This is a genomic window from Serratia sp. BIGb0163, assembly GCF_024809935.1.
GTDB lineage: Bacteria > Pseudomonadota > Gammaproteobacteria > Enterobacterales > Enterobacteriaceae > Serratia > Serratia quinivorans.
This window is the reverse complement of record NZ_JANUDZ010000012.1, coordinates 1-114,638: the sequence shown is the minus strand read 5'-3', so window position 1 is coordinate 114,638 and position 114,638 is coordinate 1. Positions and strand designations below refer to the sequence as shown.

Sequence of the window (114,638 nt, the reverse complement as noted above, 5' to 3'; positions counted from 1 at the left end):
GCAAGCTGTGGCCGGACGTTTCCGGCGCAGCGGTTTCAAACAGCTCACTCGGCAGATCCTGAATCAGCACTTCCTGCCCGGCGGCCATCACGGTTAACCAGCGGCAGGTGTTTTCCAACTGACGCACGTTACCTGGCCACGGCAGGCGGGTCAGGGCGGTTTCGGTTTCCGGATGCAGATTCTTCGCCTCAACGCCCAGCTCTTTTGCCGCCACTTGCAGGAAGTAGCGCGCCAGACGAGGTATGTCCTCACGACGTTCACGCAACGGTGGCAGATGTACGCGAATGACGTTCAGGCGATGGAACAGATCTTCACGGAATTTACCTTCCTGTACCCGCAGCTCCAGGTTCTGATGGGTGGCGGCGATAATGCGCACGTCCACCTTCACCGGCGCGTATCCACCGACCCGGTAGAATTGACCATCGGCCAGCACCCGCAGTAAACGGGTTTGAACATCCAGCGGCATATCGCCGATTTCATCCAGGAACAGCGTTCCGCCGTCGGCCTGCTCAAAACGGCCCTGACGGATCTGATTGGCACCGGTAAAAGCCCCTTTCTCGTGGCCGAACAGCTCGGATTCGATCAGGTCTTTAGGGATCGCCGCCATATTCAACGCGATAAACGGAGATTTGGCTCGCGGGCTGTGGCGATGCAGGGCATGGGCCACCAGCTCTTTACCGGTGCCGGATTCGCCGTTGATCAGCACGCTGATCGATGAACGCGACAGACGGCCAATGATGCGGAACACGTCCTGCATCGCCGGGGCTTCGCCGATAATGTCCGCCACCGGGTCGTTGGCCGGCTGGCTGCGTGCCGGTTGTTGCTGTTCCTGATAATGGCTGATGGCGCGCTCTACCAGCGCGACCGCTTCATCGATATCAAAGGGTTTTGGCAGGTAATCGAACGCTCCTTGCTGGTAGGCGCTGACCGCGGCGTCCAAATCCGAATGTGCCGTCATTATGATGACCGGAAGCATGGGGTGACGCTGCTTGATCTGCTTGAGCAACGCCAGACCATCCATACCCGGCATGCGGATGTCAGACAGCAACACGTCAGGAGTTTGCGTGGCCAGGGCTTCCAGTACCGCATTGCCATTTTCAAAGGTCACGCAACTCACACCCGCTCCAGTGAGCGCGCGTTCAAGCACCCAGCGGATGGAGCTATCGTCATCGACGATCCAGACTATCCCTCGTTGCATAGAAAACCTCACTGGCGAATAGGCAGGTAAACCGAGAATTCGGTATGTCCTGGCCAACTGTTAAATTCAATTTTTCCGCAATGCTGATCGATAAGATTACGGGCGATGGATAAACCCAGGCCGGTTCCGCCTTCGCGGCCGCTGACCATTGGGTAAAACAGCGTGTCCTGCAACTGCGCCGGTACGCCGGGGCCGTCATCTTCAATATCGATACGTGCCGCTAACCGGTAGCGGGTGCCGTGCAGGGTGATCTGGAATGCGGTTCGGGTGCGCAGCGTAATGGTGCCACCGGCTTCACCCAGCGCCTGCAGCGCATTGCGAGTGATGTTCAGCAACACCTGTTCGATTTGATCCGGGTCGTGCGCCAACTCCGGCAGGCTCGGGTCGTAGTCGCGTACCAGCGTTACGTTATCCGGCTTCTCCAGCGACACCAGTTGGCAGACTCGCTCCGCCACCTGATGAATACTTTGAGTAATGTGCTGGCCTGGCCGTTGCGGGCCCAGCAGGCGATCGACCAGATTGCGCAGGCGGTCGGCCTGTTCAATGATCACCTTGGTGTATTCGGTCAGCGACGGATCGGGCAGAGCCTTGGCCAGCAACTGCGCCGCACCGCGCAGCCCGCCAAGCGGATTTTTAATCTCATGCGCCAGGCCACGAACCAGATCGCGGGCGGCAACCTGCTGGGCGTGCTGCAGCTGTTCCTGGCTCAGGCGACGTTGGTTATCCATCGGCGCCAGTTCGATCAGGATATAGCCTTCAGACAGCGTCTGGGCGGTCAGGGAGAGGATATGCGCGCGCCCGTCAACCACCAGGGTCACTTCGCTATCGGTAAAGCCCTGGCCGGCGCGCAAGCTCTCACGCATCAGATCGACATTCAGCGAAAAATAGCCGAGCAGATCGGGTAACGGTGTACCGAAAAGTTTACGGGAACTTTGTGCCAGCAGTTGTTGTGCCGCTGGATTGGCGTAATGAACCGCCAGCGAGTCATCCAACAGCAGGATGCTGTTGATGAGAGAATTGAGGATCTGCCCAGCATCGGGCAGCTTGCCAGTTGCCATATAGCAGACTCCTGCACCTTTTTAGTGCATCTATCCTACTCCATCCGCCCTGCGTGCGGCACGGAATAGTTTTGCAGAAAATACGGTGGAGAAAAAAACCCATCCGAAGATGGGCAGAAAGTTTCCACGGCAACAAAAAAAGACAACTAAATCTGAGCGCCGTCCGCAGACGGCGCGGTAAAACTTAAACGCTGTAGTACAGTTCGAACTCAACCGGGTGTGGCGTCATGCGAACGCGGTCCATTTCTTCTTTACGCAGATCGATGTAAGCATCGATCGCGTCGTCGGTGAATACGCCACCGCGGGTCAGGAACTCGCGGTCTTCGCTCAGTGCAGCCAGCGCTTCATCCAGAGAGCCTGCAACTTTTGGAATTTCAGCTTCTTCTTCCGGTGGCAGGTCATACAGGTTTTTGTCCATGGCATCGCCAGGGTGGATTTTGTTAATCACACCGTCCAGGCCTGCCATCAGCAGAGCTGCGAAGCACAGGTATGGGTTGGCCGCTGGATCCGGGAAACGGGCTTCGATACGGCGCGCTTTCGGGCTGGCTACCACTGGGATACGGATGGAAGCAGAACGGTTACGGGCTGAGTAAGCCAGCATCACCGGTGCTTCGTAACCTGGGACCAGACGCTTGTAAGAGTTGGTGGTCGGGTTGGCCAGGGCGTTGATCGCTTTGGCGTGCTTGATGATGCCGCCGATGTAGAACAGGGCAGTTTCAGACAGGCCGCCGTATTTGTCGCCGGCGAACAGGTTAGTCCCGTTCTTGGACAGTGACATGTGGCAGTGCATACCGGAGCCGTTATCACCGAACATAGGTTTCGGCATGAAGGTCGCGGTTTTACCAAATGCGTGAGCCACGTTGTGAACCACGTATTTGTAGATTTGGATTTCGTCGGCTTTCTTGGTCATGGTGTTGAAGCGGGTTGCCACTTCGTTCTGACCTGCGGTTGCCACTTCGTGGTGGTGAGCTTCAACCACCAGGCCCATTTCTTCCATGGTCAAACACATGGTAGAACGGATGTCCTGTGACGAGTCGACCGGAGGAACCGGGAAGTAACCGCCTTTGACTGCCGGACGGTGACCTTTGTTGCCGCCATCGTATTTGGTGCCGGAGTTCCATGCGCCTTCGATATCGTCGATAGCTACGTGGGAACCACGGATGCTGCTGCCGAAACGAATATCATCGAACAGGAAGAATTCTGGCTCAGGCCCGAACAGCACGGTGTCCGCGATGCCGGAAGAACGCAGGAAGTCTTCTGCACGCTTGGAGATTGAACGCGGGTCACGGTCGTAGCCCTGCATGGTGCCTGGCTCGAGGATATCGCAGCGAATGATCAGAGTGGATTCTTCGAAGAACGGATCCAATACCGCCGTGCTGGCGTCTGGCATCAGCACCATGTCAGATTCGTTGATGCCCTTCCAACCACCGATCGAGGAGCCGTCAAACATTTTACCTTCTTCGAAGAAGTCGGCATTTACCTGATGAGAAGGGATGGTAACGTGCTGTTCCTTACCCTTGGTGTCAGTGAAACGCAGGTCTACGAATTTCACTTCATGCTCATTCAGCATCGTCAAAACGTGTTCAGCGGACATACTTAACTCTCCCGGATTTGTCATTGTCTTCGTCGTGGAACGAATCTGTGGAACTGGCTTTTTTTGTCTTGAAAAGACTAAAGCGAAAACTGTGCCAACTTTGCGAAAGCGCTTTAATCGCCTTTCTGCGCGGCTTTTGCACAGAATCAGTATGCACCATCAGTGACGGTTTGCACCTAAATGGTGCAATCAATGCGTGGTGGAGCACTGTAATGGTGCAAAAGTGCACCAGATGCTGCTTTTTGCACCGTGAAAGGGATCACATACTGACCTGTACACAGTTGTTTATAAGAGACTGTTGTGATCTTGTTTAGTCCCTCGCTTAATACGTGTACAATAGCGCGCTATTTCTAATGCCTGAGGCAAAGCTGTGATCGAAAATTTGCGTAACATCGCCATTATTGCCCACGTTGACCATGGTAAGACCACCCTGGTTGATAAGCTGCTGCAACAATCCGGTACTTTCGGAGAGCGTGTAGAAGCCACCGAACGCGTAATGGACTCCAACGATTTGGAGAAAGAGCGTGGGATTACCATCCTCGCTAAAAACACCGCCATTAATTGGAAAGACTACCGCATCAACATCGTGGATACCCCAGGACACGCCGACTTCGGCGGTGAGGTTGAGCGTGTGATGTCAATGGTTGACTCGGTGCTGCTGGTTGTGGATGCAATGGATGGCCCAATGCCGCAAACCCGCTTCGTGACCAAAAAAGCGTTTGCTAATGGTCTGAAGCCGATCGTGGTAATCAACAAGGTTGACCGTCCGGGCGCACGTCCTGATTGGGTTGTTGATCAGGTCTTCGACCTGTTCGTTAACCTCGACGCGACCGACGAGCAGCTCGACTTCCCAATCATCTATGCTTCTGCACTGATGGGGATCGCGGGTACTGACCACAACGAGATGGCGGAAGACATGACCCCGCTGTATCAGGCGATCGTAGACCACGTGTCTGCACCGCAGGTTGAGCTCGAAGCACCGTTCCAGATGCAGATCTCTCAGCTGGACTACAACAACTACGTGGGCGTTATCGGCATCGGCCGTATCAAGCGTGGTAAGGTCAAGCCGAACCAACAGATCACTATCATTGATAGCGAAGGCAAAACCCGTAACGGTAAAGTTGCCAAGGTTCTGACCCACATGGGTCTGGAGCGTATCGAAGCGCCTATCGCTGAAGCGGGTGACATCATCGCTATCACCGGTCTGGGCGAGCTGAACATCTCTGACACCATCTGTGATGTGAACGCGGTTGAAGCGCTGCCGGCACTGTCTGTTGATGAACCGACGGTAACCATGTACTTCAACGTCAACACCTCTCCGTTCTGTGGTAAAGAAGGCAAGTACGTGACTTCACGTCAGATCCTCGACCGTCTGAACAAAGAGCTGGTGCACAACGTGGCACTGCGTGTTGAAGAAACCGAAGATGCTGATGCATTCCGCGTATCTGGCCGTGGTGAACTTCACCTGTCGGTTCTGATCGAAAACATGCGTCGTGAAGGTTTCGAGCTGGCGGTTTCCCGTCCTAAAGTTATCAACCGTAAAATCGATGGCCGCATGCAAGAGCCATTCGAAAACGTGACGCTGGATATCGAAGAACAGCACCAGGGTTCAGTCATGCAAGCCATGGGTGAGCGTAAAGGTGACGTTAAGGACATGATCCCAGACGGCAAAGGTCGTATTCGCCTGGATTACCTGATCCCTGCGCGTGGCCTGATCGGTTTCCGTACTGAGTTCATGACCATGACTTCCGGTACCGGTCTGCTGTACTCCACCTTCAGCCACTACGATGACGTGCGCCAGGGTGAAATCGGCCAGCGCCAGAACGGCGTGCTGATCTCTAACGGCCAGGGCAAGGCAGTAGCATTCGCCCTGTTCGGTCTGCAAGATCGCGGCAAGCTGTTCCTGGGTCACGGTGCAGAAGTGTATGAAGGCCAGATCATCGGTATTCACTCACGTTCTAACGACCTGACCGTGAACTGCCTGACCGGTAAGAAGCTGACCAACATGCGTGCTTCCGGTACTGACGAAGCGACTACCCTGGTTCCGGCTATCAAGATGTCCCTGGAGCAAGCTCTGGAATTCATCGATGATGACGAACTGGTAGAAGTTACGCCAACGTCCGTACGTATTCGTAAACGTCACCTGACTGAAAACGATCGTAAGCGTGCAAGCCGCGGTCCTAAAGAAGCTTAATCGCTGATTTAGTCTGCAACACTTAGGGCGCGTCCAGCGCCCTGAGTTTTTTCCTCTGTCTTTTCCCATTTCTGCCGCGTGCTATACGCTTTTCCACCTGCTCTCTATTCAGCCTCTGTTTTTCCCGCTACAGTAAAATCTCACCGGCCCATCAGGAGAGGACTATGCTGTATATCTTTGATTTAGGTAATGTGATCGTCGATATCGATTTCAAACGTGTACTGGGTGTATGGAGCAATTTAAGCGGTACGCCGCTGGCGGTCTTGTCCGAACGTTTCACCATGGGCGAATTGTTCCAACAGCATGAGCGCGGTGAAATCAGCGATGAAGATTTTGCCGGGCAACTGAGTGAAGAGATGGGCATCGCTCTGAGTTTCGAACAGTTCGCTACCGGTTGGCAGGCGGTGTTTGTCGCCCTGCGCCCGGAAGTGATCGACATCATGAAACGTCTGCGTAGCGAAGGTCACCGTGTCGTGGTGCTGTCGAACACCAACCGCCTGCACTGCAATTACTGGCCGCAACACTACCCGCAAGTGGCGGAAGCCGCCGATCATCTGTACCTGTCTCAGGACATCGGTATGCGCAAACCGGACGCCAACATCTATCAGCACGTTCTTAACGCAGAAAATACCCCGCCGGACCAGGCCGTGTTTTTTGATGATGTGGCGGCTAATGTAGCCGCGGCTGAAGCTCTGGGGATTAAAGGGGTGCACGTGACCGATCCTGACGTGGTGCCGGCTTATTTTGCCCAATGACCGCAAAGGGTTAAGCTTAAGGCGTACAAACTGACATCAAGGAGTGGCTATGTCATTTTTCCGCCGCAAGAAGCTGCCTTCTGCGATCAAACCCGGCGTCACCTTTGGGCGGCTGCTGATCAAACGCATCGACAGCGATGGCCTGACTATGCTGGCAGGCCATTTGGCTTACGTTTCCCTACTGTCGCTGGTGCCACTGGTGACCGTGGTGTTCGCACTGTTTGCCGCCTTCCCGATGTTCTCCGATATCAGTGTCCAACTGAAGAGCTTTATCTTCTCCAACTTCATGCCGGCCGCCGGCAACGTGATTCAAAATTATCTGGAGCAGTTTGTCGCCAACTCCAACAAGATGACCGCCGTCGGCACTTGCGGGCTGATTGTCACCGCGCTGTTGTTGATCTCCTCGGTGGACAGCGTGCTCAATACCATCTGGCGCAGCAAAAATAAGCGTCCAATCGTGTTTTCTTTCGCGGTGTACTGGATGGTACTGACCCTGGGCCCGCTGTTGGTGGGGGCCAGCATGGCGATCAGCTCCTATCTGCTGTCGCTCAACTGGTTGGCGCAGAGCGGTGTCAACAGCCTGGTGGATCAGGTACTGCGTATATTTCCGCTGATCCTGTCATGGATATCCTTCTGGCTGCTGTATTGCATTGTGCCGACGGTGCGGGTGCCACCCAAGGATGCACTGATCGGTGCGCTGGTGGCCGGGGTGCTGTTTGAGCTGGGCAAGAAGGGTTTTGCCTTGTACATCACCATGTTCCCGTCTTACCAGCTGATTTACGGCGTGCTGGCGGTGATCCCCATTTTATTCCTCTGGGTCTACTGGAGCTGGTGTATCGTGTTACTCGGTGCGGAAATCACGGTGACCATTGGGGAATACCGCGACTACCGCCAACAGAAGGCGGAACAACAGGATCAGCCACCAGAAGGGCAGTTATGATTGCGTTAATTCAACGGGTATTAAATGCCAGCGTCACGGTCGAAGGTCAGACAGTAGGCAACATCGGTCCAGGTTTGTTAGTGTTATTGGGCGTGGAACAGGACGATAACGAGCAGAAGGCCGTTCGCCTATGTGAGCGTGTACTGGGATACCGCATCTTTGGCGATGAGAACGACAAGATGAATCTCAATGTCCAACAGGCAGGGGGCAGCCTGCTGGTGGTCTCGCAGTTCACGCTGGTGGCCGACACGCAAAAGGGGATGCGTCCGAGCTGCTCTCGAGGTGCGGTACCGCAGGAGGCCGACCGGTTGTACCAATATTTTGTTGGCCAGTGCCGCGAGCGCGGCATAGAAACCCAAACCGGTGAGTTTGCGGCCGATATGAAAGTTGCGCTGGTGAACGACGGGCCAGTGACGTTTTGGCTTCAAGTCTAAGTATTCTGAGAGAGAAAGCGTCTATGTATCACCTACGAGTACCGGTAACAGAACAAGAACTGAAGGATTATTACCAGTTCCGCTGGGAAATGCTGCGCAAGCCGCTGCACCAGCCGGTGGGGTCGGAAAAGGATGCCTATGACGCCATGGCGCATCACCAAATGGTGGTGGACGAGGGCGGGAAAATTGTCGCTATTGGGCGGCTGTATATCAATGCGGACAACGAGGCGGCGATTCGTTTTCTGGCGGTAGACCCGACGGTGCAGGACAAGGGCCTGGGTACGCTGGTGGCCATGACCCTGGAGTCCGTGGCACGCCAGGAAAGCGTAAAGCGGGTGGTGTGTAGCGCCCGTGAAGATGCGGTGGATTTCTTTGCCAAACTGGGCTTCGTCAATCAGGGTGAGATCACCGCTCCGCAGACCACGCCGATTCGTCACTTCCTGATGATCAAACCCGTGGCGACGCTGGACGACATTCTGCATCGCCCCGACTGGTGCGGACAGCTGCAGCAGGCCTGGTACGATCATATCCCGCTCAGTGAGAAAATGGGTGTGCGTATCAGCCAATACACGGGTCAACGCTTTGTCACCACCATGCCGGAGATCGGCAACCAGAACCCGCACCATACGCTGTTTGCCGGTAGCCTGTTTTCGCTGGCGACCTTGACCGCCTGGGGATTAATCTGGTTGTTGCTGCGTGAGCGCCATTTGGGCGGCACCATTATTCTGGCCGATGCGCATATCCGTTACAGCAAGCCGATCACCGGCCGACCGCGGGCAGTGGCGGATCTCAGTTCGTTGAGCGGTGATTTGGCGCGTCTGGCACGCGGCCGCCGTGCTCGAGTACAGGCGGAAGTCCACCTGTTCGGAGACGATGACAGAGGCGCGGTGTTTGAAGGGACTTATATGGTGCTGCCCGCCGAGCCGGAAGTGCCCCTGGACCAGGGTGGTTGCGAGGCGATTGCCTGACGGCATTAGTAAAAGAGTTACCTGGTTTGTACGAGGCCGGTGGTTTCTACAAACAGGTAACTCTCGATGGGTTAGCGGTTAGCAGCCAGGGTGCATGTTAGCCGCGCCTTTTACGCGCCATACGCCCCATTCACCGGCAGCACCGGGCACATCGCCTCGGGTCCACCAACCGTTCTGCCACTCTTTGCCGTCATAGGCCACGGTACTGCAGAGCTTGTCATAGGCCTTGTTACTGTCCCAGGGGGCTGCCGATGAGGCATCAGCCAGTGTAAAGCTCAGCGTTTCCTGTTTAACCGTCTCCCCTTTCTCATTGCCGGCCTTATATCTTAATGAATACTTACCCGCGGTAACGTCGGTCAGAGGGATTTGCACGGTGACGCTGTCGTTTTCAATTTTCTGTTTAACAACGCCTTTTTTATTACCTTGTTGATCCGTGACTTCAGCTTCCAGCGTCATGCTTCCTTCCGCCTGGGCACCAAAACTCAGGATTGAACGCCCTTGTTGGATGATTTCCGTCCGCAAATTAGAAATCGTCAGGTCTTCATTTACCGGGGTTTCGTCCAGCATTTTTTCCGCCGCCTTCATTAAATCAGGCTGGGTGCCAACCGGCTGATGGGTATCCACCAATGGGGTGCCGGTTTCGGTCAGTAGCTTACGCAGGTGCCTTGGTGTGAGTAACCTGCCGTATTGTTTCGCTATCCCCGACAGGCTGGCGGCAGCCCCGGCGATAATGGGATTAGCCGCTGAAGTGCCTGAGTATGCTTGGGTATATTGCGCATTAGGTTCAGCCCATAGGTTGGCTTTATAGTCTACTGTGGTAGTGACAATGTCCCAGCAACCCCAGCTTGCGCTATCGATTCTGGAACCATAAGTGCTGAATATGGCCTTTTTGCCATCGTCCCCACAAACGGCTCCGACAATAATGGCGCCAGAATCCCTGATGCTACGATCAAATCTCCCCTGGAAAACCGGGTGATCAAGATTTACGTTACCATTACCTGCGGCCATAATGACGTGAATGCCGCTGTCAGTAGCGGTCTTAATCGCATCAAACCAGGCCTGCTCAATTTCTACCGGCACAAAACAATTACCAGACCGGCATGTAGAAGCTGGAATAAGAGATGTTAATCTTTGCTGACCAACCTGGATTACATCCCCTGCTTTTAGTAAGTTTATTCCATCTACAAAATTAGAGACTTGCCAGGCTACATAGGCAAATTGAGCCTGATGGGCAATGCCCAATACGCCAAAGTCGTTGTCTTTTCCGGCCATAATACCCAGAGACATCGTATCGTGATAACGAGAGGCTGCAATATCTTCGCCGATTGAGAAAATGGCTCTTGGCAGGTCTATATGATCGTTATTCCAACGTCCGTTTTCGTTGGACATCACCGTTACCCCTTCACCTTTAGCGCCAGGATAATGCTTGTGTGCATTTAACGCATTGACGCCCCCCAGAGCATAACCGGCTCGTGGTTCATCAGGCGCTTTAAGATAATCTTGCATATCGACAAAGGAGGGAACGTGACGGGTGTTGCGCTCGGGTAATGAAGGTTTATTATCGTCTAATGAGAAATGGCGAAGCTCTCCAGATGCGCTGACGTATTCATCCATGGATGCTGGTTTGGCTGCAGGATAAATAACATCGATATCTTTATCATTTTCAAACATTCTGACGATATTGTTTATGTATTCGACATCGTTGGATTTTTCGTCAGGAATTTTCACCACAAAATACTTGTTTAAGCCATTAGCATTGCCGGCACGGCCGATCAGTGAGCTGCGTTGGGTCTCCTTAAACAGCTTTTCAAACCTCATCTCAATCCCGTCACTGCCGTACAGCGACAGGCTTTGCCCGCCATTCCTGCTTTGTATGCCTTCGCCTATATCCTTCAGACCCTGGTCACTTAATTTAATCACGACTGACGAGTAATCGATGTTTTCGCCGGCATAAAAGTCCGCCTTGGCCATGCCATTAACTGAATAGATAGCAAGTAGGGTAAGAAGTAATGACTTTCTCATAATAGCCTCTAATTTTTTCTTTATATAAGAACTCAGGCAGGGGTATATTTATAAATAATGACAATTAAATAGATTGTCCCCTGATGGCTAGAAATTTAAAAGGAGACAAATATATACGTTAATTTTTATATTGCTTTTATTAAGAAATATAAAAATTCATGTTTTTTATTATTAATATGGAAATTATATCAATGGTAAGTAGGGCGTCATAATGCCACTGACATTATCTCTGTGCTGTTAATATGGGTTATTTTAAGGTGAGTAAGGGTATTTAAGATGGGGTTTTCAGCTTATATCGGTTATTGGGCGGCACACCACGCTAAATCACGCGGGTAGGCCGCCCCTTTCCATCAAGGCAGTTGTTGTTCCAGTGTTTGCCCGTTTTTGCTGGTGGCCTGCAGCCGGCCCTGCAAAGAAGCCTTAAACGGCCCGTCGCTGTTCAGTAGACCTTTCAACTGTAATTGCAGGTTACCGTCACCTTCCAGTGGTACCTGCTGCCATCCCCATTGTTGCAGGGTGTTCACCGGTACCGAGCGCCCGTTGAGCGACAGCGTAAAGGGTTTACCCGGCAGTTGCTCGATGGTGGCTTTGGCTTCCAGCAATCCCTGCGGCATAAAGGCACTGAGATCGGTGACGTTGATCTGCCCGTCATTGGCGTTCAGCGCCAACGATGGGCGGCGAACGTCTATCTTGTTGAAGGTGGCTTCGCTGCCATTGAGGTTCAGCGTACCGGACCAGATGCCCCATTGGTGGTCGCGTGCCAGCAGCAGGTTACTGCCGTAGCCGTCCAGCGCGGTTACCTGGAAAGGGAAGGCCGGGTTGATATCGATGATCAGGTTGCGGTTGGTGGTCAGCTTGTTGACGTATACCTCCGCCAACCAGTGTGGCAGCGTTTGTAGCCACAGCCCGCGCCAGTTGCTCGGCAAGGTGTATTCCAACGCGGCGACCGCCACCTCATCGAGTTGCAGTCGGTTATTGGCGCGCAGCCAGTTGCCGGAAGTGCGCAACAGCCCGCCTTCCCAGCGGGTGGTGAACTGTTGAATGGCAATGCCGGCCGGCGAGAGGCGCATATTCATGATTGGGTCAATCAGGTGGAAGCCGCCGTTGATCAAATCGCTGGCGTTGAAGTTCAGCGAACCGTCCGGACTGCTCCAGTCGCCCTGCTGGAAGGTGACGTTTTGCAGCGACAGATCGAGATCGTTGAATGCCCACTCTTTGCCTTCCAGCCGCGCATCGATCAGATCAAAACGTTTGAGTGTGATCGGCGGCAGGGCAGTAAAGCGCTGCCAGAACTGTTCCAGCGTCAGTGGTGTCTGCATACGTACGCCACTCAGCCGCAGGCGTTCTACCTGCCAACTGCCATTGGCGGCGCGGGTGGCTACGCCAGTCAAATCACCTTGCGCCAGGTCGGCGCCGAAGTTGCTGAGCAGCAACTGGTTTTGTTTGAGTTCGCCCTGTACCAATACCTGAGAGGCGGGGATGCCGTTCAGCGTCATGGAACCGGCGCTGAACTGGAATTGATGGTTCTCACCCAAGGGATGACCGTTTTTCGGTTGCCATGGCGTAATACCGGCATTGACCCGTTGCGCATTGAGCTGCCAGGTTTCATCGTTGGCTTGCAGTGCCATATTGCTCAGTTGCAGTACATCGGCCCGAATCGGCAATTCAGCATTTTGCTGAGGAAGCTTAAGCGTACCGTCGCGTAGCGTTACGCTATGGAAATAACGCGGCTCGGTAAGTTGGCGCAGGCTGAGGCCTAAATCCAGTCGCTTGGCGACCAGCGAGGGTGGCTGATTCTTTGTCGCTAATTGAACGTCTTCCAGGCTGATTTGACCTGGTTGGTCCCACGAGTGCGAGATCTTCGCTACCGACAGGCGATATTCACTGTTATCGCTGACCCAGCGGCTCAAGTAGCCCGCGGCCCAACGGGTTTGCCCAATGACGTACAACAGCGCAATGGCAAGCACTACCAGCAGCAGCAACGTCAGCAACAGTTTCCCGATAAATTTCATCGTCTACATCCGCGTCGGTCAAAAAAGATACCCTGTTTATGCCGCAATTGGCCGGGCATCTCAAGTGCAATGGTCTGATAGGCAATAAAAAAACGGCCGCGAGCGGCCGTTTGACTGTCAGCGTGGCCGATTATGGCTTTTCGTGTTCGTGTGGGAACACCAGATTCAACACGATAGCGGTGATGCCACCGGCAGCAATGCCGGAGGAAAGCAGGGTTTTCAGCCAGTCCGGCGCGAACTGCAGGATTAGAGGCTGCTGGGAAACGCCCATCCCCACCGCCAGAGACAGCGCCATGATCATGATTGCGCGGCGATTCAGTCGTTCGCGAGACACGATACGCACGCCAGATGCGGCGATGGTGCCGAACATCACCAGGGTTGCACCGCCCAGGACCGGCTCGGGAATATGTTGCACGAAACCGGCCACCGCCGGGAACAGCCCCAGTACGATCAGCATCAGTGCCACCACGAAACCGACATAGCGGCTGGCGACGCCGGTCAGTTGGATCACGCCATTGTTCTGACCAAAGCAGGAGTTGGGGAAGGTGTTGAATACTGCCGACAACATCGAGTTCAGGCCGTTAGCCAACACGCCGCCCTTCAGGCGCTTCATATACAGCGGACCGCTGACCGGCTGTTCCGACACGTCCGAGGTGGCGGTGATATCGCCGATGGTTTCCAGTGAGGTGACCATAAAGATCAACATCAGAGGTAACAGCAGGTTCCAGTCAAAGCCCAGACCGTAATAGAGCGGCGTTGGGATGACTATGGCTGCCGTCTCGAGAGCCGGTTGGCTTTGCGGCAACATATCCATGGCCCAGGCCAGCAGATAGCCGACCGCCATGGCAATCACCAGTGAGGCAACGCGCAGGTAGGGGTTGCGCTGACGGTTAAGCAGAATGATAACCAATAATACCGCACCGGCCAGCAGCAGGTTTTTAGGGGCGCCGAAGCTGCCCCCGTTCATCGCGGCATAACCGCCGCCGATGGAGGTCAGCCCGACCTGGATCAGCGATAAACCGATAATCATCACCACAATGCCTGAGACCAGCGGGGTGATAATACGGCGTGCCAGGTGAAGGACGCGCGACAACAGGATTTCGGTGCAGGAGGCGACCATTAGCGTGCCAAATAGCGCTGCCATCATGGTCGGCACGTCGGCACCGCCGTTTTTCAGCGCCAGACCGCCCATAATCAGCGGCGAGACAAAGTTAAAGCTGGTGCCCTGAATGGACAGCAGGCCAGAACCGACCGGTCCCCAGGTTTTAATTTGCAGGATCGAGGCCAGACCGGAGGCAAACAGCGACATGCTGATAATGTGCTGAGTATCTTGTGCCGGTAACCCTAACGCCTGACAAATCAACAGCGCCGGGGTGATCACCGCAACAAACATTGCCAACAGGTGCTGACCGGCGGCAAACAGCGTTTGCGGCAGAGGTGGGCGGTCTTCCAGGCGATAAATCAGCTCGCTGTTACGGGGTGTGGCAGAGGTTTTTTGCGCGGCATCGAGCTCGGCGGATGGCAGGGTCATGGTGTGGCATTTCCAGAAACGGCAAAGCAGGCATTTTAATGATTTGACCCACAAAAGCAAACGGTTGCGCGTTAAAGTTATGTTAGCTTTATCGCCGGTTATGTCGCATTTTCATTCATTTTTTCTTGTGTTATCAGCGTTTTTTACTTCTAATCCCGCACTCATCAAGTTTTAAAAACTAAGCGGTTTTCTATAACTTATTATTTCTTAATTGGATCTTTCCCCTTACATGGAGTACCTGGATGTTTCATCTTGATACTTATGGCACGTTAGTCGCGGCAACATTGGTTTTGCTCCTCGGGGGCAAATGTGTCACCAGCATTCCCCTGTTGAGAAAATACACTATCCCCGCCCCTGTCGCCGGTGGTTTGCTGGTGGCGCTCCTGTTGTTAGCCCTGAAAAAGCTGGTTAACTGGGAAATCAGCTTCGATATGTCGCTAAAAGACCCGTTGATGCTGGCCTTCTTCGCCACCATCGGTCTGAATGCCAACCTGGCGCGATTGCGTGCGGGCGGCAAGGCATTAATGGTGTTCCTGTTTGTGGTGCTGGGCCTGCTGCTGGTGCAGAACGCCATCGGCATCGGCATGGCAAAAATGCTGGGTCTGGATCCGCTGATGGGTCTGATTGCCGGCTCCATCACCTTGTCCGGTGGTCATGGCACCGGGGCGGCCTGGAGCAAGCTGTTTATCGAACGCTACGGGTTTGAAAACGCCACGGAAGTGGCGATGGCCTGTGCCACCTTCGGGCTGGTACTGGGTGGCCTGATCGGCGGCCCGGTTGCGCGTTATCTGGTGAAACACTCGTCCACGCCGGAAGGCACGCCGGATGACAGCGTCCAGCCAAGCGGTTTTGAAAAGCCGGAGAGCGGTCGTTTGATCACCTCGCTGGTCATGATTGAAACCATCGCCATGATCGCCATCTGTCTGAGTCTGGGGCAGCTTATCGCCGGCCTGTTGAATGGTACGGTGTTTGAACTGCCAAACTTCGTCTGCGTGCTGTTTGTTGGCGTCATCCTCAGCAACACCCTGGCCTTTACCGGCTTTTATACCGTGTTTGAACGCGCGGTATCGGTGCTGGGGAACGTCAGCCTGTCGCTGTTCCTGGCCATGGCATTGATGAGCCTGCGGCTATGGGAGCTGGCTTCGTTGGCGCTGCCGATGTTGGCGATCCTGGCGGTGCAAACGCTGGTGATGGCGCTGTACGCGATTTTCGTCACCTACCGGGTGATGGGCAAAAACTACGATGCGGCGGTTCTGGCTGCTGGCCACTGTGGCTTCGGCATGGGCGCGACGCCAACGGCGATCGCCAATATGCAGGCGATTACCGATCGCTTCGGCCCATCGCACCTGGCGTTTCTGGTGGTGCCGATGGTGGGGGCGTTCTTTATTGATATCGCCAACGCGATTGTGATTAAGCTGTATCTGCTGTTGCCGGTGTTCCCAGCGATAGGTTGATTAGCAGATTGCAATAAACCAGAAGGGCGCCGATTGGCGCCCTTTGTTTTGGCAGGGAATTAGGCGTTTGAGTAACGCGCTTTTTCCGGTAACCAGCGTTCAATCAGGGCGTGGGCATGTTGCGGGTATTGCTGATGGATATGACGAGCGACGCGTTGTACTTCCGGGATCATCGCCTGATCGCGTAGTAAATCGGCTACCTTAAACTCGGCGCTGCCGGTTTGGCGTGTGCCAAGCAGCTCCCCGGGGCCACGGATCTCCAGATCCTGCTGGGCAATGACGAAGCCGTCATTGCTGTCACGCAGCACCTGCAGCCGCTTCTGTGCGGTTTTGCTCAGTGGCGTTTTGTACAGCAACACGCAATGTGACGCCACGGCACCACGGCCCACGCGGCCACGCAGCTGATGCAACTGTGCCAGTCCTAACCGCTCTGGGTTTTCGATGATCATCAGGCTGGCATTCGGCACGTCGACACCGACTTCGATCACCGTCGTCGCCACCAACAGCTGGAGCTCGCCTTGTTTAAAGGCCTGCATCACCGCCTGCTTCTCTTGCGCTTTCATTCGGCCATGTATCAACGCGACTTTCAGCTCCGGCAGCGCGGTTTTCAGCTCTTCCCAGGTGGCTTCTGCGGCCTGGGCTTCGAGTAGTTCAGACTCTTCGATCAGCGTGCAAACCCAATATGCTTGCCGGCCTTCTTCCAGGCAGGCGCTTTTCACCCGCTGGATTATATCGGCGCGCCGGGTATCGGGTATCGCGACGGTAGTGACCGGCGTTCTGCCCGGGGGCAGCTCGTCGATCACCGAAGTGTCGAGATCGGCATAGGCGGTCATTGCCAGCGTGCGTGGGATGGGTGTGGCTGTCATGATCAACTGATGGGCATGGAAGCCTTGCTCCTCCCCCTTTTCCCACAGAGCCAGTCGCTGGTGGACGCCAAAACGGTGCTGTTCGTCGATGATCACCAGTGCCAGGCCGGAAAATTTCACCTGTTCCTGGAAGATGGCGTGCGTGCCGACCACCATAGACACCTGACCACTGGCAATAGCTTCTTGCTGTGCGATACGCGCCTTGCCTTTTTGCTTGCCGGCCAGCCAGCCGACTTCCAATCCCAGCGGTTCAAACCACTGGCGGAAATTGTTGGCATGCTGTTCGGCCAGCAGTTCCGTAGGCGCCATTAATGCCACCTGCTTGCCGTGGGCGATAGCGCGTAGCGCGGCCAGTGCAGCCACCAGCGTTTTACCGGAGCCGACGTCGCCCTGTACCAGGCGCATCATCGGGAAGCCTTTTTGCATATCGGCTTCAATATCTGCCACCACGCGGTCTTGGGCGCCGGTCGGTGTAAAGGGTAACTGGGCGAGAAATTGTGTTTTAAGCCGATCATCCGGCATCAGAGGCAGCGCCTGATAGCTCTGAGCGCCGGCGCGTACCGCCAGCATACTGAGGTTATGTGCCAGCAGCTCTTCCATGATCAGTCGTTTTTGCGCCGGGTGTTTACCCTGTTCCAAATCAACCAACTGGATATCCGGCGGCGGGCGGTGCAGGGTATGCAATGCCTGTGGCAGACTCATCAAACCACCGCTCAGTTCCGACGGCAGCAGCTCGGTGATGGCGCAGGTATCCAACAGTTCCAGAGCCTGATCGGTCAGCTTGCGCAGCGTAGCCTGCCGGATACCTTCAGTCGTTGGGTAGACCGGGGTCAGTGACTCTTGCAGCTCAACCTCGCTGCTTTCTCCCTGAATACGGTATTCCGGGTGAATAATTTCTGCGCCGTGATTGCCGCGTTTGACTTCACCATAGGCGGTTACGCGACGGCCGGTTGCCAGGCTGTTTTTCATCGCCGCATTGAAGTTGAAGAAGCGCATGGTGAGCAGGCCGGTACCGTCACTGATCTGGCAGGTCAGCATACGTCGACGGCCAAAACTGATGTCCGTACGCAGTACTTCACCTTCCACCGTGGCAAAAATGCCTGGCTGCAGGTCGTTTATTGGATAGAGGCGGGTGCGGTCTTCGTAGCGCAGTGGCAGGTGCAGCAGCAAATCCTGAATGGTTTCCAGGCCAATTTTGGCCAGTTTTCCCGCCTGGCTGGCACCCACGCCGGAAAGTGTGGTGAGTGGGACAGCATCCAGCAGGCGGCCTTTCATTTGCGTACCGTCGCTTGCATGGCTGCCCACCATTCGGCATCGGCGACCACCTGGCCCTGTTCATCAATGTGCGGACGCGGCAGTCTTTTACGTTTGGCCACGTTGGCCAGCACCGGATAACCACCTTCAAACAGCAGGCGCTGTTGTTCTTCCTGGTCGAGCATGCTGTGCTCACGGCGATACAGACCGGCATTTTGCCGCTGGCGTTGGGCTTCGTACAGGATCAATGCTGAGGCGACCGACACGTTGAGTGACTGCACCATACCGATCATTGGAATGATGATGTCCTGATCGGCAAGCCGCAGGGCTTCTTCGGTAATACCGGTTTTTTCCTGGCCCAGCAGCACGCAGGTCGGGCGGGTGTAATCCACCTCGCGGAAGTCTACTGCGCGGGCGGAGAGGTTGGTTGCCAGGATCTGCATACCCTGATCTTTCAAATGGGTCACGGCGTCGACGATGGTGGGATGGGTTTTGACATTCACCCAACTGTTGCTGCCGGCGGCGGAGGAAACCAGGGTTCGCATGCGTGGGGTTGGCCACACGGCATGCACCTGATGCACGCCGACGGCGTCGGCGGTGCGGATAATGGCGGAGACGTTATGCGGTTTGTGAACCTGTTCCAGGCAGACGGTTAAATCCGGCTGCCGGGTGGCCAGCATTTCACAAATCCGCGCATAGCGTTCAGGACTCATAAGCGCTAATTTCGGTTACGGTTAACTTTAATCACATCCGGCATGATACGGATTTTACGCATAATATTTGCCAGATGGATGCGATCGCGGGTGGTCAAACGGATAAATGCACTATAAACCCGGCCGTCTTTTTCTTCGGTATTCAGGCTTTGAATATTGGACTCAGCCGCATTGATGGCTGCCGTCAGGTTGGCCAGTGCCCCCTGATGATTAAACATGTCCACTTTGATCTCGGCGATGAATTCCTGCTCGATGTCTTGATCCCACTCTACCGCCATGAATTTTTCAGGTTCTTTCTGGTAGCCGCGGATATTTCGGCAGGACTCATGGTGGATCACCAGGCCTTTGCCTGGGCTGACGTGGGCGATGATCGGATCGCCTGGAATAGGTCGGCAGCATTTAGCGAAGGTGATCAGCACGCCGTCTGAGCCCTTGATCGCCAGATTACGAACCCCAGAGGAGGCCCCCAGATTAGACTGGTCACCCTGCAGGTTTTTCGCTACCACCACGCTCATGGCATTGCCCAAGCCGATTTCAGCCAACAGGTCGTCCAGCGTCGCCAGTTTCATGCGATCCAACTCGTGTTGGATATTTTCTGCCGGAACCTCTGCCAGTTTGCGACTGCCGCCCAATGCATGATTTAACAAGCGGCGGCCGAGGCCGACTGAATCATCGCGCTTGAGGTTTTTCAGCATTTGGCGGATTTTTGCGCGCGCTTTTGAGCTGACGACAAAGTTCAGCCAGGCGGCGTTAGGCCGTGCACCAGGAGCCGTGATGATTTCGACCGTTTGCCCGCTGGTCAAGGACTGTGACAGCGGGTATGGCTGGCGATCAACACGTGCGCCAACGCAGGCATGGCCGATATCGGTGTGCACCGCGTAGGCGAAGTCGACCGGCGTTGCGCCCGCAGGCAATTCAACAATGCGGCCTTCCGGGGTGAAAACGTAAATCTCATCCGGGAACAGATCGGATTTTACGCTCTCGATAAATTCAAACGAACTGCCGGCGCTTTGTTGCAGCTCCAGCAAGCTCTGCATCCAGCGCTGAGCGCGGATTTGTGCGGTGGTGCCGGTTTCGCCCTGTTCTTTTTCTTTATAAGCCCAGTGCGCGGCGACCCCCATTTCGGCCATCTGATCCATATCTTCGGTACGGATCTGCACTTCAACCGGTACGCCATGTGGGCCGATCAGTGAGGTGTGCAGCGATTGATAGCCGTTGGCCTTGGGAATGGCGATATAGTCTTTGACCCTGCCCGGACGCGGTTTGTACAGGCTGTGAGCCTGGCCCAGCACGCGGTAGCAGGTGTCGACTTCCTTCACGATCACCCGGAACGCGTAGATATCCATAATCGAATGAAAACGCTGTTCTTTCAGGTGCATCTTGAGGTAGATGGAATACAGATGTTTTTCCCGTCCGCTGACGCGGCAGGGAATGCCAGCCTCGGTCAGTCGCCCTTCGATCTCGGAGAGAATCTTCTGGATCATCTCTTTACGGTTACCGCGTGCGGCTTTCACCACTTCTTTGATTACGCGATAGCGGTTCGGGTACAACGCCTCAAAACCCAGCTCTTCCAGCTCGGTTTTCAGGTGGTGAATACCCAGGCGATGGGCCAGGGGGCTGTAGATTTCCAGGGTTTCACGTGCAATACGCCGCCGTTTGTCAGGACGCAGCGAACCGAGAGTGCGCATGTTGTGCGTACGGTCGGCCAGCTTGATCAGCACGACGCGGATATCCTGCACCATCGCCATGATCATCTTGCGGAAGTTTTCCGCCTGAGCTTCTTTTTTATCCTGGAACTTCAGCTTGTCGAGCTTGGATACGCCTTCAACCAGTTCGGCAACGCTTTTGCCGAATAGCTGTTCCATATCCTGGTAGGTGGCCGGGGTATCTTCGATGACGTCGTGCAGCAGTGCTGCCATCAGCGTCTCATGATCGAGACGCATTTCCGCCAGAATGCAGGCCACGGCAACCGGGTGAGTAATGTAGGGCTCACCGCTGGAGCGTGTCTGTCCCTCGTGAGCATCACGTGCAACGAGGTATGCCTGTTTGAGGCGCTTAATCTGCTCCTCAGGCAGGTAACGTTGAATCAGCAGATTCAGGCTTTCAAACAGGTACAAAGGCAGACTCGCAGTCTAATTAACGACGACCTTCAGCAATGGCGGTAACCGCTTGAATCTCTGCGGCTTCCTGCTCTTGCTGCTCCTGACGATCACGAACATCGAGGATTTGGCTGGTGATCAGGCCTTCTTCGATTTCGCGCAGCGCGATAACGGTGTACTTGTCGTTTTCTTCCGGAACAAGTGCATCTTTACCGCCAGTCTGGATTTGACGTGCCCGACGAGCAGCGACCAACACCAGGTCAAAACGGTTACCAATTTTCTCTACAGCGTCTTGAACAGTTACGCGTGCCATATTTGTGCTACTCCACAGGTGACGAAAAGACTGGGCATAATACTGAAACTGTCTTCAGTCTGCCAATAGTTTGCTGATTAAAGCGTCATGCCGCAGTAATTGGCGGCCTAAACGCAGGCGTTCGGCGCGAATAATGGTTTTCAGATCGGACAGGGCCAGATCGAAATCATCGTTCACGATTAAATAATCATACTCCGCGTAGTGTGCCATTTCGGCCACGGCCTGAGCCATGCGTTTGGCGATCACCTCATCCGAGTCTTGCCCGCGGCCACGCAGGCGACGGCCAAGTTCGTCCTTCGACGGCGGCAAAATAAAGATGCTGCGCGCCTGTGGCATTTTGGCGCGAATTTGCTGTGCGCCCTGCCAGTCGATATCCAGGAAAACGTCTACGCCGGTCGACAACACTTGCTCAATAGCGGCACGTGAGGTCCCGTAATAGTTGCCGAACACTTCCGCGTGCTCAAGAAACGCATCCTGCTCAATCATTTGGCAGAATTCATCTTTTGAGACGAAGAAATAATGATCGCCGTGCTGTTCACCCGGGCGGCTGTCGCGCGTGGTGTGCGAAACCGAAACCTGCGTGTCGTACAGCGGTTGCGTCTTTAACAAAGCCTGAATCAGACTTGATTTCCCTGCGCCACTGGGGGCAGAGACAATATAAAGCGTGCCTTGAGCCATGATGATGTTCGTTGATAGCGGTTGATATGCCAATAACAGCGGATGTGTATTTTCTCCGCACAGTATACACGGCTAACGAGCCGGATGCAGCGTTAGCTCGCATTTTGCCCGCCGCTTTGTGCTGAAAAAACCTCAAACTGGCGAGTTTGCGCAGCGTATCGCTAAGTTTTGGCAGTTTTCTGCAACGCGATCTGTTTTTCTCGAGCCGTTTTGCATAACGACTCATTGGCCATTGCCGTGCCTTCACTTCCCGGATTTACTGCCGGTTATCAGGGAGGTGCTCAATGCATAAGGGTGTCATGGGGATCGGGATGATCCTGCTGGGTTGTTTGGCGTTTAGTGGGTCGCTATGGGCGGAGACTTGCCCGACATGGCGACCTGAGCGGCTGCAACTGGAGATAACCACGTTAAAAAACCAGCTTGAGCGCTGGGATGTGGCTTATTACCAACAGGGAAACAGTTTAATTGAGGATGAAGTGTACGACAGCCTGCGGAAAAAGCTGCGGCTGTGGCTAGGTTGCGCCGGGCTGGCACCGGCAGATGAACCTGTTCCGCTTTTACCGGCGGGCAAGGTGTCGCACCCGGTTGCGCATACCGGATTACGTAAATTGCCGGATACGGCTGCTGTGGCCCAATGGCTACATGGCCGTAGCGATCTTTGGGTGCAACCCAAGGTGGACGGCGTGGCCATTACGCTGGTTTATCGTGACGGAGAACTGGTGGCGGCCATCAGTCGGGGAAATGGGCTAAAGGGGGAGAATTGGCTGGAAAAAGTACGTGCGATACCGGCAGTACCCGCCAGTATCAAGGGGTCTCCACAGACGCTGACTCTGCAAGGTGAGCTGTTCCTGATGGTGAACGGTCATCAACAGAAAATCAGCGGCGGCATCAATGCCCGGGCGAGGGTTGCCGGTGCATTAATGAAAAAGCAGCTTTCGCCGCTATTGCAACAGATTGGCCTGTTTGTCTGGGCTTGGCCGGACGGTCCTCAGGCCATGCCGCAGCGTTTGCAGCAGCTTGCCGCAATGGGATTCCCCTTGGCCCAGGCTTACTCGCAACCGGTGAAATCATTGGCGGAAGTGCAGCAATGGCGGGAGCACTGGTACCAGGCGGCCTTGCCTTTTGTTACCGATGGTGTGGTGATTCATCAGGCGCGTTCACCGCAGGGACGGTATTGGCAAGCGAAGCCCGGCGATTGGGCCGTGGCCTGGAAATATCCGCCTGTGCAGCAGGTTACGCAGGTCAATGGGGTCGATTTCAATGTGGGCCGTACCGGGAAAATTGCCGTGGTACTGAGGCTGGAGCCTGTCAGACTGGACGACAAATGGGTGGCACGGGTTAATCTCGGTTCGCTGTCACGTTGGCGACAGTGGGCGGTTGCGCCAGGAGATCAAGTGGCGATCAGCCTGAAGGGGCACGGTATTCCACATCTGAATAAAGTGGTCTGGCGGGTAAAAGAAAGGTCAGTACCCAGTGCGCCATCCGCAGAAGATTATCATCCGTTGAGTTGCTTTAGCTGGCGGCCGGATTGTCGTCAGCAATTTCTTGCCCGGCTGGCATGGCTAAGTGGCCGACAGGGGTTAAATCTGCACGGCGTCAGTGAATCCACCTGGCAGGCATTAATCGATCAGGGGTTGGTACGGCATCTGTTGGACTGGCTGATGCTGACGCCGGAACAGTTGATGTCTGCCTCTGGTATTGGTGATAAGCGAGGGCAGAGTATTTACCGGCAATTTCAGTTGGCACGGCAGCAGCCATTCGCCCGCTGGTTAATTGCTTTAGGTGCGCCGCTGTCCCCACAGCAAGCGGTGACGTTGAAAAACTGGCATCAGGCCCAGCAATTGCCAACCGAGGCGTGGCGGACAATGGCCGGTATTGGTACCAAAAGGGCGCGGCAGGTTGTCGATTTTCTTCAACACCCGCCACTGCTGGCCCTGGTCAGCACGCTGGCATCCCAGCAAATAACCGGTTTTGCAGAACCCATTAATGCGGTATTTACTCCGTAGGTTTCTCAACAAGCGAGTTTACGGTTGTCGTCAAAGTGTTGGCGATCGACGGAGGCAAGGCATGGCGCAGGAAAATAAAAACGACGCCTGCTGAAATCGCTGTCATTAGCGCCAGAATATACAGCAGGTTATGAAATGCGGCTTCGTAGCTCTGCTTCAACGTTGCAGTATCGATATTCAGCAGTGCAGCCGCTTGCGGTAGGTCACCCATTGCCAGCCGATGGGCACCAGCGGCTGCGTTAGTCAGCGCGGTGCCCGGTAGGTGCTGTTCAACCAAAGTGGCCAACAATGCGCCCACCACGGCGAGTGCGATGCCTTCGCCCGCCACCCGAATGGTGCTAAAAATACCCGTAGCCATGCCTGCGCGATCCTTCGGTACCACGCTGACCGCCAGGCCATCCATTAATCCCCAGGGCAGGCTGATGCCACAGCCAATGGTCAACAGCGGCAAGATAAGCAGCAGGAACGGCTGGCCAGGCGAATATTGCGCCAGCCATAGCAGGCCGAAGGCGCAGATCAGCAGGCCCAGGCTGGAAATGACGCCGGCGGAAAACCGGTGAGCCAACATGCCGGCCAACATCGGCAGTACCAGCATTGGCGCTGAGAGTGCGAACATAATGATACCCGCCTCCAGGGTGCCGTAACCTTCGATGCCAATAAAGCGCAGCGGGAGTAAAACCAGCAGTACCACATAGGAATAGGCCGGGGCAGCCGCCAAAAACTGCACGCCAATAAAGCGTGGATAACGGAATAAAGACAGATCAAGCATTGGCCTGCGCACGCGATTCTCTATCAGGATAAAGGCAACCATAAAAAGCAGCGCGCCGCTGAACAGGGCGATGACTTCGCGGCTGCCCCAACCGCTGTCGGGGGCCTGCAGTACGGCATAGGTCAACAACGTCAGAGCCAGCGTAAAAGTGATCGCGCCGGGCCAGTCAAGTTTGGCCGCTGAAGGATCGCGCGACTCATGCATATAACGCATTCCGGTGAACAAGGCGATGGCACTGAGCAACGACACGCTGATAAAAATTGAGTGCCAGCCAAAATGCTGCCCCAGAAACCCTGCCAGCAGCGGGCCAAATGCCAGACCGATGCCAAAGGTGGTGCCCAGCAGGCTGAAGGCCTTGGCGCGTTCTGCGCCATCGAATACCTGAGCCAGGCCGGCGGTTCCCCCGGCAAACGCTGCGGCGGCGGCAATACCCTGCAACGCACGGATCAAATCAAAGGAGATGATGTCCTGCACCATCAGCATAGCCAGTGAGCTTAGGGTCATCACCATCAGGCCGCTGATGAACACGCGTTTACGGCCAAAGCGATCGGCGAGCGCACCGGCAATCATCAGGCTGCAGCCAAAGGTCAGCATAAAGGCATTAGTGACCCAACTGAGGGCGATGACACTGCCACCCAAGCTGGTGGCGATAGCGGGTAGAGAGACTGCCGGGCCAGTAAAGTTAATCGGCATGATCAATCCGGCGAGGCAGACTGAGAACAGGGTAACCCAACGCTGTGGGTGCTCAGACAGGGCTGGGGGAAGGGTTGGCAGACTTAAAGGGGTGGTCATGATTGACTCCAGCGAAAGTATTGTTGGCTGGATTGGATGATAAAGAGGATTTAATTGGCCAAAAATGGGGCTTTACTCCACTCTTTAAGGACAATAACTCTCTAATTGGAACGCAGATGGACAGTCTCAGCGGCTTATTGGCTTTTGTGCGCGCTGCCGAGTTACACAGTTTTGTCGCCGCAGGTGAACGGCTGGGTATATCTGCTTCCGCCGTAGGGAAAAGCGTAGCCAGGCTGGAGGAATCATTGGGCGTCAGGCTGTTTAACCGCAGTACCCGGCGCATCAATTTAACCGAGGAAGGCGCACTGTTTTTTGAACGTTGCCAACGCATCGTCAGCGAAATTGAAAATGCAGAAGCCGAAATGGCGAGGATCTCTGATGCGCCGCGCGGCAAGCTACGTGTGAGCATGCCGGCTATTGGCTATCGAATGTTGGTCCCGCTGCTGGCTGATTTCAGTGAGCTTTATCCCGAGGTTGAGCTGGACGTGGATTTTAATGACCGGATGGTGGATCTGATCGCCGAAGGTATTGATGTGGCGGTGCGCAGCGGTGATCTGGCGGACTCCAGGCTGATGGCTCGGCGGCTGGGGCCGTTCCGGTTGATACTGGCGGGAGCGCCGGAGTATTTCCAGCGGCGGGGCATGCCGCAGGTACCGGAAGATTTACTCAGCCATGCCTGCTTACGCTATCGCTATCCAGGGGGGCAGCAACTGCAGGAGTGGACATTGTTTGCTGATGGGGAACCGGTTTCCCTTCGAGTCCCGGTGACGCTGAGTTGCAACAGTATCGAAGCGTTGATCCACGCCACCCAAGAAGGGTTGGGTATCGCCTACCTGCCGGATTTTACGCTGTGTCAGGCTGTTAACGCCGGACGGCTGACGGCGGTGTTGGATCAATACACGCAGGAGCAGGGTTTTTTCTCTGCCCTGTGGCCGTCAAGCCGCCATATGCTGCCAAAGGTGAGGGTCTTTGTAGACTACCTGGCGCAGCATATGTTGCCCTTGAGATGAACCATTATTAATGATCCGGGTGCTGGTAATTAAATACCGGCAGGCCCAGACGAAAGCGCAGGGCGAGCAAGCGGGCGCTGAGGCCGACGACCAGCGTGATGATCACCACCATGTTATGCGGCAGGCTGAAGTGTTGCAGGCCGATATACAACCAGGCGGCGCCAAAGGAGATACCGGCATAGATTTCCTTCTGGAAAACCAGCGGAATGCGGTTACAAAGCATATCTCGCAGTACGCCGCCGAATACGCCGGTGATCACGGCGGCAATCGCAGCGATGATGGCGCCATGGCCCATATCCAGCGCGACCTGCGCACCGATGATTGAAAACACAATCAGGCCAACGGCATCCAAAACCAGGAACAGGCGACGCAGGTGACGCATCAGGGGGGCCAGCCAGGTAGTGACAATCGCCGCAATGGCGACGATAACGATATATTCAGGATGTTTGACCCACCCCAATGGAAAATGCCCGAGCAGCATATCGCGTACCGAACCGCCACCGATCGCGGTGGCCGAAGCGATAATAATTACGCCAAACATATCCATCTGGCGACGGCCTGCGGCCAGTGCGCCGGTCATGGCTTCGGCAGTGATGCCAATGATATAAAGAATGCTCAGTAACATAAGGTATTCACAGGGTGGGCGGGATTGGGTGTAATGGTGGAAGGGTAATCGCCGACGGGATATATCGCTACTGAGTTTTTCTAACCGGTGACGCTTCGGATTACTTTAATTAATCCATTGGTGGTTTTTTTAACTTGTTTATTGCCTTTTCTAGTCTTTTATTGCTAATCGATGCATTAGAAATTCAGTGTTAGTTTCTATGGCTGACTATATTTATTGCAGTAGGTCTGAGGCGGCTGGTCGACAACGGATAATGGCATTCACTAAGGAACATAAAGACAAATGAAAAATACTCTCCTGCTGGCGACGGCTTTAACCGCTGCCTTGCTGACGAGCGGCTGTGTTGCTCCGGTTCCAAATACCGCGCAGCAAAAGACGGCGACTTGCTCCGTAGGCGATCCTATGACGCAAACCACGCTGTATTTTGGTCTGAATCGCCCGACAGGACCGGTGATTAGCGCAGCAGAATGGCAGAGTTTTGTGGATCGGCAAGTGACGCCGCGCTTTAAAGATGGGCTGTCGGTATTTGATGCCAAAGGGCAGTGGCTGGGTAATGACGGCAAGCTGGCACGTGAGAACAGTAAAGCGCTGATGCTGATCCATGCACTGGGCAAGGAAAGTGAAACCAATATCGAGGCGCTGCGTAGCAGTTATAAGCAACAGTTTGCCCAGGATTCTGTGATGCGGGTTGATACCCCTGTCTGTGTCGCGTTCTGAGGAAGTCCCGGCCCGCAGGCCGGGATATGAGTTTGGCTTACAGCACCAACCCGGCGATTGCCGCCGACAGCAGGCTAACCAGCGTTGAGCCGTAGACCAGCTTCAGGCCAAAACGAGAAACCACGTTGCCCTGTCGCTCGTTAAGCCCTTTGATTGCCCCGGCCACGATGCCGATAGAGGCAAAGTTGGCGAAGGACACCAGGAATACCGACAGGATGCCCAGGCCGCGTGGTGTTAGCTCCGCCGCAATTTTCTTCAATTCAATCATTGCCACAAATTCATTGGCTACCAGCTTGGTCGCCATGATGCTGCCGGCTCGCAGCGCATCCGGTGCCGGGATGCCGATTAACCAGGCCAACGGATAGAATACGTAGCCCAGGATCTGCTGGAAGTTGATACCGAACACGGCGGAGAACAGGGCGTTTACCGCAGAAATCAGTGCAATAAAGCCGATCAGCATGGCAGCGATAATCATCGCAATTTTGAAGCCCGCCAAAATGTACTCGCCCAGCATTTCAAAGAAGCTCTGATCTTCATGCAGCTTGCTCAGCTTCAGCTCAGGTTCATCGTCCAACTGATAGGGGTTGATGATCGACAAAATGATAAAGGTACTGAACATATTCAGGATCAGCGCAGCCACTACGTATTGCGCATCTATCATCGACATATAGGCGCCAACGATGGACATGGAGACTGTCGACATGGCGGTTGCCGCCATGGTGTACATGCGGCGCGGAGAGATATCACCAATGATGCCCTTGTAGGCGATGAAGTTTTCCGATTGTCCGAGCACCAGCGTGCTGACGGCGTTGAACGACTCCAGCTTGCCCATGCCGTTAACTTTGGAAAGCAGGGTACCGACCACACGGATAACCAGCGGCAGAATGCGGAAATGCTGCAAAATACCGATTAGCGCAGAAATAAAGATAATCGGGCACAAAACCCCAAGGAAAATGAACGCCAACCCGTCTTTGCTCATGCCGCCAAACACAAAGTCGGAGCCTTGCGCAGCGTATGTCAGCAGCGTTTCAAAGAAGCCGGCGACGTGTCTGATGACGCTAAGGCCACTTTCTGAATGCAGGAAGAAATAGGCGAGTGCGCCTTCAATGACCAAAAGTTGAATAATATAACGCAGGCGGATTTTTTTGCGGTCGTTGCTGACCAGCAGCGCCAGGGCGATGATCACCACCAGGGCAAAAATAAATTGCAGAATTTGCGGCATAAAGGGTCCGTACGGCTTGCGGGCATGAAAAAACACATTTAGCCACAGCTTGGCCCACCTTTCATTACCTTAGGTGATAATTGGAATAAAATACTATCAGTCAGCGAGATAAGTTACCCATTGGCATCCGTGCCTGCTCGGTCGCAGTTTTTCATAAACCCACGCCGTTCCGTATCCGATGTGATTTTTGCGTTATGGCGCGCAAAGGTTCTCCTCTTCGATGGTTGTTGCATAACGGCTTGGAACCCAATGCGCAGAATGCACAACGGGTTGCGCTAATAGATTGGTTTATTGAGGAGTAACCAGGAAGATACTCTGACATTTTGTCGTAGAAGATCAGTGATTTTTTCTCAGGATGAGGATACAGATGATGAACACCAGTACTTTATTGCGGGCATTAGCTAATGGCGTTAATCCCGATACCGGCGAGTTATTGAAACCTGCCTCAATGGCCAGTTCGCCGGAAGCGATACGCCTTTTGTTCGCTCTGGCCGAGGAGTTTCAGAGTGAAACTGAACGCCAGAAAAAGACCAAGCTAACGCCGGAGGAACGGCGACAGAAGAATATTTTTGAGGGGCGGCCGGCAAAATCTTATTTCCCGTGGGATGAAGAAGAGAAGCAGCGGTTGCAGGAAAGCCACGCAGCCGGCATGACGCTGGAGATAATGAGCAGCGAATTTGAACGCTCAACCTGGGGCATTGCCGTTCAACTGCAGAAAATGGGCTTGATTACCGAAGAGCAGGCTGCTGGTTTACCCAGAGCATAGCCGTAAAAAAGCCCGCTGACGCGGGCTTGAACGAATGCAGGGACATATTACTCGATGTTCTGAATCTGCTCGCGCATCTGCTCGATCAACACTTTCAGCTCGATGGCGGAGGTGGTGACTTCGGCATTGATCGACTTGGATGCCAGGGTGTTGGATTCGCGGTTGAACTCCTGCATCATAAAGTCGAGGCGGCGACCTACGGCTTCTTTTTTCTTCAGGATGTTGTGCGTTTCTTTTACGTGCGCTTCCAGGCGATCCAGCTCTTCGGCGACGTCAACACGCTGCGCCATCAACACCAGTTCCTGTTCCAGACGGGTATTTTCCAGCTGTACCTGAGCTTCTTCCAGCTTACTGACCAGACGTTCACGCTGCCATTGCAGAATGTTTGGCATCTGGGCACGTACCTTGAGCACTTCGGCACTAACGCCGTCCAGACGCTGTTCAATCAGCGCTTTGAGTGCGGTACCTTCGCTTTCGCGAGCAATAATGAAGTCATCCAGTGCGCCGTCCAGCGCCTGCATGAGCTGTGCGCTGATAGCGTCCAGATCCTGCTCCTGGGCAGACATCACGCCTGGCCAACGCAGTACGTCGATAGGATCAATTTCACCTTCGTCGCTCTGCATTTTTACCCAGTTGGCGGCTTCAACCAGCTGTTTGGCCAGTTTTTCGTTCAGGATCATTGAGCTTTGTGCGCTCGGATCCAGTTCGAAGCGCAGGTTGCACTCCACTTTGCCACGGGTCAGGCGGCCACGAATACGTTCGCGGATCACCGGCTCCAGGCTGCGGAACTGCTCCGGCAGGCGGATGTAGGTTTCTAGATAGCGTTGGTTCACGGAACGCAGCTCCCAAGCTGCGCTGCCCCATTCACCCTTGATTTCACGCCGGGCGTAGGCTGTCATGCTGCGGATCATTGATGCGTACCCGTAATAGGAAAAGATGAAGCGATTATAGCGTTGGAGATGCGGGCAGGATAGGCATTACGTCACTAAGCCCGTATAATGCGCAGCCAATCGTTGATTAGAAGCCGGAGAGAGCCCATGCGTCCTGCAGGCAGAGCACCACAACAAGTTCGCCCACTGACACTGACCCGTCACTACACCAAACATGCAGAAGGCTCAGTGCTGGTTGAGTTTGGCGATACCAAGGTTTTGTGCACCGCCACGGTAGAAGAGGGCGTTCCGCGCTTCCTGAAAGGTCAGGGCCAGGGTTGGATCACCGCTGAATACGGCATGCTGCCGCGTTCTACCCACAGCCGTAACGCCCGCGAAGCCGCAAAAGGCAAGCAGGGTGGCCGTACGCTGGAAATTCAGCGTCTGATCGCCCGTTCACTGCGTGCAGCGGTAGATCTGAAAAAGCTTGGTGAGTTCACCATCACGCTCGACTGTGACGTCTTGCAGGCCGATGGTGGCACCCGTACCGCGTCTATTTCCGGTGCCTGTGTTGCGTTGGCCGATGCGTTGAATGCGCTGGTGGCTAACGGCAAGCTGAAAGCCAACCCGATGAAAGGGTTGGTCGCTGCAGTTTCCGTCGGCATTGTTAACGGCGAAGCGCTGTGTGATTTGGAGTACGTCGAAGACTCTGCAGCAGAAACCGATATGAATGTGGTGATGATGGAAGATGGTCGCATGATCGAGGTGCAGGGCACCGCCGAGGGCGAGCCGTTCAGCCACGATGAGCTATTGGCGCTGTTGGCGCTGGCCCGAGGGGGCATCGATACCATCTTCCAGGCGCAGAAAGCGGCGCTGGCAGACTAATTATTAAGGCGACTCAAGGGTCGCCTTTTTTACGCCCGGCGATCGGGCGGCAGTATTAACAGATCTAACGACCAGACGAGGAGAAGCAGTAATGAAAGCCTATCAGCGCCAGTTTATCGAGTTCGCGCTTAACAAGCAGGTATTGAAATTCGGCGAGTTCACCCTGAAATCCGGCCGCACCAGCCCGTATTTCTTTAATGCCGGCCTGTTTAATACCGGGCGTGATCTCGCGCTGTTAGGGCGCTTCTATGCCGAAGCGCTGGTGGATTCCGGTATTGAGTTCGACCTGCTGTTTGGCCCGGCCTACAAAGGCATTCCGATCGCGACCACCACGGCGGTTGCATTGGCAGAACATCATGAGCGTGATGTGCCGTACTGCTTTAACCGTAAAGAAGCCAAAACCCATGGCGAAGGGGGCACTCTGGTAGGCAGCCCGCTGCAGGGCCGTGTAATGCTGGTGGATGACGTCATCACTGCCGGTACGGCGATCCGTGAATCGATGGAAATCATTGGCGCTGGTGGTGCCACCCTGGCTGGGGTATTGATTTCTCTCGATCGCCAGGAGCGCGGCCGCGCGGATATTTCTGCCATTCAGGAAGTTGAGCGTGACTATCACTGCAAGGTCATTTCCATCGTGACGCTGAAGGATTTGATTGTTTATCTGGAAGAAAAACCGGAAATGGCGGATCACCTGGCGGCAGTTCGTGCTTATCGCGAGCAGTACGGGGTTTAACGCGGAGTCTACTATGCCGGGCGCAACCAAACGCGCCCGGCATAGGGTTTATTGCAGTTGTGCCGCCAACAGTGGCCAGCGGCCATCGAATTCTTGCGTTGGGCGGTAGCGGAATTCGGAGCGCACATAGCGTGACAGCATGCCTTCACAAAACGCCAGTAACTGGCTGGCCAGCAGCGTTTCATCCACGATAAAGCCTTTGCCTTCCCGCAGTTTGCGTTCTTTCAACACCTGGCGCAGCTGCGCCTCGATGCGTTCAAACAGCTGGTTGATTCGCCCCTGTAGCCGATCCTGCTCAAACATTAGTGCGTGACCGGTCATGATACGCGTCAGGCCCGGGTTGCGTTCGGCAAACCCCAGCACCAGTAGCAAAATCAAACGCAGGCGGTTAAAGGTTTCTTTCTCATCCTGCAGGATTAGGTTGATGCGCGTGATCAGGCTGTCTTCAATGAACTCGATCAGACTGTCGAACATCCGTGTCTTACTGGGGAAGTGCCGGTACAGTGCAGCTTCGGAGACTCCGACGTTAGCGGCAAGCTTAGCGGTGGTAATACGCTGGCTGCCGTCGCTGGATTCCAGCATTTGGGCTAACGCCTGCAGTATTTCTTCGCGCCGGTTCCTTTTGATTTTTTCTTTTTCTGCCATGTCTGATTAGACCCTTGCTAAAACTGCTTAGACTTTCGAAAACCCGGGCATCGGCCGCTGCAGAGATTATCTCTGTGCGGCTTATGTGATGGCTTTTTTTACGATGCTGGGGTCAGCGGCCTTAACGACCTGTATTCTCCGCGCGTCCTGGTCTGCGCTGAAATCGTAGCCGGGCAAACCTTGCCGTAGAGCTGTCCTTCTCTCCGGTGTGGCAAGATTTCAGGCGACGTTTCCCTGTCGGCAATCGGGTATCGCTTAGTGGCGGCCGGAGTGGCCAAAACCACCGACACCACGTTCGCTGCTGTCGAATTCTTCAACCAGATTGAACTCAGCTTGTACCACCGGCACAAATACCATCTGCGCGATACGTTCGCCGGGTTCAATAGTGAAGGATTTTTGACCGCGGTTCCAGACGGAAACCATCAGTTGACCCTGATAATCGGAATCGATCAGGCCGACCAGGTTGCCCAGCACCACACCGTGTTTATGGCCCAGACCGGAACGTGGCAAGATCACTGCCGCAAGATCGGTATCGGCGATGTGAATAGCCAGGCCGGTAGGCAGCAGCTGGGTTTCACCCGGTGCCAGTTCAACGGCGCTGTCCAGGCAGGCGCGCAGATCGAGGCCTGCAGAGCCAGGGGTGGCGTAGGTCGGTAATGGGAAATCCTTGCCAATACGCGGGTCCAGGATTTTAACGTCGATTTTTTTCATCATAACGGCTGACTATCTCGTCTATTAAACGTTGGCCAAGGAGTGCCTTGTCGCTCAGCGCCAGGCGCTTTTCTCCATCCTGCCAAAAAAGGTGCAAGGCATTGGTGTCACTGTTAAACCCATGCTCTGCAAGCGATACATCATTAGCGCAAATTAAATCCAGTTTCTTACGCGCCAGTTTTTGTCGCGCGTATTCTTCCACATTCTGGGTTTCGGCGGCAAACCCCACGACAAAGGGGCGCTTTTTCGTCATTGCGGCAACGCCGGCAACGATGTCGGGGTTTTTTACCATTTTGAGGATGATTTCATCACCCTGTTTTTTTATTTTTTCATCGGAAATCTGTTCCGCACGGTAATCGGCTACTGCGGCGCAGGAAATAAAAATATCTTGCGCTGCGGCGCGCTGCTGTACCGCCTGCTCCATTTCCAACGCGCTGACGACGTCAACCCGGGTGACCCAGGGAGGGGTTGGCAGATTGACCGGCCCGGCTATCAACGTGACCTGTGCACCCCTGGCAGCGGCGGCGCGGGCGATGGCAAAACCCATCTTGCCGGAGCTGTGATTGCTGATGAAACGTACCGGATCCAAGGCTTCACGCGTCGGGCCGGCGGTGAGCATAATCTTTAAATGTTGCAGATCTTGTGGTGCAGAGAAATGGCTGTTCGCCAGTTCGACAATTTCCAGCGGATCGAGCATGCGACCTGGGCCGACGTCACCGCAGGCCTGGCTGCCGCTGTCTGGCCCCCACAGCAGCATGCCGCGTGCCTGCAGAGTTTGCAGGTTGGCTTGGGTGGCGACAGCACGATACATCTGCTGGTTCATGGCGGGGGCAGCGGCAATGGGTGCCGCGGTGGCCAGGCAAACCGTGGTCAGCAGATCGTTGGCCATGCCGGCGGCGACGCGCGCCAGCAGATCGGCGGTGGCCGGAGCCAGGATCACCAGATCTGCCCATTTACCGAGCTCGATATGGCCCATTGCCGCTTCGGCAGCGGGATCCAGCAGATCGTCTGAGACCGGATGGCCGGAAACGGCCTGCAGCGTCAGCGGCGTGATAAAGGCTTTCGCCGCGCTGGTCATTATCACACGCACTTCGGCGCCTCTGTCACGCAGGCGGCGTACCAGTTCTGGGCATTTGTATGCGGCGATGCCGCCACTGATGCCAAGCACAATATGTTTGCCGGAAAGTCCCGTCATCATGATTGTCCGATTGAATCCGAAAGATGTGCCATTTTAGCATAACCGCCAGACAGGTGAGCGATTCCGCTGTGTCTGCAGTGCGTTACATTGTGCTTTGCGCAGTACTTCGCAATGTTATCAAACACCTGTCGTTGGCCTCTCCGCTGCGTGGCATGCTGTGGCGTTTTCAGGGAGGCGAAGATGAGCAGTCAGGGAATCACCTTGTGGCCGGACACGCTGGCACCACGGGAGAAACTATTGCGTTACGGAGCATCGGCGCTGTCTGATGCGGAGCTGTTGGCCATTTTTCTGCGCACCGGTTTTCCGGGGGTGCACGTGATGCAACTGGCTGAACAGTTGTTGGAGCAGTTTGGCTCGTTGTATCACCTGATGTCGGCGGATCATTCGGTTTTTTGCAGCCACAAAGGGCTGGGCAACTCCAGTTATTCGCAACTGCAGGCGATTTCCGAGTTGGCGTTCCGCTTCTTTTCCAGCCATCTGGCGCAGGAAAATGCCATGCTTAACCCCAGGATGACCCAGCATTATTTGCAAAGTTTGCTGGTTCATCATGAGCGGGAAGTGTTTTTGGTATTGTTTTTAGACAATCAGCACCGTGTTATTCGCCATCAGGAGATGTTTGCTGGTACCATCAGCAGCGTTGTCGTATACCCGAGAGAAATTGTGCGTGAAGCGTTGAAGGCTAATGCGGCCGCCATTATTCTGGCGCATAATCACCCTTCGGGTAAGGCGGAACCCAGTCATGCCGATCGTTTGATAACCGAGCAAGTGGTTAATGCCTGCCTGTTATTGGAAATCCGAGTGCTCGATCATTTGGTGATAGGTCGGGGTGAATGTGTCTCTTTTGCCGAGCGCGGATGGCTTTAAGCGATTTTTTCGCGATCCTTCTGGGATCTTTAGCTGTTCGGGACTTGAGCACTTACGCTTCAGAGCGTATACTACGCCACCTTTGAGAATCTTGGGTTTGGCGTAAGAGCCTATCTCAGCAGGTTTCCAACCTGATGTGTGGTTTCTAACCTGATGACGAGAGTCTCCTCAGTATGAAGTTTGCTGAGATGGGCTCTAAAAGCCTGACGAGGCGGCCATACTCTATACGAAGCTCGAGCTGATTTGATTTTTGGAGAATAGACATGTCACGAGTCTGCCAAGTTACTGGCAAGCGCCCGGTGAGCGGTAACAACCGTTCCCACGCAATGAACGCGACCAAACGCCGTTTTCTGCCGAACCTGCACTCACACCGTTTTTGGGTTGAGGCTGAGAAGCGCTTTGTAACGCTGCGTGTATCTGCTAAAGGTATGCGTGTTATTGATAAGAAGGGTATTGAGACGGTCTTGGCCGATCTGCGTACCCGTGGTGAGAAGTATTAAGGAACTGCATCATGGCTAAAGGTGTTCGCGAGAAGATCAAGCTGGTTTCTTCTGCTGGTACTGGTCACTTCTATACCACCACGAAGAACAAGCGTACTAAGCCGGAAAAATTGGAACTGAAGAAATTCGATCCAGTTGTCCGCCAGCACGTGATCTACAAAGAAGCTAAAATTAAATAATTTTAGTGGATTAATAAAAACCCGGCTCAGGCCGGGTTTTTTGCATTCTAAAGGTAGAAAACCGACAGGAGAGCGCCAGATGCCTGAATTACCAGAAGTTGAAACCAGCCGCCGCGGTATTGAACCTTACCTGGTTGGCCATAGTATTCAATATGCAGTGGTACGCAATGCACGCCTGCGCTGGCCGGTCTCCGAGCAAATTCTGGCGTTGAGCGACCAGCCGGTACTCAGCGTACAGCGTCGCGCCAAGTATCTGCTGATTGAACTGGCTAGCGGCTGGATTATCGTCCATCTGGGGATGTCAGGCAGTCTGCGGATGTTGGCGGAGGAAACCGAGGCTGGAAAGCACGACCACGTCGATCTGGTGATCAGCAATGGCATGACGCTACGTTATACCGATCCGCGCCGTTTTGGTGCCTGGCTATGGTGTGACGATCTGGCGACCAGCAATGTGCTGGCTCACCTTGGCCCGGAACCCTTGAGTGAAGCCTTTACCGGTGCCTACCTGTACGAAAAATCACGCAACAAGCGGACGCTGATCAAACCCTGGTTGATGGATAACAAGCTGGTGGTGGGCGTGGGCAATATCTACGCCAGTGAATCGTTGTTTACCGCCGGGATCCTGCCTGACCGGCCTGTAGGCTCGCTGAGCAAGGTAGAAGCCGAAGTTTTGGTGGCAACCATTAAGGCGGTATTGCTGCGTTCGATTGAGCAGGGCGGTACCACGCTGCGTGATTTCTTGCAGTCGGACGGCAAGCCGGGTTATTTTGCGCAGGAACTGCAGGTGTATGGGCGAGCGGGTGAGCCTTGCCGCGCGTGCGGCACGCCGATCGAGTCCGCCAAGCACGGGCAGCGCAGCACTTTCTTCTGCCCACGCTGCCAGCGCTGATTATTGCGCGGCGAGTTTTTCGAACAATGCCTGGGTAACCACGGCCGGCAGGAAAGGGGCGATGTCACCGCCGTGGCGCGCCACTTCTTTCACCAGCGAGGACGAGATAAACGACCACTCTTCGGAAGGCATCAGAAACACACTTTCCAGCGTCGGCATCAAATGGCGATTCATATTGGCCAACTGCAGTTCATATTCAAAATCAGATACCGCACGCAGGCCGCGAACCAGAATATTGGCATTCTGATGAGCAGCAAAATGCGCCATCAGTTCACTGAACCCCAGCACTTCCACATTATCCAGATGAGAGGTCACCTGGCTGGCTAAAGCTACGCGCTCATCGAGTGTGAACAGTGGTTTTTTACTCGGGCTGGCGGCAATCGCCAAAATGACGTGATCGAACATCAATGACGCACGGGTTACCAAATCCAGGTGGCCGTTGGTCATGGGGTCGAAAGTACCGGGATAAATGGCTTTACGGGTCATGATTCACTTCTCTGAATAGTTGCGGCCCAATGCCCAGAGTGCGGCATATTTATTGAAAGTATATTGCGCGTTGACCACGGCTAACAGCAACCCCTGTTTACCGTCCAGGAAGCCGACACGCAGCAGCCAGGTTTTGCAGAAGGCACCCAGAGTGTGGGTCAGGATCGAGAGATAGCCGCAGCGCTTGCCGGCCTGGTGGCGTTGATTGGCCCATTCTTCGGCATAACGTAGCTGTTTGCGCTGGAAGGCAAAAAAGTCGCGACAGGTCAGATGCAGTAGATCGCCGTTAAGCGGCACCACTTTCGCCCCGTTGGTATTGAGCGACTCATGCACCAGATTGTCGTTATAGCGATAGCGCTGGTTGGCGTACAACCGGTTGACGCGATCCGGGTACCAGCCGCTGTGACGCATAAAACGCCCGAGGAACAGGTTGCGGCGTGCGCAGCTGTAGACTTGATTATCGTTCGGCGCAGTCAACGTTTGTTCAATTGACTGGCGCAGTTCCGGGGTAACGCGTTCGTCGGCGTCGATCATCAGAATATAGTCGTGGCTGGCGTAACTCTGAGCCAGTTGGCGCTGCTTACCAAATCCCTGCCAGTCGACGTGGGTGAATACTTTGGCGCCCAAACTTTCGGCCACGGCGATGCTGTCATCCTGACTGCCTGAGTCGAGCATGACGATTTCGTCTGCCCAGGCTACGGATTGCAGACAATCCGGCAGCAGCCCGGCTTCGTTCTTGGCGATAATCACCACCGACAGACTTTTGCGCGCGCTCACTTAATGACTCCGGGGCGGCAGATGCGGTTCTAACAATTGCAGCAGGCGCTGCAGCGCTCCCTGGTTTTGATACAGAACTTCTACCGCGTGGCGGCCGTAATAGCGGCGATAGTCTTCGTCGGTGAGCAGCGTAGCCACTTCCTTGACCAGTGAATCTTCATCGGTCACGGTGATCAGACCTTCGGCCTGTGACAGCTTGGCGCAGATATCCTTGAAGTTGAAAATATGTGGCCCCATCAGTACCGGGATGGCGTGCGCAGCCGCTTCCAGCGGGTTATGTCCACCGCGCTCCACCAGGCTGCCGCCAACGAAGGCCAGATCGGCAATGCCGTACAGCAGCATCAGTTCGCCCATGGTATCGCCGATCACCACCTGGGTACCGCCGGAAGGGATTTCACCACTGCTGCGCAGGGTGTAGCTGAAGCCGGCTTTTTGCACCAGCTCTTTGGCCGTAGCGAAGCGTTCCGGGTGGCGTGGCACCAGGATCAGCAGCAGGTCAGGGTGTTTTTCCAGTAGTTTACGGTGCGCGGCCAGCAGAATGCTTTCTTCACCTTCGTGGGTGCTGGTGGCGATCCACACCGGGCGACGCGGCGCCCATTGGCGGCGTAACGTGATTGCACGCGCAGCCAGCTCCGGGGTAACTGAAATATCGAATTTCAGGCTGCCGGTTACGGTCAGTTGTGAGCGTTTCAGGCCGAGTTCGACAAAACGTTCGCCATCTTCCTGATTTTGCGCGGCGATCAACGTAATGCGGCGCAGCATATCGCGGACAAAACCGCCGATTTTTTTATAGCCTGCGGCAGAGCGGGCGGAAAGTCGGGCGTTGGCAATGACCAGAGGGATCTGACGCTGATGCAGGGCGTTAATCAGATTGGGCCACAGCTCGGTTTCCATGATGATGACCAGCTTGGGGTTCACCTGATCCAGAAAACGATGCATCGAGCCTGGCAGGTCGTAAGGGAGATAAACATGATGAACGTCTTTACCGAAGGCGGACTGCACGCGTTCTGAACCAGTCGGCGTCATGGTGGTCACAGTAATCGGTAAATAGGGGTAGCGGTGGCGCAGTGCGCGGACCAACGGGATGGCCGCCAGCGTTTCACCCACGGAGACGGAGTGCAGCATGATGCCACCCGGTACGACTTTTCCGGCGCAGAAGCCATAGCGTTCTGCCCAGCGTTTACGGTAGGCTGGAGCTTTGCGGCTGCGCAACAGTAAGCGGAGCCAGATCAGGGGTTGGATGAGGTAGAGTAGTACCTGATATAAACGCAGCAACATTCTATCAATTTCATTTATATGGGTTATTCAGAATAGTACCATAACTGGAAGGGAAAGGCGCTAATTTGGTAACCTTGGGTGTCAGTTTCAGACAACAGGCGAGAGATTTCGCTGATAGGCTTGGAATGAAGAATATTTTAATTATTCGCCGTGACAATATTGGCGATCTTGTTTGTACCACTCCGCTGATCGAAGGGGTGAAAATTGCCTATCCGGATGCCAAACTTTATCTGTTAATCAATAAAGTCAGTCAGGATGTTGTTAAAAATAACCCGCACCTTGAAAAGGTCTTCGTCTATAAAAAGGCAAAGCACAAGGCGAAAAATGAAACCACATTGGGGGTTTATTTCGAACGCCTGATGATTTTTCTTAAACTGCGTAAAATAAAATTTGATGCGGCGATCCTGGCCAACCCGGTTCCCTGCAAGTACAGCCTGCGATTGGCAAAAATGGCGGGGATCGGCAATATTATTGGTGCAGATTTGGGTACGCCTGAGATTCATCATCCTTTTCGTAAGGAGAATTTCAGCGGCAAGCATCAGGTAGAGCACACCTACAGCTACCTTTCGGCGATTACCGACCAGCGTATTCCCATCCCCCCGGTGCGGGTGTACCTGACGGCTGAAGAGCGCCAGCAGGCGGCGCAGCGTTTGCAACAATGCCTGCCGCCGGTCGAGCGAGTTTTCGCGGTTCATATCAGTAGCCGCAGCCCTAAACGGCGTTGGCCGATCGAGCGCTATGCCGAAATTATCAACCGCTTACTCGCCGAACAGAATACGGCGATACTGATTTTCTGGTCGCCTCAGGGCACGCTAACGCCGGATGATGTCGGCGATCAGAAACGCGCAGAGCAGTTGTTGGCGTTATGTCAGAGTGAGCGCGTGGCGCTGTACCCAACGGCGTCGGTGCGTGAACTGCTGGCCGGTTTTGATTTATGCGACAGAGTGCTGTGCAGCGATGGCGGGCAGATGCATCTGGCGGCGGCGTTGAATAAAGATATGGTGGTGTTCTTTGGCGATACGGATAAAGAATCCTGGCATCCATGGTCTGGACGCTATCAGATTCTGCAAACCGAATCGGGCGACTGTATTGATGTTCCTGTGGAAGACGTCTGGCAAAAAATACAGACACTAAATTAATTAACTATAAGGCAGGGATCCCCTGCCTTATTTATTTTTTGAGTGCCAGGTATTGCTGACAAATAGGCTCTAGTCCATAGCTCAACAGTTGTTGGTAATTAATCTCTGGTGGGTTGGCATAAATGTCTGCCATTTTCTCCGCCAGTGATTTTTCATTAAGTTCCGCCAGTGCGTTATCCATTCCCGCTTTTTCCAGAATTTCCGCAGGCCCGCCGGGGCAACGGGTGCTGACCACCGGAGTACCACAGAGTAGCGCTTCCACCAGCACGTTACCAAAGCCTTCGCTGTCGGAGCTTAGTACCAGCAGTGATGCGTGCCGAATAAACGGGTAGGGATTGGCCTGAAAGCCGAGGAACAGTACTCGATCTGCGATACCCAACTGGTTTGCCAGTTGTTTCACTTCCTCTACGTTGGCTTCGCTGCCGGTGCCGATCAGCGCCAGCGGGGCTTGTATGCCCGATTGGGCATAGGCCTTCAACAGCCGATCGTGCCGTTTGTGCGGATGAAACCGTCCGACGTGTACCAGATAATCTTTGCCTGCCAGCTCACAGGGTTCCGCCGCCTGCTGCTCGATGGCGGCAATATCAAACGGATTATTGATCACCGCCAATCGGTTTGGGCGGATCGGCAAGTTCTGCTGCAAGTCGTTGCCCACGGCTTGTGAGACGGCAACGATATTCCTGCCCTGGTAAACCTGGGTGATTTTCCGTTGTTTCAGCCAACGATCCAGCCCCTTGCGGTGGCCCAGATAGGAGGTCGACAGGATACCGTGAATGCAGAACCACAGGCGGTCTGACGTGAGCAACTTGCTGCGGCTGACGATGCGATCGGTTTTATGCAGGTTGGAGAACACCAAATCATAGGCACCCTGTTGGCGCTCATTATCGGCGATCGCCCGATCCAATGCGGCGGCGCGGCGCGACAGTTCGGTCAGTTTGCGCCATGGTGAGCGGCTATGGTCTGCGACCACCTGATAGTGAATGCCGGCGGGAATTGGATAGTTACAGACGTCGCGCAATGAAATCAGGCTGACGTCATGACCCATTTGCTGCATTCCCTGGCACAGGGTCAGCACCACTTTTTCGGCGCCTCCGCCAGGCAGGCCGTCGATAATCATCAGAATACGCATAGTTAATACAGCAGCCGGTTATAAAGGGAGATCAGCTGTTCCGACAGGCGCGCCGGGGTAGCCGACATGATACGCGCTCTTGCTGCCTCACCCATGGCGGAGCCCAGGGCCTGGCGTGGTAGCGCTACGATCGCCGCGACCAGCGCGGGGACATCAAGGGCATCGGTAACAAAGCCATTTTGCCCCTGAGTGATAAACTCCGAGCCGCCGCAGGTGGTGCTGGTAATGACCGGCAAACCGCAGGACATGGCTTCCAGAATCACGTTGGGGAACGGATCGTACAACGTGGGCAGCAACAGCGCATCGGCGGTCTGATAGAACGGCAGCGTTTGTTTCTGCACCCCCATAAATCGCACCCGATCGCTGCAGCCCAGTGATTGCGCCAGCGCCTGATAACGTTTTTCCGCCTTATCCTTACCTACCACCAGCAGATAGCTGTCGGTCGCTGCGACGGCACGGATGGCAGCGGCCAGCCCTTTGCGTTCAAAACCGGAACCGACAAAAACCAGGCAGTGAGCCTGCTGCGGGATCTGATACTGCAGACGCAACTGCTGGCGTAGTTCGGCATCGGCGGGCGGAAATTTTTGATTATCAATGGCATTGTAGATCACCGTGATTTTATCGGCGGGGACTCCGAAGTCATCGATGATTTCCTGCTTAATCATTTCGGCATTGCAGATAACGGCCTTCAGCTCCGGCGCAGCGTACATTGCCCGTTCTGCGCACATCACGTAACGGTGATAGCGATTGGAGAACAGCCATTTACGACGCCACTCCGGCAACAAACGAGCCCGCTGCAGTAACCAGCGGCGATGCACGCCATCACCGGCGCGGTAAATATCGCAGCCTGGGATGCGTTCATGGCTTTGCACCAGATCGAAGTTTTCTTTCTGCCACAGTGCTCTGGCCGCTTCGGCAAAGCCACGTTCACGGCTGATGCGGCCGAATTTTAGCGGGTTACACAGGTGGATATGCCAGTTTGGATTGGCGTCACCCTGCCATTCGCGGGTGATAACGTTCAGGTCGAGGTCCTGTTGTTCCAACGCCTCAAGGGCGCGGGAAACGAAACGCTCAGCGCCACCGTCCGGGCGGTATTTTTGGCGAACGATCGCCAAACGAAATGCTTTCATGCAAGCTGGCTCCGCGCGGCTGCAATCACCGCGTCTGTAGGAATAAGGTCCAGATAACGTTCATCGGTGCCGGTATCGATGGCGTCCGGATCGGGTAAGTCGCCGTAGTCTCCGGCCCATATCACGTTGCCAATGACCTGCCAGGGGCGCCAGAACACCAGTTTGGAAGGGCCAAACAGTGCTATGCAGGGGGTCTGCAGCGCCGCGGCCATGTGCATAGGCACCGAATCTACGCCGATAAACAGTTTAGCGTGGTCGATCAGGGCGGCCAGTTGCCTCAACGTCAGTTGACCTGCCAGAGAAATTACGCCCTGTGGCGGGCAGAGTGCCAAAATGCGCTCCACCATTTCACGTTCTTTTGCGTCCGGCCCGGAGGTGACCACCAATTGGTGACCATCGGCCTGTAACGCGCTGATAGTAGCCGCCATTTTTTCTTCGCTCCAGCATTTGAAGAACCAGCGGGAAGTGGGCTGCACCACAATAAAATCACCGCTAATGCCCTGTTGCTGCAACAACTGTTCGCAGGTCTGCCAGTCCTGCGGCGGGTAGCTCATGGTCACCTGTTGGCTAATATTTGGCAGGTTGAGTGGTTCTAACAGTGACAGGTTCTGTTCAACCGTATGCAACCAGGCGTGATCGCTCACCGGTACCAAATGGGTATGACAATGGCGCCATAAGAAGCCCTGACGTTTGGGAAAATCGAAACCCAGACGAATACGCGCGCCGGTCAGCCTGGAGAGCAGGGCGCTGCGCCACTGATCGGCCAGATTGACCACCAGATCGTAACTTTGGGCCTTGAGCTGCCGAATCAGGTTAAGTTCATGGCGCAGATGCGCTTTAGTGCCCTGTTTTTTCCACTGGCGATCGATAGCGAAGACGTTTGTCAGAGCCGGGTGGCTGGCCAGCATCTCCTGGGTTTCTTTATACAGTAGTACGTCGATCTGCGCCTGCGGGTAATTTTGCCGCAGGGTATTGATGACCGGTGTGATCAGCAACATGTCGCCGTGGTGGCGAAGTTTAACGATCAGAATACGCTGTATCGAGGTATCAGGAGCAAGGGCTGGCGCGTCGTTCATCATGAGTCGCTTTCAGGGAAACCAATCTTTGATTCTAAATGACCCGATCGCATGTGGCTACTGTTGCTCGGTTTTCTTGCCGCGAAGCGAAAAAATAGCCTGGGGGAGTGACAAAAGGCCTTCAACGTTGTCCAAACCAGGCAGCGAAGTCGTTTGCCCTGGCGAAACGCCCTGCGTAACATAATGTATATCTATGGATATCAGGCTTTCTATTTATGACCAAACCGGCATTTCTCATCACCATTGATACCGAAGGCGACAATCTGTGGCAAAACCACGATCGTATTTCGACCGAAAACACGCGCTTTTTGCCGCGCTTTCAGGCGTTGTGTGAGAAATATGGCTTTAAGCCGGTGTACCTCACCAACTACGAAATGGCGGTGGATGCAGAGTATGTCGAGTTCGCCCGTGATGTGATTGCGCGTAATACCGGGGAAGTTGGCATGCATCTGCATGCCTGGAACAGTCCGCCGCTGACGCCATTAACCGACGACGACTGGCGACATAAACCCTATCTGATCGAATACCCGGCCGATCAAATCCGTGCCAAGGTCGATCATATGACCAAACTGCTGGAAGACAGCTTCCAGACCAAGATGCTCAGCCACCGTGCTGGGCGCTGGGCGTTTAATGAATACTATGCGGCTTTGCTGCTGGAATATGGCTATCAGGTGGATTGCTCGGTGACGCCGCGAGTTAACTGGCAATATTCACCGGGTAATCCACAAGGTAACGGCGGTACCGACTACCGTAATTTCCCATCGCAGGCCTATTTTATCGATCCGGGAAATATCGCCAGGGCGGGTTCCTCACCGCTGCTGGAAGTGCCGATGAGCATTCAGTATAAGCATTCGGCACTGATGAATACGCTAAAGCAGGCTTACGATAGCCTGCGTGGCAAACAGCGTTCACCGTCGGTCAACTGGCTGCGGCCCAGCGGCGGTAATCTGGAAAAAATGAAGTCGGTGGCGGAGCAATGTCTGGCGCAGGGGCATGACTACGTTGAGTTTATGCTGCACTCGTCCGAGTTTATGCCTGGCGGCAGCCCGACCTTTAAAACGCAGCAGGATATTGAAGTGTTATATCGTGATTTGGAGCAGCTTTTTGCCTGGCTGCAGCAACGCACGGTGGGTATGACGTTGGCCGAATATTATCAACTTAAAGTGAACTGAGATGTCGAAGCAATGGAAATTAAAGTTGGCGAATGCTTGTCTCCGACTTTATACAAAACTTGGTAGTAATTTTAAAGATAAGCGTTCGTTTGATAAAAGCCGTGAGTTTGATCGTATCGCTATTTTCTCGACAACCGCGCTGGGCGATTTGATGTTTAATACTCCGGCGATTCGCGCTATCCATGAACGCTATCCCGCTGCGGAGATTACTCTGGTCTCAAGTCACAAGAATAGAGGTCTGGTAGGAACTAGTCCTTATTTCAGTAGTGTGATTTATTGGGATCACAAAGCAAAAGATATGCTCAGCGTGATCTGCCAGTTGAAGAAAAAAAGACCGCAACTGGCAATAATTCTGCACTCTAAAGCGCCTTATGATGTCATCACTGCGATATTCGCGGGTTGTGAATACGTATTTAAGGACGTCTATAAGAACGATTTGGCGGGCATGGACCAGTGGCTGACGGGCATTAGCATTCGTGGCAAGGATCATTTGATTCAGCGTAAACTGGAGCTAGTGGGGTTATTAGGCTGTGCTACTGATAACCGAGAAATGTTTATCCCTGTAGATTTTCCGCAACAGCAAAAACAGCTGAATAAAATTGTGGTGGGCTTCCAAATGGGGGCTTCTGAATCACTACGTTGTTGGCCGGTGGCCAGATTTGTCGGCTTGGCAAAAATGCTGCTGGCGCATTCTCCAGATTACAGTATCGCCCTGATTGGAACGCCGAAAGAACAAGATATTGAGTGTGAATTTATGGCGGGGTTAACGGCGGAAGAGCGAGAGCGAGTGGTCAGCTATATTGGGAAAACTACCTTACCACAACTGTTGGCCGTGATGAAAAACATGGACGTACTGGTTACCGGCGATACCGGTCCGTTACATCTGGCTATTGCGTTGAAAACGAGAACTGTCAGCCTGTTTGCGAGTGCGAATCCAGAACAAACGGGGCCCTATCAGAATCCTGAACTTCATCGGGTGATACACGTGCCGGTAGAAACACAGCCGCTGGGAGCAGAACAACGTTATCAACCCTTAAGCATCATCACCAGTCATGAGGTGATGGAGAAGGTAATAAAGGTGCTCGGTGAATAGTTAAAGGTATCGATAATTATACCGGCATAGCGCCATCATTTATAATGATGGCGCTATTTGTCCATTACGGTAGGTGAGATTTCAGTCTGGTGGACATAATGACGCCCAAAGGGAACCAGAATAGATACCATGATTCAGATGGGTTACCTACGATGAACATGCCCTGCGAGGTATAAAATAGCAGCATGAAAATAAACAGCGCTGCTTCCAATCGCATGCCGTTGTGCCGGCGTCGCAGTGTTAATATGCAGCCATAGCCCAAAACCGCGAATAACATACCCAATCCGACTAGACCACCCTTCAGTAATGACCCCAAATAAAGGCTGTGTGTAGTGGTTATATTTTCACCAGAGTAATTGGTGAAGGCCAGCTCTGAATTGAAACCATAACCAAAATAAGGTGCTTGGCTTACCAGGTCGAAAGTATGAAGCCAGATGCTAAAACGTAAGAAACTCTGCACATGTATCTCTTCAAAACGGGCTAACACTAATTGCCCAATTTCGGATGAAATAATAGTTATCCCAATGGCTATCAAGGCAATGAAGAAACAGGCGACATGTTTGAGTCTCAAGTGTTTATAGGGTAATACCACCAGCATCGCAATCAGTAAGGAAAGCACGGGCCCACGGCTTTGAGTGAGCAACATCGTGCCTAAAAATATTGGAATGGTGAGCAAAATCATCCGACTCTTTTTTTCGCGAAATATGATCAGGCTTAGTATCACCCCGATTCCGGCTAACCCTGCCAGATCAATCACATTTTCTGGGCCTGGATTACTTTTTGATACTTGTCTGCTGATCAAGATATCGTGATAATCAAAAGTGATTGAGAACAGGCACAGGCTCGCCAACCCTAAAATAACAAATGTAAACAATAAGTTACGTTGATTCCCATTAAGTATGGATATCAGCATGGCTAAATAAATTAACAGGTAAACGCTGTGCGTCAGGGTTGATTCGATATTGGCAGGATCGTTTGACCACAGGTTGCTAAAAGAAAAGTAAAGAAGCATTGCAGCAGTAAGACCCAGGCCGCGACGGATTTCATTGCTGCGGAAGAAAGTCAGCCGAAAGTCTTTATCGAAATAAAGAGTAATGACGAAAAAAATAGCTGAAAGATGAAATAAATTATTAACTTTCGTATAGCTATAGAAAATAGCGCTGAAAAATGAAAAAAGGAAAAAAAATACTACATACAATTTTTGTAGGTAGTAAGGGTTATTTGAATATTTCATCCGGGTCGACCTTGTCGAAAATATCATTACTGATAGCACTGGTGATGGAAAGGTTTTTTATAATAATATTCTTGGCCTTCATCAATTTGCTGGCATGGCTGAAAGAAGGCATAACTTGCACGGTAACCTTGTTTTCGAGCTGAGTTGGCAATTTATTATCTGCAGCCTCATAAAATCGCGGCTGGTGGAAGTTATTCATATCCAGCCCAATAATATACAACCGTTCAAAACCTAAGAAAGTCAGGATCTGTAAAGCCCAGTAAGCTACTGTTCCAGCGTCGAAGACGCCGCTGCGAATATCATGATTGAAGGCAATATCCTTTCGTTCAGTGGCGAAAATGACATCACGATTATCTTGGTAGACTGACCAGAGTTCATCATTGGTAATTTTGGGTTGATAGATTTTGAATGCAGCGTCCTCTATCACCGCAAGACGGCATTTCACTCGCTCCAGCCCGAACCTGTCGATGATCTTAGCCACGCTGTGCACCGTGGTAAACAGCGTCAGCCGTTGATCATCGATAATATCGCTGATGATCTCCGGTTTTTGATCTATAAACCCAATATCGACAATGACATAAAATCTAAAATCCACTCGATCGTGCAGAAAATAAGCACCATTGACGCCCATTGCTGGCATGCTCGGAAATTTTTCCAAGCGAAGATTTTTCACCGACGGACCGGTGGCTGTTAGCAAGATATCACCAGCGAATTGTCCCTTTAAATCGGCTAACTGTTCTAGCGGCACATGTTGCTTTTTGTACCGTAGTTCGACGATTTCTCCGCTGGCAGCGCGTTTAATCTTTACGTAGGGCCAGAGATTTTCGTTATGCCGAAAAGGACGAGTATGAGTATAGCGATATATCTGCTTGAAGAATGTTCCCATTATACGGTCATCCTTTCACAAATGAGCTCAGCAACTTTTTGTGCAGTAATGTCCGCCATACTGTTGCCATGAGTGGGACGGCAGGCAAACTGATTCTGACCGTAACCGCCGATCAATCCTGGATCGGTGGGGCCGAACAGCGTGATGTTCGGCCTGTCTAGCGCGGCGGTCAGATGGCTGAGGCCGGTATCAACCGAGACCACGCATTTCGCACCGGCCAGCACTTCGGCCACCTGCTGCAGGCTGAGCTTGGGTAAAACCTCGACGTGCGGAAAACCTTCTGCCATACGCAGTGCGCGTTGACGCTCGTGCTCTGCGCCCCAAGGCAGTTTGATCTTCAAACCGGTTGGCTCAGTTAACGCAATCAGCGCACGCCAGTGTGTTTCCGGCCAGTGTTTCTCATCGCGAGTGGTAGCATGTAAAAACACCAGATACTGGCCGGCATCGGCCGGCAGATGGCTGAGAAAACGGGCCGCAATGGCGTAATCGCCGACGCTGTCGGGTTTTTCGTAGCCCAGGCTTTTGGCAAACAGCTCGCGCGTACGCTCAACGGCATGTTGCTGTTTGTCGATATCGTAGCGATGGTTGTAGAACCAGCTGGCGAAGGGCTCACGGGCGCTTTTGCTGTCCTGACCGTGTTTGCTGCCTTTGGCGATGCGGGTGATCAGCGCGGCGCTTTTGATTAGCCCCTGGGCGTCGATCACCGCGTCGTAATTTCGTTCCTGCACCACACGTTTAAAGTCGCAACGTTGCTGGCGAGTTTCGCTGCCAAACCAGTTTTTTCGCCAGCGGCGGATTGCCACCGGGATCACGCGGTCTACCGCCGGGTGCCAGGTGGGAATTTGGCTGAAACCTTCCTCTACCACCCAGTCAAAGCGAATGCCGGGGATCGCCCGCATCGCGTCGGTTAACGCCGGCAGCGTATGGAGCACATCTCCCATGGAGGAAGTTTTTACAATCAACACCTGCATGTTTATTCCTCGCTGGCGGCAAGTAACGGCGTCAGCGCGTCCAACACCTGCTGTGGCTGAATATCAATCAGGCTCTGATGGTAACCCTGATCGGCATCGCCTTTGCGTATCTTATGGTAACCGCTAATTAATCGGATCACTTTGGCCTTGTCGGACAGCGGCGGCGTGAAGTCCGGGCTGCTTGGGCCGTACAAGGCAATCAGCGGCTTATTCAACGCGGCTGCTACGTGCATCAAACCTGAGTCGTTACTGACCACGGCCGAACAGGAAGCCAGCAGGATCACCGCTTGCTCAAGCTGGGTTTCCCCGGCCAGATTCATGCAAAAGCCACGGGAGTCATCATCCAGCGCGGCCCGTATCTGCTCACCCGCTTCATTATCCTTGGCGGAGCCAAACAGGGCGATTTGATAACCCCGGTCGATCAGCTTCTGCGCCAGAGCGGCATAGTGATAGTGCGGCCAGCGTTTAGCCGGACCAAATTCGGCGCCGGGGCAAAAGCCGATAATCGGCCGATGATCGGTCAGGTTGAAGGCGGCGGTAGTTTCGGCAATCTCTTCGTCGCTGACCTGCAGTTGCGGCCACAGTAGCGGCTGCGGCAGATCTTCGGCGCGCTGAATGCGTTGTTTATCGTAGGCCAGTGCCACGTAACGCTGCACCATCAGCGGGAAGGCGGCTTTGTCCAGCAAGCGAATATCATTCAGCACGCCATAGCGCATTTCCCCGCGCCAGCCGGTGCGTTGCGGCACCTTGGCAAAGAAGGGCACCAGCGCAGATTTGAACGAGTTCGGCAGCACATAGGCGCGATCGTAGCCGTTGGCTCGCAGGGCATGCCCCAGTCGTCGACGTTCACCGAGTGCTAGCGCACCGTGGCCCAGTGGCATCGACAGGGCCTGATTGACCTCTGGCATGCGCGCCAGTAATGGACGACACCAGGCCGGTGCCATCACATCAATTTCTGCCGTCGGGTGCTCGGCCTTCAGGGTGCGGTAGAGACTTTGCGACATCATCATATCGCCAACCCAAGAAGGGCCGATAACCAGTATTTTCATACCCTACGTCAAATCCCTTCAGCTTAAGCGGTGCGGTTTAACCAGGCCATGTACTCTTTCACGCCTTCGGCGACCGTTTTGAACGGCGCGTCATAGCCGGCAGCGCGCAGTTTGGTCAGGTCGGCCTGAGTGAATGCCTGGTAGCGACCCTTCAGTTTTTCCGGGAACGGAATGTTTTCTACCGCACCTTTCTGGTGGAAGTCGACCACGGCATCGGCGACCGCCTGGAAGGTTTCCGCACGGCCGGTGCCGCAGTTGAAGATGCCGGATACGCCGCTTTTCAAGAACCACAGGTTCACTGCCGCCACGTCGCCGACGTAGATGAAGTCACGCTTGAAGTCTTGACTGCCGTCGAACAGTTTTGGGTTCTCGCCACGGTTGATCTGGCCGTTCAGGTGGAACGCCACGCTGGCCATGCTGCCTTTGTGGCCTTCGCGCGGGCCGTAGACGTTGAAGTAACGGAAGCCGCAGATCTGTGATTCTGCCTCAGGCAGAATTTCACGGACATATTGGTCGAACAGGAATTTTGAGTAGCCGTAGACGTTCAGCGGTGCTTCAAATTGGCGCTCTTCGATAAATTCTTCGCGGCCGCCGTAGGTGGCAGCAGACGAGGCATACAGGAACGGGATCTCACGATCCAGGCAGTAGTGCAGCAGGTCTTTGGAGTACTGATAGTTATTGTCCATCATGTACTTGCCGTCCCACTCGGTGGTGGAAGAGCAGGCGCCCTCATGGAAGATGGCGTCGATTTCGCCCAGATCGTCACCGGCAATGATGTTGGCGATGAAATCTTCTTTATCGATATAGTCGGCGATATCGAGATCAACCAGGTTGGCGAATTTGGTGCCGTCTTTCAGGTTATCTACCACCAGGATATCGCGATACCCTGTGTCATTCAGCGCCTTAATGATATTGCTGCCGATCATGCCGGCGCCACCAGTGACGATAATCATTGGGTTACCCCTGTTATTCTGCCCGGTGGGACAGGCTGTCCCACACACAATGTCGCTTATAATAGCATTTCATGTCGTCGCAAACATCGGACGGGCTCCGAATATCCCGCGTTGTCGAGTGCTGTAGCACTTTGCCGTGATATCTGCTGCAATTTTCATATTCTCTCCCGCAGATTCTCGTCAGTTTGGTTACAAATCAGTAAAATATGTTGAAAACAGACCAATCCTGGAGATAACCGAATGTCCGCGTCTTTTTATCAGCAGTTGGAACAACAACTTGAGACCACCCGCAGCGAAGGTTTGTTCAAAGAAGAACGCATTATTACCAGCGCTCAGCAGGCGGATATTGCCGTTGCTGACGGCCGCCATGTGATCAACTTCTGCGCCAACAACTATCTTGGCCTGGCCAACCACCCGGCAATGATTGCGGCAGCCAAGGCCGGTATGGACAGCCACGGTTTCGGCATGGCGTCGGTACGCTTTATCTGCGGCACCCAGGACAGCCATAAACAGCTGGAGCAAAAGCTGGCCGATTTTCTCGGCATGGAAGACGCCATTTTGTACTCCTCCTGCTTTGATGCCAACGGCGGGCTGTTCGAAACCCTGTTGGGCCCGGAAGACGCGATTATCTCCGATGCGTTGAACCATGCGTCGATCATTGACGGCGTTCGCCTGTGCAAGGCGAAGCGCTACCGCTACGCCAACAACGACATGACCGAACTGGCCGCGCAGCTTGAGCAGGCGAAAGCCGACGGCGCACGCCACATTATGATCGCCACCGACGGCGTGTTCTCAATGGACGGTGTGATCGCCAACCTGAAAGGGGTGTGTGACCTGGCAGACCAATATCAGGCGCTGGTGATGGTCGATGACTCCCACGCGGTCGGTTTTGTCGGGGCCAACGGGCGCGGTACCCACGAATATTGTGAAGTCATGGGGCGCGTCGACATTATTACCGGCACCCTGGGCAAGGCATTGGGCGGCGCTTCCGGCGGTTATACCGCAGCGAAGAAAGAAGTGGTGGAGTGGCTGCGTCAGCGTTCGCGCCCATATCTGTTCTCCAACTCGTTGGCACCGGCGATCGTTGCCGCTTCGATTAAAGTCCTGGAACTGCTGGAGCAGGGTGACGCATTGCGCGACCGCCTGTGGGCCAATGCCAGCCTGTTCCGTGAAAAAATGACCGCGGCGGGCTTTACGCTGGCCGGGGCCGATCACGCCATCATCCCGGTGATGTTGGGTGAAGCAAAACTGGCGCAGGAATTTGCCAATGCGTTGCTCAAGGAAGGCATTTATGTAACGGGTTTCTTCTATCCGGTGGTGCCGAAAGGCCAGGCGCGCATCCGTACCCAGATGTCCGCCGATCATACCCCGGAGCAAATTGAACGTGCGATTGCGGCGTTCATTCGTATCGGTAAAGATCTTGGCGTTATTGCATAAGGTAAAACCATGAAAGCATTGTCAAAACTGAAAGCGGAAGAAGGGATTTGGATGACCGATGTGCCTCAGCCGGAGCTGGGCCATAACGACATCATGATTAAAATCCGTAAAACTGCGATCTGCGGTACCGATGTTCATATTTATAACTGGGATGAATGGTCACAGAAAACCATCCCGGTCCCTATGGTGGTTGGCCACGAATATGTGGGTGAAGTGGTCGCCATCGGCCAGGAAGTCAAAGGCTTCACCGTCGGTGACCGCGTTTCCGGCGAAGGTCATATCACCTGCGGCCATTGCCGTAACTGCCGTGGTGGCCGTACGCACCTGTGTCGCAACACCACCGGCGTGGGCGTGAACCGTCCAGGCTCATTTGCTGAATATCTGGTGATCCCGGCGTTTAACGCCTTCAAAATCCCGGACAATATTTCCGATGAGCTGGCGTCTATCTTCGACCCGTTCGGCAATGCGGTTCACACCGCGCTGTCGTTTGATCTGGTTGGCGAAGACGTGCTGGTTTCTGGCGCCGGGCCGATCGGCATCATGGCGGCGGCGGTGTGCAAGCACGTTGGTGCCCGCCATGTGGTGATCACCGACGTTAACGAATACCGCCTGGATCTGGCGCGCAAAATGGGCGTGACCCGTGCGGTGAACGTCAGCAAAGAAAACCTGAATGACGTGATGGCCGAACTGGGCATGACCGAAGGGTTTGACGTTGGGCTGGAAATGTCCGGTGCGCCACCGGCGTTCCGTACCTTGCTCAATGCGATGAACCACGGCGGGCGTATTGCCATGCTGGGTATTCCACCGTCGGATATGTCGATCGACTGGAATCAGGTGATCTTCAAAGGGCTGTTTATCAAAGGGATTTATGGCCGTGAGATGTTTGAGACCTGGTACAAGATGGCAGCGCTGATCCAGTCTGGTCTGGATCTGACACCTATCATCACCCACCGTTTCTCAGTCGACCAGTTCCAGCAGGGCTTTGACGCCATGCGCTCCGGTCAGTCCGGCAAAGTGATTCTGAGCTGGGATTAGTTTTTAAATCCGGGTTTGATGTGGGTAAAAAGGGCCGGAATTTCCGGCCCTGAATGCGTGCTCAAGTATTAATTGCACGGGCCATGTATGGTGCTTCAGTCAGTTAGGATTTAATACACAACACCTGGTACTCGCCCTTATCGGTAATGGTAATACCTGCGGTTTCGTGTTCAAACCCTGCGAAGGTGTCATCCCATTTTTGCAATGCGAGCAGGTAGGCAATTTGTGCACTTTCCTTGTCGCCCACGCGTTCACCGAACTGCTCACCGGACATCAGCATAGGAATGCCGGGTGGGTAAGGGAGAACCGCATTGGCTGCTATCCTGCCATGCAGGTCCTTAAGGCTGACCGGTTCAACGTCGTAGTGAACCAGTTTTTGGTACGCGGCACGCGGTGTTAATACCGTTGTTGGCAGAGCGTCATAGGCCTGGTTAAGCAACTTGCCGAGGTCATCTTGTTTCAGGAAGGCAAACATCTTATCGCCGAGATCTTTCAGACCCAGGGCGCCATACTCCGCGCTGTATTTTGCTGCGAGATCCGGCAGCACTTCGGACAGCGGGGTGTTGGCGTCATAATGACGTTTAAAGGACAGCAGCGCTTCCAGCAGGGTACCCCATTTCCCTTTGGTCACCCCCATAGAGAACAGGAACATCAGTTGGAAGTCGGTGGTGCGGGTTGGCACAATGCCGTTGCGGGCTAACCAGGCATTAACCAATGCTGCCGGTACCCCGGTATCTTCCAGCGTACCGTCCACTTTAATGCCTGGAGCCAGGATGCTGACTTTGACCGGGTCGATCATTGCCCAATCCGCGTCGAGATTTTTGAAACCATGCCACTTATCTTCTGGCTTCATCACCCAGTAGCTTTGATCGGTAGCCAGAGCCTCTGCGGGGATATCTTGGAATGGGACGTCTTTTTCTTCCCCGGGTTTGCGACCTTTTTCGATATTCCAGGGTTTAAAGAACCACTCTTTCTTCGCCTTGAATTCAGTATGCAGGCGGGCTAATGCCTGACGGAAGTCCACTGCTTCATTGATGGCCTCTTGGGTCAGCGATTGGCCTGATTCGCCATCCATCATATTTGCAGCAATGTCGTTAGACGCGGCAATGATATAAGACGGTGAGGTGGTGGTGTGCATCATATAGGCTTGGTTAAAGCGCGGGAAATCTAAGGGTTTCTTACCGTTACGGATATGGATATATGAGGCGGGTGACAGCGCATTGAGCATTTTATGGCTGGACTGGGTAGCGACGACCGTTGATAAATCCGAGGTATGATCTTTTGGGTCGCCGCGCATAGCAAAGTAGTTGTTATACATCGGGTTAAAGCGTGCATAGCCGTACCAGGCTTCATCGAAGTGAACTACTGGGATAAAAGTCCCCTTACCCTCGATAATTTTTACTACCTCTGTCGCATTATAGCAAATGCCATCATAAGTGCAGTTGGTTAACACAAAGTAATCAACTGATGTGTTGCCAAGTCGATTATGTTTCATTTTATCTAGTATGGCAGCAGGGGCCATCTCTGATTTTGGCACCGGGCCGATAATCCCATAGGGGTTGCGGCTGGGGATCATGTAGGTCGGTGTAGCACCGGTGAGGATCAGCCCCTGCTCGATCGATTTATGGCAGTTGCGGTCAACCACCGCCCCACGATCTTCGGTTAAGCAGGCCTGCATCACGCTGCGATTGGAGCCAGAGGTACCCACCACGCCGGAATAGGATTTTTCAGCGCCAAACACGCGGGCAATATTTGTTTCGCTGTCTTTGAAAGAGCCGGTGTGATCCAGCAATGAGCCCAGCGCGGTTCGCTCGATGCCTGAATCGGTACGAAACAGGTTCTCGCCATAGAAATCGTGAAATACGCGGCCGGCCGGCGTTTTGGTAAAGCCCACCCCGCCCTGGTGCCCTGGCACCGCCCAAGAATATTCATGCGTCTGGTTATATTTCATTATGGCCGACATCAGCGGCGGCAGTAGCTGCTGTCGATAGCGTCTAATGGCGGCCATAATGCGCCCGGCGATAAAATCAGCCGAGTCTTCCAGGATCCAGGCGAACTCACTGATTTGTTCCATCATGTCGAGGCTGAGTTCTTTGGTGACGGTGCCGCGGTCGCTCAGCAGAAACACTGGTGCATTTTCTTGGCGCTCATGCAGTTTATCCAATAATTTCTGTGCGGGATCGGCTGCTTTCTTATCGGGCATGCTGCGGGCCAGCAGCAGACAATCAATGGGTTCGTTAGCGTCAATAATGGACTCACCGTCCTGCAAAGAAGTGGCGCGCATGACTTCAACATCACGGCCATTCAACTGCTCAATCAGGCGTCCAATGGCGGCGGTGGGGTAACCGCCCGGTGTTGTAAACTCGCTTTCTACCAGTAATGCTTTCATATCAATAAACTCCATTTATGTATTGATCGTTGTTTAACCTATGCCTGTTTTGCCGACGTATTATTGATATAGATTAATAAAAATTAATATTCGCGGTGGTTATTAATGTTTTTGCGATCATGTGAAATGGAATGATTGGTATGGTTTTGCATTTAAATTATTTGATTTATATTGTTTTTATTGCTTTGCTTTCTACATTTCTGCTATTTAAAAATGATATTTTCATCATCATAATTAAAGAATTATTAATGAGTTTATCGGGTGTGATGATCGAGGTTACGGGCGGCGTGAGGGGATTTCAGAAAAAGAAAAGCGACAAGCAGAGCCTCTGCTTGTCGCCTGTTTTAGCGGGAAACTTATGACTTGGTTTGTTCCGGCCCTGTCCAGCGTTGCCACTGGCGTTGAATAAATGTCACGGCGGGTGACTGCGCTACGCTTTCGCCGATCACGCTCATCACCTTGCCGGCGTTGACTTTTTCTTTCGGCAACTTGACCTTGCACTGCTTGATACCCCCGGTGAACGGGTTCTTCGGCTGCGGTTTCGGCGGTTTGGCCACTGGTGGGACGTAACTGCCACCGCTGCTACCTTGCGGTTCATTCAGCAGGGAGCTCGGTTTTACCAGTACGATATCGGCCGGCAGCGTCGGCAGCATTTGCTGCAACACTCTTACCGTTGCCGGGCGCGGGTGGCCAATGGCGATGGCGGAACCATTGCGTCGTGCCAGCTCGACCGCGCGGTTGAACTGACGGCGGATGTCGGCTTCGTTGGCGGTATCGTCCAGGAATACCTTCCGCTTGATCACCTTCACGTGTGTGCCGGCGGCAGCGCGGGTAGCCTGGCTATTGCCAATGGTCATGCTGTCGAGGAAATAGAGCTGGTAACTGTCGAGCGCCTGCATCACTTTCTGCATGGCCGGCAGGCTGGAGGTCATGGCGCTGCCCATATGGTTATTCATACCCACCGCATAGGGCACATTATTGACCGCATTGCGGATAATGCGCTGGATCTCTTCGCTGCTCATGGAAGGCTGCAAAGTATCGCGTTCCAGCGGTTGCTTGCTGAGCGGTGCCATCGGCATATGGATCAGCACTTCGCGGCCCTGACTATGGGCGCGGGTGGCCATTAAATGGGCATGAGGGGCGTTGGGCAGTACGGCGACGGAGATAGCCGTCGGCATCTGCAGCACGGCACCTTCCTCATGCGGGCGATAACCCACGTCATCGATAACGATGGATAACTTCCCTGCCTGTGCGGCACAAACCTGCAGCAGACAGCCAATCAATACGACAGTACGGGTTTTGATATAGCGCAAATCTATCTTCCCAACCACGGCAGTGGGTTAACGGCCTGACCCTGGCGACGAATTTCGAAATAGAGCGACGGCGTTCCCTGGCCTCCGCTGGTACCCACTAAGGCGATTGGTTGACCGGCACGCACCTGCGCCCCGACATTGACCAACGCGCTTTGGTTGTAGCCATACAGACTCATGTCACCCTTACCGTGCTCGATGACGACCACCAGGCCATAGCCCTGTAACCAGTCGGCCAGCAATACGCGGCCATCGGCAATGGCTTTCACTTCGCTGCCTTCTCTGGCCTCGATGACCATGCCTTTCCAGCGTAGCTCGCCCTGCAGCTGTTCGCCGAAACCGTGCAGTGTGCGGCCGCGCACCGGCCATATGGCCTGTCCGTTTGGTCGACCGAGGCCGCCGGTACGGGCCATCAGTGAACGGTCGGCTTCGCTTGGCTTATAGCTGGTGCCGGTTTTCTTCGCCTGCTGTTCTTTGACGCGAACCTGTTCGCGCACCTTGGCGGCTTCACGCGCTTCTCGTTCCGCACGGGCGCGGGCTTCTCGTTCGGCCCGGGCAATTTTGTCGCGCATGCGGGTTTCGTTCTGACGCAGTTCCACCAGACGTTGCTGATCTTTTTCCAGCGAGGCTTCCAGTGCGGTTAGCGTTTTCTTACGTGCTCCGCGTGCCTGCTCCAGCTTCTGTTGCTGCGTCTGTTGCTCGCCCAGCAGCGATTTCTGTTGGCCTTGCTTGGCGACCAGCGTGGTTTTTTGCTTGGCCAGTTCGGCGCGGGTTTGTTTCAGCTCTTCAATCGTTTGTTGGCGCGCTTCGTTCAGATAACCGAAGTAAGCCAAAATACGTTCGCTGCGTTGGCTCTCTTCACCACTAAGCACCAACTGGACGGCGCTGTGCTGGCCCTGCCTAAAGGCGGCATCGAGTTGCTTGGCAAGGATTTCCTGCTGGGTTGACTGCTGTTTTTGCAGCTTGGCGATTGAGGTGTTCAGGCCGGAGATATCTTTCCCCAGCTGGCTCAAAGTGCCCTGGGTATCACGCAGCAGGCGGCTGGCCTGCGCGATGGTTTTTTCTTGCTGCTTAAGCTGATCCTGCAGTGAGCTGCGCTGTTGCTGCTGCTGTTTAACCGCCTTTTCTTTCTCGGCGATGCTCTGCTGGATGTCTTTGAGTTGGGATTTGTTGTCTTCCGCCGCCTGGCTGGCTAACGGCAACAACAAGACGCCAGCGTAAAATACGCTGGCGCACATGGTGGTCAACTTCCTTGGCGCGGTGCGTTCAGGCAGCGGTTGGCTGCCTGCGTTTGCGCTTCGGGTTACCCTTGATAGTGCAAAAAACGCCTTTTCCCTCATGGAGAAGGATTATTCCACGATGAACAGCGGCTTACCAGTCATCTCTTGCGGGATTTCCATTCCCATCAGCGCCAGCATGGTTGGCGCGATGTCCGAAAGCTTGCCACCATTGACTGCGCTGGCAGGCTTGCCGATGTAAATCAGCGGTACCGGCAGGCTGGTGTGAGCGGTATGCGCCTGGCCGGTAGCCGGATCGCGCATTTGTTCGGCGTTGCCGTGATCGGCGGTGATCAGCAACTGCCCGTCGACGGCCTTAACTGCCTCAACCACCTGAGCAATGCAGTTATCCAGAGTTTCTACTGCCTTCACTGCCGCGTCGTAGACCCCGGTATGGCCCACCATGTCCCCATTCGGATAGTTGCAGATAATGGCGTCGTATTTACCACTGGCAATGGCGGCCAGCAGTTTGTCGGTCAGCTCGGCGGCGCTCATTTCCGGCTGCAGATCGTAGGTAGCGACCTTCGGTGAGTTGATCAGCACGCGATCTTCACCGGTGAAGGGTTCTTCAACACCGCCGTTAAAGAAGAAGGTGACGTGAGCGTATTTTTCGGTTTCCGAGATGCGTAGCTGGGTCTTGTCGTGTTTCATCAGCCACTCACCGAAGGTATTGCTCAGCGATGCAGGCGGATAGGCGCAAGGGGCTTTGATGTCGGCGGCATACTCGGTCAACATCACGAAATCACCAAAATTGATGATTTTGGCGCGAGGGAAACCGTCGAAATCGGCATTAACGAAAGAGCGGACGATCTGGCGTGCGCGATCGGCGCGGAAGTTCATGAAGATCAGTGCGTCGCCATCATGTAATTCGGCCTTGGCTTCACCGGCGGCTTGCAGCACGGTCGGCTTGACGAATTCGTCGTTTTCACCGCGCTCGTAAGCGGCCTGCAGAGCACCCACGGCGTTATCGGTGACGTAATCGCCCTTGGCCTGGGTCAGCAGTTCGTAGGCCAGTTGAACGCGGTCCCAACGGTTGTCGCGGTCCATGGCGTAATAACGGCCAATCAGCGACGCGATGCGCCCGGTGCCCAGTTTGGCAAAGGCATCGCTAAAGCGTTGCAGAGAGGCTTCTGCGCTGCGTGGCGGGGTATCGCGACCGTCCAGGAAAGCGTGCAGGTAAACGGCTTTGGCGCCGCGCTGCGAAGCCAGTTCAATCATCGCCAGAATATGGTCTTCGTGGCTGTGGACGCCGCCCGGTGACAGCAGGCCCATGATATGTACCGCTTTGCCGGCCTGTACGGCCTTATCGACCGCCGCCGTCAGCGTCGGGTTGGCGAAGAAATCGCCTTCTTTGATCTCTTTATCCAGTCGGGTCAGGTCCTGATAAACGATGCGCCCGGCACCCAGGTTGACGTGGCCGACTTCCGAGTTACCCATCTGACCGTCAGGCAGGCCGACATCCAGCCCGGACGCGGCGATCAGCTGGTGTGGCTGCTGTTGCCACAGACGGTCCATTACCGGCGTTTTGGCGTTCAGAATGGCGTTGTCCTGTTGCTCCTCGCGGTGGCCGTAACCGTCCAGGATCACCAGTACCATCGGCTTTTTGTTACTCGACATTGCGTTAACCTCGTTATGAACTTTTAAGTTGTGAATAGTCATCAACCCCTGGCCGGGCGGATGACTATTCACTCTCAAAACCGCCCGATTTTACAACGCGACCGCTTAAAAAGAGCCCAGAGAGATCAAAGTTGCGGTGAACAAGGGCGGCTTTTATGCTGTGGCATCGTGAATTTCTCAGCGTAGCCCGCAGTTTCTGCAATAGCGCTTGCTTATTGGCTGTATTTGCTGCACTCGGCAGGTATACTCTGGAACCTTGAGTTATTTTTTCCCTTAACTAACGGGAGTTGTTACACCCCATGCTGCAAGAAATTATGCAATTCGTTAGCAAGCATCCCATACTGAGCCTGGCCTGGATCGCCCTGCTGGTTGCGGTGATCGTCATGACGTTCAAGAGCAGTTTCTCCAAGGTGAAAGAGATCACCCGTGGTGAAGCCACCCGCCTGATTAATAAAGAAGATGCCGTTGTGGTTGATACCCGCAGCCGTGATGATTTCCGCCGAGGCCACCTGGCCAACGCCATCAACCTGACCGCCAGCGAAATCAAAAGCGGCAGTCTGGGCGAGCTGGAAAAACACAAGGCTCAGCCGATCATCGTGGTTTGTGCCAACGGCACCACCTCCCGCGAGCCGGCAGAGAACCTGAGCAAGGCCGGTTTTGAAAACGTAGTTACGCTGAAAGACGGTATTGCCGGCTGGAGCGGGGAAAACCTGCCGTTAGTGCGCGGTAAGTAATTCTTTAACGTATTTGAGGTGGTAATCCATGGCTAACATTGATATCTACACCAAAGCGACCTGTCCGTTCTGTCATCGCGCCAAAGCGTTGCTGAACAGCAAGGGAGCCGCGTTTAACGAAATCGCCATTGATGGTGATAATGAAAAACGCGAAGCGATGATTGCGCGCAGTGGGCGCACCACCGTGCCTCAGATTTTCATCGACGGCCAACATATTGGCGGCTGTGATGATTTATATGAACTCGATGCTCGTGGTGGTCTGGATCCGCTGCTTTAAGCGGATGACTGCCGGTTACTGAGTATCAATAAGGACGTTTAACCAAGGGTATTACACACATGTCAGAACAAAACAGCACAGAGATGGCTTTCCAGATCCAGCGTATTTACACCAAGGATATTTCCTTCGAAGCGCCAAAGGCTCCGCAGGTTTTCCAGCAGGAATGGCAGCCAGAAGTTAAACTGGATCTAGATACCGCTTCCAGCCAGTTGGCTGATGAAGTGTATGAAGTTGTACTGCGCGTAACCGTGACGGCCTCTCTGGGCGAAGAAACTGCGTTCCTGTGTGAAGTGCAGCAGGCGGGTATCTTCTCCGTAGCGGGCATCGACGGTACTCAGTTGGCGCATTGCCTGGGTGCATACTGCCCGAACATTCTGTTCCCGTATGCGCGTGAGTGCATCACCAGCCTGGTTTCTCGCGGTACATTCCCGCAGCTGAACCTGGCACCGGTTAACTTTGACGCGCTGTTCATGAACTATCTGCAGCAGCAGTCAGAAGGCGAAGGTGCCGCACCACATCAGGATGCCTGATGAACACCGTCAATGCTTCAATGACTGTAATCGGTGCCGGCTCGTACGGCACCGCATTAGCTATTACGCTGGCGCGTAACGGCCACTCCGTGGTGCTGTGGGGCCATAACCCCGAGCAAATTCAAAAGATGCAGCGCGATCGCTGCAATCAGGCATTTCTTCCCGATGTCGCTTTCCCCGATACGCTGTTGCTCGAAGCCGATCTGGCGCGCGCGCTGGCTGCCAGCCGCGATGTACTGGTAGTGGTGCCAAGCCACGTGTTCGGTGACGTACTGCGCCAGTTGAAACCGCATCTGCGTCCGGATGCCCGCATTGTGTGGGCCACCAAAGGGCTGGAAGCGGAAACCGGCAGGCTGTTGCAGGACGTGGCGCGCGAAGCGCTGGGCGAGGCTATTCCGCTGGCGGTGGTCTCAGGACCGACGTTTGCCAAAGAGCTGGCCGCTGGGCTGCCGACCGCGATTGCGCTGGCTTCTACCGACGCGCAGTTCGCCGAAGATTTGCAGCAGTTGCTGCACTGCGGCAAAAGTTTCCGCGTGTACAGCAACCCCGATTTTATCGGCGTTCAACTGGGCGGGGCGGTGAAGAACGTGATTGCCATCGGTGCCGGGATGTCAGACGGTATCGGTTTTGGCGCCAATGCGCGTACGGCACTGATTACCCGTGGCCTGACGGAAATGACCCGTCTTGGCTCTGCGTTGGGGGCTGACCCATCGACCTTTATGGGCATGGCCGGGTTGGGCGATCTGGTGTTAACCTGCACCGATAATCAATCGCGCAACCGCCGTTTCGGTATTATGCTGGGACAGGGTAAAGGCGTGCAGGAAGCGCAGGACAGCATCGGTCAGGTGGTCGAAGGTTATCGCAATACCAAAGAGGTATTAGCACTGGCGCAACGCTACGGCGTGGAAATGCCGATTACCGAACAGATTTATCAGGTGTTGTATTGCCATAAAAATGCCCGGGAAGCTGCGCTGAGCCTGCTGGGGCGTACCAGAAAAGACGAAAAGCACAGCGCATAACCTATAAAACTGATATGCGGGGCGGCATGCTGACCCGGCAATTGAATTGGGCTGCCTGACTGCGATGCGGTGAGGCAGCCTGTTTTGCAAGGCGGAGAGGAACCTGATGTCGTCAGAAGAGTTAGAGCAGGTCTGGAATAGCATCAAATCAGAGGCGAGAGAGCTGGCTGAGTGTGAACCGATGCTGGCTAGCTTTTATCATGCGACGTTGCTCAAGCACGACAACCTGGGTGGTGCGCTCAGCTATATTCTGGCAAACAAGTTGGCCAACCCGATTATGCCCGCTATTGCGGTGCGTGAAGTGGTGGAAGACGCTTACCTGGCCGATCAGCAAATGATCGTTTCGGCGGCTCGCGACATCCTGGCGGTGCGCTTGCGTGACCCGGCAGTAGACAAGTACTCGACGCCGCTGTTGTACCTGAAAGGCTTCCACGCGCTGCAGGCATACCGTATCGGCCACTGGCTGTGGTTGCAGGGGCGACAGGCGCTGGCGATTTATCTGCAAAACCAGATTTCGGTCGCTTTTGGCGTGGATATCCATCCGGCTGCGACCATTGGCTGCGGCATCATGCTCGACCACGCTACCGGCATTGTGATCGGTGAAACCGCGGTGGTAGAAAATAATGTCTCTATTCTGCAATCGGTCACCCTTGGTGGTACCGGAAAGACCAGCGGCGATCGCCACCCGAAGATCCGCGAAGGCGTAATGATTGGCGCCGGGGCTAAAATTCTCGGCAATATCGAAGTGGGTAAAGGCGCGAAAATCGGTGCCGGTTCGGTGGTGCTGCAATCGGTGCCCCCGCATACTACGGCTGCCGGTGTGCCGGCGCGCATTGTCGGTCGACCGGAAAGCGATACGCCATCGATGGATATGGATCAGTACTTCAACGGTACCAACCACGGTTTTGAGTACGGCGACGGCATTTAAGCCGGTGGGTTCAAGAATAAATTCAGGGGAGCTTCGGCTCCCCTGATGCTTTCTGACGCGGGATTAACCCTGTTTCGGGAAGTTGGTGATGTCGGTGACGACGTCGTCGATCGCCGCTTTCACATCCTCTGCAGTGACCGGCGTGCTGTCGTTGCTAACGGTTTTGCCGTAGGTTTTACGCACGACTTCCAGCACTGTTTTACCGGTGTCCTGATCGATCAACTCACCTTCAATATAAAGCGTGGTGTTTTGAGTTCTGTGGCCACTGGCAGCCATGGTGCCGGCAACCACCGCGGCAACTGGAACGACCTCATAGAATTTCATGTCTTCATCTTCAGCGGAGACGGCGGTAATGGCGAGTTTGGCCACCAGAACGCGCGAACCGGCCGGACTTTTCAGGATGGTAAAGCGATCCTGAAGCGCAGCTTTTATCCGCTGGGTGGAATAGGCCTTGATTTTATTCAGCGTGTCCTGGCTCACACGTGTGGTCGGTTTTTCCGCTGGGAAATAGACGACCGGCTGGAAATACAGGCCGCGGTAGTTGGATTCTTTGTAGCTTGGGTCGATCCAACGCAGCGTTTTATGGCCGCTTGGCGACGTCGTTTCTTGCAATTTGCTGTAGTCAGACAGGAACCCCGAGTACTGCTTTGTAGTGGTCACTTTGGACGAACAACCCGCTAGCAACAAACTCACTGCCAATGCCGCCATGGCAACGCTCAAGCGTTGTTTTTTCATACGATTTCCTATGATGAGTGCCGATAACCCTTACAAAAGATAGCTCATTATCTTCTGCCATAGCGAATGTTTTGGCGCTGTGCGTGCCATGTTACGGGGCGGCCTATCAGGATCGTGATGTGCAGCTTGTTTTTACCTGCAAAGCGCGTAGTCAGGATTTGATCAGCGCACCCGCATAGTCCAGTTGCCGCCAGGCTTCATACACCACCACGGCCACGGCGTTGGACAGGTTCATGCTACGGCTTTGTGCCTGCATCGGAATGCGGATTTTCTGTTGTGCCGGCAAGGCTTCGAGGATTTCAGCAGGCAGCCCGCGGGTTTCCGGCCCAAACAGCAAATAGTCGCCGGCCTGATAGCTGACCGCGCTGTGCGCGGGGGTGCCTTTGGTGGTCAGGGCAAACAGCCGCTGCGGATTTTCGCTGGCGATAAAAGCGGCGTAGTCGGCGTGACGTCGGATGCTGGCGAATTCATGATAGTCCAGCCCGGCGCGGCGCAGGCGTTTGTCGTCCCACGGGAAGCCCATTGGTTCTATCAGGTGCAGTTGAAAACCGGTATTGGCACACAGGCGGATGATATTGCCGGTATTGGGTGGAATTTCGGGTTCGAATAAAACAATGTTCAACATGTAAAAAGCCCCTCATGACGAGGGGCGCAGAATAGCAAAATCTTACCGGCCTGTCTTAGGCGATCAGCGCTGATGCAACGGTAACCACAGGACTAACCGCAGGCCACCGAGCGGACTGTCTTCCGCTTTTACCCAGCCGCGATGCTGGTTGACCGCCGCCTCTACGATCGCCAGGCCCAAGCCGGTGCCGCCGGAGGCGCGATCGCGTGCTTCGTCGGTGCGATAAAACGGTCGGAAAATTTGCTCGCGATCTTCCGTACTGACGCCTGGGCCATCATCGTCGACCACAATGGTAATGCCCTGGTTGTCCGCGCTAAACGCCACGGCGATCCTGGTGTTCGAATAGCGCAGTGCGTTACGCACAATGTTTTCCAGTGCGCTGTCCAACGCGCCGGCGTTGCCGAACAGCGTCCATGGACCGGGAGGGGCGGTGACTTCCAAATGCTTGCCCATTTGCTCGGCTTCAAAGCCGGCGTCATCGAGTACATTGGCCCAGAGTTCATTGGCCAGCAGCCGCTCACGGACCAACTCGCTTTTCTGCTGTCCTCGTGACAGCACCAACAGATCGTTGATCATCGAGTCCAGACGCTGCGCCTCGGTTTCGATGCGCTCCAGCTCACGCCCTTCGCCGTGGCGACGACGCATTAACGCGGTAGCCAGCTGCAGACGGGTTAGCGGGGTGCGCAGCTCATGCGAGATGTCGGAGATCAGCCGTTGCTGAGCGGTCATCATGCGTTCCAGCGAACTGACCATTTGGTTGAAACTGGCGCCGGTCGCCAGAAACTCTTGCGGCCCGGCTTCCAGCTCCGGATGCTGTTTCAGGTTGCCACGGGCGACGTCATCGGCCGCGTTTTTCAGCTTGCGTGCCGGTTTCGCCAGGCTCCAGGCCAGCCATAGCAGCAATGGGGCGCTGATCAACATGGTGACGATCAGCAGCAGCAGCGGCCGGTCGAACATCAGGTTGATGAAGTCGGATTGTGGGCTGTTGGCCGGACGAATTAAGTACAACTGGTAGTTGTCTTCACCATCGCGTACGGAGAAGGGGCCGACCAGTTCGACGCGGCCGTATTTTTTCTTCTTCGGGTGGTCGGAATTATCAGATTGGCCGATAAAATTACGCACCAACTGCATTTCGTTGCGTTGCATGTTGCCAATCACCCGGCCTTCGCTGGTGACCAGGATCAGGCGCTGCCCTGGCGGGGCCCATTTTTCAATGGCGCGGAATAAACGCCGCCACCACATCAGGTCGTTGGCCGGATCGTTTTGCAACTCGGCCTCGACATGTTGTTCCAGCATCAGCCCCTGCCGCTGCTCGCTGTCGAGCAGCGAGGTCATTTGGCGGGAGTCGAGCTTGGGCACCATCAACACCAGCATCAGCACCAGGGCCAATGTGAACCAAAAAATGGCGAAGATACGTGCCGTCAAACTGTTGATCATGTTGCAGATACCATTAAGTAACCCCGTCCACGCAAGGTTTTGAACCACGGGTGGCCGTCTTTGCGGTTCGGCAGTTTACGTCGTAAGTTAGAGATGTGCATATCGATGGCGCGATCAAACGGCGTCAGACGTTTGCCCAGCACTTCCTGGCTCAGCAGTTCACGAGAGACTACCTGGCCGAGATGCTGTGCCAGCAGGTACAACAGGGTAAATTCGGTGCCGGTAAGATCCAGCGTTTGGCCGTCGAAACTGGCTTCCTGGCGGCCCGGATTGAGCTGCAAACCGTCAACGTCCAGCGTGGGTGCGCCGGTATCGACATTTTGCTGCTGCTCGCTCCAGTTGGAGCGGCGCAGAATCGCACGAATACGTGCAACCAGTTCGCGATCGTTAAAAGGTTTTGGCAAGTAGTCATCGGCACCCAGTTCCAGACCCAGTACCCGGTCCAGTTCGCTGCCGCGAGCGGTCAGCATAATGACCGGCGTCTGGTGGTGCTGACGCAGCTCTTTTAACGTATCGATACCGTTTTTCTTCGGCATCATGATATCGAGCAACAGCAGATCAATGGAGCTGTCCAGAAGCGACAACGCCTGTTCACCATCGTAGGCCACGACGATAGTAAAACCTTCCATTTCAAGAAGTTCTTTTAACAGCGAGGTCAGCTCGCGGTCGTCGTCAACTAACAGAATTTTGTTCATTGTATTTTTTCCTCCTGACGCAAAATACGTCATCAACTGTTGGCATTCCATGACTTTACGTAGTTTTACATGCACTGACGCATGTTTGCAGGTGCAGCAGTACACTGCTCCTCGTTGATTCGCAAAGTGAGAAAGCACGAGGAGTTAAAATGCGTAAGGTGACCGCATTAGTTATGGCATCAATGCTGGCAATAGGTTCTACCGCTGCGTTTGCTGCTGACACTAAATCGGAAACTGTACCGACTCCCGGCAACGACGCGATGACCCGAGCACCAGGTCAGCACCACATGTTTGACGGTGTCAGCCTGTCTGAACAGCAGCGTCAGCAAATGCGCGATTTAATGCGCCAGGCGCGCCACGATCTGCCTGGTGTCAATGTAGCTGAAATGGAAGCCATGCATAAGCTGGTGACCGCAGACAAATTTGATGAAGCCGCCGTGTATGCCCAGGCGGAACAGATGGCTCAGCAACAGGTTAAGCGCCAGGTCGAAATGGCCAGAGTACGCAATCAAATGTATAACCTGCTGACGCCACAGCAAAAAAGTGTTTTAGACCAGAAACATCAGCAGCGAATGCAGCAGATGGAGCAACAAATTTCTGGTTTGCAGCAAACTTCTGCCCAGAAGTTAAGTATGACTGAGTAGTCCCTGTTTTTCCTTGCCATAGACACCATCCCTGTCTTCCCCCGCCATGATGGCGGGGTTTTTTTTGTCCATCATTCCGCTATATTGGCCCTCTCAACGTTTAACCTGGATGGGTTATGGAACCGCAATATGCGCGTTTGGTGAAATCTGCCGCGTTAGCTGCCACTGCGTTGGCCTCGATACTGCTACTGATCAAAATTGTCGCCTGGTACCACACCGGTTCGGTGAGCCTGCTGGCCGCTTTGGTAGATTCCCTGGTGGATATCGCCGCGTCGCTGACCAACTTGCTGGTGGTGCGTTATTCGCTGCAGCCGGCCGACGAGGAACACACCTTCGGGCATGGTAAGGCCGAGTCGTTGGCCGCGCTGGCGCAGAGCATGTTTATTTCCGGCTCGGCACTGTTTCTGTTCCTGACCGGCTTCCAGCATCTGTACTCTCCGGAAACGCTGCGCGATCCCGGTGTTGGTATTGCCGTGACGGTGGTGGCGTTGTTCAGCACCTTGCTACTGGTCACCTATCAGCGTTGGGTAGTAAGGAAAACCCGTAGTCAGGCCGTACGAGCAGATATGCTGCATTATCAGTCAGATGTCATGATGAATGGTGCTATTCTTATAGCGCTTGCGCTAAGCTGGTACGGTTTTCAACGGGCGGATGCGCTGTTTGCATTGGCCATTGGCGTCTACATTCTTTATAGCGCGCTGCGGATGGGCCATGAGGCGGTGCAATCGCTGCTGGACAGGGCATTGCCGGACGATGAGCGTCAGGCAATTATTGATGTGATTTCTTCCTGGCCAGGGGTGAAAGGTGCGCACGATCTACGGACCCGCCAGTCCGGTCCGACGCGTTTTATCCAGTTGCATCTGGAAATGGACGATGCGCTGCCGCTGATGCAGGCGCATCTTCTGGCCGAGCAGGTGGAACAGGCACTGTTGCATCGTTTCCCCGGAGCGGATGTCCTCATTCACCAGGATCCCTGTTCCGTGGTGCCAGAGGGCCGACAGGGGCGTTGGGAGCTATAATCAATACAGGGCCTGTAAGATTGGTGCAACGGGTGAATGGCGGAGTTAGCTCAGCGTGCCATGATGGTTTTTTACCGCAATATTGCGTGACTTGAATCAATTCAGCTGGGTGTTTTTGTTATAATATCCAGCAATAAGCCGTAAAGCTGATTTTCTACAGCCGGAGAGGTTCCAGGACAATCGGCGAATACAGAATTCTTAAGAAATTGCATCTACAGTTCAGAGGTAGTCATGATCAAGAAAATCGGTGTACTGACAAGTGGCGGTGATTCGCCGGGTATGAACGCTGCGATCCGTGGCGTTGTGCGTGCTGCACTTTCAGAAGGTCTGGAAGTTTTTGGTATTTACGATGGCTACCTTGGCTTGTACGAAGATCGCATGGAAAAATTGGACCGCTACAGCGTGTCCGATATGATCAATCGCGGCGGCACCTTCCTTGGTTCAGCCCGTTTCCCGGAGTTCAGAGACGACAGCGTACGTGCCAAGGCGATTGAAAATCTGCAAAACCGCGGCATTGATGCGCTGGTGGTGATTGGCGGTGACGGTTCCTATATGGGGGCTAAACGCCTGACGGAAGAAGGTTTCCCTTGTATTGGCTTGCCGGGCACTATCGATAACGACGTGGCCGGTACCGACTACACCATCGGTTTCTTCACCGCGCTTGAAACCGTGGTGGAAGCGATTGACCGCTTGCGCGATACCTCATCTTCACATCAGCGTATTTCTATCGTTGAAGTGATGGGGCGTTATTGCGGCGATCTGACGCTGGCGGCGGCGATTGCCGGCGGTTGCGAGTTCATCGTGTTGCCTGAAATTGAGTTCAACCGCGAAGATCTGGTTTGTGAAATCAAAGCCGGCATCGACAAGGGTAAAAAACACGCGATTGTGGCGATCACCGAGCATATCTGCGATATCGATGAGCTGGCACGCCATATCGAGCAAGAAACCAAGCGTGAAACCCGCGCTACCGTGTTGGGGCATATTCAGCGCGGTGGTTCACCGGTAGCCTACGACCGTATTCTGGCTTCCCGCATGGGTGCTTACGCCATCGAGCTGTTGTTGCAGGGCTACGGCGGCCGCTGTGTCGGTATCCAAAACGAGAAGATGGTGCACCACGACATCATCGATGCGATCGAAAATATGAAGCGTCCATTCAAGGGCGACTGGCTGGAAACGGCGAAAAAACTGTACTGATCCCGTTTTAATTCAGTCAACAGAAGCCTCCGCATGCGGAGGCTTTTTTTATGCCTGCTGCGGTTATATTCCAGAATCGTCTAGCCCAACATTTTTTATTCTTTAATTGATAGCCGAGTTTCTGGCAGGCTCTGATGCTAAATCAACCGATTGAGGTTGCGATTATTTTTCCTGGGGGAGCGAGTCGATGCGTATGCGTAAATGGGGTGTAGGTCTGACAATAATGCTGCTGGCGTCCGGCGCCATGGCGAAAGATATCCAATTGCTGAACGTTTCATACGACCCGACGCGTGAGTTCTATCAGGAATATAACACCGCATTCGGTAAATACTGGCAGCAGCAGACCGGCGATAAAGTTACGGTGCGTCAGTCGCATGGCGGCTCCGGCAAGCAGGCGACTTCGGTGATTAATGGCATTGAGGCCGACGTGGTGACACTGGCGCTGGCCTATGACGTGGACGCTATCGCCGAGCGCGGGCGTATTGATAAAGAGTGGATCAAACGTCTGCCGGACAACTCGGCACCTTATACCTCGACCATTGTGTTCCTGGTGCGCAAAGGTAATCCAAAGCAAATTCACGATTGGGCGGATTTGATCAAACCGGGCGTCTCGGTAATCACCCCGAACCCGAAAACCTCTGGTGGTGCGCGTTGGAACTATCTGGCGGCCTGGGGTTATGCACTGCATCAGAACAACAACGATCAGGCCAAGGCGCAAGAATTCGTTAAAAACCTGTATAAGAACGTCGAAGTGCTGGATTCCGGTGCGCGCGGTTCGACCAATACCTTTGTTGAACGCGGTATCGGTGATGTGCTGATCGCCTGGGAGAACGAAGCGCTGCTGGCGGAAAAAGAGCTGGGCAAGGACAAGTTTGAGATTATCACCCCAAGCGAATCGATTCTGGCCGAGCCGACCGTGTCGGTGGTGGATAAAGTGGTTGATAAGCGCGGTACCCGTGATGTGGCTACGGCTTACCTGAAGTATCTGTATACGCCGGAAGGGCAGACCATCGCGGCGAAAAACTATTACCGTCCACGCGATGCGGCGGTAGCGGCCAAGTTTGCCGACCAGTTCCCGAAACTGAAACTGTTTACCGTGGATGATACTTTCGGCGGCTGGACCCAGGCGCAGAAGGTGCACTTTGCCACTGGCGGCGTGTTTGACGAAATCAGCAAACGTTGATGCTCAATGGGCCCCAATAAAAAACCCCGGCAAGCCGGGGTTTTGTTATTTATAAGCCGGGTGAAATCAGGCTTTTTTAGCAGCAGCAGCGGCTTTGACGATCACGGCGAAAGCATCGGCTTTCAGTGATGCGCCGCCAACCAGCGCGCCGTCGATGTCCGGCTGAGTGAACAGCTCGGCAGCATTTTTGTCGTTCACGGAGCCGCCGTACTGGATGATCACTTCTGCAGCCACGGCTGCGTCCTGCTTGGCGATGTGATCGCGGATAAATTTGTGTACTGCCTGTGCCTGCGCAGGAGTGGCAGACTTGCCGGTACCGATAGCCCAAATTGGCTCATAAGCGATAACCGCGCCTTTAAAGGCTTCTGCACCCTGGGTTTTCAGTACGGCGTCGATCTGACGTGCGCAAACTTCTTCGGTTTTACCCGCTTCGTTTTCAGCGTCAGTTTCACCGATGCACAGCACTGGGATCAAACCCGCAGTTTTCAGCACGGCAAATTTCTCGGCGATCGCAGCGTCAGTTTCTTTGTGGTAAGTACGACGCTCGGAGTGGCCGATGATGATGTATTGCGCACCAATATCTTTAAGCATGTCGGCGGAAACTTCACCGGTGAATGCGCCGGACAGGTTCACGTCTACGTTTTGGGCACCCAGAGCGATGCGGCTGCCGGCCAGCGCGTGCTTGGCCTGGTCCAGGTACATGACCGGTGGTGCGATAGCGACGCCACAACCGTCAACACTGCTCAGTTCATTGCGCAGTGCGGCGATCAGTTCGTTAACCATGTGAGTGCTGCCGTTAAGCTTCCAGTTACCCATAACTAATGGATGACGCATGTTTTTTCCTCCAACAAGGGAACGCGAGAGTCGAAATAACCACTGCCGGACCGGCAGTTTACCTGCCCAACAGTATAGAGATGATTAAGCGCGAAGGCTTTGCTTTTCGTCATTAAATGACCGGCTGTTACGGCTCGGATAGCGTCAGCTTAACCGGTTCAACAGCGAAAGTTACCCCTTTATCGCCGTTGTCCGCGACCACATAACGGATCGCACCGACCTGCTGTTGGTAAAAGCGTGAACCTTTGCCTTTCTCCAGCAGGTTGGCCACTTTGCTCAGGCTTTTTTCCACCGTCAGCGCCGGTTCAAACTGGCGCATCAGTGCGGCCATATAGTTGATGGCAATGGTGCGGGCCGCCTTTTCTTCGCTGCTTTGCTGCAGTGGCAGATGGGTAATTTGCAGCGTTTTGATTTTGCCGGTGCCCTTTTCCAGCGCAGTGGAGGCGTAGAGATTTTCGTTCAGCTTGCTGGCGGCACGCGTCAGCAGTGGCGTATCGTCCTCTGCGGTTGCGATGGCGCGAAATTCGCCAATCGGCAGTGTCGGGTTGTCGCGGTTATATTTTTCGCGGAATTTGACCACCGTCAGATCAAAGGTCGGTGCCCCGGCCAGCAGATACGGCGCGGTGGGCGATGCACTGACGGCGGCATCCGGCGGATCGGCCCAGGCGCTGCTGATACTCAGCAACAGGCAGGCGATGGCGATGGTTTTTCTCAGCATGGTATAACACGGCATCAAGAACAAAGATGGCTCCGATTAAAGCGATAACCCAGGGGGATTGTCAAAGATCCCGCGCCATTATCGCTTGCTGACAGGAAAGCTGTGCGTTACTCCGCGTAATGCAGGGCAGAAATCTTCGCCCGGCAGCGCCTATGTTACACTGCACGGCAGAATATGGGCAGGCTAACAACGCAGGATTCAATGACAATACAACAGTGGTGCTTTTCGTTTAAGGGCCGAATTGGGCGGCGTGACTTTTGGATTTGGATGGTGCTGTGGCTGGTGCTGATGGTTGTGGCTTTTTCTCTCGCCAGTCGTGAACTGGTGGATATCCAGACCATCGCATTCTTTATCGTGGGCTTGCTGTGGCCGACGGCGGCGGTGTTGGTGAAACGGCTGCATGACCGCAATAAAGCCGGCTGGTGGGCGTTATTGCTGATCCTGGCGTGGTTGCTGGCGGCGGGCAACTGGCAGATGCTGGCACCGCTCTGGCAATGGGGCGTCGGGCGTTTTATCCCGACGCTGATCATTGTGATGATGATGATCGATTTGGGCGCCTTTGTCGGCACGCCTGACGATAACCGTTTTGGCCCACCGGCCGAGCCGGTGAAGTTCAGCGCACAATGAGGCCGTACGCTACCAGTATTGCTCGCTGGTGATATGGCCAGGCTTGCGGCGCAGGTGCTTGCGCATTTGCCGCTGATCCTTCAGCGTTTGCTGGGTATCCCGCACCATTTGCGGGTTACCGCACAGCATCACATGGTCGGTTTCCGCGTCGAGGGGTAATCCCACCGCCGCTTCCAGCCGGCCATCCTCGATCAGCGCCGGTACGCGGCCGGTCAGCGAGCCGGTGACTTCTTCGCGGCTGACAATAGTCTGAATGCGCAGTTTGCCGTTGTAACGCTGCTGTAATTGCTGCATCAGCGGCAGGTAGCTGAGATCGCGCGCAAAGCGGGCGGCATGCACCAGCACCAGATTTTTGAAGCGTTCCAGGTCTTTGCCTTCCTGCAGCATCGACAGGTAAGGGCCGATGGCGGTGCCTGTCGCCAACATCCACAGGGTGTCGCATTCAGGCACTTCCTCCAGCACGAAAAATCCGGCGGCCTCTTTGGTCACCATCACTTCGGAACCCGGTCGCAGTTGATTGAGGCGTGGGCTAAGTTTGCCTTCCGGCACGGTGACCAGGTAAAACTCCAGGTTCGGATCGCTGGGGGCGTTGACGTAGGAATAGGCGCGCTGCACGCGTTCGCCGTCAATTTCCAACGCCAGTTTGGCAAATTGCCCGGCGATAAAGGGAGCAATGGGGGCATGGACGGTGATGCTGAACAGCCCGTCGGTCCATTGCGTGACTTGTGTAACCTTGCCATTAACCCAGTCAGCCATACTCTAAAGCTCCAATGGTCGAATCAAATAAGCGCAATGTCGTGAGCCGGAAATAGCATGCGCAGTACGCTCGATGCGATAACCCTGGCCAAACAGACGGTTAAACAGTTGCAGCTCCGAGTTGCACAGGCTGCTGCAGGCGGTGGCCGCCACGCCGATTGGGCAGTGGTTTTCCACCAGTAGCATGCCCTGCGGGTGCTCTAACAGTTCGGCCATGTAGCCATCATGCTGCCGCAGGCGCACCAATCGGGCGAGTTTGGCCTGATGGCAGTCTTCCTCAGACAGTTCTTCAGCATAGCGCTGATAAAGCTTGTCTTCGCGCGCGCTGAGCAACTGCTCCACCCCTTCCGCCCCAAACAACTGATGGGCGGATCCCAACAGCTCTGTCGCCAGCCGATCGTGGCCATTGGCAAACTGGGCGTGGCCCTGCTGGGTCAGCGACCAGTAGCGTGTGGGGCGACCTACCTTGGTACGCGCTTCCTCGTAACCCACCAGCTCACGTTTTTCCAGAGATTGCAGATGCTGACGGATACCCATGGGGGTGATGTCCAGACGCTCAGCCAGCATTTTGGCAGAGTGCGGCCCCAAGGTTTTTAACTGCAATAAAATCAGCTCTGTTGTCTTCATAAACCCAATCCCTATGGCGTTATTTTATTTCAAGATGATGAAAATAATTATCGATTAAATGCTAAAGCCAAACTATTGAAAGTTTGCCATTTTTAACCCATAAGCAGTAGACGTACAGTTTAATTTACGAGGCTGGTTGGCTTTGCTGCCACTGTGACGGAGATCAATATTTGCCGGAAACTCGCTAAAAAAATTAAATTTGTTAGCTTATGCCGCCATAGAGGGCTGCTCGCCGTTCTGGCTGAATTAGGGGCCATACCGGGACGCTGTGACGAGTTAATACGTTAACGAAGATAATGAGAAAAATAGAAAACTTTCACCTGTTGGTGATGCTTACCCTGTTAGTGGCCGTCGGTCAGATGGCACAAACCATTTATGTCCCCGTGATTGCTGATATTGCCAAGGATCTGTCGGTGCGCTCCGGTGCCGTGCAGCGCGTGATGGCGGCTTATCTGATGACCTATGGTTTCTCGCAGTTGATTTACGGCCCGCTGTCGGACCGTATTGGCCGTCGGCCGGTGATCCTGGCCGGGATGATGATTTTTATGATGGGTGCGCTTGGCGCGCTGCTGTCCACCAACCTGACGATGCTGGTTGCCGCCAGTGCCATTCAGGGGATGGGGACCGGCGTGGCGGGGGTGATGGCGCGAACCATGCCGCGTGACCTGTATGCCGGTACTTCGCTGCGCTATGCCAACAGCCTGCTCAACATGGGCATTCTGGTCAGTCCGCTGTTGGCACCGATCATCGGTGGGGCATTGGCGATGATATTTGGCTGGCGCGCCTGTTATGCCTTCCTGTTGGTGTTGTGTGCCGGTGTAGCCTTCGCCATGTTCCGCTGGCTGCCGGAAACCCGACCGCAGCAGACCGAAAAGCGGCGCATGCTGGCGAGCTTCCGCAAGCTGCTGACGGACAGTACTTTCAGCTGTTATCTGGTGATGCTGATCGGTGCTCTGGCGGGGATCGCGGTCTTTGAAGCCAGCTGCGGCGTGCTGATGGGCGGCGTATTGGGCCTTAGCGGACTGACCGTCAGTATCCTGTTTATTCTGCCAATCCCGGCGGCGTTCTTTGGTGCCTGGTATGCCGGTCGTGACGGCAAAAGCTTCCACAGTCTGGTGTGGCATTCGGTGATCAGTTGCCTGTTGGCGGGCCTGATGATGTGGATCCCCGGGTGGTTTGGCGTGATGAATATCTGGACGCTGATTGTGCCGGCTGCGCTGTTCTTCTTCGGTGCCGGGATGCTATTCCCGCTGGCCACTACCGGGGCGATGGAGCCGTTTCCTTATCTGGCCGGTGCGGCTGGCGCATTGGTTGGGGGCATGCAGAACATGGGCTCCGGCCTGGCGACCTGGCTTTCCGCCATGCTGCCGCAGACCGGGCAGTTCAGCCTCGGCCTGCTGATGTTTGCCATGGCGTTACTGATTTTGCTGTGCTGGTGGCCGTTATCGCACCGGATGCAGCATCAGGGACATACCGTATAAAACTGACAGGGCGCCGAAGGCGCCCTGATTATTTACAGCAGGAACTCGTGCAGCGCCGGGTCTTTACGATCCAGATAGTGGGTTGAGCGGATACGGCGGATAGTGCGTGATTTGCCGCGGATCAGCAGGGTTTCCGTGGTGGCCATATTGCCCTGGCGGCTAATGCCTTCCAACAAATCGCCCTTGGTGATGCCGGTAGCGGAGAAAATCACGTTGTCGTTACGCGCCATATCATCCAGCAGCAATACCTTGCCGGCTTCAATTCCCATCTCTTTGCAACGCGCCAGTTCTTCCTCGCCGATGCGGCGATTCTCGGCGCTGTCGCCCTTCACCTGGTGGCGCGGCAGCAGGCGTGCCTGCATATCACCGTCCAGAGCACGGATCACCGCGGCGGAAATGACCCCTTCAGGCGCGCCGCCGATGCCGTACATCACGTCGACTTCACTGTCGGGCATACAGGTCAGGATCGAGGCCGCCACATCGCCGTCGGGGATAGCGAAGACTCGTACCCCGAGTTGCTGCATCTGGGCAATAACGCCGTCGTGACGCGGCTTGGCCAGAATGACCACCGTCAATTGGCTCAGCGGTTTGCCCAGACAGACCGCGACCTTGTTCAGGTTCTCGGCCAGCGGCAGGTTAAGATCGATCGCGCCGCGCGCTGCCGGGCCCACCACCAGTTTTTCCATATACATGTCAGGGGCGTGCAGGAAGGTGCCGCGATCGCCCACCGCCAGTACAGCCAACGCATTGGGCTGGCCCATGGCGGTCATGCGGGTGCCTTCGATCGGGTCGACGGCGATATCCACCGCGTCGCCCTGGCCGCTGCCGACCTGCTCGCCGATATACAGCATTGGCGCTTCATCAATTTCGCCTTCGCCGATCACTATGCGGCCATCGATATCCACTTTATTAAGCATAATGCGCATTGCGTTGACCGCAGCACCATCGGCGGCGTTCTTATCGCCGCGTCCCAACCATTTGTAGCCCGCCAGCGCGGCAGCTTCGGTAACACGGGAAAATTCGATGGCTAATTCACGTTTCATGGCAAAACCTGTCTGTGAGAAAGGGAGAAAATATCGACAAAGTTTATCACAGCGGGCGATGGTGGGGCGGGGCAAAAAAACGCGCCACCCGGAGGCAGCGCGTGATGAGGTCAACAAAGCAAAACAGCGTTAGTCGTGCTCTTCCCATGCTTGCGCGCGGGCAACCGCTTTTTTCCAGCCGCTGTAACGGAAGTTACGCTCGGTGGTTTCAATGCTTGGACGGAACTCACGCTCGATGACCGCCTTGCTCTTCACTTCATCCAGGTCATTCCAGTAGCCGATAGCCAGGCCTGCCAGGAATGCGGCACCGAGTGCAGTCGACTCACGCACTTCAGGACGCTCTACACGGGTCCCGAGGATGTCAGACTGGAACTGCATCAGGAAGTTGTTGGCGACCGCACCACCGTCCACACGCAGCGATTGCAGGCGGGTGTTGGAGTCGGCCTGCATCGCATCCAGCACGTCGCGCGTCTGGTAGGCAATGGATTCCAGCGTGGCACGGATGATGTGGTTACTGTTTGCGCCACGAGTCAGGCCGAAGATCGCGCCACGGGCATACGGGTCCCAGTAAGGCGCGCCCAGACCGGTAAAGGCAGGCACCACATATACCCCGTTGCTGTCTTTCACCTTGGTGGCGAAGTATTCGGAGTCGGCCGCATCGCTGATCAGTTTCAGCTCATCGCGCAGCCACTGAATAGAAGCGCCGCCGATGAAGACTGCGCCTTCCAGCGCATAGTTCACTTCGCCGCGTGGGCCGCAGGCGATAGTGGTCAGCAGGCCGTGGCTGGAACGTACCGCTTCTTTGCCGGTGTTCATCAACAGGAAGCAGCCGGTACCGTAGGTGTTTTTCGCCATGCCCGGTTGAACGCACAGTTGGCCGTACAGTGCCGCCTGCTGGTCACCGGCAATACCGGCGATAGGAATACGCGTACCGCCTTTACCACCGATGTTGGTCTGGCCGTACACTTCAGAGGATGGACGGACTTTCGGCAGCATCGCGCGCGGGATATCCAGCGCTTCCAGCATGCGCTCATCCCAGTCCAGTTCATGGATATTGAACATCATGGTGCGCGAGGCGTTGGTGTAATCGGTCACATGCACCCGCCCCTGGGTCATTTTCCACACCAGCCAGGTGTCGACGGTGCCGAACAACAGCTCGCCGCGCTTGGCGCGTTCACGGGCACCTTCAACGTGATCGAGGATCCATTTTACCTTGGTGCCGGAGAAGTACGGGTCAACCACCAGGCCGGTGTTGTGACGGATGTACTCTTCCATGCCATCGCGTTTGAGTTTTTCACAGATATCGGCGGTGCGGCGGCATTGCCAGACGATGGCGTTATAGATTGGTTTGCCGGTGTCTTTTTCCCAGACGATGGTGGTTTCGCGCTGGTTGGTGATGCCGATGCCGGCGATCTGATCGGAATTGATGTCGGCTTTCGCCAGCACTTCCACCAGCGTGGAGCTCTGTGATGACCAAATCTCCATTGGATCATGCTCAACCCAGCCGGCTTTCGGGTAAATCTGCGTGAATTCACGCTGCGACACCGCAACAATATTGGCATCGTGGTCTAGCACTACGGCACGTGAACTGGTAGTTCCCTGGTCGAGAGCGACAATGTATTTTTTTTCTACAGTCATGATTTTAGTCCTGCTGTTGTTAACCGTTTTAAAACTGTGCCAATCACGCTTTACGCTGCTGAGCCTTGGCGGCGGGTTTTTCTTCTTCTACGCAAACGTCACACGGCAGATTGCGGCCAATGAGCATGCGGTAGCCGAAGGCACCCAGGCAGGCACCGATGATTGGGCCAAAGATTGGCACCAGGAAGTACGGGATATCACGCGCACCGGTGAAGGCCACTTTGCCCCAGCCGGCCAGATAAGCGAACATTTTCGGACCGAAGTCACGGGCCGGGTTCAGCGCAAAGCCGGTCAATGGTCCCATAGAGGCGCCGATCACGGCAATCAGAATACCGATTAACAGCGGTGCCAGCGGGCCACGTGGAATGCCGTTGCCGTCGTCGGTCAGCGCCAGGATCAGGCACATCAGGATCGCGGTAATCACCGTTTCAACCAGGAAAGCCTGACCCACGGAGATGTGTGCATTAGGGTAGGTGGAGAAGATGCCGGCCAGGGCCAGGCTTTCGTCGCTGCCACGTACCATATGGTTGGCCGCTTCAAAATCGAAGAACAGGTTGTAATACAGCCCGTAGACCAGCGCTGCGGCGCAGAAGGCTCCGGCGATCTGCGCGACGATGTAAGGCAATACTTTGCGTCCGTCAAAGCAGGCGAACAGCCACAGTGCGATGGTGACTGCCGGGTTGAGATGCGCACCAGAGATGGCAGCGGTCAGATAGATGGCCATGGCAACGCCCAGGCCCCAAATGATACTGATTTCCCACTGGCCGAAGCTGGCGCCAGCCAGTTTCAACGCGGCAACGCAGCCTACGCCAAAAAATATCAACAGGCCGGTGCCGAGAAACTCGGCGATACATTGGCCTTTTAGGGTCGGACTGGTGGTTTGGCTCATAATGTTGTTGTCCTGCAAAACGGCGGTTATGGGTTTATAGGCTCTGGGTGTGTATCGATCTGGCCTATGGGTACAGTTTTTTTCATCTCGTCCAATTATTAATTGAGGACGTGATGTAAATTTATCGTTAACGAACATAAACGAGAAATAGCGAAATCAAAATGTGTGTGCTTCGTCATAAAATTGAGCGAATTCGCGTCGTTTTGTGTTCTTTCTGCTCCATGAAACTGTGATCTGACCAGTGATTTGGCCACCGTTCGTTAACAAAGCGATTTACGCGCGGTGAGTATTTTCAGTTTTTGCTGATAGTGGCGGCAGGAAAATTGCAACAGACTGCGCGTTGAGCCGGATGTTGCTAGACAGTCGGGGACAGGCTACTTACAATCGTTTTTATCGAAAGAAGCGTTTTATCGAGACAGGCGCGTTATTTTCAATAAAAGCGTGTGTCACTTGGCGCGATGCATATTCGCAGCAGTTGCAACCAAAGTTGCGGCCGTTACCTATAGATGTACGCCTTGCTATCATGAGGGGACTGAAGAATGTCATTTGAAGTATTTGAGAAATTGGAATCAAAAGTTCAGCAGGCGATCGATACCATCACCCTGCTGCAGATGGAAATTGAAGAGCTGAAAGACAAAAACAACACTCTTTCACAGGAAGTTCAGGCTGCCTCCGGCAACCACGAATCGTTGGTACGCGAGAACCAGCAACTGAAAGAAGAGCAGCACGTATGGCAAGACCGTCTGCGTGCGCTGTTGGGCAAAATGGAAGAAGTCTGATTCCGTATTGCACGATCGAAAAGGGCGCCTAAGGCGCCCTTTTTCCTGTCTGAAAATCACTCGATATCGAGTGGATCCTCGGACAGGATAATACCGGTATTGTCGGCATACAGATGATCGCCGGAGAAGAAGGTCACACCGCCGAAGTTAACGCGGATGTCGCTTTCGCCAATGCTTTCACTGGCGGCGCCGACCGGAATGGCCGCCATGGCCTGAATACCGATGTCCATCTCTTCCAGATCGTCTACCTGGCGAACCGCGCCGTACACCACGATGCCTTCCCACTCGTTCTGGGTGGCCAGACGTGCCAGTTCTGCGTTGATCAGGGCACGACGTACCGAGCCGCCACCGTCAATCACCAGGACGCGACCACGGCCGTTTTCTTCAAGCAGCTCGAATAACAGACCGTTATCCTCAAAGCATTTCACCGTAGTGATTTGCCCGCCAAATGAAGTACGCCCGCCAAAATTGGAGAATAGAGGCTCAACTACGTTCACCTCTTCGTGATAGATGTCGCAAAGTTCGGAAGTATCGTATTTCATAGGATTTTACGTCTGTTTGCCGCTGGAATAACCAGTATATCCCTTTATTCGCCCTGTTGGCAAAATCATCAGTTCGATGGCTAACTGAGCACCACGCCGATAGCGAACAATATATTGGCCAGCAGCGCCGCCTTGACCATATGTTCAAGCATCGGCCGCATACCGGCTGGCGTAGGGTCCCGCAACACGCGCAAGCCATGGCGTACCAGCAACGGGATAGCCAAGACAAACAACCAGCCCCACAGGCTATGCAGGTTGAGCAACGTGAACAGCGTAAAGCACGCCACCGCGCCGATCAGCAGCAACAGGTGGTAATAACGCGCCTTCTGCGGCCCGAGTCGGACTGCCAGGGTATTCTTGCCGTTGGCGCGATCGCTTTCGATATCGCGCAGATTATTGATATTGAGCACCGCCGCTGCCAGCAGGCCACAGGCGGTGGCCGGCAGCATCACGATGCTGTCAAAGGCGTGGGTTTGCAGGTAAAAAGTGCCTGCGACGCTCAGCCAGCCGAAGAACACCAGCACCGAGATATCGCCCAAGCCCAGATAGCCGTAAGGTTTGTTGCCGACGGTATAGGTAATGGCTGCGACGATAGAAAGCCCGCCCAGCACCAGGAAGCCCACCACATCGCTGGGTTGTTCACAGGCCACGGCAATTAGCGAACTGCCGGCGATGGCGATCAGTACCACCGTCACCACCAACGCCCGTTTCATCTGTGCCTGGGTGATCATGCCTTTTTGCATACCACGTAGCGGCCCGATACGATCTTCCTTGTCGCTGCCTTTTACCGCATCGCCATAGTCGTTCGCCAGGTTGGAGAGAATTTGCAGCAGGCCGGCCGTCAGCAGCGCCAGCAGCGCCACGCCGGGCTTCAGGCTACCTTGCCAGGCGGCAATGGCGGAACCGACGACGATCGAGGCAAAGGCCAGCGGCAGGGTGCGCGGTCGTAAACTTTCAAGCCAGGCTCTGGCCGGGGAGATGGTAGTTGATGAGCTCATTTTTCGCTTCAGAGTTAGTGGCTGTGTCCGTTAGAAATAGTTGTGGGAGGCAAATGCCTCCCACAGATGACTGACTGGACATGATTGAGCGATTATAGGATAAAACGACTCAAATCTTCATCCGCTACCAGTTCATCCAGATGATTACCTACGTAATCCGCATCAATTGTAATGGATTGACCGTTAATTTCACTCGCATCATAAGAAATATCTTCCATCAGACGCTCGAGCACGGTGTGCAAACGACGTGCGCCGATGTTTTCGGTGCTTTCGTTAACCTGCCATGCGGCTTCGGCGATGCGGCGGATACCTTCGGCGGTGAACTCGATATTGACGCCTTCGGTGCCCATCAGCGCTTTATACTGCTCGGTCAGCGAAGCGCTTGGCTCGGTCAGAATACGCTCGAAGTCTTCGGTGGTCAGCGCCTGCAACTCAACGCGGATCGGCAGACGGCCCTGCAGTTCCGGGATCAGGTCTGAAGGGCTGGCGGTCTGGAATGCGCCGGAAGCGATAAACAGAATGTGATCGGTTTTCACCATCCCGTGCTTGGTGGAAACGGTACAGCCTTCCACCAGCGGCAGCAGGTCGCGCTGCACGCCTTCGCGAGACACGTCCGGGCCAGAGCTTTGGCCGCCGCGCTTACAGATTTTGTCGATCTCGTCGATAAACACGATGCCGTGCTGCTCAACCGCTTCGATCGCCTGTTCTTTCAGCTCTTCCGGGTTCACAAGCTTGGCGGCTTCTTCTTCCACCAGCAGTTTGAAGGCTTCTTTGATCTTCAGCTTGCGTGGTTTCTGCTTCTGGCCACCGAGGTTCTGGAACATTGACTGCAGCTGGTTGGTCATTTCTTCCATGCCAGGAGGAGCCATGATTTCTACGCCCATCGGCGCTGCGGCCAGATCGATCTCAATTTCCTTGTCGTCCAACTGGCCTTCACGCAGTTTCTTGCGGAATGCCTGGCGTGCCGAGGACGGCTCCTGATGCTCTTCCGCCTGGCCCCAGTTGTTCTTGGCCGGTGGGATCAACACATCAAGGATACGTTCTTCCGCCAGCTCTTCGGCGCGGGTACGGTTCTTGTCGATTGATTGCAGACGCACCATTTTGATCGCAGCATCGGTCAGGTCGCGGATAATAGAATCCACTTCTTTCCCAACGTAGCCCACTTCGGTGAACTTGGTGGCTTCAACCTTGATGAACGGCGCGTTGGCCAGTTTCGCCAGACGGCGGGCGATTTCGGTTTTACCGACGCCGGTCGGGCCGATCATCAGAATGTTCTTTGGCGTGACTTCGTGGCGCAGCATCTCGTTGAGCTGCATCCGGCGCCAGCGGTTACGCAGGGCGATGGCAACGGCACGTTTGGCTTTGTTCTGGCCAATGATGTAGCTGTCCAGTTCGCTGACGATCTCGCGCGGGGTCATTTCAGACATAGTATTCGATCCTTACGCTTTGGAAGGCAATTCTTCAATGGTGTGGAAATGGTTGGTGTAAATACAGATGTCACCGGCGATGTTGAGAGACTTATCAACAATTTCGCGGGCGCTCAGCTCGGTATTTTCCAACATCGCGCGGGCGGCTGCCTGGGCGTACGGACCGCCGGAGCCAATCGCAATCAAATCATTTTCAGGCTGGATCACGTCACCGTTGCCGGTGATGATCAGCGAGGAGTTTTCATCCGCGACTGCCAGCAGCGCTTCGAGCTTGCGCAGCATGCGGTCGGTGCGCCAGTCTTTCGCTAATTCAACGGCTGCTTTCACCAGGTGACCCTGATGCATTTCCAGCTTGCGCTCGAACAGCTCAAACAGCGTGAAGGCATCCGCGGTGCCACCGGCAAAACCGGCAATCACTTTGTCGTTATACAGGCGACGCACTTTCTTGACGTTGCCCTTCATTACCGTATTGCCCAAGGTAGCCTGGCCATCGCCACCGATCACTACCTGGCCGTTACGGCGTACGCTTACAATTGTTGTCACGAGCAGACCCTCGTTGAAGACGGAAAGAAGCCCTCGCAGTATCTGCTTGCGCAGACACTACGAGGCATATTGAGAGTATAGATGGGGGGGGATTGAAGCTTTTCAACCCCCAACGGAGAGGGGAATGCAACTTGACATGCCTACGCCCTTCAGGCGCGACAGGGTTTTGTCCGCAGCAGCCCGGCTGCTGTATGGGCCGAGCACCACACGATTCCAGCCGCCGCCGGCGGTGATACGGCTTTCAATACCTTCAAACGCCAGGCGCGCACGCACGGATTCTGCCTGGTCGGTTGCACGGAACGAGCCACACTGCACCATCCATTTTTGCTTCGACTCTGGCTTGGTTTCCTGCTTGGCCGTTTCCTGTTTCACTTCCGGCTTGGTTTCCGGTTTGACCTCAGGTTTCGGCTGCTTAACCTGCACCGGCGGCTGCGTTACCGGCTGCGGCTTGGGTTGTGGCTTCGGCTGAGCCGGCTGCTGTACCGGTGCTGTCGTCGCGCCGTTGTTAAACGGGTTACGCGGTTGAGTCACCGGTGGTTGCTGCACCTGCTGCTGCTGAATCTGCTGTTGTTGCACCTGCTGCTGCTGACGGCTACGTGCGGCGGCCTGAGAAGGGTCGTTATACGGCACTTCATTGAGCTGTGTCGGACGTTGTTGCATATCCGCCTGCATTTGATCCAGCAGTTGGCGTTGCTCTGCAGTCAACTGAGTCTTGGAGTTGGCTTCACCGCCTGCCGTAGGTTCGGTCGGGGTTTGCACGCCAATCTGACGATTCTCCAGCTCTTTGATGTAGCGCCAGCGTTCTTCCGGTTTCGGCGGCAAGCCGTTACCCGGACGATTGCTGTGCACAGGCAGCAGCGGCGCGTCATCCGGCTTGTTGTGCGTAATGAAATAGAGGCCACCGATAAAGACAACCAGAAGTGCGACGGCTAACGCCAACACGGTTTTGGAAACCTTCGGAGAACTGCGTTTTTTACGGCTGGGGGTTTTACGCTTAGCTCCTGCTGCGCGCCCACGGCTTACATAGTCTTTTTGTGCCACTATTATTCCGCTGTGTCCTGATGAGGGGATAAGTCCGTCATGTTACTGAACCCTAAAATATTTGACTAGCGTTTCGGGGCAGCGGTGCTGCCTCTGATAATCAATTCACTGTCCAATAGCCGGGAGCCGCTTGCCACGGTCTGCCCGTGTAGCTGCTCCAACAGCAATAACATGGCCTGCTGGCCAATCTGGTAGCGCGGTTGAGCCACTGTGGTTAACGGTGGATCGCAATACTGCGCCAGTTTGATGTCGTCAAAGCCGATGATAGAAAGGTCCTGCGGTACCCGCAGCCCCATCTTTTTCGCCTGCGACAGCACGCCAATGGCCATCACATCACTGTGGCAGAACACTGCCGTCGGCGGTTTTGGCTGTGCCATCAACGTTGCCAGCGCCTGAGCGCCAGCCTCGTAGGTGAAATCACCCCGGGTAATATAGCTGCTTTCGACGGTAATGCCATTACGACGTAGCGCCTGAATGTAACCTTGCAGGCGATAATGGCTGAGCGGCATCTGTTCCGGCCCGGCGACACAGGCGATTTGCTGGTGGCCGAGCTGATGTAAATAATGCACGGCTTCGAAGGCGGCGGTCAGGTTATCGATGTGCACCGTCGGCAGTTCCAGCTCCGGAGCAAACTCGTTGGCCATCACCATCGGCGGCAGGTTACGCTGTTCTTCCTTGCTGGCATCGAACGGCAGGTTAGAGCCGAGCAGCAGCATGCCATCGATTTGTTTGGTAATGATCAGGTTGACGAAGGTGCGTTCCTGCTGGTTTTGCTGAGCACAGTCACCAATCAGCACCAGGTAGCCCTGTTGTGCGGCGGTTTGCTCGATCCCCTGGATCACATCGGCGAAAAACGGATCGCAAATGTCGGGGACGATCACCAGGATAGTCCGGGATTCGTTACGCTTGATATTGCGAGAGAGGGCATGAGGAGAATAGCCCACGGCCAGTACGGCCTGTTCCACTTTCTGACGCGTCGGCGTTGACACCTTTTCCGGGTTCATCAGCGCACGCGACACGGTTGCCGTTGAAACGCCCGCCATTTCGGCAACGTCTTTCATGGTTGCCATGGATAATTCTTTCTTGTGTTCCAACGCCTTTCTCCTTGCGTTAGCCCCATGCCAACGCGACGACTTCAGTTTGCTCACAAATTCTGGCGTGCGGTGGTGTTGTTATCATTTAGCGCCATCCGCGCTCAAACATTCCATCACTGTCCTGCAAGAGGTGACAAATTGCCTTCGCAGTTATTCTAAACAGAATACGTCCTGCCTTTGTTACCTAATTTGCATAAAAAGTGTGACCTGGGAAGGTTTTTTAGCGTTCGCTCGCAATTTCAAGGGTAAACGTTTGCATTGGATGAACTGAATCGGACTTTTCTGGGTTCAGCTGTCTATCGGATCGATATCCAGCGTCCATTTCACCTTTCGTGCCTGTGGCAGGGTACTGACCAGCGGCAGGGAGCTTTTCATTAACTGTTGCAGTACCCGCCGGGAAGGGTGTTGCAGCAGCAGTTGCCAGCGGAAACGACCGCCGCGTTTCGACTGCAGCGCCGGGACCGGCCCCATCACCCATAGCGAGTCATCTTTCAGCGGGCTGGCTTCCAGCAGATTGCGCAGTTGCTGCAGGAACTGGGGGGCCTGCTGGTTATCGTGATCTTCCGAACGCACGATGATATGGCTGGTATAGGGCGGCAGGAACACGCTGTTGCGCTCCGCCAACGTCTGTTTGGCAAAGGCGTCGTAACCCTGTTGCAGCAGAATTTGCAGCAGTGGGTGTTCCGGGTGGTGAGTCTGTAACAATACTTCACCGGGCTTACCGGCACGGCCGGCGCGGCCGGAGACCTGGGTATACAGCTGGGCAAAGCGCTCGGCGGAACGGAAGTCGGCCGAGAACAGAGCGCCGTCGACATCCAGCAGGGCTACCAACGTCACATCCGGGAAATGGTGGCCCTTGGCCAGCATCTGGGTGCCGATTAAAATGCGCGAGCCGCCGCGGTGAATATCCGCCAGATGCTGTTCCAGCGAGCCTTTGCGGCTGGTGGTGTCGCGATCGATACGGGTGATCGGCGTTTCCGGGAACAGCGGCGCCAGTTCATGTTCCAACTGTTCTGTGCCGACGCCGACCGACACCAGATGAGTAGAGCCGCATTGTGGGCACTGGTGGGGGACCGGACGCTGGCTGTCGCAGTGGTGGCAGCGCAGTTGACGATGATTCTGGTGGAAGGTGTAGTAATGATCGCAGCGCTGACACTCGGCGATCCAGCCGCACTCGTGGCATAACAGCGCCGGTGCGTAGCCGCGCCGGTTAAGAAACAGCATCACCTGATTACCGGCCTTCAAATGGTGCTGCATGCTTTTCAGCAACGGCTGCGAAAGACCCACTTTCAGCGGTAGGCCTTTCAGATCGATCAGATGCTGCGTCGCCGGTTTGGCATTACCTGCACGCTGGGTGAGTTTGAGCTGGCGATATTTACCCAGTTGCACATTGTGCAGCGTTTCCAGTGCCGGCGTGGCGGTGCCCATCACCATCGGGATGTTTTCCTCGCGGGCACGGAATACCGCCAGATCGCGGGCGTGGTAGCGCCAGCCTTCCTGCTGTTTATAAGAGCTGTCGTGTTCTTCATCGATGATGATCACGCCCAGGCGCGAAAACGGCGTAAACAGCGCCGAGCGGGTGCCGATTACAATTGCCGCCTCGCCGCTGCGGGCGCGCAGCCAGACTGCCAGCCGTTCACTGTCGTTAAGGCCGGAGTGCAGCACCTCCACCGGAGCGTTGAAACGTTCGCGAAAACGGGCAATGGTCTGCGGCGTCAGGCCGATTTCCGGCACCAGTACCAATGCCTGTTTGCCCTTCGCCAGGATGTTTTCCAGTACGCTGAGATAGACCTCGGTCTTGCCGGAACCCGTAACCCCGGCCAGCAGCCAGGTGGCGAACTGCTCGTCTTCGCTGCGAATGGCACCCACGGCGGTCGCCTGCTCGGTGTTCAGCCGCAGCCGTTCACCCAGCACTTCAAAACCGGGCCGCCAGTCCTGCACCGCCAACGTCTGAGAGCGTAAATCGATCAGCCCCTTGGCGCGCAATGCCTGCAAGGCGCTCTCGGTTAATTCCAGTTCACTGACCTGATGGCGATAGACCGGACGTTGCAGCAACGCGGCCAGCGCTTGCTGCTGCTTGGGCGCGCGTTTCAGGCTTTCCGGCAGCGTAGCGCGGCCCTGTTCGGTAGCGAACCACTGCCACAACGGTGCCGCTTCAGCCGGTTTTCCCTGACGCAGCAGGATAGGCAATGCGTGGAACAGCACTTCACCGATGGGGTAATGATAATAGTCGCTGGCCCAGCGCAGAATGCGCCACAGGCTGGGTGAGAACAGCGAGGCGCTGTCGAGCACGCTGTCGATGGGTTTAAGCTTGTCCAGCGGTAATTCGCTGGTTTCGCTGCAGCCGGTGACGATACCGATCGCCCGTTGCTTACCCCAGGGCACACCTACGCGCGCTCCGACCGCCGGCTGCAGGCCTTGCGGCAGCAGATAGTCGAAGGTGCGGGCGAGGGGGACCGGCAAAGCAACGTGAACAACAGGCATGGGGTCATCCAGAGTGAAAAAAAGAGTCCATCAGTTTACACTGCGCATCGGCAAATGTACGGTTCCGATTGCGCGGTACTTTTAATTCTGTATAATTTGCCGCCTTTGGTATAATTCGATACCAAATTCTTTATCAACCACGTGTGGTGTCTGGCGAAACAGGGCTGGATAGCGACACGGCCTTAACTGAGGTTTCCCATGAAACAAGGTATCCACCCAAAATACGAAGAAGTTACTGCTAACTGCTCTTGCGGTAACGTGATCAAAATCCGCTCTACAGTGGGTCACGATCTGAACCTGGACGTTTGTGGCGAATGTCACCCGTTCTACACTGGCAAGCAGCGTGATGTTGCTACCGGTGGCCGCGTTGACCGCTTCAACAAGCGTTTCAGCGTGCCAGGCGCTAAGAAATAAGATTTCTTATCGTCAGATGAAAAAGGCGCCTTCGGCGCCTTTTTTCGTTTCTACCGTCTGCAAGCAAGTGCAGACCGGCGCTTAGTATTCCCAGGTATCGGGATCCACACCCAATTCACGCATCAGCAGTTTCGCGGCTTCCGGGATTTCATCGCTGCGTTCTTTGCGCAGGTCTTCGTCGTTCGGCAGCGGCTGGCCGGTAAAGGCGTGCAGAAATGCTTCGCACAGCAATTCGCTGTTGGTGGCATGGCGCAGGTTATTTACCTGGCGACGCGTCCGTTCATCGGTAAGGATTTTCAGGACCTTCAGCGGAATGGATACCGTGATTTTTTTTACTTGCTCGCTTTTTTTACCGTGTTCAGCGTAAGGGCTGACATACTCGCCGTTCCACTCAGCCATGGGACACCTTAAAATTGTCAGAAAAATTACAAAATTCTAAAAACCGGCCAATTATGCCCGATCTTCACTGTTCTCACTAAATAAATGTCAATTTTACGCGACCAGGGTCACTGAATGCGGACGATCAATAGGCGTCGCCTATGCATTCCGGGTTAACATCGTATCGTCATCTAAAACTGGCATAATTTTAGCGGGTATTAGGCTTTTGCTCAATCTATACGCAAAGAAGTTTAGATGTCCAGATGTATTGACGTCCATCCTCACTGCGATTAATCTTTAGGCCTCATTCATCCCAATCCCGAGAGCCGAGAGACCCTATGACGCGTAAACCTGCCACGATTGCCGTACGTAGCGGCCTGAACGATGACGAACAGTACGGCTGCGTTGTCCCGCCGATCCACCTTTCCAGCACCTATAATTTCACCGACTTCAACCAGCCTCGTGCTCATGACTACTCACGTCGCGGTAACCCGACGCGTGACGTGGTCCAGCGTGCGCTGGCGGAACTGGAAGGGGGCGCCGGTGCGGTGATGACCAGCAGCGGGATGTCGGCAATCCACCTGGTGACCACGGTATTCCTGCAACCCGGCGATCTGCTGGTGGCGCCACATGATTGCTATGGTGGCAGCTACCGTCTGTTCGATAGCCTGAGCAAGCGTGGTGCTTACCGCGTGCTGTTTGTCGATCAGGGGAATGAAGAAGCGCTGCAGCAGGCGTTGGCGCAAAAGCCCAAGCTGGTGCTGATTGAAAGCCCAAGCAACCCACTGCTGCGTGTGGTGGATATTGCGGCGATTTGCGATGCGGCACACGCCGTGGGGGCCTTGACGGTGGTGGACAACACCTTCCTCAGCCCGGCGCTACAGCAGCCGATTGGGCTGGGTGCCGATTTGGTGGTGCATTCCTGTACCAAATACCTCAATGGCCATTCCGACGTGGTGGCCGGCGCGGTAATTGCCAAAGATAAAGATCTGGCGGTGGAATTGGCGTGGTGGGCCAATAATATCGGCGTGACCGGTGGCGCGTTCGACAGCTATTTGTTGCTGCGCGGCATGCGCACGCTGTCGCCGCGTATCAAGGCGGCGCAACAAAACGCCGATGCGATTGTCAGTTATTTACAGCAGCAACCCTTGGTGAAAAAGCTGTATCATCCTTCTCTGCCTCAGAACCCTGGGCACGAGATTGCACGTCGTCAGCAACGCGGTTTTGGCGCGATGCTCAGCTTTGAACTGGACGGTGATGAAGCGCTACTGCGCCGTTTTCTGTCTGCCCTTGAGCTGTTTACTCTGGCAGAATCCTTGGGCGGCGTAGAAAGCCTGATCTCGCATGCAGCGACCATGACCCACGCAGGTATGGCGGCAGAAGCCCGTGCGGCGGCCGGTATTTCCGAGAGCCTGCTGCGTATCTCCGTGGGTATTGAAGACAGTGAAGATTTGATTGCCGATCTGGAACGAGCCTTCCAGGCGGCGGCAACGAGGTAAGCATGAATGCAATTGCGGTAGCAGGGCCGGTGAGCGGGCGTCAACTACACAAGTTTGGCGGCAGCAGCCTGGCAGACGTGAAGTGTTATCTGCGGGTGGCCGGGATCATGGCCGAATACAGCCAACCGGGTGACATGATGGTGGTGTCGGCTGCCGGCAGCACCACCAACCAACTGATTAGCTGGCTGAAGCTCAGTCAAAGCGATCGTCTTTCTGCACATCAGGTTCAGCAGACGCTGCGTCGCTATCACAGCGAATTGATTGGCGGTCTGCTCCCACCGGAAACTGCCGAGCCGTTGATCGCCGAGTTTATTCAGGATCTGGAGCGTCTGGCGGTGTTGCTGGACGAAAAGCTCGACGACGCCGTATACGCCGAGGTCGTTGGGCACGGTGAGATTTGGTCGGCGCGGCTGATGGCGGCGGTACTGAACAAGCTGGATATGCAGGCCGCCTGGCTGGATGCGCGTGACTTCCTGCGCGCGGAGCGTGCCGCTCAACCTCAGGTTGACGAAGGCCGCTCTTATCCATTGCTGCAACAGTTGCTGGCTCAGCACCCGGGCAAACGCCTGGTGGTGACCGGCTTTATTTCACGCAACGACGCCGGTGAAACCGTGTTGTTGGGGCGTAACGGCAGTGACTATTCCGCTACCCAGGTCGGCGCGTTGGCCGGTGCGGAGCGCGTGACCATTTGGAGCGACGTGGCCGGGGTTTACAGTGCCGATCCACGCAAGGTAAAAGATGCCTGCCTGCTGCCACTGTTGCGGTTGGATGAAGCCAGTGAACTGGCTCGCCTGGCGGCACCGGTGCTGCATACTCGCACCCTGCAGCCGGTGTCCGGCAGTGATATCGATCTGCAACTGCGCTGTAGCTATCAGCCGGAACAAGGCTCAACGCGTATCGAACGCGTGCTGGCCTCCGGCACCGGCGCGAAGATTGTCACCAGCCATGACGACGTGTGTTTGATTGAGCTGAACGTTGCCAGCCAGCATGACTTCACACTGGCGCAGAAAGAGCTGGATTTGGTACTCAAGCGCGCGCAAATCAAACCGCTGGCGATCGGCATTCATCCTGATCGTAATCTGGTTCAACTGTGCTACACCTCGGAAGTGGTCAATAGCGTGCTGCGTACCTTGCAGGACGCGGCATTACCGGGTGAGCTGCGGCTGCGTGAAGGCCTGGCGCTGGTGGCGCTGGTGGGCGCGGGCGTTTGCAAGAATCCGCTGCACAGCCACCGTTTCTATCAACAGTTGAAAGACCAGCCGGTAGAATTTATCTGGCAGGCCGAAGACGGCATCAGCCTGGTGGCGGTACTGCGTCAGGGGCCGACCGCGTTGCTGATCCAGGGCCTGCATCAGACCCTGTTCCGCGCCGAAAAAAGCATTGGCCTGGTGCTGTTCGGTAAAGGCAACATCGGCGCACGCTGGCTGGAGCTGTTTGCCCGCGAGCAGAAAAATATTTCCGCCCGCAGCGGCTTTGAGTTCAGCCTGGCGGGCGTGGTGGACAGCCGCCGCAGCCTGCTCAATTACGATGGGCTGGATGCCAGCCGCGCCCTGGCGTTCTTTGAGGACGAAGCACAGGAGCTGGACGAAGAGTCACTGTTCCTGTGGATGCGTGCGCATCCGTTCGACGATCTGGTGGTGCTTGACGTGACCGCCAGTGAGGAGCTGGCCGAACAATATCTGGATTTCGCCAGCTATGGCTTCCATGTGATCAGCGCCAACAAGCTGGCGGGCGCGTCTTGCAGCGATAATTATCGCCAAATTCGTGATGCTTTCGCCAAAACCGGCCGCCACTGGCTGTATAACGCTACCGTCGGTGCCGGCCTGCCGGTCAACCATACGGTGCGAGATCTGCGTGACAGCGGCGATAGCATTCTGGCGATCAGCGGTATCTTCTCCGGTACGCTTTCCTGGCTGTTCCTGCAGTTCGACGGCACGGTGCCGTTCACCGAGTTGGTGGATCAGGCCTGGCAGCAGGGGCTGACCGAACCGGATCCGCGGGTCGATCTCTCCGGCCAGGACGTGATGCGCAAGCTGGTGATCCTGGCGCGTGAAGCGGGCTACGATATTGAGCCGAATCAGGTACGAGTCGAATCGCTGGTGCCTGCGGGGGCCGAACAGGGCTCCGTCGATCAGTTCTTCGAAAACGGCGATGCGTTGAACCAGCAGATGCTGCAACGTTTTGAGGCCGCCAGTGAAATGGGGTTGGTGCTGCGCCACGTGGCGCGTTTCGATGCCAATGGTAAGGCGCGTGTCGGCGTGGAAGCGGTACGGCCTGAACATCCGCTGGCATCGTTGCTGCCGTGCGATAACGTGTTCGCTATCGAAAGCCGCTGGTACCGCGACAACCCACTGGTGATCCGCGGGCCGGGTGCCGGGCGTGACGTCACTGCCGGTGCGATCCAGTCAGACCTTAACCGTTTGGCGCAGCTACTTTAATTTTCTTGTGGGCGCGGATCAACCGCGCCCCTCGTTTTTCCTGCCATAATTATTCTTATTCTGAACGTGAAATTCTTTCTCTTAACGGGTGAGGATTAATCATCTTATTCCCCTCAGTTTCCTGTTGACTCTTTAGTCAACATACGGCATTTTCTATCTAGACGTCTAAACGTATAGACGCTTAATAAGATAAAGCAAAACAGCGATCGATAAGAGGCGGACAGGGTATGAGTTTTTTTCACGCAAACCAGCGGGAAGCGCTGAATCAGAGTCTGGCAGAGTTAAACGGCCAGATTAACGTATCATTCGAGTTCTTCCCGCCGCGCACCAGCGAGATGGAAGACACCCTGTGGCAGTCCATCGATCGTCTGAGCAGCCTGAAACCTAAATTTGTCTCTGTGACCTATGGTGCCAACTCCGGCGAGCGCGATCGTACCCACAGCATTATCAAAGGGATTAAGGAGCGTACCGGTCTGGAGGCAGCACCGCACCTGACCTGCATCGACGCCAGCCCGGCTCAGCTGCGTGAGATTGCTACCGACTACTGGAACAGCGGCATCCGTCATATCGTGGCGCTGCGTGGCGACCTGCCACCGGGCAGCGGTAAGCCCGATATGTACGCTACCGATTTGGTGGCCTTGCTCAAAGACGTCGGCGATTTTGATATCTCGGTGGCGGCCTACCCTGAAGTGCACCCGGAAGCCAAAAGTCCGCAGGCAGACCTGATCAACCTGAAGCGTAAAATCGATGCCGGTGCCAACCGCGCGATTACCCAGTTCTTCTTTGATGTGGAAAGTTACCTGCGTTTTCGTGACCGCTGCGTGGCGACCGGTATTGACGTGGAAATCGTGCCGGGCATTCTGCCGGTGTCCAACTTCAAGCAGTTGCAGCGTTTTGCCACCATGACTAACGTGCGTGTGCCTAGCTGGATGACCAGCATGTTTGAAGGGCTGGACGACGATGCCGAAACCCGCAAAATGGTCGGTGCCAATATCGCGATGGATATGGTGAAAATTCTCAGCCGCGAAGGGGTGAAAGACTTCCACTTCTATACGCTGAACCGCGCCGAGATGAGTTACGCCATTTGCCATACGTTGGGCGTGCGCCCGGCGGCGGCATAATCTACTCTATGTGTCATTGAGAAGGGCGCTGGGTAAAGACGGCGCCCTTTTTGTTGGATAAAAAAACGGCCCCTGTGAACAGGAGCCGTTTTTTACAACGCTCTACCTAGCCGGTGTTGCGCATCCCGGCGGCGACGCCGGCAATGGTCACCATCAGCGCCTGCTCAACGCGGGCATCCGGTTGTTCCTGTTGACGTGAACGGTGCAGCAGTTCCGCCTGCAGTACGTTGAGCGGATCGGTATACACGTTACGCAGCGCAATGGATTCGGCGATCCACGGCAAGTCTTCCATCAAGTGCGCGTCATTGGCGATGGTCAACACCACCTTGATGTCGCTTGCCAGCTGGTCGCGCAATTGCTGGCCCAGTGGCCACAGCGATTTGTCGACCAGACGCTGATCGTAGTATTCCGCCAGCCACAGGTCAGCCTTGGCGAACACCATTTCCAGCATCGCGATGCGGGTGGAGAAGAATGGCCAGTCGCGGCACATGGCTTCCAGTTGATCCTGCTTACCGGCCTTCACTGCCTCTTGCAAACCGGCACCGGCACCCAGCCAGGCCGGCAGCATCAGGCGGTTCTGCGTCCAGGCGAAGATCCATGGAATGGCACGCAGGCTTTCAACGCCGCCGTTTGGCTTGCGTTTGGCCGGGCGTGAACCCAATGGCAACTTGCCCAGTTCCAGTTCCGGCGTCGCGGCGCGGAAGTACGGCACGAATTCCGGATTTTCACGCACGTAACCACGATACATTTTGCATGAGGTGTCTGACAGGTCATCCATCAGCGCACGCCACTCTTTTTTCGGCTCCGGCGGCGGCAACAGGTTGGCTTCCAGGATCGCACCGGTGTACAGCGCCAGGCTGCTGATGGTGACTTCCGGCAGGCCAAATTTGAAGCGGATCATCTCCCCCTGTTCGGTGACGCGCAGGCCGCCTTTCAGGCTGCCCGGCGGTTGCGACAGCAGTGCCGCATGCGCCGGGGCGCCACCACGGCCAATCGAGCCGCCGCGACCGTGGAACAATGTCAGCGCCACGCCGGCTTTCTCACAGGTTTTGATCAGTGCGTCTTGCGCGCGGTACTGCGCCCATGAGGCGGCCATCACTCCGGCGTCTTTTGCCGAGTCGGAATAGCCAATCATCACCATCTGTTTGCCCTGGATAAAGCCGCGGTACCAGTCAATATTCAGCAACTGGGTCATTACGTCGTCGGCGTTGTTCAGGTCGTCGAGGGTTTCGAACAGTGGGGCCACCGGCAGGGCGAACGGGCAACCGGCTTCTTTCAGCAACAGGTGAACCGCCAGCACGTCAGAAGGCGTACGTGCCATGGAAATCACGTAGGCGGCAATCGAACCCTGTGGCGCTTCGGCGATCACCCGACAGGTTTCCAGCACTTCCTGGGTGTCGGCACTCGGCTCCCATTTTAGCGGCACCAGCGGGCGTTTGGAGTTCAGCTCGCGGATCAGGAATGCCTGTTTGTCGGCTTCCGACCAGCTTTCGTAGTCGCCCAGCCCCAGATAGCGGGTCAATTCGGCGATGGCTTCGGTGTGGCGGGTACTTTCCTGACGCACGTCGATCCGCACCAGCGGCACGCCAAAGCAGCGCACGCGACGCAGGGTATCGAGCAACTGGCCATTGGCGATGATGCTCATGCCACAGGCCTGCAGCGACTGGTAACAGGCGAACAGCGGTTCCCACAGCTGTTCGTTATTCACCAGCAGGTCGTGCGGTTTCAGTACGCGCTCACCCTTCAGGCGACCTTCCAGATAAGCCTGAGAGCTCATCAACTGGCTGCGCAGTTGCTTCATGATTTCGCGGTACGGCTCTTGCACTTCATCGCCACCGGCCCGTGCACGCAGTTCCGGGGTACATTCGGTCATCGACAGCTCGGAGACCAGCACCTGAATATCGCGGGTGAACAGGTCGCAGGCCTTCCAACGGCTGAGCAGCAGTACATGGCGGGTAATTTCAGCCGTCACATTCGGATTGCCGTCGCGGTCACCGCCCATCCAGGAGGTGAAACGTACCGGCACCGCTTCCGCCGGCAGGCTGTAATCGATGGAGTTTTCCAACTGTTCGTTGAATTCGCGCAGGAAGGCAGGCACCCCTTCCCACAGGCTGTTTTCCACCACCGCAAAGCCCCACTTGGCTTCGTCGATCGGGGAGGGACGATGTTTGCGGATCTCGTCGGTATGCCAGGACTGGGCCACTAATTGGCGCAGACGGCGCATGATCTTGTTGCGCTCGTAGTCGGCCAGATCGTTATGGTCGAGTTGGCTGAGGCAGGTGTTGACCTCAACCAGCTTGTGGATCAGGGTGCGGCGAGTGATTTCCGTCGGGTGCGCGGTCAGCACCAGTTCGATGGACAGCTGTGACACCGCATTTTGCAGCTCCTTGGTGCTGAGCTTTTTGTCTTTCAGCCGGGTGAACAACTGCGCCAGCGCTTCCGGGTTGCTGGCGGCTTCGCCATTGGGTGAAATGCTGTGGTACTGCTCGGCGACGTTGGTCAGATTAAGAAACTGGCTGAAGGCGCGTGCGACCGGCAGCAATTCGTCGTTGGACAGGTTTTGCAAGGTAGAAAGCAGCTCCTGGCGATGCGCTTCGTTACCTGCACGTGAAGATTTGGAAAGCTTACGGATAGTTTCAACGCGATCGAGAATATGCTCGCCCAGCGCTTCTTTGATGGTATCGCCGAGCAATTTGCCGAGCATACTGACATTACTTCGCATTGCCGAATATTGTTCGTTCATATAACCCCTGACCCAGTTCTGTATGATTTTTATCTTGTAAGTAAATTTCACGTGTCAGGCGAACAGCGCCTGTTTCATCTCGCCACGTTCCTGTCCAATGGTCAATTGACACTATTTTTAGCAAAAAAACATCAAAATCGGCGCATTTTCTGAAATTTAATTACGCTGCGCCGGTTATCAGTCTGGCTTATTTCCTTGGTTTGCTACTTATTAATGGGTAGGGAGATGATAAATCATTAACCCTACCCTGTGTCAGGTTTATTGGCGGCAGAAGTGGCTGACCAACTGACCCAGCAGCTTGCGCGTCGGTTCGATAAAGCCGGTATCTATGTATTCGTCCGGTTGATGCGCCTGGTCGATAGAGCCAGGGCCCAACACCAGCGTCGGGCAGACCTGCTGGACGAAGGGAGCCTCAGTGCAATAGTTGACCACCTGCGTGCGGGTGCCCAGCAGTTTCTCAATCACCGCCACCATATGGTGATCGGTCGGGCACTCATAACCCGGAACCGAGGCATGCAATTCCTCAATGCTCAGGCGGCCCGGCCAGCGTTGGCTGACTGGCTCCAGCGTTTGCTGCATCAGTTCGTTGATGTTGTCGAGCGTCATGCCCGGTAACGGGCGGATATCCAGATGCAGCTCGCAGCAGGCGCAGATACGGTTGGCCGCATCGCCCCCGTTGATATGACCGAAGTTCATGGTCGGGTAGGGCACGGCGAAGGCCGGGTTGTTAAAGCGCTCTTGCAGCGTTTTGCGCAGTTCCATCAGGCGGCCGATGGTTTCATGCATCAAATCGATGGCGTTCACGCCGCGCGCCGGGTCACTCGAGTGGCCGGATTGGCCGACGATGCGGATGGCGTTGGCTATGTGGCCCTTGTGCGCACGCACCGGCTGCAGCGAGGTTGGCTCACCGATAATGGCGAAGTCAGGACGGATGCTGGTCGAGGCGGCGAAATAACGTGCGCCGGCCATCGTCGTTTCTTCATCTGCGGTGGCCAGAATGTATAAAGGCTTGGTCAGTTGGCTGGCGTCGATGTCGCGTACCGCATCCAGAATAAAGGCAAAGAAGCCTTTCATATCGGCGGTGCCCAGACCGTACAGCTTATTGTCGTGTTCGGTCAGGGTGAAAGGGTCGCGCGTCCAGCGGCCTTCATCATAAGGCACGGTGTCGGTGTGACCCGCCAGCAGCAGGCCACCGCTGCCTTCGCCAATGCTGGCCAGCAGGTTGAATTTGTTGCGGCTGTCCGGCACCGGCTGCACGTCGACGCGGAAGCCCAAATCGGCAAACCAGCCGGCCAGCAAGTTGATTAACGCTTCATTACTCTGATCGAGGGCGCCATCGGTGGCGCTGATCGACGGAGTGGCGATCAACGCCCGGTACAGCTCAATAAATGGAGGTAATTTCATCTTCACTGTTGACAGCCTTTGGTTAGGTTGGTATCAATATTCATGCATTTATTGTGAATAAAAATACAATAAGCTGGAGCGTAAGGGAACCCGATTCCCGGATGATTATAAAAACATCAACGCTCGACCTCGTGGGTGAACGGCAAAACAACGCTGGTGAGCCTGGAAACCTGAGTCGAATACGACCAAACGCAAGTCTAGAAGGTGAAAGGCCCCATGTTGAATACGCTGATTGTCGGTGCCAGCGGTTATGCCGGAGCAGAGCTCACGGCGTACCTTAATCGTCACCCACACATGAACATAACCGCTTTAGCGGTTTCAGCGCAAAGTGCAGATGCAGGAAAATTGCTTTCCGATTTGCACCCCCAGTTAAAAGGCATCGTCGATCTCCCCTTGCAGCCGCTGGTTGACGTAGCCGCCGCCGCTGCTGGTATCGACGTAGTGTTCCTGGCGACGGCACACGAGGTCAGCCACGATATCGCGCCGGCGTTTCTGGCCGCAGGTTGCGTGGTGTTTGACCTGTCCGGCGCGTTCCGCGTGAAAGATACCGCCTTCTACAGCCAATATTACGGTTTTGAACATCAGCATGCCGACTTGCTGGAGCAGGCGGTGTATGGCCTGGCGGAATGGCAGAGCGACAAAATCAAACAGGCTCAGCTGATCGCCGTACCGGGCTGTTATCCGACGGCGGCGCAGTTGGCGCTGAAACCGTTGATCGACCAGGAGTTGCTGAACCTTGATCAGTGGCCGGTGATCAACGCGACCAGCGGCGTCAGCGGTGCGGGCCGCAAGGCCAGCGTGACCACCAGTTTCTGTGAGGTGAGCCTGCAGCCGTACGGTATTTTCAACCACCGTCACCATCCGGAAATCGTCGCGCATTTGGGCGTGCCGGTCATCTTCACGCCACATTTGGGTAACTTCCCGCGTGGTATTCTCGAAACCATTACCTGTCGCCTGAAAGCCGGTGTGACCGCGCAGGATGTGGCTGCCGTTTATCACGCCGCTTATGACGACAAACCGTTGGTGCGGCTGTACGACCAGGGCGTACCGGCATTGAAGTCAGTCGTCGGGCTGCCGTTCTGCGACATCGGCTTTGCCGTGCAGGGCGAACACCTGATTGCCGTGGCGGCGGAAGACAACCTGTTGAAAGGCGCAGCCGCTCAGGCGGTGCAATGCCTGAATATCCGTTTTGGGTTCCCTGAAACCCAGTCATTACTTTAATAAATCACCAGCGTGGGATGTAAACAGCGATGAATCCGTTAATTATCAAGTTAGGTGGCGTGTTATTAGACAGTGAAGAGGCGCTGGAGCGTCTGTTTACCGCACTCGACAGCTACCGTCAGCAGCATCAGCGCCCGTTGGTGATCGTTCACGGCGGCGGTTGCCTGGTCGATGAGCTGATGAAAAAGCTTTCCCTGCCGGTGGTGAAGAAAAATGGCCTGCGTGTGACCCCGGCCGATCAGATTGACATTATTACCGGCGCGCTGGCCGGCACCGCCAATAAAACCTTGCTGGCGTGGGCCATCAAGCACCAGATTAACGCGGTTGGCCTGAGCCTGGCGGACGGCGGCAGCGTGACTGTCACCCCGCTCGATCCAGCGCTGGGCCACGTGGGCAATGCGCAACCGGGCTCCCCGCTGTTGCTCAATACCCTGCTGGGCGCCGGTTACCTGCCGGTGATCAGTTCCATCGGTATTACCGCCGATGGGCAGTTAATGAATGTGAACGCCGATCAGGCGGCGACGGCTCTGGCCGCCACCCTGGGTGCGGATTTGATCCTGCTGTCGGATGTCAGTGGCATCCTCGATGGAAAAGGGCAACGCATCGCAGAAATGACGGCGCAAAAAGCGGAACAACTGATTGCCCAGGGCATCATCACTGATGGTATGGTGGTGAAGGTGAATGCGGCGCTCGATGCGGCCCGCACCCTCGGTCGCCCGGTAGATATCGCCAGTTGGCGCCATGCCGATCAGCTTCCTGCACTGTTTAACGGCGTGTCAATTGGCACCCGGATCCTCGCTTAAATATAGAATTAAAAAGGAAAAGACCATGCAAAACCAAGGCATCAAAAAAATCGTTCTGGCGTACTCTGGCGGTCTGGACACTTCGGCCATCATTCCCTGGCTGAAAGAAAACTACGGCGGCTGCGAAGTGGTAGCCTTCGTGGCGGATATCGGCCAGGAGCGCAGCGATCTGGAAGGTGTGGAGCAAAAAGCCCTGCAATCCGGTGCCTCTGAGTGCCACGTGGTTGATCTGCGTGAAGAATTCATCCGTGATTACGTTTACCCGGTACTGCAGACCGGCGCCCTGTATGAAGGCAGCTACCTGCTGGGCACCTCCATGGCGCGCCCGATTATCGCTAAAGCGCAGGTTGAACTGGCGCTGAAAGTGGGTGCTGACGCGGTGTGCCACGGCGCAACCGGTAAAGGTAATGACCAGGTGCGTTTCGAAACCACCTATACCGCACTGGCCCCACATCTTAAAGTGGTTGCTCCTTGGCGTGAGTGGAACCTGCGTTCCCGTGAAGCGCTGCTGGACTACCTGAAAGAGCGCAACATCCCGACCACCGCGTCGCTGGAAAAAATCTATAGCCGTGACGAGAATGCCTGGCATATCTCTACCGAAGGCGGCGTGCTGGAAAGCCCGTGGAACGCACCGAACAAAGACTGTTGGGTCTGGACTGTCGATCCGCAGGAAGCGCCGGATCAGCCTGAGCAAGTGACCATCACCGTAGAGAAAGGCTGCGTAGTGGCGGTTAACGGTGAAGCTCTTAGCCCGTACAAATGTCTGGAAACCCTGAACGTGCTGGGTGCCAAGCATGGCGTGGGCCGTATCGATATCGTAGAAAACCGTCTGGTAGGCATCAAATCCCGCGGCTGCTACGAAACCCCGGGCGGCACCATTATGGTGGCGGCACTGCGTGGCGTTGAACAGCTGGTGCTGGATCGCGACAGTTTCAAATGGCGTGAGCAACTGGGCCTGGAAATGTCTTACGTGGTGTACGATGGCCGTTGGTTTGCTCCACTGCGTCGTTCACTGCAGGCTTCCGCCGAAGCGCTGGCCGAAGAAGTTAACGGTGAAGTGGTGTTGCAGCTGTACAAAGGCCAGGTGACGGCGATTCAGAAGAAATCCGCCAACAGCCTGTACTCCGAAGAGTTCGCGACCTTCGGCGAAGACGAAGTTTACGATCACAGCCACGCGGGCGGTTTTATCCGTCTGTTCTCACTCTCTTCACGCATTCGCGCGCTGAACGAGATCAAGAACAAGTAACTTATTAATTATTCGGCGTGACTTGATAGGGGCGCAGCGTGCTGCGCCCCTATTCGCATAAAAATCAGGAGTAAGGTATGGCACTTTGGGGCGGACGGTTCAGTCAGGCGGCAGATCAGCGGTTCAAACAATTAAACGATTCTCTGCGCTTCGATTATCGCCTGGCGGAACAGGACATTGTGGGTTCGGTGGCCTGGTCGAAAGCGCTGGTCACCGTCAACGTATTGACGGCAGCCGAGCAGCAGCAGCTTGAGCAGGCATTGAACGGGCTGTTGGCAGAAGTGCAGGCCGATCCGCAGGCGATTGTCAGCAGCGATGCAGAAGATATTCACAGTTGGGTGGAGCAGAAGCTGATCGACCAAGTCGGCGATCTGGGCAAAAAACTGCACACCGGCCGTAGCCGTAACGATCAGGTCGCGACCGATCTGAAATTGTGGTGTAAACAGCAGATCGGCGAACTGCATCAGGCCATCGTGCAGCTGCAACAGGCGCTGGTGGAAACTGCCGAAGCCAATCAAGACGCGGTGATGCCGGGCTATACTCACCTGCAGCGTGCGCAGCCGGTGACCTTTGCCCACTGGTGTTTGGCCTATGTGGAAATGCTGGCGCGTGACGAAAGCCGTTTGCAGGACACGCTGAAGCGCCTGGACGTCAGCCCATTGGGCAGCGGTGCGCTGGCCGGCACCGCCTACCCGATCGACCGTGAACAACTGGCCGGTTGGCTGGGCTTTGCCTCGGCCACCCGTAATAGTCTGGACAGCGTTTCCGACCGCGACCACGTGCTGGAGTTGTTATCCAATGCTTCTATCAGCATGGTGCACCTGTCGCGCTTTGCCGAAGACCTGATTTTCTTCAACAGTGGCGAAGCAGCCTTTGTCGATCTGTCTGACCGTGTGACCTCCGGCTCATCGCTGATGCCGCAAAAGAAAAACCCGGATGCATTGGAGCTGATCCGTGGCAAATGTGGCCGCGTGCAGGGTGCATTGACCGGTATGATGATGACGTTGAAAGGCCTGCCGTTGGCATATAACAAAGACATGCAGGAAGACAAGGAAGGGCTGTTCGACGCGCTTGATACCTGGATGGATTGCCTGCAGATGGCTGCGCTGGTGCTGGATGGTATCCAGGTGAAACGTCCGCGCTGTAAAGAAGCGGCGGAGCAGGGTTACGCCAACTCGACCGAACTGGCGGACTATCTGGTCGCCAAAGGCGTGCCGTTCCGTGAGGCGCACCATATCGTCGGTGAAGCGGTAGTGGAGGCCATTCGTCAGGGCAAGGCGCTGGAAGCCCTGCCGTTGACTGATTTGCAGAAATTCAGCGCAGTGATTGGTGACGATGTGTACCCGATCCTGGCACTGCAGTCTTGCCTGGATAAGCGCTCGGCCAAAGGGGGTGTTTCTCCTCAGCAGGTCGCCAGTGCGATCGCCGCAGCGAAACAGCGTTTGGCTTAATTAGGTTACTCAGTATCAAGGGCGCAGTTCATAGGCAGAACTGCGCCCTTTGTTTTTAGAAAGATTACTCGCCCGGGCAGCGCTGGCAGCGTTCCGCCTCCGCCTCACCCAGTTTAAGTTTGGCCTGCAGATCGCGCAGCGCGGTGCGCAGACCTTCTTCGATCACCGGATGGTAGAACGGCATGTCCAGCATCTGATTGATGGTCATTTGCTGCTGATGCGCCCAGGCCAGCAGATGGGCGATATGCTCAACCTCCGGCCCCATCATCTCTGCACCGAGGAAACGTCCGGTGCCCTGTTCGCCGTAGACGTGCAGGATACCTTTGTTACGTAGCATCACGCGCGAACGTCCCTGGTTCTCGAATGACACCTCACCGATTTCAAAACAGCCACAGGCGCTGAATTTCTCGCTCAGTTCACGGAAGGTGGAACCGACCATGGCAATCTGCGGATCGGAGAATACCACCGAGATCGCGCTGCGGCGCAGGCCCGGCGTGACTTCCGGGAAGCTGCCGGCGTTGCTCCCGGCAATGCGCGCCTGATCGCTGGCTTCGTGCAGCAGCGGCAGTTGGTTGCTGGCGTCACCGGCAATAAAGATATGCGGCACGCTGGTTTGCATCGTCAGGCGATCGGCCTGGGGTACGCCCCGAACGTCGAGTAGCAGGCCGGTATTCTGCAGGCCCAGATTATCGACGTTCGGTCGGCGACCGGTGGCGGCCAACACATAATCCACCATGACCTCCTGCGTCTTGCCGTGTAAATCCTGATAACGGATAAACACTTTGTCGCCTTCGCGCTGCATCATCTCCACTTTCACATCGGCATCAAGATAGAACTCTTCGCCCAGGGTTTTAGCGGCGTAGTTGCGTACCGTGCTGTCAGTCAACGGGCCGACGGCGCCGCCAACGCCAAACACTTTGGTCTCAACCCCGAGACGATGCAGCGCCTGACCCAGTTCCAGGCCAATCACACCTGGCCCGAATACCGCGACCGACTGCGGTAAATCATCCCAGTTGAAGACGTCGTCATTGACGATCAGTCGGTCACCCAGTGCATTCCAGGGCGCGGGCCAGCTTGGACGGGAACCGGTGGCGATAACAATGCGCTGTGCCACGATGCGCGTATGTTCATCCACCTGCAGCGTATTGTCGTCGATAAAACGGGCGTAACCGCTAATTTTGTCGGCCGCCGGGATCTCATCGACACCTTCCAATACAAAGCCGACGAAACGGTCGCGTTCGCGTTTAACGCGGTCCATCACTTCACGACCGTTAATGGTGGTTTTACCGGCGGGATACACGCCAAAGCCTGGCGCACGCTCGATTTGATGCACCGCCTCGGCGGCGGCAATCAGCAATTTTGATGGCATGCAGCCAACGCGGGCACAGGTGGTGCCGTAGGCCCCGCCCTCAATCATGACTACGCTGGGAGTCGAAAGCTTGGCGGCGCGATAGGCGCCCAGACCGGCGGTGCCACCACCGATAACGGCGACGTCAACATTCAACTGTTTCATATCCGCTCCTGAAAGCTAAAAAAAGGGCGGGCCGGAGCCCGCCAAAAGTTCACGTTGGCTTTGTTATTACTTATAAATCAGGCTGACAGGAAGCTTTCCAGGTCATCGCTACCGCCAATATGACGGCCGCCGATGAACACCTGCGGTACCGTGGCACGGCCGCTGACGGCGCGCAGGCTGACGGTCGTCGCGGCCTGACCCAGTACGATCTCTTCATACTGAATGCCACGTTCCTGCAGCATTTGTTTGGCTTTGGCGCAGAACGGGCAGCCCGGCTTGGTAAACAGCGAAACCGACTCCTGCACTTTGAATTCTGGCGCCAGGTATTTCAGCATGGTGTCGGCGTCAGACACTTCAAACGGGTCGCCCGGCTTGTTGGGCTCGACAAACATTTTTTCCACTACGCCGTTACGCACCAGCATCGAGTAACGCCATGAGCGTGGGCCGAAGCCCAAATCGGCTTTCTCGACCAGCATGTTCATGCCTTTGGTGAATTCACCGTTGCCGTCCGGCACGAAGGTGATGTTTTCAGCATGTTGATCGGCTTTCCAGGCGTTCATCACGAAGGTGTCGTTCACCGAGACGCACAGAATGCTGTCAACGCCGTGCTGCTTGAATACGCTGGACAGCTCGTTGTAGCGCGGCAGATGGCTGGAAGAGCAGGTAGGAGTGAACGCGCCCGGCAGTGAAAACACGATAACGGTTTTATCTTTAAACAGGTCGTTGGTAGTCACATCGATCCATTGGTCACCCTGGCGGGTGTGGAAGGTCACCTGAGGAATTTTTTTGCCTTCTTGACTGGTAAACATCAATTAACCCCTTAATTAGAAAAAATAATTTTTAGCTTTCAGCGTTATGCCGCTTTGATGGGACACATTATTGCCGCCGGGGGTTGATAGATCTAATCGCTCATTGCTATCTTATCTATCGCCATGAGCTATCGTGGTCTGGAGGGAAACAATGAATATTCGTGATTTAGAGTACCTGGTCGCCTTGGCCGAGCACCGGCATTTCCGCCGTGCCGCCGATTCATGCCATGTTAGCCAACCCACGCTCAGTGGGCAGATCCGCAAGCTGGAAGACGAACTGGGTGTGATGTTGCTCGAGCGCACCAGCCGCAAGGTGTTATTTACCCAGGCGGGCCTGTTGCTGGTGGAGCAGGCGCGTACCGTGCTGCGCGAAGTCAAAGTTCTGAAAGAGATGGCCAGCCAGCAGGGCGAAGCCATGTCCGGGCCGTTGCATATCGGCCTGATCCCGACCGTCGGGCCTTATTTGCTGCCGCAGATCATCCCTACGCTGCACAAAACCTTCCCCAAGCTGGAAATGTACCTGCATGAGGCGCAAACCCAACAGCTGCTGGCGCAACTCGACAGCGGTAAACTGGACTGTGCGATCCTGGCGTTAGTGAAGGAAACCGAAGCCTTTATCGAAGTGCCGTTGTTTGATGAGCCAATGAAGCTGGCGGTGTACTCCGATCACCCATGGTCGCAGCGTGACCGCGTGGCGATGCCGGATTTGGCAGGGGAAAAACTGCTGATGCTGGAAGATGGGCACTGCTTGCGCGATCAGGCAATGGGCTTTTGCTTCCAGGCCGGTGCCGACGAGGATACCCATTTCCGGGCGACCAGCCTGGAAACGCTGCGCAATATGGTGGCGGCGGGCAGTGGTATTACGTTGTTGCCTTCATTGGCGGTGCCGCCACAGCGTGAGCGTGACGGCGTGTGCTATCTCGACTGTTATAAACCCGAACCCAAGCGCACCATTGCGCTGGTGTACCGCCCCGGCTCCCCATTGCGCAGTCGTTATGAGCAATTGGCCGAGGCGATCCGCGAGCACATGCAAAACTACCTGGGTACCACGCTAAAACAGGCGGTTTAAGCCGTTCAGCGCTGCCACCCGGTAGGCTTCGGCCATGGTCGGATAGTTGAAGGTCGTATTAACGAAATACTCGATAGTATTGCCTTCACCTTTCTGTTCCATGATCGCCTGACCGATGTGAATGATCTCCGCCGCACGCTCACCGAAGCAGTGGATCCCGAGGATCTGCAGGGTGTCGCGATGGAACAGGATCTTCAGGCTGCCGACGTTCATCCCGGCAATCTGCGCACGCGCCAGATGCTTGAACTGGGCGCGGCCCACTTCATACGGCACCTTCATCGCCGTCAGTTCCTGCTCGGTTTTACCGACGGAGCTGATTTCCGGAATGGTATAAATACCGGTCGGGATGTCTTCAATCAGATGCCCGCTGGCTTCGCCTGAAGCAATCGCCTGCGCGGCAATACGGCCCTGATCGTAAGCGGCAGATGCCAGGCTTGGATAACCAATTACGTCACCCACGGCATAAATGTGCGACAGCGCAGTCTGGTACATGCTGTTCACTTTCAGCAGGCCACGGCTGTCTGATTCCAGACCGACGTTCTCCAGCCCCAGTGAGTCGGTGTTACCGGTACGGCCGTTGGCATACAGCAGGCAGTCCGCTTTCACTTTTTTGCCGGATTTCAGGTGAACAATCACGCCGTCGTCGGTGCCTTCGATTTTCTCGAACTCTTCGTTGTGACGGATCACCACGCCGTTGTTCCAGAAGTGGTAAGACAGCGAGTCCGACATTTCCTGGTCGAGGAACGCCAGCAGGCGATCGCGGGTATTGATCAGATCGACCTTCACGTTCAACCCGCGGAAGATAGATGCATATTCGCAGCCGATAACCCCGGCGCCGTAAATGATCACGTGGCGCGGTTCGTGGTTCAGTTCGAGGATTGAATCGCTGTTGTAAATGCGCGGATGGTTAAAATCGACGCTCGACGGATTGTAAGGGCGCGAACCGCAGGCGATGACGATATGGTCGGCGCGGATAGTGTCCTGAGTGCCATCCATATAGCTGACGCTGACGGTGTTGGCGTCGATAAAACGTGCGTCGCCGGCAAACAGCTTGCATTGGTTACGCTCATAGAATCCCTGGCGCATCCGGGTTTGCTGGTTAATCACGTTATCGGCATGGCGCAAAATATCAGGGAATGTCGCGCTGAGCGTGCGTGAGTTGTTATAAAGCGGGTTCTGGTTGAATTCGATAATGCGGCTAACGGCGTGGCGGAGGGCTTTGGACGGGATGGTACCCCAGTGGGTACATCCGCCGCCTACGTTATTGTACCGTTCGATAACGGCCACGCGGGCGCCCTGTTTCACCAACCCCATAGCGGCACCTTCACCACCAGGGCCCGAGCCAATAACTATGGCATCAAATTGATAGTGCTGTTGCATAGGGGAGAGACCTGTCTTAATTACAAAATTACAACGGTATCTTAACATCATAGCGCTGAGTGCCCAATCACCATTAGGCTTTTTGAGGCAAAGCACAAATGGTGCAGGCGGAAACTGTGACAGGGCGCGTTTGTATAAATGCTGTTGCAATAAAATTTGCTATATTGCCGGGTCTACGGCGTTAGACTGACAAAATGGATCTTATCTGGATATGCATATGGGCGTCAGAGCACAACAAAAAGAACGGACGCGTCGTTCCCTCATCGAGGCGGCCTTCAGCCAGCTAAGCGCCGAACGCAGCTTCGCCAGCCTGAGCCTGCGTGAAGTCTCGCGTGAAGCGGGCATCGCACCGACTTCATTCTACCGCCACTTTCGTGACGTGGATGAGTTGGGGCTGACCATGGTTGATGAGAGCGGCCTGATGCTGCGGCAACTGATGCGCCAGGCGCGCCAGCGTATTGCCAAGGGCGGCAGCGTGATCCGCACCTCGGTCTCCACCTTTATGGAGTTTATCGGCAATAATCCCAACGCCTTCCGTTTGCTGTTGCGTGAGCGCTCCGGTACCTCGGCGGCTTTCCGTGCGGCAGTAGCGCGTGAGATCCAACATTTTATCGCCGAACTGGCAGATTACCTCGAGCTGGAAAACCATATGCCGCGCAGTTTTACCGAAGCGCAGGCGGAAGCCATGGTGACCATCGTGTTCAGCGCCGGTGCCGAAGCGCTGGATATCGATATCGAACAACGGCGTCGGCTTGAGGAACGTTTAGTGCTGCAACTGCGGATGATTTCCAAAGGTGCTTATTATTGGTATCGCCGCCAACAAGAAAAAGCTTCTGTATCCCACGTATAAAAGGTAGAAAGCGATGGAAAAACCAAGCCGTGAGAATGGCACCTTACTGCTGGCGTTGATTGCCGGCCTCTCGATCAACGGTTCGTTCGCCGCGTTGTTCAGCTCGGTGGTGCCGTTTTCGATTTTCCCTATCCTGACTTTGGTGCTGGCGGTTTACTGTCTGCACCAGCGTTATCTGCACCGTGCGATGCCGGACGGCATGCCCAAGCTGGCCGCAGCAACCTTCCTGTTGGGGGTGTTGTTGTACAGTGCGATCGTCCGGGCCGAATACCCGCAGATTGGCTCTAACTTCCTGCCGGCGATTATTTCCGTGGCGTTGGTGTTCTGGATTGGTATCAAGCTGAAAGCGCGCAAGGCGCTGGATGAGAATACGCCGGCCTGATGGGCGTAAAGCAGGGGCGCAGCAATAATGGCGCCCCTGTCAGATTAGACGCGTTTTTCCAACAGCACACCGCATTCCATGTGATGGGTGTACGGGAACTGATCGAACAGCGCCAGGCGGCTGATGCTGTGGGTTTGCTGCAAGGTCTCCAGATTGGCGCACAGCGTTTCCGGGTTGCATGAGATATACAAAATACGCGGATAGGCCTGCACCATTTTCACCGTTTCATCGTCCAGCCCACTGCGTGGCGGATCGACGAAAATGGTTTCGCAGTTATAGCTGCTTAAATCGATACCCTTCAACCGATTAAACTCACGCACTCCGTTCATCGCCTGGGTAAAGTCTTCCGCTGCCATACGGATAATCTGCACGTTATCGATCTGGTTGGCCGCAATATTGTACTGTGCCGCAGCGACCGAAGGTTTGGCGATTTCGGTAGCCAGCACCCGCTCGAAGTTACGCGCCAATGCCAAAGAGAAGTTACCGTTACCGCAATACAACTCCAGCAAATCGCCTTTAGAACCGGTGGTGACGTCCAGCGCCCATTCCAGCATCTGTATATTCAGCGCCGCATTCGGCTGGGTGAAGCTGTTTTCCACCTGGCGATAGATCATGTCGCGGCCGGCAACCGGCAGCACTTCGTCTACATAATCCTGATCCAGCATGATTTTCATTTTAGACGCGCGGCCAATCAGTTGCAGGTCAAAGCCCTGCGCGCGCAGATCATCACGCAGCTTTTCTGCCTGCTGCTGCCATTCGTCGTCCAGCTTGCGGTGATACAGCAGTGAGGCAATGATTTTGCCGCTGCGGGTCGACAGGTAGTCAATCTGGAAAAGCTTACGGCGCAGAATCGGCTCCGGCTTGATGGCAGCGATCAGGGCGCTCATCAGGCGGTTAATCAATTCACTGGCGGCAGGAAACTTGTCGACGCGGATGCGTTGTTTGGTCTGCTGATCAAACATGATGTGGTACATCTCGTCTTCATCATGCCAGATGCGGAATTCGGCGCGCATGCGGTAGTGGCTTACCGGCGAGCGGAACACTTCCGGCTCGGGTGCCGTGAACGGAGACATCAGCGTTTTCAGCCGGGCAGTTTTCTCCGCCAGTTGGTCATCGTAACGTTCAATAGGCAAATTCTCGGGCGTCATGTTTCTTCTCGTCAGGCAAAATTGATCAGCGGGGATTGTAGGGAATCAGTCCGTGAAGTCCAGTTTTGTCGTGTTTATTATTTGTAACACTGATAGCAGTCTAGACATCTATTTACATTGATCGTAGCATTGTCGTCCGGCCTCAAGCAGCGAGTGAAAAGGGAATCCGGTTCGAATCCGGAGCTGACGCGCAGCGGTAAGGGGAAGTCACGGCGATAGCGTTTTACGCAGACACTGTCCATTGCAGGATGGGAAGTCATCGCCCGGTGCTGGTCGCTCACAGGCTACCTGCAACTCCCAAGCCCGAAGACCTGCCGGTGTTACGTCGCAATGTCCGTGGCCGTCGCGAAATACCGGCCATGATCCTGCGGCATCCGCCAATTAAGTTTGGATGCTTTTTCATGACAATTACAAAAAATACACTGCTGGCGGTGGTTTCTTCCATCACGGCTTTTTCTGGATGGGCGCAAGACAACACCACAGCCAATAACAGCGATGACCTGGTGGTTTCCGCCAACCGCTTCCCACAGCCGGTTTCTTCCGTGCTGGCACCCACCTCTGTCGTTACCCGTGACGAAATCGACCGCTGGCAGGCAAAAAGCCTGACCGATGTGATGCGCCGTCTGCCGGGGGTGGATGTTGGGCAGAATGGTGGCCTGGGACAAAAAAGCTCGCTGTTTATCCGCGGTACCAACTCCAGCCATGTCCTGGTGCTGATCGACGGTATTCGCCTTAACCAGGCCGGTATCAGTGGTTCCTCCGACCTCAGCCAGATCCCGATTTCGCTGGTGCAGAAAGTCGAATATATTCGCGGACCGCGTTCGGCTGTCTATGGTTCCGATGCCATCGGTGGCGTGGTGAACATTATTACCACCCGTGAAAAGAACGGCACTACGCTTTCTGCCGGTATGGGTTCAAACGGCTATCAGGCCTATGACGCTTCCACTCAGCAACAGTTGGGCGACAGCACGGTGGCGACGCTCGCCGGCAACTATACCTATACCAAAGGCTATGATGTAGTGGCTTACGGCAGTACCGGTATGCAGAGCCAGCAGGATCGCGATGGCTACATGAGTAAAGCGCTGTACGGCGCTGTTGACCATCAGTTCAATGAGGCCATTAGCGGCTTTGTGCGTGGTTATGGTTATGACAACCGTACGGCTTACGATGCTTATTATTCCTCCCCGACCAGCCCACTGGTAGATACCCGCAAGCTGTACAGTCAGACCTGGGATACCGGCCTGCGTTATAAAGAAGGTATCTACGCGACACAACTGATTGGCAGTTATAGCCATAGCAAGGATTATGATTACGATCCTCGACTGGGTATGCATGACAGTTCGGCAAGTTTGGTGGATTCAGAGCAATACAACCTGCAGTGGGGAAATACCCTGCAGTTGGGCCAGGGGACGGTCAGCTCAGGGGTTGATTGGCAACACCAGGAGATCAAGCCGAACTCCACTACGGTCAACGGTGAGAAAAGTCAGCGTAACGCCGGTATCTATCTGACCGCTCAGCAGTTGGTTGGCCCGGTAACCCTGGAAGGGGCGGTGCGTGGTGACGATCATTCTGAATTCGGCTGGCATGGTACCTGGCAAACCAGCGCGGGCTGGGAGTTTGTCGAAGGGTACCGCTTTATTGCTTCCTATGGTACGGCGTTTAAAGCCCCAAATATGGGCCAGCTGTATGGCAACTTTGGTAATAATACCGATTTGAAGCCGGAAGAAAGTAAACAGTGGGAAGGCGGTTTTGAAGGTTTGACAGGTCCGGTGACCTGGCGCGTTTCCGGCTACCGTAACGATATTGATAACCTGATTGATTCCACAGGGGAGACCAATTACGTTTATTACAATATCGGCAAGGCTACTATTAAAGGTATAGAAGCCACGGCTTCGTTTGATACCGGGCCGTTAACCCACCATATCGGCTACGACTATGTCGACCCACGCAATGCCAAAACCAACGAAGTGCTGCTGCGTCGCGCCAAACAGCAGGTGAAGTATGAGCTGGACTGGCAGGTCTATGATTTTGACTGGGCGGTCACCTATCAATACCTGGGGGAGCGCTATGACAAAGACTACAGCACCTACCCCGAGCAAAGCGTCAAACTTGGTGGCGTCAGCCTGTGGGATCTCGCAGTTTCGTATCCGGTCACATCTCATCTGACAGTTCGTGGTAGAATCGCCAACCTGTTTGATAAAGATTATGAGACGGCTTATGGCTACGCTACTCCAGGAAGAGAATACTACCTCACTGGAAGCTATACCTTCTAACACCACCGCGAAGACCCGTCCGACGGTACTGGTATTTGATTCCGGCGTCGGCGGGTTATCGGTGTATCAAGAGGTTCGGCAACTGCTGCCGGACCTCCACTATATATACGCTTTCGATAATGTGGCGTTTCCCTACGGTGAGAAATCCGAAGAGTTTATTGTTGAACGCGTGCTGGAGATTGTCAGTGCGGTGCAGCAGCGCCATCCTCTGGCGATAGTCATCATCGCTTGTAACACCGCCAGTACCGTATCCTTACCGGCCTTACGTGAACGCTTTACCTTCCCGGTCGTTGGTGTGGTACCTGCCATCAAACCTGCCGCCCGTCTGACCGCCAATGGCGTTGTCGGCCTGCTGGCTACCCGCGGTACCGTACAGCGCACCTATACTCATGAGTTGATTGCCCGCTTCGCCACCGATTGCAAAATTGAGCTATTGGGGTCCTCAGAGCTGGTGGAACTGGCAGAAGCCAAGCTGCATGGCGAAGCTGTACCCTTGCCAACGCTGAAGAAAATCCTGCATCCATGGCTGAGCATGCGTGAGCCGCCGGATACCGTAGTTCTCGGTTGCACCCACTTCCCTTTATTAGCAGAAGAGTTAATGCAGGTGTTGCCTGAGGGAACCCGGCTGATCGATTCCGGCGCGGCAATCGCCCGTCGTACCGCCTGGTTGATCTCGACACAGGAAAATCTGGTGTCTACGCAGGAAGATAATCTGGCGTATTGCATGGCGTTAAATGAAGACACTGACGCTTTATTGCCCGTTCTGCAGGGATATGGCTTTAAATCGTTGAAAAAACTGCCTGTTTAAGAGCGTTTTGGTTAAACATTCAACGGTCGGAAAAAATATTGAAATTAAGGGTTGCGGCGTTCTGAGAACTCCCTATAATGCGCCTCCACTGACCGGGAACAACGACTCCTCTAACGAGAACCAAGTCGCCCAGCCAGGAAGAAGCAAGCCGGTGAAAACACCGTTTCTTAATAAGAAAAAAGCTTGACTCTTCAGCGGGAAAGCGTAATATGCACCTCCCGCGTTACCGAGAGTTATCTCCGTAAC

The 114,638-nt window shown here is 55.0% G+C and carries 105 protein-coding genes and 1 riboswitch (1 of these 106 running past the window's edge); of the genes, 47 read left to right on the top strand and 58 right to left on the bottom strand.

What is annotated here, in order from left to right; all coding sequences use genetic code 11:
- From glnG to glnA, 3 genes are all read right to left on the bottom strand, one after another.
- Positions 1-1,198 carry the 5' portion of a nitrogen regulation protein NR(I) gene (gene glnG, locus M2406_RS25795; RefSeq protein WP_259191887.1) on the bottom strand. 215 nt of this gene lie to the left of the window's left edge, so the window shows 1,198 of its 1,413 coding nt (coding positions 1-1,198); its start codon is at positions 1,196-1,198; the stop codon falls past the left edge of the window.
- 8 nt (positions 1,199-1,206) lie between these two features.
- Entirely contained in the window at positions 1,207-2,256 is a 1,050-nt protein-coding gene (gene glnL / locus M2406_RS25790) for a nitrogen regulation protein NR(II) (RefSeq protein ID WP_012147550.1), read from the bottom strand.
- 184 nt (positions 2,257-2,440) lie between these two features.
- Entirely contained in the window at positions 2,441-3,850 is a 1,410-nt protein-coding gene (gene glnA, locus M2406_RS25785; RefSeq protein WP_012147549.1) for a glutamate--ammonia ligase, read from the bottom strand.
- Between the two features lie 370 nt (positions 3,851-4,220).
- Between glnA and typA the strand changes: the two genes are divergently transcribed.
- From typA to fabY, 5 genes are all read left to right on the top strand, one after another.
- On the top strand, positions 4,221-6,044 hold the full coding sequence (gene typA / locus M2406_RS25780) for a ribosome-dependent GTPase TypA (RefSeq protein WP_012147548.1): 1,824 nt from the start codon (positions 4,221-4,223) through the stop codon (positions 6,042-6,044).
- 164 nt (positions 6,045-6,208) lie between these two features.
- On the top strand, positions 6,209-6,799 hold the full coding sequence (gene yihX / locus M2406_RS25775; protein ID WP_012147547.1) for a glucose-1-phosphatase: 591 nt from the start codon (positions 6,209-6,211) through the stop codon (positions 6,797-6,799).
- A gap of 49 nt (positions 6,800-6,848) precedes the next feature.
- Positions 6,849-7,739 carry a virulence factor BrkB family protein gene (locus M2406_RS25770; protein ID WP_218218219.1) on the top strand — a complete coding sequence of 297 codons (891 nt, stop codon included), beginning with the start codon at positions 6,849-6,851 and terminating at the stop codon, positions 7,737-7,739.
- Positions 7,736-8,173, top strand: a complete 438-nt coding sequence (dtd, locus tag M2406_RS25765) for a D-aminoacyl-tRNA deacylase (protein ID WP_259191886.1) — start codon at positions 7,736-7,738, stop codon at positions 8,171-8,173. The genes M2406_RS25770 and dtd overlap by 4 nt, the downstream gene beginning before the upstream one ends.
- Positions 8,174-8,196: 23 nt before the next feature.
- The gene (gene fabY / locus M2406_RS25760) at positions 8,197-9,141 is read left to right on the top strand and encodes a fatty acid biosynthesis protein FabY (RefSeq protein ID WP_012147544.1); all 945 of its coding nucleotides are present in this window, start codon (positions 8,197-8,199) and stop codon (positions 9,139-9,141) included.
- A 78-nt stretch (positions 9,142-9,219) separates the two neighbouring features.
- Here fabY and M2406_RS25755 read toward each other — a convergent pair whose 3' ends face one another.
- The 3 genes from M2406_RS25755 to M2406_RS25745 all read right to left on the bottom strand — a co-directional run bounded on the left by M2406_RS25755 (position 9,220) and on the right by M2406_RS25745 (position 14,706).
- Entirely contained in the window at positions 9,220-11,163 is a 1,944-nt protein-coding gene (locus M2406_RS25755; protein ID WP_259191884.1) for a S8 family serine peptidase, read from the bottom strand.
- A 350-nt stretch (positions 11,164-11,513) separates the two neighbouring features.
- Positions 11,514-13,175, bottom strand: coding sequence for an AsmA family protein (locus M2406_RS25750; RefSeq protein ID WP_259191883.1), 1,662 nt, complete (start codon positions 13,173-13,175; stop codon positions 11,514-11,516).
- Between the two features lie 130 nt (positions 13,176-13,305).
- The gene (locus M2406_RS25745; protein WP_012147541.1) at positions 13,306-14,706 is read right to left on the bottom strand and encodes an NCS2 family protein; all 1,401 of its coding nucleotides are present in this window, start codon (positions 14,704-14,706) and stop codon (positions 13,306-13,308) included.
- 242 nt (positions 14,707-14,948) lie between these two features.
- On the opposite strand from M2406_RS25745, the gene gltS reads away from it, so the two are divergent.
- Positions 14,949-16,160 (top strand): sodium/glutamate symporter, encoded by a 1,212-nt coding sequence (gene gltS, locus M2406_RS25740; RefSeq protein WP_017894460.1) that lies wholly within the window; start codon positions 14,949-14,951, stop codon positions 16,158-16,160.
- Between the two features lie 59 nt (positions 16,161-16,219).
- Here gltS and recG read toward each other — a convergent pair whose 3' ends face one another.
- The 5 genes from recG to gmk are packed head-to-tail and all read right to left on the bottom strand — an operon-like array spanning position 16,220 to position 22,083.
- The gene (recG, locus tag M2406_RS25735; RefSeq protein ID WP_012147539.1) at positions 16,220-18,301 is read right to left on the bottom strand and encodes an ATP-dependent DNA helicase RecG; all 2,082 of its coding nucleotides are present in this window, start codon (positions 18,299-18,301) and stop codon (positions 16,220-16,222) included.
- Positions 18,298-18,993, bottom strand: coding sequence for a tRNA (guanosine(18)-2'-O)-methyltransferase TrmH (gene trmH, locus M2406_RS25730; RefSeq protein WP_012147538.1), 696 nt, complete (start codon positions 18,991-18,993; stop codon positions 18,298-18,300). Before trmH ends, recG begins: the two co-directional genes overlap by 4 nt.
- 5 nt (positions 18,994-18,998) lie before the next feature.
- Complete coding sequence (gene spoT, locus M2406_RS25725; protein WP_012147537.1) at positions 18,999-21,110, bottom strand: bifunctional GTP diphosphokinase/guanosine-3',5'-bis pyrophosphate 3'-pyrophosphohydrolase; 2,112 nt, start codon at positions 21,108-21,110, stop codon at positions 18,999-19,001.
- Between the two features lie 19 nt (positions 21,111-21,129).
- A complete protein-coding gene (rpoZ, locus tag M2406_RS25720; RefSeq protein ID WP_004953385.1) occupies positions 21,130-21,405 on the bottom strand; it encodes a DNA-directed RNA polymerase subunit omega in 276 nt (91 codons plus the stop codon).
- Positions 21,406-21,459: 54 nt separating this feature from the next.
- A complete protein-coding gene (gene gmk, locus M2406_RS25715) occupies positions 21,460-22,083 on the bottom strand; it encodes a guanylate kinase (protein ID WP_012147536.1) in 624 nt (207 codons plus the stop codon).
- A gap of 284 nt (positions 22,084-22,367) precedes the next feature.
- Here gmk and ligB point away from each other — a divergent pair, with 284 nt between their 5' ends.
- The gene (gene ligB / locus M2406_RS25710) at positions 22,368-24,089 is read left to right on the top strand and encodes an NAD-dependent DNA ligase LigB (protein WP_259191882.1); all 1,722 of its coding nucleotides are present in this window, start codon (positions 22,368-22,370) and stop codon (positions 24,087-24,089) included.
- Here the strand turns inward: ligB and M2406_RS25705 are convergent.
- Positions 24,079-25,650, bottom strand: a complete 1,572-nt coding sequence (locus M2406_RS25705) for an MFS transporter (RefSeq protein WP_259191881.1) — start codon at positions 25,648-25,650, stop codon at positions 24,079-24,081. The two genes, ligB and M2406_RS25705, sit on opposite strands and share 11 nt — an antisense overlap.
- Before the next feature lie 116 nt (positions 25,651-25,766).
- Between M2406_RS25705 and M2406_RS25700 the strand changes: the two genes are divergently transcribed.
- Entirely contained in the window at positions 25,767-26,660 is an 894-nt protein-coding gene (locus M2406_RS25700) for a LysR family transcriptional regulator (RefSeq protein ID WP_112363665.1), read from the top strand.
- Between the two features lie 7 nt (positions 26,661-26,667).
- Here the strand turns inward: M2406_RS25700 and M2406_RS25695 are convergent, their stop codons facing one another.
- A complete protein-coding gene (locus M2406_RS25695; protein WP_017894457.1) occupies positions 26,668-27,285 on the bottom strand; it encodes a trimeric intracellular cation channel family protein in 618 nt (205 codons plus the stop codon).
- Positions 27,286-27,567: 282 nt separating this feature from the next.
- On the opposite strand from M2406_RS25695, the gene M2406_RS25690 reads away from it, so the two are divergent.
- Positions 27,568-28,002: a DUF3574 domain-containing protein gene (locus M2406_RS25690; protein ID WP_259191880.1), complete on the top strand. Its 435-nt coding sequence runs from the start codon at positions 27,568-27,570 to the stop codon at positions 28,000-28,002.
- Between the two features lie 37 nt (positions 28,003-28,039).
- Here M2406_RS25690 and M2406_RS25685 read toward each other — a convergent pair whose 3' ends face one another.
- Positions 28,040-29,224, bottom strand: a complete 1,185-nt coding sequence (locus M2406_RS25685; RefSeq protein ID WP_259191879.1) for a NupC/NupG family nucleoside CNT transporter — start codon at positions 29,222-29,224, stop codon at positions 28,040-28,042.
- 370 nt (positions 29,225-29,594) lie between these two features.
- Here M2406_RS25685 and M2406_RS25680 point away from each other — a divergent pair, with 370 nt between their 5' ends.
- Positions 29,595-29,990 (top strand): hypothetical protein, encoded by a 396-nt coding sequence (locus tag M2406_RS25680; RefSeq protein WP_026142598.1) that lies wholly within the window; start codon positions 29,595-29,597, stop codon positions 29,988-29,990.
- 47 nt (positions 29,991-30,037) lie between these two features.
- Here the strand turns inward: M2406_RS25680 and M2406_RS25675 are convergent, their stop codons facing one another.
- Positions 30,038-30,901, bottom strand: a complete 864-nt coding sequence (locus tag M2406_RS25675; protein WP_012147519.1) for a YicC/YloC family endoribonuclease — start codon at positions 30,899-30,901, stop codon at positions 30,038-30,040.
- A gap of 126 nt (positions 30,902-31,027) precedes the next feature.
- Between M2406_RS25675 and rph the strand changes: the two genes are divergently transcribed.
- Both rph and pyrE read left to right on the top strand, forming a co-directional pair.
- Positions 31,028-31,744: a ribonuclease PH gene (rph, locus tag M2406_RS25670; protein ID WP_012147518.1), complete on the top strand. Its 717-nt coding sequence runs from the start codon at positions 31,028-31,030 to the stop codon at positions 31,742-31,744.
- A gap of 91 nt (positions 31,745-31,835) precedes the next feature.
- The gene (pyrE, locus tag M2406_RS25665; RefSeq protein WP_012147517.1) at positions 31,836-32,477 is read left to right on the top strand and encodes an orotate phosphoribosyltransferase; all 642 of its coding nucleotides are present in this window, start codon (positions 31,836-31,838) and stop codon (positions 32,475-32,477) included.
- 48 nt (positions 32,478-32,525) lie between these two features.
- On the opposite strand, the gene slmA is transcribed toward pyrE, so the two are convergent.
- The 3 genes from slmA to coaBC all read right to left on the bottom strand — a co-directional run bounded on the left by slmA (position 32,526) and on the right by coaBC (position 35,031).
- Complete coding sequence (gene slmA / locus M2406_RS25660) at positions 32,526-33,122, bottom strand: nucleoid occlusion factor SlmA (RefSeq protein WP_012147516.1); 597 nt, start codon at positions 33,120-33,122, stop codon at positions 32,526-32,528.
- Between the two features lie 255 nt (positions 33,123-33,377).
- Positions 33,378-33,836 (bottom strand): dUTP diphosphatase, encoded by a 459-nt coding sequence (dut, locus tag M2406_RS25655; RefSeq protein WP_259191878.1) that lies wholly within the window; start codon positions 33,834-33,836, stop codon positions 33,378-33,380.
- Positions 33,814-35,031 carry a bifunctional phosphopantothenoylcysteine decarboxylase/phosphopantothenate--cysteine ligase CoaBC gene (gene coaBC, locus M2406_RS25650; protein ID WP_012147514.1) on the bottom strand — a complete coding sequence of 406 codons (1,218 nt, stop codon included), beginning with the start codon at positions 35,029-35,031 and terminating at the stop codon, positions 33,814-33,816. The genes dut and coaBC overlap by 23 nt, the downstream gene beginning before the upstream one ends.
- Before the next feature lie 180 nt (positions 35,032-35,211).
- On the opposite strand from coaBC, the gene radC reads away from it, so the two are divergent.
- From radC to mutM, 4 genes are all read left to right on the top strand, one after another.
- Positions 35,212-35,895 carry a DNA repair protein RadC gene (gene radC / locus M2406_RS25645; protein WP_012147513.1) on the top strand — a complete coding sequence of 228 codons (684 nt, stop codon included), beginning with the start codon at positions 35,212-35,214 and terminating at the stop codon, positions 35,893-35,895.
- Positions 35,896-36,158: 263 nt separating this feature from the next.
- On the top strand, positions 36,159-36,395 hold the full coding sequence (gene rpmB / locus M2406_RS25640) for a 50S ribosomal protein L28 (RefSeq protein WP_004953342.1): 237 nt from the start codon (positions 36,159-36,161) through the stop codon (positions 36,393-36,395).
- Positions 36,396-36,406: 11 nt separating this feature from the next.
- Entirely contained in the window at positions 36,407-36,574 is a 168-nt protein-coding gene (gene rpmG / locus M2406_RS25635) for a 50S ribosomal protein L33 (RefSeq protein WP_004392084.1), read from the top strand.
- Between the two features lie 79 nt (positions 36,575-36,653).
- Positions 36,654-37,463 (top strand): bifunctional DNA-formamidopyrimidine glycosylase/DNA-(apurinic or apyrimidinic site) lyase, encoded by an 810-nt coding sequence (mutM, locus tag M2406_RS25630; protein WP_259191877.1) that lies wholly within the window; start codon positions 36,654-36,656, stop codon positions 37,461-37,463.
- Here mutM and coaD read toward each other — a convergent pair whose 3' ends face one another.
- The 3 genes from coaD to waaA are packed head-to-tail and all read right to left on the bottom strand — an operon-like array spanning position 37,464 to position 40,004.
- Positions 37,464-37,949 (bottom strand): pantetheine-phosphate adenylyltransferase, encoded by a 486-nt coding sequence (gene coaD, locus M2406_RS25625; RefSeq protein ID WP_012147511.1) that lies wholly within the window; start codon positions 37,947-37,949, stop codon positions 37,464-37,466.
- A gap of 3 nt (positions 37,950-37,952) precedes the next feature.
- Entirely contained in the window at positions 37,953-38,726 is a 774-nt protein-coding gene (locus tag M2406_RS25620; RefSeq protein ID WP_259191876.1) for a glycosyltransferase family 2 protein, read from the bottom strand.
- Positions 38,727-40,004, bottom strand: coding sequence for a lipid IV(A) 3-deoxy-D-manno-octulosonic acid transferase (waaA, locus tag M2406_RS25615; RefSeq protein WP_012147509.1), 1,278 nt, complete (start codon positions 40,002-40,004; stop codon positions 38,727-38,729). It abuts the gene before it with no gap.
- A 125-nt stretch (positions 40,005-40,129) separates the two neighbouring features.
- Here waaA and M2406_RS25610 point away from each other — a divergent pair, with 125 nt between their 5' ends.
- Entirely contained in the window at positions 40,130-41,143 is a 1,014-nt protein-coding gene (locus M2406_RS25610; RefSeq protein ID WP_129939592.1) for a glycosyltransferase family 9 protein, read from the top strand.
- A gap of 31 nt (positions 41,144-41,174) precedes the next feature.
- Here the strand turns inward: M2406_RS25610 and M2406_RS25605 are convergent, their stop codons facing one another.
- The 3 genes from M2406_RS25605 to rfaQ are packed head-to-tail and all read right to left on the bottom strand — an operon-like array spanning position 41,175 to position 44,481.
- Positions 41,175-42,272 (bottom strand): glycosyltransferase, encoded by a 1,098-nt coding sequence (locus M2406_RS25605; protein ID WP_259191875.1) that lies wholly within the window; start codon positions 42,270-42,272, stop codon positions 41,175-41,177.
- A gap of 2 nt (positions 42,273-42,274) precedes the next feature.
- Positions 42,275-43,402, bottom strand: coding sequence for a glycosyltransferase family 4 protein (locus tag M2406_RS25600; RefSeq protein ID WP_259191874.1), 1,128 nt, complete (start codon positions 43,400-43,402; stop codon positions 42,275-42,277).
- Entirely contained in the window at positions 43,399-44,481 is a 1,083-nt protein-coding gene (gene rfaQ / locus M2406_RS25595; protein WP_259191873.1) for a putative lipopolysaccharide heptosyltransferase III, read from the bottom strand. The genes M2406_RS25600 and rfaQ overlap by 4 nt, the downstream gene beginning before the upstream one ends.
- 212 nt (positions 44,482-44,693) lie before the next feature.
- Between rfaQ and M2406_RS25590 the strand changes: the two genes are divergently transcribed.
- Together M2406_RS25590 and M2406_RS25585 are read left to right on the top strand one after the other, a co-directional pair.
- Positions 44,694-45,650 carry a polysaccharide deacetylase family protein gene (locus M2406_RS25590; protein ID WP_259191872.1) on the top strand — a complete coding sequence of 319 codons (957 nt, stop codon included), beginning with the start codon at positions 44,694-44,696 and terminating at the stop codon, positions 45,648-45,650.
- A 1-nt stretch (position 45,651) separates the two neighbouring features.
- Complete coding sequence (locus M2406_RS25585) at positions 45,652-46,743, top strand: glycosyltransferase family 9 protein (protein ID WP_012147503.1); 1,092 nt, start codon at positions 45,652-45,654, stop codon at positions 46,741-46,743.
- A 64-nt stretch (positions 46,744-46,807) separates the two neighbouring features.
- Here M2406_RS25585 and M2406_RS25580 read toward each other — a convergent pair whose 3' ends face one another.
- Genes M2406_RS25580 through rfaD form a run of 5 tightly spaced genes read right to left on the bottom strand, consistent with a single transcriptional unit; the run spans position 46,808 to position 51,836 of the window.
- The gene (locus M2406_RS25580; RefSeq protein ID WP_259191871.1) at positions 46,808-47,977 is read right to left on the bottom strand and encodes an O-antigen ligase; all 1,170 of its coding nucleotides are present in this window, start codon (positions 47,975-47,977) and stop codon (positions 46,808-46,810) included.
- Positions 47,961-48,863 (bottom strand): sugar glycosyltransferase, encoded by a 903-nt coding sequence (locus M2406_RS25575; RefSeq protein WP_115183527.1) that lies wholly within the window; start codon positions 48,861-48,863, stop codon positions 47,961-47,963. Before M2406_RS25575 ends, M2406_RS25580 begins: the two co-directional genes overlap by 17 nt.
- A complete protein-coding gene (gene rfaC, locus M2406_RS25570) occupies positions 48,863-49,834 on the bottom strand; it encodes a lipopolysaccharide heptosyltransferase RfaC (RefSeq protein WP_112363652.1) in 972 nt (323 codons plus the stop codon). The genes M2406_RS25575 and rfaC overlap by 1 nt, the downstream gene beginning before the upstream one ends.
- A 2-nt stretch (positions 49,835-49,836) precedes the next feature.
- A complete protein-coding gene (rfaF, locus tag M2406_RS25565; RefSeq protein WP_012147499.1) occupies positions 49,837-50,883 on the bottom strand; it encodes an ADP-heptose--LPS heptosyltransferase RfaF in 1,047 nt (348 codons plus the stop codon).
- 23 nt (positions 50,884-50,906) lie between these two features.
- The gene (gene rfaD, locus M2406_RS25560; protein WP_012147498.1) at positions 50,907-51,836 is read right to left on the bottom strand and encodes an ADP-glyceromanno-heptose 6-epimerase; all 930 of its coding nucleotides are present in this window, start codon (positions 51,834-51,836) and stop codon (positions 50,907-50,909) included.
- A gap of 240 nt (positions 51,837-52,076) precedes the next feature.
- Here rfaD and kbl point away from each other — a divergent pair, with 240 nt between their 5' ends.
- Together kbl and tdh are read left to right on the top strand one after the other, a co-directional pair.
- The gene (kbl, locus tag M2406_RS25555) at positions 52,077-53,273 is read left to right on the top strand and encodes a glycine C-acetyltransferase (protein ID WP_012147497.1); all 1,197 of its coding nucleotides are present in this window, start codon (positions 52,077-52,079) and stop codon (positions 53,271-53,273) included.
- Positions 53,274-53,282: 9 nt separating this feature from the next.
- The gene (gene tdh / locus M2406_RS25550) at positions 53,283-54,308 is read left to right on the top strand and encodes an L-threonine 3-dehydrogenase (RefSeq protein ID WP_135344803.1); all 1,026 of its coding nucleotides are present in this window, start codon (positions 53,283-53,285) and stop codon (positions 54,306-54,308) included.
- A 103-nt stretch (positions 54,309-54,411) separates the two neighbouring features.
- On the opposite strand, the gene adiA is transcribed toward tdh, so the two are convergent.
- Positions 54,412-56,697: an arginine decarboxylase gene (gene adiA / locus M2406_RS25545; RefSeq protein WP_259191869.1), complete on the bottom strand. Its 2,286-nt coding sequence runs from the start codon at positions 56,695-56,697 to the stop codon at positions 54,412-54,414.
- Positions 56,698-56,828: 131 nt separating this feature from the next.
- On the opposite strand from adiA, the gene M2406_RS25540 reads away from it, so the two are divergent.
- A complete protein-coding gene (locus tag M2406_RS25540; RefSeq protein WP_259191868.1) occupies positions 56,829-57,059 on the top strand; it encodes a hypothetical protein in 231 nt (76 codons plus the stop codon).
- Here the strand turns inward: M2406_RS25540 and M2406_RS25535 are convergent.
- Genes M2406_RS25535 through gpmM form a run of 3 tightly spaced genes read right to left on the bottom strand, consistent with a single transcriptional unit; the run spans position 57,054 to position 60,901 of the window.
- The gene (locus M2406_RS25535; RefSeq protein WP_012147494.1) at positions 57,054-58,010 is read right to left on the bottom strand and encodes a divergent polysaccharide deacetylase family protein; all 957 of its coding nucleotides are present in this window, start codon (positions 58,008-58,010) and stop codon (positions 57,054-57,056) included. The two genes, M2406_RS25540 and M2406_RS25535, sit on opposite strands and share 6 nt — an antisense overlap.
- Positions 58,011-58,012: 2 nt before the next feature.
- Positions 58,013-59,347, bottom strand: coding sequence for a murein hydrolase activator EnvC (envC, locus tag M2406_RS25530; RefSeq protein WP_012147493.1), 1,335 nt, complete (start codon positions 59,345-59,347; stop codon positions 58,013-58,015).
- Between the two features lie 9 nt (positions 59,348-59,356).
- Positions 59,357-60,901: a 2,3-bisphosphoglycerate-independent phosphoglycerate mutase gene (gene gpmM / locus M2406_RS25525; RefSeq protein ID WP_259191864.1), complete on the bottom strand. Its 1,545-nt coding sequence runs from the start codon at positions 60,899-60,901 to the stop codon at positions 59,357-59,359.
- 299 nt (positions 60,902-61,200) lie between these two features.
- Here gpmM and M2406_RS25520 point away from each other — a divergent pair, with 299 nt between their 5' ends.
- The 5 genes from M2406_RS25520 (at position 61,201) to cysE (ending at position 64,389) form a co-directional block, all read left to right on the top strand.
- Complete coding sequence (locus M2406_RS25520; protein ID WP_012147491.1) at positions 61,201-61,635, top strand: rhodanese-like domain-containing protein; 435 nt, start codon at positions 61,201-61,203, stop codon at positions 61,633-61,635.
- A 28-nt stretch (positions 61,636-61,663) separates the two neighbouring features.
- Entirely contained in the window at positions 61,664-61,912 is a 249-nt protein-coding gene (gene grxC / locus M2406_RS25515) for a glutaredoxin 3 (RefSeq protein WP_012147490.1), read from the top strand.
- A gap of 59 nt (positions 61,913-61,971) precedes the next feature.
- Positions 61,972-62,442: a protein-export chaperone SecB gene (secB, locus tag M2406_RS25510; RefSeq protein WP_012147489.1), complete on the top strand. Its 471-nt coding sequence runs from the start codon at positions 61,972-61,974 to the stop codon at positions 62,440-62,442.
- On the top strand, positions 62,442-63,461 hold the full coding sequence (gpsA, locus tag M2406_RS25505; RefSeq protein ID WP_012147488.1) for an NAD(P)H-dependent glycerol-3-phosphate dehydrogenase: 1,020 nt from the start codon (positions 62,442-62,444) through the stop codon (positions 63,459-63,461). The genes secB and gpsA overlap by 1 nt, the downstream gene beginning before the upstream one ends.
- A 106-nt stretch (positions 63,462-63,567) precedes the next feature.
- Positions 63,568-64,389 carry a serine O-acetyltransferase gene (gene cysE, locus M2406_RS25500; RefSeq protein ID WP_012147487.1) on the top strand — a complete coding sequence of 274 codons (822 nt, stop codon included), beginning with the start codon at positions 63,568-63,570 and terminating at the stop codon, positions 64,387-64,389.
- Between the two features lie 63 nt (positions 64,390-64,452).
- Here cysE and M2406_RS25495 read toward each other — a convergent pair whose 3' ends face one another.
- The 4 genes from M2406_RS25495 to cpxR form a co-directional block, all read right to left on the bottom strand.
- Complete coding sequence (locus tag M2406_RS25495; protein ID WP_012147486.1) at positions 64,453-65,124, bottom strand: DUF3313 domain-containing protein; 672 nt, start codon at positions 65,122-65,124, stop codon at positions 64,453-64,455.
- Positions 65,125-65,275: 151 nt separating this feature from the next.
- A complete protein-coding gene (gene trmL / locus M2406_RS25490) occupies positions 65,276-65,749 on the bottom strand; it encodes a tRNA (uridine(34)/cytosine(34)/5-carboxymethylaminomethyluridine(34)-2'-O)-methyltransferase TrmL (protein ID WP_012147485.1) in 474 nt (157 codons plus the stop codon).
- A 63-nt stretch (positions 65,750-65,812) separates the two neighbouring features.
- Positions 65,813-67,186, bottom strand: a complete 1,374-nt coding sequence (gene cpxA / locus M2406_RS25485; RefSeq protein WP_012147484.1) for an envelope stress sensor histidine kinase CpxA — start codon at positions 67,184-67,186, stop codon at positions 65,813-65,815.
- The gene (gene cpxR, locus M2406_RS25480) at positions 67,183-67,881 is read right to left on the bottom strand and encodes an envelope stress response regulator transcription factor CpxR (RefSeq protein WP_004953234.1); all 699 of its coding nucleotides are present in this window, start codon (positions 67,879-67,881) and stop codon (positions 67,183-67,185) included. The genes cpxA and cpxR overlap by 4 nt, the downstream gene beginning before the upstream one ends.
- 149 nt (positions 67,882-68,030) lie before the next feature.
- On the opposite strand from cpxR, the gene cpxP reads away from it, so the two are divergent.
- From cpxP to M2406_RS25460, 4 genes are all read left to right on the top strand, one after another.
- Positions 68,031-68,525, top strand: a complete 495-nt coding sequence (cpxP, locus tag M2406_RS25475) for a cell-envelope stress modulator CpxP (RefSeq protein WP_017894426.1) — start codon at positions 68,031-68,033, stop codon at positions 68,523-68,525.
- A 116-nt stretch (positions 68,526-68,641) separates the two neighbouring features.
- Positions 68,642-69,544, top strand: a complete 903-nt coding sequence (fieF, locus tag M2406_RS25470) for a CDF family cation-efflux transporter FieF (protein ID WP_012147482.1) — start codon at positions 68,642-68,644, stop codon at positions 69,542-69,544.
- A 231-nt stretch (positions 69,545-69,775) separates the two neighbouring features.
- Positions 69,776-70,738 (top strand): 6-phosphofructokinase, encoded by a 963-nt coding sequence (gene pfkA / locus M2406_RS25465; RefSeq protein WP_012147481.1) that lies wholly within the window; start codon positions 69,776-69,778, stop codon positions 70,736-70,738.
- A 193-nt stretch (positions 70,739-70,931) separates the two neighbouring features.
- On the top strand, positions 70,932-71,921 hold the full coding sequence (locus M2406_RS25460) for a sulfate ABC transporter substrate-binding protein (protein WP_112363580.1): 990 nt from the start codon (positions 70,932-70,934) through the stop codon (positions 71,919-71,921).
- A 66-nt stretch (positions 71,922-71,987) separates the two neighbouring features.
- On the opposite strand, the gene tpiA is transcribed toward M2406_RS25460, so the two are convergent.
- Together tpiA and M2406_RS25450 are read right to left on the bottom strand one after the other, a co-directional pair.
- A complete protein-coding gene (tpiA, locus tag M2406_RS25455) occupies positions 71,988-72,755 on the bottom strand; it encodes a triose-phosphate isomerase (protein ID WP_012147479.1) in 768 nt (255 codons plus the stop codon).
- Positions 72,756-72,882: 127 nt separating this feature from the next.
- Positions 72,883-73,473 (bottom strand): DUF1454 family protein, encoded by a 591-nt coding sequence (locus M2406_RS25450; RefSeq protein WP_041419085.1) that lies wholly within the window; start codon positions 73,471-73,473, stop codon positions 72,883-72,885.
- Between the two features lie 201 nt (positions 73,474-73,674).
- On the opposite strand from M2406_RS25450, the gene M2406_RS25445 reads away from it, so the two are divergent.
- Positions 73,675-74,100, top strand: a complete 426-nt coding sequence (locus M2406_RS25445) for a DUF805 domain-containing protein (protein ID WP_012147477.1) — start codon at positions 73,675-73,677, stop codon at positions 74,098-74,100.
- Between the two features lie 9 nt (positions 74,101-74,109).
- On the opposite strand, the gene fpr is transcribed toward M2406_RS25445, so the two are convergent.
- Entirely contained in the window at positions 74,110-74,856 is a 747-nt protein-coding gene (fpr, locus tag M2406_RS25440) for a ferredoxin--NADP(+) reductase (RefSeq protein ID WP_012147476.1), read from the bottom strand.
- A gap of 3 nt (positions 74,857-74,859) precedes the next feature.
- Entirely contained in the window at positions 74,860-75,483 is a 624-nt protein-coding gene (locus M2406_RS25435) for a metalloregulator ArsR/SmtB family transcription factor (RefSeq protein ID WP_012147475.1), read from the bottom strand.
- Between the two features lie 296 nt (positions 75,484-75,779).
- Between M2406_RS25435 and emrD the strand changes: the two genes are divergently transcribed.
- Entirely contained in the window at positions 75,780-76,964 is a 1,185-nt protein-coding gene (gene emrD / locus M2406_RS25430; RefSeq protein WP_017894419.1) for a multidrug efflux MFS transporter EmrD, read from the top strand.
- A 32-nt stretch (positions 76,965-76,996) separates the two neighbouring features.
- Here the strand turns inward: emrD and glpX are convergent, their stop codons facing one another.
- From glpX to M2406_RS25415, 3 genes are all read right to left on the bottom strand, one after another.
- Positions 76,997-78,007 (bottom strand): class II fructose-bisphosphatase, encoded by a 1,011-nt coding sequence (gene glpX / locus M2406_RS25425; protein ID WP_017894418.1) that lies wholly within the window; start codon positions 78,005-78,007, stop codon positions 76,997-76,999.
- A gap of 129 nt (positions 78,008-78,136) precedes the next feature.
- Positions 78,137-79,645 carry a glycerol kinase GlpK gene (gene glpK / locus M2406_RS25420; protein ID WP_017894417.1) on the bottom strand — a complete coding sequence of 503 codons (1,509 nt, stop codon included), beginning with the start codon at positions 79,643-79,645 and terminating at the stop codon, positions 78,137-78,139.
- A gap of 43 nt (positions 79,646-79,688) precedes the next feature.
- Positions 79,689-80,534, bottom strand: a complete 846-nt coding sequence (locus M2406_RS25415) for an MIP/aquaporin family protein (protein WP_012147471.1) — start codon at positions 80,532-80,534, stop codon at positions 79,689-79,691.
- A gap of 539 nt (positions 80,535-81,073) precedes the next feature.
- On the opposite strand from M2406_RS25415, the gene zapB reads away from it, so the two are divergent.
- Positions 81,074-81,313 carry a septal ring assembly protein ZapB gene (gene zapB / locus M2406_RS25410; RefSeq protein ID WP_012147470.1) on the top strand — a complete coding sequence of 80 codons (240 nt, stop codon included), beginning with the start codon at positions 81,074-81,076 and terminating at the stop codon, positions 81,311-81,313.
- A gap of 56 nt (positions 81,314-81,369) precedes the next feature.
- Here zapB and rraA read toward each other — a convergent pair whose 3' ends face one another.
- From rraA to priA, 7 genes are all read right to left on the bottom strand, one after another.
- Entirely contained in the window at positions 81,370-81,855 is a 486-nt protein-coding gene (rraA, locus tag M2406_RS25405; RefSeq protein ID WP_012147469.1) for a ribonuclease E activity regulator RraA, read from the bottom strand.
- 80 nt (positions 81,856-81,935) lie between these two features.
- Positions 81,936-82,853 (bottom strand): 1,4-dihydroxy-2-naphthoate polyprenyltransferase, encoded by a 918-nt coding sequence (locus M2406_RS25400; protein WP_012147468.1) that lies wholly within the window; start codon positions 82,851-82,853, stop codon positions 81,936-81,938.
- 92 nt (positions 82,854-82,945) lie between these two features.
- Positions 82,946-84,280 (bottom strand): HslU--HslV peptidase ATPase subunit, encoded by a 1,335-nt coding sequence (gene hslU / locus M2406_RS25395; protein WP_017894416.1) that lies wholly within the window; start codon positions 84,278-84,280, stop codon positions 82,946-82,948.
- 12 nt (positions 84,281-84,292) lie between these two features.
- Positions 84,293-84,823: an ATP-dependent protease subunit HslV gene (gene hslV / locus M2406_RS25390; protein ID WP_012147466.1), complete on the bottom strand. Its 531-nt coding sequence runs from the start codon at positions 84,821-84,823 to the stop codon at positions 84,293-84,295.
- A 102-nt stretch (positions 84,824-84,925) separates the two neighbouring features.
- Positions 84,926-85,864 carry a cell division protein FtsN gene (gene ftsN, locus M2406_RS25385; protein WP_115183536.1) on the bottom strand — a complete coding sequence of 313 codons (939 nt, stop codon included), beginning with the start codon at positions 85,862-85,864 and terminating at the stop codon, positions 84,926-84,928.
- A gap of 65 nt (positions 85,865-85,929) precedes the next feature.
- Complete coding sequence (gene cytR, locus M2406_RS25380) at positions 85,930-86,958, bottom strand: DNA-binding transcriptional regulator CytR (RefSeq protein WP_012147464.1); 1,029 nt, start codon at positions 86,956-86,958, stop codon at positions 85,930-85,932.
- Positions 86,959-87,246: 288 nt separating this feature from the next.
- Entirely contained in the window at positions 87,247-89,442 is a 2,196-nt protein-coding gene (priA, locus tag M2406_RS25375; RefSeq protein ID WP_112363574.1) for a primosomal protein N', read from the bottom strand.
- A 198-nt stretch (positions 89,443-89,640) separates the two neighbouring features.
- Here priA and rpmE point away from each other — a divergent pair, with 198 nt between their 5' ends.
- A complete protein-coding gene (gene rpmE, locus M2406_RS25370) occupies positions 89,641-89,856 on the top strand; it encodes a 50S ribosomal protein L31 (RefSeq protein WP_012147462.1) in 216 nt (71 codons plus the stop codon).
- Positions 89,857-89,937: 81 nt separating this feature from the next.
- Here rpmE and metJ read toward each other — a convergent pair whose 3' ends face one another.
- Positions 89,938-90,255 carry a met regulon transcriptional regulator MetJ gene (gene metJ, locus M2406_RS25365; RefSeq protein ID WP_012147461.1) on the bottom strand — a complete coding sequence of 106 codons (318 nt, stop codon included), beginning with the start codon at positions 90,253-90,255 and terminating at the stop codon, positions 89,938-89,940.
- Positions 90,256-90,572: 317 nt separating this feature from the next.
- On the opposite strand from metJ, the gene metB reads away from it, so the two are divergent.
- The 3 genes from metB (at position 90,573) to metF (ending at position 95,292) form a co-directional block, all read left to right on the top strand.
- Positions 90,573-91,733, top strand: a complete 1,161-nt coding sequence (metB, locus tag M2406_RS25360; protein WP_012147460.1) for a cystathionine gamma-synthase — start codon at positions 90,573-90,575, stop codon at positions 91,731-91,733.
- Between the two features lie 2 nt (positions 91,734-91,735).
- Positions 91,736-94,171, top strand: a complete 2,436-nt coding sequence (locus M2406_RS25355) for a bifunctional aspartate kinase/homoserine dehydrogenase II (RefSeq protein WP_112363573.1) — start codon at positions 91,736-91,738, stop codon at positions 94,169-94,171.
- Positions 94,172-94,398: 227 nt separating this feature from the next.
- Positions 94,399-95,292, top strand: a complete 894-nt coding sequence (metF, locus tag M2406_RS25350) for a methylenetetrahydrofolate reductase (protein ID WP_012147458.1) — start codon at positions 94,399-94,401, stop codon at positions 95,290-95,292.
- 106 nt (positions 95,293-95,398) lie between these two features.
- On the opposite strand, the gene ppc is transcribed toward metF, so the two are convergent.
- Complete coding sequence (ppc, locus tag M2406_RS25345) at positions 95,399-98,035, bottom strand: phosphoenolpyruvate carboxylase (RefSeq protein WP_012147457.1); 2,637 nt, start codon at positions 98,033-98,035, stop codon at positions 95,399-95,401.
- A 258-nt stretch (positions 98,036-98,293) separates the two neighbouring features.
- Positions 98,294-99,439, bottom strand: a complete 1,146-nt coding sequence (gene argE, locus M2406_RS25340; RefSeq protein WP_165366704.1) for an acetylornithine deacetylase — start codon at positions 99,437-99,439, stop codon at positions 98,294-98,296.
- Between the two features lie 216 nt (positions 99,440-99,655).
- Between argE and argC the strand changes: the two genes are divergently transcribed.
- From argC to argH, 4 genes are all read left to right on the top strand, one after another.
- Positions 99,656-100,660 carry an N-acetyl-gamma-glutamyl-phosphate reductase gene (gene argC / locus M2406_RS25335; protein ID WP_012147455.1) on the top strand — a complete coding sequence of 335 codons (1,005 nt, stop codon included), beginning with the start codon at positions 99,656-99,658 and terminating at the stop codon, positions 100,658-100,660.
- 29 nt (positions 100,661-100,689) lie between these two features.
- A complete protein-coding gene (gene argB / locus M2406_RS25330) occupies positions 100,690-101,463 on the top strand; it encodes an acetylglutamate kinase (RefSeq protein WP_012147454.1) in 774 nt (257 codons plus the stop codon).
- A gap of 25 nt (positions 101,464-101,488) precedes the next feature.
- Complete coding sequence (locus tag M2406_RS25325) at positions 101,489-102,709, top strand: argininosuccinate synthase (protein ID WP_012147453.1); 1,221 nt, start codon at positions 101,489-101,491, stop codon at positions 102,707-102,709.
- 77 nt (positions 102,710-102,786) lie between these two features.
- Entirely contained in the window at positions 102,787-104,160 is a 1,374-nt protein-coding gene (gene argH / locus M2406_RS25320) for an argininosuccinate lyase (RefSeq protein ID WP_012147452.1), read from the top strand.
- Positions 104,161-104,224: 64 nt separating this feature from the next.
- Here the strand turns inward: argH and M2406_RS25315 are convergent, their stop codons facing one another.
- Together M2406_RS25315 and M2406_RS25310 are read right to left on the bottom strand one after the other, a co-directional pair.
- Complete coding sequence (locus tag M2406_RS25315) at positions 104,225-105,673, bottom strand: dihydrolipoyl dehydrogenase (protein ID WP_135344811.1); 1,449 nt, start codon at positions 105,671-105,673, stop codon at positions 104,225-104,227.
- A 77-nt stretch (positions 105,674-105,750) separates the two neighbouring features.
- Positions 105,751-106,482, bottom strand: a complete 732-nt coding sequence (locus tag M2406_RS25310; RefSeq protein ID WP_259191846.1) for a glutathione peroxidase — start codon at positions 106,480-106,482, stop codon at positions 105,751-105,753.
- Positions 106,483-106,633: 151 nt separating this feature from the next.
- Between M2406_RS25310 and oxyR the strand changes: the two genes are divergently transcribed.
- Complete coding sequence (gene oxyR / locus M2406_RS25305) at positions 106,634-107,551, top strand: DNA-binding transcriptional regulator OxyR (protein ID WP_012147449.1); 918 nt, start codon at positions 106,634-106,636, stop codon at positions 107,549-107,551.
- On the opposite strand, the gene sthA is transcribed toward oxyR, so the two are convergent.
- A complete protein-coding gene (gene sthA, locus M2406_RS25300) occupies positions 107,534-108,931 on the bottom strand; it encodes a Si-specific NAD(P)(+) transhydrogenase (protein ID WP_012147448.1) in 1,398 nt (465 codons plus the stop codon). The two genes, oxyR and sthA, sit on opposite strands and share 18 nt — an antisense overlap.
- A gap of 217 nt (positions 108,932-109,148) precedes the next feature.
- Between sthA and fabR the strand changes: the two genes are divergently transcribed.
- Together fabR and M2406_RS25290 are read left to right on the top strand one after the other, a co-directional pair.
- The gene (gene fabR, locus M2406_RS25295) at positions 109,149-109,781 is read left to right on the top strand and encodes an HTH-type transcriptional repressor FabR (protein WP_041418829.1); all 633 of its coding nucleotides are present in this window, start codon (positions 109,149-109,151) and stop codon (positions 109,779-109,781) included.
- A gap of 13 nt (positions 109,782-109,794) precedes the next feature.
- Positions 109,795-110,163, top strand: a complete 369-nt coding sequence (locus tag M2406_RS25290) for a YijD family membrane protein (RefSeq protein ID WP_012147446.1) — start codon at positions 109,795-109,797, stop codon at positions 110,161-110,163.
- Positions 110,164-110,207: 44 nt separating this feature from the next.
- Here the strand turns inward: M2406_RS25290 and trmA are convergent, their stop codons facing one another.
- Positions 110,208-111,311: a tRNA (uridine(54)-C5)-methyltransferase TrmA gene (gene trmA, locus M2406_RS25285; RefSeq protein ID WP_012147445.1), complete on the bottom strand. Its 1,104-nt coding sequence runs from the start codon at positions 111,309-111,311 to the stop codon at positions 110,208-110,210.
- Between the two features lie 120 nt (positions 111,312-111,431).
- Positions 111,432-111,645: riboswitch (cobalamin riboswitch) on the top strand.
- A gap of 67 nt (positions 111,646-111,712) precedes the next feature.
- On the opposite strand from trmA, the gene btuB reads away from it, so the two are divergent.
- A complete protein-coding gene (gene btuB / locus M2406_RS25280) occupies positions 111,713-113,584 on the top strand; it encodes a TonB-dependent vitamin B12 receptor BtuB (RefSeq protein ID WP_012147444.1) in 1,872 nt (623 codons plus the stop codon).
- Complete coding sequence (gene murI, locus M2406_RS25275) at positions 113,529-114,392, top strand: glutamate racemase (protein ID WP_012147443.1); 864 nt, start codon at positions 113,529-113,531, stop codon at positions 114,390-114,392. The genes btuB and murI overlap by 56 nt, the downstream gene beginning before the upstream one ends.
- Positions 114,393-114,638: the final 246 nt, after the last annotated feature.

Excerpts from the sequence above, each read along its gene's own strand:
- ppc (WP_012147457.1), bottom strand. The coding sequence starts at position 98,035 with ATGAACGAACAATATTCGGCAATGCGAAGTAATGTCAGTATGCTCGGC.
- M2406_RS25745 (WP_012147541.1), bottom strand. The coding sequence starts at position 14,706 with ATGACCCTGCCATCCGCCGAGCTCGATGCCGCGCAAAAAACCTCTGCC.
- trmH (WP_012147538.1), bottom strand. The coding sequence starts at position 18,993 with ATGAGTCCTGAACGCTATGCGCGGATTTGTGAAATGCTGGCCACCCGG.
- M2406_RS25540 (WP_259191868.1), top strand. The coding sequence starts at position 56,829 with ATGATTGGTATGGTTTTGCATTTAAATTATTTGATTTATATTGTTTTT.
- cpxP (WP_017894426.1), top strand. The coding sequence starts at position 68,031 with ATGCGTAAGGTGACCGCATTAGTTATGGCATCAATGCTGGCAATAGGT.
- rpoZ (WP_004953385.1), bottom strand. The coding sequence starts at position 21,405 with ATGGCACGCGTAACTGTTCAAGACGCTGTAGAGAAAATTGGTAACCGT.
- hslU (WP_017894416.1), bottom strand. The coding sequence starts at position 84,280 with ATGTCTGAAATGACCCCGCGCGAGATCGTCAGCGAACTGGACAGCTAC.
- rph (WP_012147518.1), top strand. The coding sequence starts at position 31,028 with ATGCGTCCTGCAGGCAGAGCACCACAACAAGTTCGCCCACTGACACTG.
- adiA (WP_259191869.1), bottom strand. The coding sequence starts at position 56,697 with ATGAAAGCATTACTGGTAGAAAGCGAGTTTACAACACCGGGCGGTTAC.
- metJ (WP_012147461.1), bottom strand. The coding sequence starts at position 90,255 with ATGGCTGAGTGGAACGGCGAGTATGTCAGCCCTTACGCTGAACACGGT.
- gltS (WP_017894460.1), top strand. The coding sequence starts at position 14,949 with ATGTTTCATCTTGATACTTATGGCACGTTAGTCGCGGCAACATTGGTT.
- M2406_RS25520 (WP_012147491.1), top strand. The coding sequence starts at position 61,201 with ATGCTGCAAGAAATTATGCAATTCGTTAGCAAGCATCCCATACTGAGC.
- rraA (WP_012147469.1), bottom strand. The coding sequence starts at position 81,855 with ATGAAATACGATACTTCCGAACTTTGCGACATCTATCACGAAGAGGTG.
- recG (WP_012147539.1), bottom strand. The coding sequence starts at position 18,301 with ATGAAAGGCCGCCTGCTGGATGCTGTCCCACTCACCACACTTTCCGGC.
- metB (WP_012147460.1), top strand. The coding sequence starts at position 90,573 with ATGACGCGTAAACCTGCCACGATTGCCGTACGTAGCGGCCTGAACGAT.
- M2406_RS25600 (WP_259191874.1), bottom strand. The coding sequence starts at position 43,402 with ATGAAAGCATTTCGTTTGGCGATCGTTCGCCAAAAATACCGCCCGGAC.
- cysE (WP_012147487.1), top strand. The coding sequence starts at position 63,568 with ATGTCGTCAGAAGAGTTAGAGCAGGTCTGGAATAGCATCAAATCAGAG.
- priA (WP_112363574.1), bottom strand. The coding sequence starts at position 89,442 with ATGCCTGTTGTTCACGTTGCTTTGCCGGTCCCCCTCGCCCGCACCTTC.
- mutM (WP_259191877.1), top strand. The coding sequence starts at position 36,654 with ATGCCTGAATTACCAGAAGTTGAAACCAGCCGCCGCGGTATTGAACCT.
- coaBC (WP_012147514.1), bottom strand. The coding sequence starts at position 35,031 with ATGATGACGGGACTTTCCGGCAAACATATTGTGCTTGGCATCAGTGGC.
- M2406_RS25290 (WP_012147446.1), top strand. The coding sequence starts at position 109,795 with ATGGAAAAACCAAGCCGTGAGAATGGCACCTTACTGCTGGCGTTGATT.
- M2406_RS25695 (WP_017894457.1), bottom strand. The coding sequence starts at position 27,285 with ATGTTACTGAGCATTCTTTATATCATTGGCATCACTGCCGAAGCCATG.
- M2406_RS25585 (WP_012147503.1), top strand. The coding sequence starts at position 45,652 with ATGTCGAAGCAATGGAAATTAAAGTTGGCGAATGCTTGTCTCCGACTT.
- fabY (WP_012147544.1), top strand. The coding sequence starts at position 8,197 with ATGTATCACCTACGAGTACCGGTAACAGAACAAGAACTGAAGGATTAT.
- oxyR (WP_012147449.1), top strand. The coding sequence starts at position 106,634 with ATGAATATTCGTGATTTAGAGTACCTGGTCGCCTTGGCCGAGCACCGG.
- M2406_RS25690 (WP_259191880.1), top strand. The coding sequence starts at position 27,568 with ATGAAAAATACTCTCCTGCTGGCGACGGCTTTAACCGCTGCCTTGCTG.
- tpiA (WP_012147479.1), bottom strand. The coding sequence starts at position 72,755 with ATGCGTCATCCATTAGTTATGGGTAACTGGAAGCTTAACGGCAGCACT.
- grxC (WP_012147490.1), top strand. The coding sequence starts at position 61,664 with ATGGCTAACATTGATATCTACACCAAAGCGACCTGTCCGTTCTGTCAT.
- fieF (WP_012147482.1), top strand. The coding sequence starts at position 68,642 with ATGGAACCGCAATATGCGCGTTTGGTGAAATCTGCCGCGTTAGCTGCC.
- M2406_RS25310 (WP_259191846.1), bottom strand. The coding sequence starts at position 106,482 with ATGTTTACCAGTCAAGAAGGCAAAAAAATTCCTCAGGTGACCTTCCAC.
- M2406_RS25675 (WP_012147519.1), bottom strand. The coding sequence starts at position 30,901 with ATGATCCGCAGCATGACAGCCTACGCCCGGCGTGAAATCAAGGGTGAA.
- murI (WP_012147443.1), top strand. The coding sequence starts at position 113,529 with ATGGCTACGCTACTCCAGGAAGAGAATACTACCTCACTGGAAGCTATA.
- argE (WP_165366704.1), bottom strand. The coding sequence starts at position 99,439 with ATGAAATTACCTCCATTTATTGAGCTGTACCGGGCGTTGATCGCCACT.
- M2406_RS25590 (WP_259191872.1), top strand. The coding sequence starts at position 44,694 with ATGACCAAACCGGCATTTCTCATCACCATTGATACCGAAGGCGACAAT.
- slmA (WP_012147516.1), bottom strand. The coding sequence starts at position 33,122 with ATGGCAGAAAAAGAAAAAATCAAAAGGAACCGGCGCGAAGAAATACTG.
- rfaC (WP_112363652.1), bottom strand. The coding sequence starts at position 49,834 with ATGCAGGTGTTGATTGTAAAAACTTCCTCCATGGGAGATGTGCTCCAT.
- trmL (WP_012147485.1), bottom strand. The coding sequence starts at position 65,749 with ATGTTGAACATTGTTTTATTCGAACCCGAAATTCCACCCAATACCGGC.
- rfaF (WP_012147499.1), bottom strand. The coding sequence starts at position 50,883 with ATGAAAATACTGGTTATCGGCCCTTCTTGGGTTGGCGATATGATGATG.
- dut (WP_259191878.1), bottom strand. The coding sequence starts at position 33,836 with ATGATGAAAAAAATCGACGTTAAAATCCTGGACCCGCGTATTGGCAAG.
- kbl (WP_012147497.1), top strand. The coding sequence starts at position 52,077 with ATGTCCGCGTCTTTTTATCAGCAGTTGGAACAACAACTTGAGACCACC.
- M2406_RS25680 (WP_026142598.1), top strand. The coding sequence starts at position 29,595 with ATGAACACCAGTACTTTATTGCGGGCATTAGCTAATGGCGTTAATCCC.
- M2406_RS25495 (WP_012147486.1), bottom strand. The coding sequence starts at position 65,124 with ATGAAAAAACAACGCTTGAGCGTTGCCATGGCGGCATTGGCAGTGAGT.
- btuB (WP_012147444.1), top strand. The coding sequence starts at position 111,713 with ATGACAATTACAAAAAATACACTGCTGGCGGTGGTTTCTTCCATCACG.
- M2406_RS25700 (WP_112363665.1), top strand. The coding sequence starts at position 25,767 with ATGGACAGTCTCAGCGGCTTATTGGCTTTTGTGCGCGCTGCCGAGTTA.
- M2406_RS25580 (WP_259191871.1), bottom strand. The coding sequence starts at position 47,977 with ATGAAATATTCAAATAACCCTTACTACCTACAAAAATTGTATGTAGTA.
- rfaD (WP_012147498.1), bottom strand. The coding sequence starts at position 51,836 with ATGATTATCGTCACTGGTGGCGCCGGCATGATCGGCAGCAATATCATT.
- M2406_RS25705 (WP_259191881.1), bottom strand. The coding sequence starts at position 25,650 with ATGACCACCCCTTTAAGTCTGCCAACCCTTCCCCCAGCCCTGTCTGAG.
- cpxR (WP_004953234.1), bottom strand. The coding sequence starts at position 67,881 with ATGAACAAAATTCTGTTAGTTGACGACGACCGCGAGCTGACCTCGCTG.
- M2406_RS25415 (WP_012147471.1), bottom strand. The coding sequence starts at position 80,534 with ATGAGCCAAACCACCAGTCCGACCCTAAAAGGCCAATGTATCGCCGAG.
- fabR (WP_041418829.1), top strand. The coding sequence starts at position 109,149 with ATGGGCGTCAGAGCACAACAAAAAGAACGGACGCGTCGTTCCCTCATC.
- trmA (WP_012147445.1), bottom strand. The coding sequence starts at position 111,311 with ATGACGCCCGAGAATTTGCCTATTGAACGTTACGATGACCAACTGGCG.
- emrD (WP_017894419.1), top strand. The coding sequence starts at position 75,780 with ATGAGAAAAATAGAAAACTTTCACCTGTTGGTGATGCTTACCCTGTTA.
- sthA (WP_012147448.1), bottom strand. The coding sequence starts at position 108,931 with ATGCAACAGCACTATCAATTTGATGCCATAGTTATTGGCTCGGGCCCT.
- pfkA (WP_012147481.1), top strand. The coding sequence starts at position 69,776 with ATGATCAAGAAAATCGGTGTACTGACAAGTGGCGGTGATTCGCCGGGT.
- glnA (WP_012147549.1), bottom strand. The coding sequence starts at position 3,850 with ATGTCCGCTGAACACGTTTTGACGATGCTGAATGAGCATGAAGTGAAA.
- dtd (WP_259191886.1), top strand. The coding sequence starts at position 7,736 with ATGATTGCGTTAATTCAACGGGTATTAAATGCCAGCGTCACGGTCGAA.
- M2406_RS25770 (WP_218218219.1), top strand. The coding sequence starts at position 6,849 with ATGTCATTTTTCCGCCGCAAGAAGCTGCCTTCTGCGATCAAACCCGGC.
- pyrE (WP_012147517.1), top strand. The coding sequence starts at position 31,836 with ATGAAAGCCTATCAGCGCCAGTTTATCGAGTTCGCGCTTAACAAGCAG.
- M2406_RS25355 (WP_112363573.1), top strand. The coding sequence starts at position 91,736 with ATGAATGCAATTGCGGTAGCAGGGCCGGTGAGCGGGCGTCAACTACAC.
- gpsA (WP_012147488.1), top strand. The coding sequence starts at position 62,442 with ATGAACACCGTCAATGCTTCAATGACTGTAATCGGTGCCGGCTCGTAC.
- glpK (WP_017894417.1), bottom strand. The coding sequence starts at position 79,645 with ATGACTGTAGAAAAAAAATACATTGTCGCTCTCGACCAGGGAACTACC.
- rpmG (WP_004392084.1), top strand. The coding sequence starts at position 36,407 with ATGGCTAAAGGTGTTCGCGAGAAGATCAAGCTGGTTTCTTCTGCTGGT.
- M2406_RS25605 (WP_259191875.1), bottom strand. The coding sequence starts at position 42,272 with ATGCGTATTCTGATGATTATCGACGGCCTGCCTGGCGGAGGCGCCGAA.
- tdh (WP_135344803.1), top strand. The coding sequence starts at position 53,283 with ATGAAAGCATTGTCAAAACTGAAAGCGGAAGAAGGGATTTGGATGACC.
- M2406_RS25755 (WP_259191884.1), bottom strand. The coding sequence starts at position 11,163 with ATGAGAAAGTCATTACTTCTTACCCTACTTGCTATCTATTCAGTTAAT.
- glnL (WP_012147550.1), bottom strand. The coding sequence starts at position 2,256 with ATGGCAACTGGCAAGCTGCCCGATGCTGGGCAGATCCTCAATTCTCTC.
- M2406_RS25575 (WP_115183527.1), bottom strand. The coding sequence starts at position 48,863 with ATGGGAACATTCTTCAAGCAGATATATCGCTATACTCATACTCGTCCT.
- rfaQ (WP_259191873.1), bottom strand. The coding sequence starts at position 44,481 with ATGATGAACGACGCGCCAGCCCTTGCTCCTGATACCTCGATACAGCGT.
- M2406_RS25435 (WP_012147475.1), bottom strand. The coding sequence starts at position 75,483 with ATGAAGACAACAGAGCTGATTTTATTGCAGTTAAAAACCTTGGGGCCG.
- metF (WP_012147458.1), top strand. The coding sequence starts at position 94,399 with ATGAGTTTTTTTCACGCAAACCAGCGGGAAGCGCTGAATCAGAGTCTG.
- secB (WP_012147489.1), top strand. The coding sequence starts at position 61,972 with ATGTCAGAACAAAACAGCACAGAGATGGCTTTCCAGATCCAGCGTATT.
- M2406_RS25325 (WP_012147453.1), top strand. The coding sequence starts at position 101,489 with ATGCAAAACCAAGGCATCAAAAAAATCGTTCTGGCGTACTCTGGCGGT.
- yihX (WP_012147547.1), top strand. The coding sequence starts at position 6,209 with ATGCTGTATATCTTTGATTTAGGTAATGTGATCGTCGATATCGATTTC.
- coaD (WP_012147511.1), bottom strand. The coding sequence starts at position 37,949 with ATGACCCGTAAAGCCATTTATCCCGGTACTTTCGACCCCATGACCAAC.
- envC (WP_012147493.1), bottom strand. The coding sequence starts at position 59,347 with ATGAGGGAAAAGGCGTTTTTTGCACTATCAAGGGTAACCCGAAGCGCA.
- M2406_RS25445 (WP_012147477.1), top strand. The coding sequence starts at position 73,675 with ATGACAATACAACAGTGGTGCTTTTCGTTTAAGGGCCGAATTGGGCGG.
- M2406_RS25450 (WP_041419085.1), bottom strand. The coding sequence starts at position 73,473 with ATGCTGAGAAAAACCATCGCCATCGCCTGCCTGTTGCTGAGTATCAGC.
- rpmB (WP_004953342.1), top strand. The coding sequence starts at position 36,159 with ATGTCACGAGTCTGCCAAGTTACTGGCAAGCGCCCGGTGAGCGGTAAC.
- ligB (WP_259191882.1), top strand. The coding sequence starts at position 22,368 with ATGCATAAGGGTGTCATGGGGATCGGGATGATCCTGCTGGGTTGTTTG.
- argC (WP_012147455.1), top strand. The coding sequence starts at position 99,656 with ATGTTGAATACGCTGATTGTCGGTGCCAGCGGTTATGCCGGAGCAGAG.
- argH (WP_012147452.1), top strand. The coding sequence starts at position 102,787 with ATGGCACTTTGGGGCGGACGGTTCAGTCAGGCGGCAGATCAGCGGTTC.
- M2406_RS25750 (WP_259191883.1), bottom strand. The coding sequence starts at position 13,175 with ATGAAATTTATCGGGAAACTGTTGCTGACGTTGCTGCTGCTGGTAGTG.
- M2406_RS25400 (WP_012147468.1), bottom strand. The coding sequence starts at position 82,853 with ATGAGCTCATCAACTACCATCTCCCCGGCCAGAGCCTGGCTTGAAAGT.
- M2406_RS25610 (WP_129939592.1), top strand. The coding sequence starts at position 40,130 with ATGAAGAATATTTTAATTATTCGCCGTGACAATATTGGCGATCTTGTT.
- rpmE (WP_012147462.1), top strand. The coding sequence starts at position 89,641 with ATGAAACAAGGTATCCACCCAAAATACGAAGAAGTTACTGCTAACTGC.
- waaA (WP_012147509.1), bottom strand. The coding sequence starts at position 40,004 with ATGTTGCTGCGTTTATATCAGGTACTACTCTACCTCATCCAACCCCTG.
- cpxA (WP_012147484.1), bottom strand. The coding sequence starts at position 67,186 with ATGATCAACAGTTTGACGGCACGTATCTTCGCCATTTTTTGGTTCACA.
- gmk (WP_012147536.1), bottom strand. The coding sequence starts at position 22,083 with ATGGCTCAAGGCACGCTTTATATTGTCTCTGCCCCCAGTGGCGCAGGG.
- argB (WP_012147454.1), top strand. The coding sequence starts at position 100,690 with ATGAATCCGTTAATTATCAAGTTAGGTGGCGTGTTATTAGACAGTGAA.
- M2406_RS25685 (WP_259191879.1), bottom strand. The coding sequence starts at position 29,224 with ATGCCGCAAATTCTGCAATTTATTTTTGCCCTGGTGGTGATCATCGCC.
- M2406_RS25315 (WP_135344811.1), bottom strand. The coding sequence starts at position 105,673 with ATGAAACAGTTGAATGTTGACGTCGCCGTTATCGGTGGTGGCACCGCC.
- glpX (WP_017894418.1), bottom strand. The coding sequence starts at position 78,007 with ATGAAACGTGAATTAGCCATCGAATTTTCCCGTGTTACCGAAGCTGCC.
- fpr (WP_012147476.1), bottom strand. The coding sequence starts at position 74,856 with ATGGCTGACTGGGTTAATGGCAAGGTTACACAAGTCACGCAATGGACC.
- M2406_RS25460 (WP_112363580.1), top strand. The coding sequence starts at position 70,932 with ATGCGTAAATGGGGTGTAGGTCTGACAATAATGCTGCTGGCGTCCGGC.
- radC (WP_012147513.1), top strand. The coding sequence starts at position 35,212 with ATGAGCAGTCAGGGAATCACCTTGTGGCCGGACACGCTGGCACCACGG.
- zapB (WP_012147470.1), top strand. The coding sequence starts at position 81,074 with ATGTCATTTGAAGTATTTGAGAAATTGGAATCAAAAGTTCAGCAGGCG.
- gpmM (WP_259191864.1), bottom strand. The coding sequence starts at position 60,901 with ATGTCGAGTAACAAAAAGCCGATGGTACTGGTGATCCTGGACGGTTAC.